The 82,265-nt window shown below is 73.0% G+C and carries 69 protein-coding genes (1 of these 69 running past the window's edge); 35 read left to right on the top strand and 34 right to left on the bottom strand.

All coding sequences use genetic code 11. From position 1 onward, the window contains the following. Positions 1–125: 125 nt before the first annotated feature. The 6 genes from ACFVZH_RS16385 to ACFVZH_RS16360 are packed head-to-tail and all read right to left on the bottom strand — an operon-like array spanning position 126 to position 8,745. Positions 126–3,911 (bottom strand): SDR family NAD(P)-dependent oxidoreductase, encoded by a 3,786-nt coding sequence (locus tag ACFVZH_RS16385; protein WP_384897735.1) that lies wholly within the window; start codon positions 3,909–3,911, stop codon positions 126–128. A gap of 29 nt (positions 3,912–3,940) precedes the next feature. Continuing rightward, positions 3,941–4,693, bottom strand: coding sequence for an ABC transporter permease (locus ACFVZH_RS16380; protein ID WP_384897733.1), 753 nt, complete (start codon positions 4,691–4,693; stop codon positions 3,941–3,943). Beyond that, positions 4,686–5,519: an ABC transporter ATP-binding protein gene (locus tag ACFVZH_RS16375; RefSeq protein WP_384897731.1), complete on the bottom strand. Its 834-nt coding sequence runs from the start codon at positions 5,517–5,519 to the stop codon at positions 4,686–4,688. The genes ACFVZH_RS16380 and ACFVZH_RS16375 overlap by 8 nt, the downstream gene beginning before the upstream one ends. A 31-nt stretch (positions 5,520–5,550) precedes the next feature. Next, positions 5,551–6,774 (bottom strand): pyridoxal-dependent decarboxylase, exosortase A system-associated, encoded by a 1,224-nt coding sequence (locus ACFVZH_RS16370; RefSeq protein WP_384897729.1) that lies wholly within the window; start codon positions 6,772–6,774, stop codon positions 5,551–5,553. Then, on the bottom strand, positions 6,771–8,480 hold the full coding sequence (locus tag ACFVZH_RS16365; protein ID WP_384897727.1) for an acyl-CoA ligase (AMP-forming), exosortase A system-associated: 1,710 nt from the start codon (positions 8,478–8,480) through the stop codon (positions 6,771–6,773). The genes ACFVZH_RS16370 and ACFVZH_RS16365 overlap by 4 nt, the downstream gene beginning before the upstream one ends. Beyond that, positions 8,473–8,745, bottom strand: coding sequence for a phosphopantetheine-binding protein (locus ACFVZH_RS16360; protein WP_384897725.1), 273 nt, complete (start codon positions 8,743–8,745; stop codon positions 8,473–8,475). Before ACFVZH_RS16360 ends, ACFVZH_RS16365 begins: the two co-directional genes overlap by 8 nt. Positions 8,746–9,054: 309 nt before the next feature. Between ACFVZH_RS16360 and ACFVZH_RS16355 the strand changes: the two genes are divergently transcribed. The 4 genes from ACFVZH_RS16355 to ACFVZH_RS16340 are packed head-to-tail and all read left to right on the top strand — an operon-like array spanning position 9,055 to position 15,897. After that, the gene (locus tag ACFVZH_RS16355) at positions 9,055–10,074 is read left to right on the top strand and encodes a hypothetical protein (RefSeq protein ID WP_384897723.1); all 1,020 of its coding nucleotides are present in this window, start codon (positions 9,055–9,057) and stop codon (positions 10,072–10,074) included. A gap of 6 nt (positions 10,075–10,080) precedes the next feature. Beyond that, positions 10,081–13,371: a PDZ domain-containing protein gene (locus ACFVZH_RS16350; RefSeq protein WP_384897721.1), complete on the top strand. Its 3,291-nt coding sequence runs from the start codon at positions 10,081–10,083 to the stop codon at positions 13,369–13,371. Positions 13,372–13,414: 43 nt separating this feature from the next. After that, positions 13,415–15,199, top strand: a complete 1,785-nt coding sequence (locus ACFVZH_RS16345; protein WP_384897758.1) for a sensor histidine kinase — start codon at positions 13,415–13,417, stop codon at positions 15,197–15,199. A gap of 38 nt (positions 15,200–15,237) precedes the next feature. After that, positions 15,238–15,897, top strand: a complete 660-nt coding sequence (locus ACFVZH_RS16340) for a response regulator (RefSeq protein ID WP_384897719.1) — start codon at positions 15,238–15,240, stop codon at positions 15,895–15,897. A gap of 49 nt (positions 15,898–15,946) precedes the next feature. On the opposite strand, the gene ACFVZH_RS16335 is transcribed toward ACFVZH_RS16340, so the two are convergent. Further along, positions 15,947–16,417 carry a MarR family winged helix-turn-helix transcriptional regulator gene (locus tag ACFVZH_RS16335; protein ID WP_384897717.1) on the bottom strand — a complete coding sequence of 157 codons (471 nt, stop codon included), beginning with the start codon at positions 16,415–16,417 and terminating at the stop codon, positions 15,947–15,949. 106 nt (positions 16,418–16,523) lie between these two features. On the opposite strand from ACFVZH_RS16335, the gene ACFVZH_RS16330 reads away from it, so the two are divergent. From ACFVZH_RS16330 to ACFVZH_RS16315, 4 genes are all read left to right on the top strand, one after another. Further along, complete coding sequence (locus tag ACFVZH_RS16330) at positions 16,524–17,585, top strand: hypothetical protein (protein ID WP_384897715.1); 1,062 nt, start codon at positions 16,524–16,526, stop codon at positions 17,583–17,585. A 180-nt stretch (positions 17,586–17,765) separates the two neighbouring features. Next, a complete protein-coding gene (locus tag ACFVZH_RS16325) occupies positions 17,766–19,238 on the top strand; it encodes a DUF2252 domain-containing protein (protein ID WP_384897713.1) in 1,473 nt (490 codons plus the stop codon). Positions 19,239–19,311: 73 nt separating this feature from the next. Then, positions 19,312–20,130: a hypothetical protein gene (locus ACFVZH_RS16320; protein ID WP_384897711.1), complete on the top strand. Its 819-nt coding sequence runs from the start codon at positions 19,312–19,314 to the stop codon at positions 20,128–20,130. 55 nt (positions 20,131–20,185) lie between these two features. After that, positions 20,186–20,530, top strand: coding sequence for a rhodanese-like domain-containing protein (locus ACFVZH_RS16315; protein WP_384897708.1), 345 nt, complete (start codon positions 20,186–20,188; stop codon positions 20,528–20,530). A gap of 43 nt (positions 20,531–20,573) precedes the next feature. Here ACFVZH_RS16315 and ACFVZH_RS16310 read toward each other — a convergent pair whose 3' ends face one another. The 6 genes from ACFVZH_RS16310 to paaA form a co-directional block, all read right to left on the bottom strand. Further along, positions 20,574–21,707, bottom strand: coding sequence for an acyl-CoA dehydrogenase family protein (locus ACFVZH_RS16310; protein ID WP_384897706.1), 1,134 nt, complete (start codon positions 21,705–21,707; stop codon positions 20,574–20,576). Between the two features lie 184 nt (positions 21,708–21,891). Further along, positions 21,892–22,980, bottom strand: coding sequence for a 2Fe-2S iron-sulfur cluster-binding protein (locus ACFVZH_RS16305; RefSeq protein ID WP_384897704.1), 1,089 nt, complete (start codon positions 22,978–22,980; stop codon positions 21,892–21,894). Continuing rightward, positions 22,981–23,478, bottom strand: a complete 498-nt coding sequence (paaD, locus tag ACFVZH_RS16300; protein ID WP_384897702.1) for a 1,2-phenylacetyl-CoA epoxidase subunit PaaD — start codon at positions 23,476–23,478, stop codon at positions 22,981–22,983. Then, a complete protein-coding gene (gene paaC, locus ACFVZH_RS16295) occupies positions 23,472–24,209 on the bottom strand; it encodes a 1,2-phenylacetyl-CoA epoxidase subunit PaaC (protein WP_384897700.1) in 738 nt (245 codons plus the stop codon). Before paaC ends, paaD begins: the two co-directional genes overlap by 7 nt. Next, positions 24,206–24,493 (bottom strand): 1,2-phenylacetyl-CoA epoxidase subunit PaaB, encoded by a 288-nt coding sequence (gene paaB, locus ACFVZH_RS16290; RefSeq protein WP_384897698.1) that lies wholly within the window; start codon positions 24,491–24,493, stop codon positions 24,206–24,208. Before paaB ends, paaC begins: the two co-directional genes overlap by 4 nt. Further along, positions 24,490–25,506, bottom strand: coding sequence for a 1,2-phenylacetyl-CoA epoxidase subunit PaaA (paaA, locus tag ACFVZH_RS16285; protein WP_384897696.1), 1,017 nt, complete (start codon positions 25,504–25,506; stop codon positions 24,490–24,492). Before paaA ends, paaB begins: the two co-directional genes overlap by 4 nt. A gap of 112 nt (positions 25,507–25,618) precedes the next feature. On the opposite strand from paaA, the gene ACFVZH_RS16280 reads away from it, so the two are divergent. The 3 genes from ACFVZH_RS16280 to ACFVZH_RS16270 are packed head-to-tail and all read left to right on the top strand — an operon-like array spanning position 25,619 to position 28,379. Beyond that, the gene (locus tag ACFVZH_RS16280) at positions 25,619–26,386 is read left to right on the top strand and encodes a DUF5819 family protein (RefSeq protein WP_384897694.1); all 768 of its coding nucleotides are present in this window, start codon (positions 25,619–25,621) and stop codon (positions 26,384–26,386) included. Further along, positions 26,383–27,672 (top strand): HTTM domain-containing protein, encoded by a 1,290-nt coding sequence (locus ACFVZH_RS16275; protein ID WP_384897692.1) that lies wholly within the window; start codon positions 26,383–26,385, stop codon positions 27,670–27,672. Before ACFVZH_RS16280 ends, ACFVZH_RS16275 begins: the two co-directional genes overlap by 4 nt. Continuing rightward, positions 27,669–28,379, top strand: a complete 711-nt coding sequence (locus tag ACFVZH_RS16270) for a TrmH family RNA methyltransferase (RefSeq protein ID WP_384897690.1) — start codon at positions 27,669–27,671, stop codon at positions 28,377–28,379. Before ACFVZH_RS16275 ends, ACFVZH_RS16270 begins: the two co-directional genes overlap by 4 nt. Before the next feature lie 42 nt (positions 28,380–28,421). Here ACFVZH_RS16270 and paaN read toward each other — a convergent pair whose 3' ends face one another. Then, on the bottom strand, positions 28,422–30,119 hold the full coding sequence (gene paaN / locus ACFVZH_RS16265) for a phenylacetic acid degradation protein PaaN (RefSeq protein WP_384897688.1): 1,698 nt from the start codon (positions 30,117–30,119) through the stop codon (positions 28,422–28,424). A gap of 124 nt (positions 30,120–30,243) precedes the next feature. Between paaN and ACFVZH_RS16260 the strand changes: the two genes are divergently transcribed. Together ACFVZH_RS16260 and ACFVZH_RS16255 are read left to right on the top strand one after the other, a co-directional pair. Further along, positions 30,244–31,860 carry a 3-hydroxyacyl-CoA dehydrogenase gene (locus ACFVZH_RS16260; RefSeq protein WP_384897686.1) on the top strand — a complete coding sequence of 539 codons (1,617 nt, stop codon included), beginning with the start codon at positions 30,244–30,246 and terminating at the stop codon, positions 31,858–31,860. Further along, complete coding sequence (locus ACFVZH_RS16255; protein ID WP_384897684.1) at positions 31,857–32,450, top strand: TetR/AcrR family transcriptional regulator; 594 nt, start codon at positions 31,857–31,859, stop codon at positions 32,448–32,450. The genes ACFVZH_RS16260 and ACFVZH_RS16255 overlap by 4 nt, the downstream gene beginning before the upstream one ends. A 128-nt stretch (positions 32,451–32,578) precedes the next feature. Here ACFVZH_RS16255 and ACFVZH_RS16250 read toward each other — a convergent pair whose 3' ends face one another. After that, positions 32,579–33,205, bottom strand: a complete 627-nt coding sequence (locus ACFVZH_RS16250) for an Lrp/AsnC family transcriptional regulator (RefSeq protein WP_384897682.1) — start codon at positions 33,203–33,205, stop codon at positions 32,579–32,581. Between the two features lie 177 nt (positions 33,206–33,382). Between ACFVZH_RS16250 and pdhA (ACFVZH_RS16245) the strand changes: the two genes are divergently transcribed. The 7 genes from pdhA (ACFVZH_RS16245) to ACFVZH_RS16215 all read left to right on the top strand — a co-directional run bounded on the left by pdhA (ACFVZH_RS16245) (position 33,383) and on the right by ACFVZH_RS16215 (position 41,670). Further along, positions 33,383–34,549: a pyruvate dehydrogenase (acetyl-transferring) E1 component subunit alpha gene (pdhA, locus tag ACFVZH_RS16245; RefSeq protein WP_384897756.1), complete on the top strand. Its 1,167-nt coding sequence runs from the start codon at positions 33,383–33,385 to the stop codon at positions 34,547–34,549. Continuing rightward, complete coding sequence (locus ACFVZH_RS16240; protein ID WP_384897680.1) at positions 34,549–35,616, top strand: alpha-ketoacid dehydrogenase subunit beta; 1,068 nt, start codon at positions 34,549–34,551, stop codon at positions 35,614–35,616. The genes pdhA (ACFVZH_RS16245) and ACFVZH_RS16240 overlap by 1 nt, the downstream gene beginning before the upstream one ends. After that, positions 35,616–37,010: a dihydrolipoamide acetyltransferase family protein gene (locus tag ACFVZH_RS16235; protein WP_384897678.1), complete on the top strand. Its 1,395-nt coding sequence runs from the start codon at positions 35,616–35,618 to the stop codon at positions 37,008–37,010. The genes ACFVZH_RS16240 and ACFVZH_RS16235 overlap by 1 nt, the downstream gene beginning before the upstream one ends. Before the next feature lie 73 nt (positions 37,011–37,083). Beyond that, a complete protein-coding gene (locus ACFVZH_RS16230; RefSeq protein WP_384897676.1) occupies positions 37,084–37,938 on the top strand; it encodes an NTP transferase domain-containing protein in 855 nt (284 codons plus the stop codon). Beyond that, the gene (locus tag ACFVZH_RS16225) at positions 37,935–39,542 is read left to right on the top strand and encodes a molybdopterin-binding protein (RefSeq protein WP_384897674.1); all 1,608 of its coding nucleotides are present in this window, start codon (positions 37,935–37,937) and stop codon (positions 39,540–39,542) included. Before ACFVZH_RS16230 ends, ACFVZH_RS16225 begins: the two co-directional genes overlap by 4 nt. Next, positions 39,539–40,624: a potassium channel family protein gene (locus tag ACFVZH_RS16220; protein ID WP_384897672.1), complete on the top strand. Its 1,086-nt coding sequence runs from the start codon at positions 39,539–39,541 to the stop codon at positions 40,622–40,624. Before ACFVZH_RS16225 ends, ACFVZH_RS16220 begins: the two co-directional genes overlap by 4 nt. Positions 40,625–40,665: 41 nt before the next feature. Then, positions 40,666–41,670, top strand: a complete 1,005-nt coding sequence (locus tag ACFVZH_RS16215; protein ID WP_384897670.1) for an NAD(P)H-quinone oxidoreductase — start codon at positions 40,666–40,668, stop codon at positions 41,668–41,670. A gap of 179 nt (positions 41,671–41,849) precedes the next feature. Here the strand turns inward: ACFVZH_RS16215 and ACFVZH_RS16210 are convergent, their stop codons facing one another. The 6 genes from ACFVZH_RS16210 to ACFVZH_RS16185 all read right to left on the bottom strand — a co-directional run bounded on the left by ACFVZH_RS16210 (position 41,850) and on the right by ACFVZH_RS16185 (position 49,581). Continuing rightward, the gene (locus tag ACFVZH_RS16210; protein ID WP_384897668.1) at positions 41,850–42,398 is read right to left on the bottom strand and encodes a bacterial proteasome activator family protein; all 549 of its coding nucleotides are present in this window, start codon (positions 42,396–42,398) and stop codon (positions 41,850–41,852) included. Positions 42,399–42,496: 98 nt separating this feature from the next. Further along, positions 42,497–45,361: an FtsX-like permease family protein gene (locus ACFVZH_RS16205; RefSeq protein ID WP_384897666.1), complete on the bottom strand. Its 2,865-nt coding sequence runs from the start codon at positions 45,359–45,361 to the stop codon at positions 42,497–42,499. Continuing rightward, on the bottom strand, positions 45,358–46,092 hold the full coding sequence (locus tag ACFVZH_RS16200; RefSeq protein ID WP_384897664.1) for an ABC transporter ATP-binding protein: 735 nt from the start codon (positions 46,090–46,092) through the stop codon (positions 45,358–45,360). Before ACFVZH_RS16200 ends, ACFVZH_RS16205 begins: the two co-directional genes overlap by 4 nt. A gap of 100 nt (positions 46,093–46,192) precedes the next feature. Further along, positions 46,193–46,873, bottom strand: coding sequence for a PadR family transcriptional regulator (locus ACFVZH_RS16195; RefSeq protein ID WP_384897662.1), 681 nt, complete (start codon positions 46,871–46,873; stop codon positions 46,193–46,195). A gap of 96 nt (positions 46,874–46,969) precedes the next feature. Continuing rightward, positions 46,970–47,746: a hypothetical protein gene (locus ACFVZH_RS16190; RefSeq protein ID WP_384897660.1), complete on the bottom strand. Its 777-nt coding sequence runs from the start codon at positions 47,744–47,746 to the stop codon at positions 46,970–46,972. Between the two features lie 134 nt (positions 47,747–47,880). Next, the gene (locus tag ACFVZH_RS16185) at positions 47,881–49,581 is read right to left on the bottom strand and encodes a protein kinase (RefSeq protein ID WP_384897658.1); all 1,701 of its coding nucleotides are present in this window, start codon (positions 49,579–49,581) and stop codon (positions 47,881–47,883) included. Positions 49,582–49,856: 275 nt separating this feature from the next. Between ACFVZH_RS16185 and ACFVZH_RS16180 the strand changes: the two genes are divergently transcribed. After that, complete coding sequence (locus ACFVZH_RS16180) at positions 49,857–51,464, top strand: protein kinase (RefSeq protein ID WP_384897656.1); 1,608 nt, start codon at positions 49,857–49,859, stop codon at positions 51,462–51,464. Between the two features lie 24 nt (positions 51,465–51,488). Here the strand turns inward: ACFVZH_RS16180 and ACFVZH_RS16175 are convergent, their stop codons facing one another. From ACFVZH_RS16175 to ACFVZH_RS16165, 3 genes are all read right to left on the bottom strand, one after another. Beyond that, positions 51,489–52,580: a phosphotransferase gene (locus tag ACFVZH_RS16175; RefSeq protein ID WP_384897654.1), complete on the bottom strand. Its 1,092-nt coding sequence runs from the start codon at positions 52,578–52,580 to the stop codon at positions 51,489–51,491. 15 nt (positions 52,581–52,595) lie between these two features. Continuing rightward, on the bottom strand, positions 52,596–53,048 hold the full coding sequence (locus tag ACFVZH_RS16170; RefSeq protein ID WP_384897652.1) for a pyridoxamine 5'-phosphate oxidase family protein: 453 nt from the start codon (positions 53,046–53,048) through the stop codon (positions 52,596–52,598). A gap of 188 nt (positions 53,049–53,236) precedes the next feature. Then, positions 53,237–53,896, bottom strand: coding sequence for a response regulator (locus ACFVZH_RS16165; RefSeq protein ID WP_384897650.1), 660 nt, complete (start codon positions 53,894–53,896; stop codon positions 53,237–53,239). A gap of 343 nt (positions 53,897–54,239) precedes the next feature. On the opposite strand from ACFVZH_RS16165, the gene pdhA (ACFVZH_RS16160) reads away from it, so the two are divergent. From pdhA (ACFVZH_RS16160) to ACFVZH_RS16140, 5 genes are all read left to right on the top strand, one after another. Next, positions 54,240–55,430, top strand: a complete 1,191-nt coding sequence (gene pdhA, locus ACFVZH_RS16160) for a pyruvate dehydrogenase (acetyl-transferring) E1 component subunit alpha (protein WP_384897648.1) — start codon at positions 54,240–54,242, stop codon at positions 55,428–55,430. A gap of 2 nt (positions 55,431–55,432) precedes the next feature. Further along, a complete protein-coding gene (locus ACFVZH_RS16155; RefSeq protein ID WP_384897646.1) occupies positions 55,433–56,413 on the top strand; it encodes an alpha-ketoacid dehydrogenase subunit beta in 981 nt (326 codons plus the stop codon). Positions 56,414–56,423: 10 nt separating this feature from the next. Further along, positions 56,424–57,866: a dihydrolipoamide acetyltransferase family protein gene (locus ACFVZH_RS16150; RefSeq protein WP_384897644.1), complete on the top strand. Its 1,443-nt coding sequence runs from the start codon at positions 56,424–56,426 to the stop codon at positions 57,864–57,866. A 95-nt stretch (positions 57,867–57,961) separates the two neighbouring features. After that, positions 57,962–58,627, top strand: a complete 666-nt coding sequence (locus ACFVZH_RS16145) for a GntR family transcriptional regulator (protein ID WP_384897642.1) — start codon at positions 57,962–57,964, stop codon at positions 58,625–58,627. Beyond that, complete coding sequence (locus ACFVZH_RS16140; RefSeq protein ID WP_384897641.1) at positions 58,624–59,934, top strand: nitrate/nitrite transporter; 1,311 nt, start codon at positions 58,624–58,626, stop codon at positions 59,932–59,934. The genes ACFVZH_RS16145 and ACFVZH_RS16140 overlap by 4 nt, the downstream gene beginning before the upstream one ends. 36 nt (positions 59,935–59,970) lie before the next feature. Here the strand turns inward: ACFVZH_RS16140 and ACFVZH_RS16135 are convergent, their stop codons facing one another. Next, positions 59,971–60,798 (bottom strand): maleylpyruvate isomerase family mycothiol-dependent enzyme, encoded by an 828-nt coding sequence (locus tag ACFVZH_RS16135; RefSeq protein WP_384897639.1) that lies wholly within the window; start codon positions 60,796–60,798, stop codon positions 59,971–59,973. 155 nt (positions 60,799–60,953) lie between these two features. On the opposite strand from ACFVZH_RS16135, the gene ACFVZH_RS16130 reads away from it, so the two are divergent. After that, entirely contained in the window at positions 60,954–61,751 is a 798-nt protein-coding gene (locus ACFVZH_RS16130; RefSeq protein ID WP_384897637.1) for a carbon-nitrogen family hydrolase, read from the top strand. Between the two features lie 39 nt (positions 61,752–61,790). On the opposite strand, the gene ACFVZH_RS16125 is transcribed toward ACFVZH_RS16130, so the two are convergent. Beyond that, positions 61,791–62,042, bottom strand: coding sequence for a hypothetical protein (locus ACFVZH_RS16125; RefSeq protein ID WP_384897635.1), 252 nt, complete (start codon positions 62,040–62,042; stop codon positions 61,791–61,793). 24 nt (positions 62,043–62,066) lie between these two features. On the opposite strand from ACFVZH_RS16125, the gene ACFVZH_RS16120 reads away from it, so the two are divergent. Then, the gene (locus tag ACFVZH_RS16120; protein WP_384897633.1) at positions 62,067–63,308 is read left to right on the top strand and encodes a trans-sulfuration enzyme family protein; all 1,242 of its coding nucleotides are present in this window, start codon (positions 62,067–62,069) and stop codon (positions 63,306–63,308) included. 66 nt (positions 63,309–63,374) lie between these two features. Here the strand turns inward: ACFVZH_RS16120 and ACFVZH_RS16115 are convergent, their stop codons facing one another. Next, a complete protein-coding gene (locus ACFVZH_RS16115; protein ID WP_384897631.1) occupies positions 63,375–63,860 on the bottom strand; it encodes an LURP-one-related/scramblase family protein in 486 nt (161 codons plus the stop codon). A 140-nt stretch (positions 63,861–64,000) separates the two neighbouring features. Here ACFVZH_RS16115 and ACFVZH_RS16110 point away from each other — a divergent pair, with 140 nt between their 5' ends. Further along, positions 64,001–65,794, top strand: coding sequence for an NHL domain-containing thioredoxin family protein (locus tag ACFVZH_RS16110; protein ID WP_384897629.1), 1,794 nt, complete (start codon positions 64,001–64,003; stop codon positions 65,792–65,794). Here the strand turns inward: ACFVZH_RS16110 and ACFVZH_RS16105 are convergent. From ACFVZH_RS16105 to ACFVZH_RS16095, 3 genes are all read right to left on the bottom strand, one after another. Next, complete coding sequence (locus tag ACFVZH_RS16105; RefSeq protein ID WP_384897627.1) at positions 65,791–66,135, bottom strand: hypothetical protein; 345 nt, start codon at positions 66,133–66,135, stop codon at positions 65,791–65,793. The genes ACFVZH_RS16110 and ACFVZH_RS16105 overlap by 4 nt on opposite strands. Before the next feature lie 59 nt (positions 66,136–66,194). After that, positions 66,195–67,502 (bottom strand): M18 family aminopeptidase, encoded by a 1,308-nt coding sequence (locus ACFVZH_RS16100; protein ID WP_384897625.1) that lies wholly within the window; start codon positions 67,500–67,502, stop codon positions 66,195–66,197. A gap of 171 nt (positions 67,503–67,673) precedes the next feature. Continuing rightward, a complete protein-coding gene (locus ACFVZH_RS16095; RefSeq protein ID WP_384897623.1) occupies positions 67,674–69,503 on the bottom strand; it encodes an acyl-CoA dehydrogenase in 1,830 nt (609 codons plus the stop codon). 378 nt (positions 69,504–69,881) lie between these two features. On the opposite strand from ACFVZH_RS16095, the gene ACFVZH_RS16090 reads away from it, so the two are divergent. The 3 genes from ACFVZH_RS16090 (at position 69,882) to ACFVZH_RS16080 (ending at position 72,692) form a co-directional block, all read left to right on the top strand. Continuing rightward, complete coding sequence (locus tag ACFVZH_RS16090) at positions 69,882–70,373, top strand: SseB family protein (protein ID WP_384897621.1); 492 nt, start codon at positions 69,882–69,884, stop codon at positions 70,371–70,373. Between the two features lie 127 nt (positions 70,374–70,500). Continuing rightward, positions 70,501–71,463, top strand: coding sequence for a pirin family protein (locus tag ACFVZH_RS16085; protein ID WP_384897619.1), 963 nt, complete (start codon positions 70,501–70,503; stop codon positions 71,461–71,463). A 155-nt stretch (positions 71,464–71,618) separates the two neighbouring features. After that, on the top strand, positions 71,619–72,692 hold the full coding sequence (locus ACFVZH_RS16080; protein ID WP_384897617.1) for an AI-2E family transporter: 1,074 nt from the start codon (positions 71,619–71,621) through the stop codon (positions 72,690–72,692). Here ACFVZH_RS16080 and ACFVZH_RS16075 read toward each other — a convergent pair whose 3' ends face one another. Then, complete coding sequence (locus ACFVZH_RS16075; RefSeq protein ID WP_384897615.1) at positions 72,693–73,508, bottom strand: MBL fold metallo-hydrolase; 816 nt, start codon at positions 73,506–73,508, stop codon at positions 72,693–72,695. Positions 73,509–73,672: 164 nt separating this feature from the next. Beyond that, positions 73,673–75,793, bottom strand: a complete 2,121-nt coding sequence (locus ACFVZH_RS16070; protein WP_384897613.1) for a SpoIIE family protein phosphatase — start codon at positions 75,791–75,793, stop codon at positions 73,673–73,675. Between the two features lie 171 nt (positions 75,794–75,964). On the opposite strand from ACFVZH_RS16070, the gene aspS reads away from it, so the two are divergent. Next, the gene (gene aspS, locus ACFVZH_RS16065) at positions 75,965–77,782 is read left to right on the top strand and encodes an aspartate--tRNA ligase (protein WP_384897611.1); all 1,818 of its coding nucleotides are present in this window, start codon (positions 75,965–75,967) and stop codon (positions 77,780–77,782) included. 192 nt (positions 77,783–77,974) lie between these two features. On the opposite strand, the gene ACFVZH_RS16060 is transcribed toward aspS, so the two are convergent. Further along, positions 77,975–78,919: a helix-turn-helix domain-containing protein gene (locus ACFVZH_RS16060; protein WP_384897609.1), complete on the bottom strand. Its 945-nt coding sequence runs from the start codon at positions 78,917–78,919 to the stop codon at positions 77,975–77,977. A gap of 367 nt (positions 78,920–79,286) precedes the next feature. Between ACFVZH_RS16060 and ACFVZH_RS16055 the strand changes: the two genes are divergently transcribed. Together ACFVZH_RS16055 and ACFVZH_RS16050 are read left to right on the top strand one after the other, a co-directional pair. Next, positions 79,287–80,279 carry an intradiol ring-cleavage dioxygenase gene (locus ACFVZH_RS16055; RefSeq protein WP_384897607.1) on the top strand — a complete coding sequence of 331 codons (993 nt, stop codon included), beginning with the start codon at positions 79,287–79,289 and terminating at the stop codon, positions 80,277–80,279. A gap of 181 nt (positions 80,280–80,460) precedes the next feature. Beyond that, the gene (locus ACFVZH_RS16050; RefSeq protein WP_384897754.1) at positions 80,461–80,802 is read left to right on the top strand and encodes a DoxX family protein; all 342 of its coding nucleotides are present in this window, start codon (positions 80,461–80,463) and stop codon (positions 80,800–80,802) included. A 79-nt stretch (positions 80,803–80,881) separates the two neighbouring features. Here ACFVZH_RS16050 and metG read toward each other — a convergent pair whose 3' ends face one another. Continuing rightward, positions 80,882–82,265: the 3' portion of a methionine--tRNA ligase gene (gene metG, locus ACFVZH_RS16045; protein WP_384897605.1), read on the bottom strand. The gene runs 224 nt beyond the window's last position; the window shows 1,384 of its 1,608 coding nt (coding positions 225–1,608); its start codon lies off the right edge, out of view; it ends in the stop codon at positions 80,882–80,884.

Below are 82,265 nucleotides of genomic sequence, written 5' to 3'. Positions count from 1 at the left end.
ATCTTGCTGGGGGGGGGGGGGCGGGTGGGGGGGGTGCGCTTCGCGACCGGCCCTCGCCGGGGGGGGGTCGCGCCCCCCTCCCGCCGCCACCCCCCCCCACCGGCGTTCGTGTCGGACGCGGACCGTCAGCCGGCCCTCACCACCTCGGCCAGTTCACGGACCGTGGGGTGCTCGACGATGGCGGTGACCGCCATCGGGGTGCGGACCTCGGCCCGGACGCGGTTGGCGACCTGGATCGCGAGCAGCGAGTGGCCGCCCAGCTCGAAGAAGTTGTCGTCCACGCCGACCCGGTCGATGCCCAGGACGGCCGCCCAGACCTCGGCGAGCGTCGCCTCCAGGTCGTCGGCGGGCTCCGCGTACGGCGTGTTCAGCAGCGGGCGCGGGTGGCGCTCGCGGGTGTCGACGGCCTCCGCCTCCGGAGTACCGCCGGTGACCCACCGGTCGAGCCGCGCCTCCAGGGAGCCCGTCGACACGGCGATGTGCGCGATCCGGTCGACGGCCCCGAGGGCCCGCTCGAAGACGTCGACGCCCTCCTCCGGGGTCATCACCAGCTCGCCGTCGAAGCGCTCCGGGTCGATGCCCCAGGTGTCCCAGTCGACGGTCGTCCAGTTGCCGGTGCCGTCGCGCCGCGCGACCCTCGCATAGGCGTCGAGGGCGGCGTTGGCGGCGGCGTACGGGCCGAGGGCGATGCCGCCCAGGACCGCGGCGATCGACGACAGCGTGATCCGCCGGTCCGGGCACTGCCCCCGGAGCACCTCCTGCAGGACGTGGAAGCCGCCGACCTTGGCACCGAAGTGCGCGGCGCGGGTCTCCCGGTCCGACAGGTGGGCCTCGCGGAAGAAACGAGGGTCCTGGACGCCCGCGCCGTGGACCGCCACGTCGATCCCGCCGAACCGCGCCACGGCCTCCGCGACCGCCGAGCGCATCTGCCCGAGGTCGCCGACGTCGGCCGACACGGCCAGCACCTCGGCGCCGCGCCGCTCCAGGTCGAGGACGTTGCGCACGTGCCGGGCGACCCGCTCCCCGCCGTCCGGCGCGCCGAGCTCGTAACGCGGCCACTCCTCGCGGGGCGGCAGCGTGGCACGGGTGGTCAGCACCAGCCGGCAGCGGTACGTCCCGGCGAGACGACGGGCCAGGGTGAGGCCCACGTCGCCGAGGCCGCCGGTGATCAGGACGGTCTCGCCCTCCCGGAACAGCGGCTCGCGCGGCCGGTCCAGGCGCAGCGGCTCGTACCCCCGCAGCCAGGTCTCCCCGGCGCGCACGGCCACCGGTCCCTCGTGCGGGGCCACGGCGGCGGTGAGGACGGTGCCCGCCAGCCTGACCAGGGCGGACTCCAGGCCCGCGGACACCGCGTCCACGTCGACGGAGCGGCAGCCGAGGGCCGGGTTCTCCTGCGCCAGCGAGGGCGCCAGCGCGGCGAGCGAGGCGTGCTCGGGGCGGCCCAGCTCGGCCACGGTCACCCCCGCGGCCCCGGAGGTCAGCAGGACCAGCTCGGTCTCGGCGCCCGCCGCGTCCTCCGCGAGCGCGCCGGCCAGGGCGAGCGCGCTGTGGAAGCCGAGCTCCTGCGCCGCCTCGAACGCCGCCACGGCGTCGGCGGCGGACCCGGCCGAGGAGGCGGCCGGAGCGCCGTCCGGCGCCGCCAGGCTCCAGGCGTGCACGATCGTCCGCGGCGCGACCATCAGCGAACGCAGCACCTCGGGCACGTCGTCCGCCGGGACCGGGCCGACCGTCAGGTCGCCGGCCTCGTCCATGTCGAAGCCGTCGCCGAGGCGCACGGCGGTGGTCTCGGCGCCGGCCGCGTGCAGCCGCTCGACCAGGGCCTCGCCGCGCGCGTCCCCGGACAGCACCAGCCAGGGTCCCGCGGCCCGCAGCCGGGCGTCCAGGTCCTCGGCGGGGAACAGCCGCTGACGCCAGGTCGGGAGGTACGTCCACTCCTGGACGTCCTCCGCCTTCCCGGCCGCCCGCTCGTTCCGGGCCGGCTCGGCGGGCCCGGCCTCCACCCAGTAGCGGCGACGCTGGAAGGGATACGTGGGCAGCTCGACGAGCCGGGCCGTGCGGGCGCCGCCGGGGGCGCGGTGCAGCGCCGCCCAGTCGACGCGGACGCCGGCCGTCCAGAGCCGGGCCGTCACGGCCGTCGGCCAGTGCGCGGCGGACCCCTCGCCGAGGCGGACCTCGACGGCGTCGGGGGCCGCGTCGCGGACCACGCGGACACCGAGCCGGGTGAGCGCCTCGCCGGTCAGGGCGAGCAGCCCGTCCCGGTCGGTGCCGGGCGCCGCGCCGAGCGCGGCGGCGAGCTCCGCCCACCACGCGTCCGGCACGCCGGGGCCGGCGACCAGCCGCACCGCCGCGTCCTGCCGCTCCGTCTCGCCGTCGACCGGGCGGGACGGGTCGGCCAGCGCGGCCAGCGCGTCCGCGCGGTCCTCGCAGACCACGGCGCGGCGCAGCGCGAACTGCCCGCGCGACCGCTGCAGCGTGTACGCCACGTCCGCCAGGTCGAGTTCGGGGTGCGCGGCCAGGTGGTCGCGCAGCCGCTCGGTGAGGGCGTCCAGCGCGGACCGGTCGGCCGCGGAGAACGCCAGTACCTGCGGGCCGGGCCGCCGGGCCGGTTCGGCCGGGCGGGGCGCCTCCTCCAGGACCACGTGGGCGTTGGTGCCGCCGAGGCCGAAGGAGCTGACACCGGCGCGGCGCGGGTGCGTCCCGGCCGGCCAGGGCCGGGCCTCCCCGTGGACGGCGAAGCGGTCGCCGGCCGCGGCCAGCGCCGTGTTGGGCCGCTCGAAGCCGGGCGTGCCGGGCAGCACGCGCTCGCGTACGGCCAGGGTGGCGCGGATCAGCCCGGTGACGCCCGAGGCGCGGTCCAGGTGGCCGACGCTGGGCTTGAGCGAGCCGAGCACGCACGGGGTCTCCCGGCCGCCGGGGAACACCTTGCTCATCGCCGTCAGTTCGATCGCGTCGCCGAGGTTGGTGCCGGTGGCGTGGCACTCCACGTAGCCGACGCTCTCGGGCTTCACGTCGGCGACGGCCAGCGCCGCCTCGATCACCCCGGCCTGGCCCTCGACGCCCGGCGCCGTGTAGCCGACCCGTTCGCGGCCGTCGTTGTTCACCGCCGAGCCGAGGATCACGGCGTGGACGACGTCGCCGTCGGCGAGGGCGTCGGTCATGCGCTTGAGGGCGACCACGCCGACGCCGCTGCCCATGACGCTGCCGTTGGCGCCGGCGTCGAAGCTGCGGACCGCGCCGTCGGGCGACAGGATGCCGCCCTGCTCGTAGCGGTAGCCGGCCGGCTGCGGCAGCGGCAGGGCGACCCCGCCGGCGAGGGCGGTGTCGCACTCGAAGGTGAGCAGGCTCTGGCACGCCATGTGCACCGCGACCAGCGAGGTCGAGCAGAAGGTCTGCACGGTGACGCTGGGGCCGCGCAGCCCCAGCTTGTAGGCCACCAGGGAGGTCAGCGAGTCCCGCTCGCTGCCCGCCGCCAGCAGCAGATGGCCGCCGGGCTCGTCGCCGAGGCCGGCGAGGTTGTCGCGCATGTAGTCGGGGTAGCCGCAGCCGGCGAACACGCCGACCGGGACGTCGTGGGAGGTCGGGCAGTGCCCGGCGCTCTCCAGGGCCTCCCAGGCGCATTCGAGGAAGAGCCGGTGCTGCGGCTCCATCGTCTCCGCCTCGCGCGGGCTGAACCCGAACACGGCGGCGTCGAAGCGGTCGATGCCGTCCACCGGGCCGCCGACCCGGACGTATCCGGGCCCGGGGCGCTCGGGGTCGACGCCCGCGGCGCGGAGTTCCTCGTCGGTGATCTCGCGCAGTCCCGGTGTTCCGTCGAGCAGGTGCTGCCACAGCTCGGTCACACCGGACGCGCCGGGGAACCGCCCCGACATGCCGATGATCGCGACCGCGGATGAGTAGTCGGTCTCCGTCACTTTGGACCTCTTTGGTCAGGGGGTTCGGTTCAGAGCAGGCGGCTGCGGCCCCAGCCGCGGGACAGCCGGTACACCGCGAAGGCGCCGAACGCGGCGCCCACGGCGAGACACACGCCCGCGGAGCGCAGCGTGCCGTCGAGATCGCCGACGACGGCGGACTGGATCATCGTCAGACCCCAGTAGCCCGGGGAGACATGGGCCAGCGACGCGGCCCAGGACGGCATCAGGCTGACCGGCACGACCGCCCCGCCCAGGGAGCTGACGACGATCGACCCGAGGTCGGTCGCCAGATGCAGGTCGCCGCGGCTGCGGACGACGGTGGCGAGCGCCGAGCCGATGGCGAGCAGCGTGAAACCCCACACCATGATCGCCAGCGCGATCAGCGGCAGGGCGCCGGTCACCTCGAGACCGATGATGAAGGAGCCGTACACCAGCAGCACCAGCTGCTGTACCACCAGCACCACGAACACCGGCACCGTCTTGCCGATCAGCAGCTCCGCCTGGGTCGCCCGCGTCACCCGCAGCCGGTCCCAGGTGCGCCACTCGCGCTCCAGCAGGATCGAGTTGCCCACGATGGACAGGGCGAAGACCGAGAACATCACCAGCGGACCGGTGACGGCCTGGAGGGTGCTGCCGTCGAGGGCCTTCACGTACAGCGGCTTGAAGACCAGCATCAGCACCATCGGCACCACCAGATAGCTGATCATCTGGCCGGGGTCCCGCAGCCGCAGGATGACGTTGTGCTTGACCAGGACGCGGCTGCGGAGCAGTACGTCAGACATGGGCCACCGCCAGGGATCGGTACAGGTCGTCGAGGGAGGGCTTGCGTACGTCCACACCCGCCACCGGCCGCTCGTTGCCGCTGAGCAGGCCGACGAGCGCGGTGCTCGGATCGGTCGTCGAGATGCTGACCTCCTCCTCGTCCTGGAAGGTGACCCGCACCTCCCCGGGCAGTCCGTCGAGAAGCTCGGCACTGGTGCCCCGGGCGATGACCCGGCCCTCCCGGGCGACCGCCAGCGTGGCGTCCAGCTCGGTCAGTTCGGGCAGGTAGTGCGTGGTGTAGACGACCGCCGCACCCTCCGCGGCCCGCTGCTTGACCACGTCGAGCAGCGCCTGCCGGGTCTCGGGGTCGGCACCCGCGGTCGGTTCGTCCATCAGCAGCAGCCCCGGCCGGTGGATCAGCGCCACCGCGGCCTGCGCGCGCCGCTGCTGGCCGCCGGAGAGCAGCCCCACCGGGCGGTCGCAGAACTCCGTCAGACGCAGCGCGTCGACGAGTTCGTCGGTCGCCCGGCGCAGCGCCGCCCGGCGCAGGCCCGCGAGCCCGCCGTACAGCTTCAGGTGCTCGTGGACCGTCACCGGCCGGTAGAGCGCGATGTGCTGCGGCGAGACGCCGATGGTGGACCGGGCCTGCGACGGGTCCTTGCCGCCGACGGTGATCCGGCCGCCGTCCGGCCGGATCAGCCCCGAGACGATCTCGACGAACGTCGACTTGCCGGCGCCGTTGTGGCCGACGAGCCCGACGATCTCGCCGGCCTCCACCGTCAGGCTGAAACCCGCCAGGGCGTGCACGTCGCCGTAGCGCTTGGTGAGTTCGGTTGCTTCTAGCACAGGGTGCTCCCCGGGTCGGGCGGGATGACGGTCACACCAGCACCTCGACCGGTGCGGGATGGCTGAGGAACGCGGTCGGGCTCGCGGTCAGCCCGTACGCGCCGGCCTGGTAGACCACGATCAGGTCCCCCACGTCCGCGTGCGGCAGCTCCACCTCGTCCCCGAGCAGGTCCAGGGGGGTGCACAGGCAGCCGACCACGGTCGCCTTCCCGGCCGCCGGAGCGTCCGGACGGGCCGTCGAGACCGGGTAGTTGCGGCGGATGAACTGGCCGAAGTTGCCGGAGGCCGCGAGCTGGTGGTGCATCCCGCCGTCGACCACGAGATACGTGGTCCCCCGGGACTCCTTGCGGTCCACGACCCGGGTCACGTACACCCCGGCCTCGCCCACGAGGTAGCGGCCCAGCTCGATGTGGACGCGGGCGTCGGGCAGCCGCGGCCGCACCTGCCCGGCCAGCAGCGTCTCCAGGTTGTCGCCGATCCGCCCGAGGTCCACCGGACGGTCCCGCTCGAAGTACGGGATGCCGAACCCGCCGCCCAGGTTGAGATAGCGCACCGGACCCGGCGCGGCGTCGGCCAGCTCCAGGATCAGGTCGACGGTCAGGCGCTGCGCCTCGCAGATGCTCTCCGCGTTCAGGTTCTGCGAGCCCGCGAAGACGTGGAAGCCCTCGAACTCCAGGTCGCCGAGGCGGGCGAGCAGCGCCGGGACGCGCTCGGCGTCCACGCCGAACTGCTGCGGCCCGCCCCCCATGCGCATCCCCGAACCCCGCACGGCGAACGGCGGGTTGACGCGCAGCGCCACCCGCGGCCGGATGCCGAGGACCTCGCCGGTGCGCCGGATGCGCTCCAGCTCGTTCTCGGACTCCACCTCGACGGTCACCCCGGCGGCCACCGCCGCCGACAGCTCGGCGTCCGACTTGCCCGGGCCCGCGAAGCTCACCCGGTGCGCCGGCAGCGTGGTGTCGAGGGCGTGCCGCATCTCCTGCGCCGACGCCACGTCGAACCCGTCGACGAGCTCGCTCATGTGCGCCAGCAGCGCCGGCATCGGGTTCGCCTTCACCGCGTACTTCAGCGACACGTCGTCGGGCAGCGCCTTCCTGACCGCCGTGACCCGCTCGGTGACGAGCCGGCGGTCGTACGCGAAGAACGGCGTGCTGCCGACGCGCGCCGCGAGCCGGTCGACGGGGATGCCGCCGACCTCCAGGGCGCCGTCCTCGTGGCGCGCGAACAGCGCGCCGGCGGTCTCACGGGCGCTCACGCGGTCACCGTCCTGCGGGTCTCGACCCGGTCGAACTTGCCGTTGGGCGACACGGGCAGCTGGTCGAGGAACACCACCCGCTTGGGCAGCATGTAGCGCGGCACCTGGTCCTCCATGGCCTTGCGCAGATCACTTTCGGTGGTGTCACCGGCCACGACGAGGACGGCGATCTGACCCAGCCGCTCGTCGGGGAGTCCGAAGGCCACCGCGCCGCTGACGAGCCCGGTCGCGTACGCGGCCTCCTCGATCTCGGTCGGACTGACCCGGTAGCCGGAGGTCTTGATCATTTCGTCGTCGCGGCCGACGAAGTACAGGAAGCCGTCCTCGTCGCGGTAGGCGCGGTCACCCGACCACACCGCGATCTCGGCCCGCACCGTGCCGTCGGCCCCGGGAGCCGGGCGGAAGCGCTCGGCGCTGCGCACCGGATCGTTCCAGTACCCCTGCGCCACCAGCGCCCCCCGCTGCACGATCTCGCCGTGCTCGTGGGGCTCGCACGCGGTGCCGTCCGGACGGACCACGCCGACGTCCGCGTTGGGGATGGCCTTGCCGATCGAGTCCGGCCGCCGGTCCGCCTCGGCCGGATCCAGATACGTCGCCCGGAACGCCTCCGTCAGCCCGTACATCAGATACGGGCGGGCGGCGGGGAACAGCTCGCGCAGCCGGGCCAGCGTCGAACGCGGCATCCGGCCACCCGTGTTGGCGAAGTACCGCAGGTGCGCGGTCGCCTCGGCGGGCCACCGGCAGCCGGTCAGCTGGATCCACAGCGGCGGCACCCCGGTGAGACCGGTGACCCGGTGCCGGGCGCACAGCCGCACCAGCTCCACCGGGAGCAGGTAGTTGGCGAGGACCACGTGCGCCCCGGCGTGCAGCGCGGTGGTGATCTGGCTGAAGCCCGCGTCGAAGCTCAGCGGCAGCGCCGCGAGGATCACGTCGTCGGGCCCGTGGCCCAGGTAGCCGGCCACGCTCTCCGCACCCGCGATCAGGTTGCGGTGGCTCAGGACCACGCCCTTGGGGGAGCCGGTGCTGCCCGAGGTGTACAGGATCGCCGCGAGGTCGGTGTCGATCACCTGGACCGGCGGCACTCCACCGTCGTCCCCGGGCAGCGCGTGCCAGGAGGTGACCCGCCACGGGTCCTCGGGCGCCCCGGCCGTGTCGTGCGCCGCGGGTGCGCCGGCGGTCTCGCCGACGAGGACGACCTCGGTGACCGACGGGGACCCGGCGACCGCCGCCCGCACCGTCGCGTACCGCTCGTCCGTGGTGATCACGGCGCTCGCGGCGCAGTCGTCGACGATGTGCCGGATCTGCGGGGCCTTGTAGACCGGGTTCACCGGGACGAACACGCCGCCGGCCGCCGCGACGGCGAACAGCGCGACGACGGTCTCGACGCGCTTCTCCATGTAGACGACGACCCGGTCGCCGCGGCGCACCCCGAGCCGGCGCAGCCCCGCCGCGGTCCCGGCCACGCGCCGGCGCAGCTCGGCGTAGTCGACGGTGGTGTCCTTGTACGTCAGGGCGGGACTGTCCGGCGCGCCCCGGCCGCACAGCCCGGCGACCCCGGTGACGAGCGGGTCCACCGGCGTCCGGACGCCGTCGGCGGGCGCGTCCACCGGAGCCTGGGCGTGGTCGGCGGGCGGCCCGGCCGGCGCCTGGGCGTGGTCGGAGGGCGCGTCCGTCAGCAGCGCCGTACCGCCCGCGGTGTCACGCATCGCCGTGCTGCCCGGCGGGCAGCGCCTCGGACACCGTCTGCCACAGCGAGCCGATGGTGGCGAAGGTGTCCTGGTTGAGGGCCTCGTCCGCGAACTCCAGGTCGTAGCCCTCCTCCAGGGCGGCCAGCAGCTGGACCACGCCCATCGAGTCCAGGCCCAGCGCGGCCAGTTCGTCCGACGCGCCGAGCTCGCCGGCGTCGGCGTAGGGCAGGAACGGCCGGACCATGTCCTGGAACGCGCGCGGTATCAGTACTGATGCAGGCATTGATGTCACCTCGGGGAGAGATCTGCTCCGTCAGCGGTGCGCGGGTCGGCGCTACCCGGCGCCTCCCCGCCTACCACCGCATCGAGGAAAACTAGGCTCCGGCCCTTTCGGGGCTCTATCGACGATCTATCGCCTCACCTGACCGGAAAGCCCCGCTTCCACCCCGTTTCCCGACCCTTGTCGGCCCTGTCGTCACGCCGGGGCGATGGGCGGCGCGACAGGGCGGCGATGGCACGCCCCGGCAGCATGGCCGCAAGCCCACGCAGCACGTCATCCGGATGGGCGGGACTTGCGGGAAGAGGGGAGGCCATGGTGACGACGGCGAGCGTGCACACGCGGTTCGGACCGCCATCGGCGCTGGACGAGCGGGTCATCGGCGTCTACTGCCACACCGTGCAGCAGGGCGGCCTGGAGTCGGTCCGGCAGGCGGCCGAGGAACTCGGCATGGACGTCCGCGACGTCGGGGCCGCCGCTGCCTGTCTGGTCGAGCTGGGCCTGCTCAGGACCGACCCGTTCGGCGACGGACGGCTGCTGCCGGTCGACCCCCGGCGCGCCTCGGCGCTGCTGATCTCCCCGATCGAACGGGAGATCTTCGCCCGCCGCGACCTCATCGACCAGCTCCGCGACCGGCTCGACCACATCGCCGGGCCGGAGCCCCAGCCCGCCCAGCTGCCCGTCGGCTCCATCGACCGGCTCTTCGGACCGGCCGAGATCCGCGGGCTGCTCAAGCTCATGGCCGACGTCTGCCAGCGCGAGGTGCTCGTCCTGCGCTCCCGGCAGGCCCGGGACAACCCGCTCGACGACTTCCTGGAGGCCGGCGGCGGCCTGACCCGCAGGGGCATCGGCATCCGCACCCTGTGCACGCACAGCAGCCGCGCCGACTTCGCGACGCGCGCCAGGACACTGCGCCTGGTCGACGCCGGCGTCGAGGTCCGCACGGTCACCCGGCTCGCCCAGACCGCCGTCGTCTTCGACCGCGAGATGGCCCTCGTGTTCGGCGAGACCGAGGAGGGCGACCCCGTCGCCTGGCGGGTCCGCGAGGACAACGTCGTCCGCTTCCTGGGCGACCTGGTGGACCAGCTGTGGGACGGCGCCGCCCCCTTCCTGGCGGGCGAGACCGGCTACGCAGAGGTGGCGGACGACCTCCAGCAGGACATCGCGAAGCTCATGGCCCAGGGCCTCACCGACGACGTCGTCGCCCGCAAGCTCGGCATGTCCGTCCGCACCTGCCGGCGCCACATCGCCGCCCTGCTGCGCACGCTCGACTCCACCAGCCGCTTCCAGGCCGGCGTCCAGGCCGCCAACCGGCTGATCGCCGAGGGGGTGTAGGCGTCCGTGTCCCAGGGATACCTCCGCTTCCCGAGCATCGCCGGCGACACGATCGTCTTCTGCTGCGAGGACGACCTGTGGACGGTCGGCACGGCGGGCGGAACCGCCCGGCGCCTCACCGCGGGCGTGGCCGAGGCCGCCCGGCCGCTGATCTCCCCGGACGGCGCCCAGGTGGCCTTCGTCGGCGCCGACGAAGGCCCGACCGAGGTGTACGTCATGCCGCTGGACGGCGGCCCCGCGCGCCGGCTGACCCACCAGGCCGCCCAGTGCCACCTCGTGGGCTGGGACCGGCGCACCGGCGAGATCCTGTACGCCGGCACCGGCGACCAGCCGGCCGGCTTCGGCCACCGCCTCTTCGCCGTCCACCCCGACGGCGGCCCGCCGCGGCTCCTGCCGTACGGGTCGGCCACCGCGCTCACCCGGGGCCCCGACGGCAGGGCCGTCCTCTGCCGCAACGGCACCGACCCCGCCCGCTGGAAGCGCTACCGCGGCGGTGCGGCGGGCGAGTTGTGGATCGAGACCGGGGGGAGCGGGGCTCCCGGCTCGGGCGTTCTCGGCTCGGGCGTTCCCGGATCGGGGGTTGCCGGATCAGGGGTTGCCGGTTCCGGCGCGCTCGGTCCCGGCGGTCCCGGCGTTTCCGGTGCGGAGGCCGTCGGCCCCGGCGGGTTCCGCCCGCTGGTCTCGCTGCCCGGGAACCTCGCCCACCCCTGCCACGTCGGCGAGCGGGTCTACTTCGTCTCCGACCAGGAGTCGACCGGGAACGTCCACTCCTGCCGGACGGACGGCACGGACCTCCGCCGCCACACCCACCACCGGGACTTCTACGTCCGCCACCTGGCGACCGACGGCGTACGCCTCGTGTACCAGGCGGGCGCACGCCTCCACCTGCTGGAGCCGGGGTCCGAGGCGCGTCCCGTCGACATCGAGCTGACCAGCTCGCGGACCCAGCGCGGCCGCCGGCTGCTGCGCGCCGCCGAACGCCTGGACACCGTGCGGCTCAGCCCCGACGGCGCCACGCTCGCCGTCGCCTCGCGCGGCAAGGCGTTCACCCTCGCGCCCTGGTCGGGGCCGGTCCGGCAGCACGGCCGCCCCGACGGCGTGCGCTACCAGCACCTCGACTGGCTCCGTGACGGCCGCCGCCTGGCCGCCGTCGCGGGCGACAGCGGCCCCCGGGAACGGCTGGTGGTGCTCGACACCGCCGACGGGACCGAGACCGACCTCGCCGTCGGCGACGTGGGCCAGGTGACCGAACTGGCCGCCTCGCCCCGCGCGGACCTGGTCGCCTTCGCCACCAACCGCCAGAAGCTGTACGTCGTGGACGTCGCGACGGCGTCCGTACGGCTCCTCGACGAGACGGCCCACGACCGGATCGAGGACCTGGCGTGGTCGCCGGACGGGCGCTGGCTCGCGTACACCTACCCGGACACGCCCCGCACCTCGGCCATCAAGGTCGCCGACGTTCCCGCCGGGACGACCCGGCGGATCACCCGGCCGGTGCTGCGCGACATGAAGCCGGCCTTCGACCCCGACGGCCGCCACCTGTACTTCATCGGCCAGCGCGCCCTCACCCCCGAGTACGACCAGGTCGAGGCCGAGGTCGGCTTCCCGTTCGGGACGCTGCCCTACGCGGTCACCCTGCGGGAGGGCACCCCGGCGCCGTTCGTCCCCCGGCCGGAGGACGACGACGCCCCGGAGGGCCCCGACGGCGAACCCGCCCCGGTCGTCATCGACATGGAGGGCATCGAGCGGCGCGTGGTGCCGTTCCCGGTGCCCGAGTCCCGCTACATCGCCGTCCTCGGCCTGCCCGGCAAGGCCCTGCTCTGGTCCGTGCCGCTGACGGCCGCCGACCCGCTGCGCCCGGAGGACGCGACCGGCGGTCAGGTCTGTCTCGTCGACATGGAGCGGATGACCCGGACCGAGTGCCTGGTGCAGGTCGACGACCTGCACGTCCGCGCCGACGACGACGTCCTGCTGTACCGGTGCGGCAGCCGGCTGCGGGTGCTGCGGGCCGGTGCGCCGCTGGAGATCGAGGACGACGACGACTCCGTGGAGGCCCGGCCGGGCCGCGCCTCCGGCTGGATCGACCTCGACCGGATCCGGGTGCCGCTGCGGCCCGCCGAGGAGTGGCACCAGATGTTCCGCGAGGCGTGGCGGCTGCAGAAGGAGAACTTCTGGCACGCCGGCATGGCCGGGGTCGACTGGGACGCGGTGTACGAGCGGTACGCGCCGCTGGTCGACCTGGTGGCGACCCGCTCCGAACTCTCCGACCTCATATGGGAGTCGCAGGGCGAACTGGGCGCCTCCCACGCGTACGAGCGCGGCGGCGACTACCGTGAGCCGCCCCACCACGCGCAGGGCTTCCTCGGGATCGACTGGGACACCGCCGACCCCAAGGCGTGGCGCGTCGGCGCCGTCCTGGAGGGCGACCCCTGGAACCCGGCCGCGACCTCGCCCTGCAACCGTCCGGGCACCGACATCCGCCCCGGGGACACCGTCGTGGCCGTCAACGGCCGCCCGGTGGGCCCCCAGGGGCCGGGCGAACTCCTCGTGGGGCTCGCCGGCCACGAGGTGGAGCTGTCGGTACGGCGCGGTGACGCCGAGCCCCGCCGGATCTGCGTGCGGGCCGCCGAGAGCGAGACGCCCGCGCGGTACCGCGACTGGGTGGAGGACAACCGCCGGCACGTCCACGAGGCGTCCGGAGGCCGGCTCGGATACATCCACGTCCCCGACATGTTCCTCAACGGATACACCGAGTTCGTACGGGGCTTCGCCACCGCGATGGACCGCCCCGGCCTCGTCCTCGACGTGCGCTACAACATCGGCGGACACATCTCCCCGCTGCTCCTGGAGCGCCTCGCGCGCCACCGGCTGGGCGCCGAGCACGGCCGGTGGAGCGGCGTCCGGCCCTACCCGTCGGAGTCGCCGGCCGGGCCGATGGCGCTGCTCGTCAACGAGCACACCGGTTCCGACGGGGAGATCTTCAGCCATACGTTCCGGGAGCTCGGCCTCGGCCCGCTGATCGGCCACCGCACCTGGGGCGGGGTCATCGCCACCTGGCCGCGGCAGCCCCTGGTGGACGGCACGGTCACCACCCAGCCCGAGTTCCGGTACGTCTTCGACGGCGTCGGCGGCAGGCTGGAGAACCGCGGTGTGGAGCCCGATGTCGTCGTGGTGGTCCCGCCCGGCCCGGCGGACGCCGCCGCCGATCCGCAGCTCGCCGCCGCCGTCGGCCATCTCCTGGCCCGGCTCGACGGACAGCAGCGACCTTCGTCGCCGGGGGCCGAGACGAAAGGGTGACGCCGTGGGCCCGGACGCTGCCTAGGGTGCGACCGTGGACGCTATGTCGAAGTCGGGGGCCTGGAGCGCGCGCGGCCTCCGGGACGCAATCGCCGCCGCGTGGGCCTGGTTCGCGCTGCCCGGGCAGTGGTCGGGACGCCGGACCACCGGTGAGGTGGCGCTCGCCGTGGTCATGGCGCTGCTCGCCGCCGGGACCGAGGAGATCCTGGGCGGCGAGGGGTGGCGGCTGCCCGCCGTCGCCGCGGGAGCCGCCGTGCTGTCGCTGGTCAGACGACGGCTCCCGGCGGCCACGCTGGTCCTGGCCGCCGGACTCACCCCCTTCGCCCCCGGCATGGGGCCGCTGCTGCTGGTCGTCGGCTGGTCCTCCGGCCGGTACATCGCGGGCGCGGGCCACGCGCTGGCCGCGTACATCGCCGCCTTCGTCCTGAACGTCGGGGGCACGCTCCTGGAGTCCTGGGACCGGCAGCGGCTCCTCGCCCTCGCCTTCGTCGCCACCCTCTACTACCTGGGCACCACGCTGGCCCCCGGACTCGCCCACCGCTACTGGACCCAGCGGCGGACCCTGCTGCACGCCCTCCAGGAGCGCAACGCCCAGCTGCTGCGCGAGCGGACCATGGTGGCCTGGCAGGCGCGGCTGCGGGAGCGGCAGCGGATCGCCCAGGACATGCACGACAGCCTCGGCCACCAGCTGGCGCTGATCGCCGTGCACACCGGAGCCCTGGAGGTCGACCGGGACCTGGGCGAGCGGCAGCGCGAGGTGGTCGGCGTCCTGCGGAACGCGTCCGTGACCGCCATGCACGAACTGCGGGAGGTCGTCGGGATACTCCGCGACGGCGTCGAGGCGCCCGACGGCACACCGGCGGCGCCCGCGCGGGCCGGCGACGAGACGAGCCGCGCCGCGCGCGGCATCGCGGGCATCGAGGGGCTCGTGGAGGCCGCGCGGGCGGCCGGCACCGCGGTCGGACTGCGGCGGCTGGGGGAGGAGCGGGCGCTGGCACCGGCCGCCGACCACGCCGCGTACCGCATCGTCCAGGAGGCCCTGACCAACGCCTACAAGCACGCGCCGGGCACGTCGATAGGCGTCGAGCTGCGGTACGAGCCGGACACCTTCGTCGTGGAGATCCTCAACGAGCGGCCGGCGGACGGACCGGCGCGGGACGCGGTGAGCGGCGGGCAGGGCCTGGCCGGACTCGCCGAGCGGGCCCGGCTCGTGGGCGGCATGTGCCATGCGGGTCCGGCCGACGACGGCGGGTTCCGGGTGGCCGGGATGCTGCCGTACGGCGCGGCGCCGGTCGCGGAGGCCGCGCCTTTGGTCGACGCCGCCGACGACTTCCGGCAGCAGACCACGCAACCGCTGGTGGGCGAGGGTCGTCCGGTCGCGGTCGGACCGGCCGACTGGACGTTCACGGAGCGGGAGTTGGCCATGGCGGTGCGCGGGGGCAAGGGCAGGGGCAGCAGCACGGGGGGTGCGATCGCGATCGGCTGCGGGATAGCGTTCGCCGCGCTCGTCCTGCTCGTGGTGGCGGCGGGCTTCGGCGTCTACTTCCTGATGGGTTCCCTCCAGGAGGGGATGATCGACCCCGCGCAGTACGACGCGGTGGAGGTCGGGACGTCCGAGGAGAAGGTCCGCGGGCAGCTGCCCTCCGGCGACACGATCACCACCATGGGCCTGACCAAGGAAGGGCCCGCCATGCCGGCCGGCGCCGACTGCCTGGTGCTGATGTCCTCGGAGATCAGCGAGACCGCCGCGGCGGAGCCGGTTTTCCGGTTCTGCTTCAAGGACGGCAAGCTGATCGAGAAGAAGTCGTACGAGGTCAAGGCGCGGTAGCGCCCGTCCGCCCGTACCGGAGCCGTGGGGGAGTAGCTGTGGCAGGGCAGCCCATCAGGGTCGTGATCGCCGACGACGAGCCGCTGATCAGGGTCGGGATCCGGATGATCCTCACCTCGGACCCGGAGATCGTCGTCGTCGCGGAGGCGGCCAACGGCCGGGAAGCGGTCGAGGCGGCGCGGGCACACGCCGCCGACGTGGTGCTGCTCGACATCCAGATGCCGGTGCTCGACGGCCTTTCGGCGCTGCCGGAGCTGCGCCGGGCGGCGCCGGCGGCCCGGGTGATCGTCCTGACGACCTTCGGGGAGCGGGAGAACGTCCTGCGGGCGCTGGAGCACGGGGGCGCCGGGTTCCTGCTCAAGGACACCGCGCCGGCCGAGCTGATCCGGGCCGTGCGGGCGGCCGCGGCGGGCGACGCGTATCTGTCGCCGGCGGCCACCCGGCACGTGGTGGAGCGGCTCGCCTCGGGCCGCGAGGCGGCCCGGGCCGAGGAGGCGCGGGGGCGGGTGGCGGCGCTGAGCGAGAAGGAACGCGGCGTGCTGGCGCTGCTCGGCGAGGGGCTGTCCAACGCGGACGCGGGGAAGCGGCTGCACATGAGCGAGGCCACGGTGAAGACGTACGTCAGCCGGATCCTGGCCAAGCTGCACTGCGAGAACCGGGTGCAGGCGGCGCTGCTGGCACGGGACGCGGGGCTCTAGGCGGGCGTCTTGCCGTGACGCGGGAGCCCTCGCCCGGGTGACGGGTCCGTCAGCGCGGGGGGCCGAAGGGGAGGCCGCCGGTGCCCGCGGCGTTGTAGCGGAGCAGGTACGCGGCGAAGTGCGCGAGGTCCTCGGCCGACCAGTCCTTGAGGCGTTCCTGGTAGGCGGCGAGGCGGCTGGTCTGGGCCGTGGCGAGGACCTTGGAGCCCGCCTCGGTGGGGTGCAGGACGTGGACGCGGTGGTCGTCGGGGGCCGGGCGCCGCTCGACCAGGCCGAGCTTCTCCAGCCCGGCGACCTGGCGGCTGACCGTCGACTTGTCCAGCAGGTAGTGGGCCGCGAGATCGGTGGCCCGGCAGCCGCGCTGTTCGTCGATGTGGGCCAGCAGCGTGTACGAGACGAGCGGGAGCTCGGGGTGGACCCGGGCCGCCGCGGCGCGGGCCCGGCGGGCGAAGGCCGTCAGTTCGCGCTGGATGACGTCCACGGACGCCTCGCGTGGTGGCTGTGCGCCGCCGTCGGTCATGGTGCGCTCCCTCGTGCCGTGGGTCGGGGCGCCGGTCGCCCGCCGTCCCCCTTCGGTTGTATAGTACAACGGTTCTTTAGTTGTAAAAGCCAACCATGGAGGTCTGATGGCCGCGGGACCGAACACCACCGGCGCGTTGCGGCATGTCCTCGGACATCTGCTCACCCCCCTGCTGATGTGCGTCGGCATGGGACTCGCCTACCTCGGCGCCTTCCACGCCCCCGCCCCCCACGACCTGCGCGTCGACGTCGTCGGCTCCGGTCCCGCCACCCAGGTCCTCGCGCAGACCCTCCATGACAAGGGCGCCGGCGCCCTCGACGTCCGCACCGTCCCCGACCGGGAGACCGCCGTCACCGCCCTGCGCGAGCAGCACAGCTTCGGCGCCTACCTCCCCGGCGAGCGGCCCGAGCTGCTCGTCGCCTCCGCCTCCTCCGACACCAGCGCCATGGCCGTGGAGAAGGTGTTCACCAAGGTCGCGGCCGCACAGGACGCCCCGCTCAAGGTGACCGACGTCGCCCCCGTCTCCTCCGGTGACCCCACCGGACAGGGGGTCTTCTTCCTGCTCGTCGCCCTCAGCATCGGCGCGTACGCCTCGGTCGCCGTCGTCGGCGGCGCCGGCGCCGTCCTGCCCCTGCGGATCCGCGTCCTCCTCGCCGCCGCGACCTCCCTCGTCGTCAGCCTCGTCGGCACCCTCTTCGCCGGGCCCCTCTTCCACCTCGTCGACCAGGGACTCGCCGGGGTGTGGGCGCTCTCCTGGCTCTACACGGCGGGCATCCTGCTCGTCGGCGTCGGACTGCACACCTTCCTGCGCCGCTGGACCACGCTCGGCGTCATGGTGCTCTTCGTGATGCTCAACTTCACGAGCTCCGGCGGCATCTACCGGCCCGAACTCCAGCCCGGCTTCTTCGGCGCCCTGCACGCCTTCTGGAACGGCGCGGGCTTCGTCGAGGGCGTCCGCGGCCACGTCTACTTCGACGGGCACGCGCTCGGCGGACACGTCCTCACGCTCTCCCTCTGGCTCCTCGCCGGAATCGCCCTCGTCATCGCCGCCGGCCTCGCCGAAGCCCGCCGCAAGCCCGCGGACACCCCGCACGCGACCCCGGCCGGGACCTCGGCCGGGATCGCGGAGGAGGCCGAGGAAGAGGTCGAGGAGGCGGTCGCGGTCTGAGCTTCCCGGGGTTTCCCGGAGCCCTTCCCGCGGGGCCTTCCCGCAGGACCCTTCCCCCGGGGCCTCGCCTCCGGGGCGTTGTCCACAGGGCGTTGTCCACAGGGGGAGACGGCCGCTCGGACACGGCGGTACGGTCGGGGCCGGATGATGTTGGAACATCGCATCGGGGGAGGTCGTCCCATGGACGAGAACCGGACCGTCGTGCCGGGACAGCGCGACACGGACGGAGAGGCCGCCGGCATCCGCGTGCCCCACGTGCCGGGGTTCGCGCGCCGCGCGGCCGTCGGCGGGGGCACGGACACCGGAGCCTCCCCCAAGGCGCGGGGCAAGAGCCTGCGCGACCGGGTCCCCCGCTCCGCACACGCCCGGCCCGCCCTCGCCGCCGACCGCCCCGACGCCGTCCGCGCCGTCGAGGAGTCCAACCGGGGCCGTGTCCCCGAGCTCGCGCCGATACGCGTCGGCAGGATGGCGGCCGGCCCCTTCGCCTTCCTCCGCGGCTCGGCCGGACTGATGGCCCACGACCTCGCCGCCACCCCCGTCACCGGCATAGCCGCCCAGCTGTGCGGCGACGCCCACGCCGCCAACTTCGGCCTGTACGGCGACGCCCGCGGCCGGCTCGTCATGGACCTCAACGACTTCGACGAGACCATCGTCGGCCCCTGGGAATGGGACCTCAAGCGGCTCGCCACCTCCCTCGTCCTCGCCGGCCGCGAGGTCGGCGCCGACGAGGACACCTGCCGGGCCGCCGCCTTCGACACCGCGGGCGCCTACCGCCGCACCATGCGGCTGCTCGCCCGGCTCCCCGCCCACGACGCCTGGAACGCGATCGCCGACGAGGAGCTCGTCTCCCACACCGACGCCCGGGACCTCCTCGGCACCCTGGAGCGGGTCTCCGCCAAAGCCCGCAACAACACCAGCGCCCGCTTCGCCGCCCGGTCGACCGAGGCCGTGACGGACGCCGAGGGCGGCGGCCGCAGATTCGTCGACGCTCCCCCGGTGCTCCGCAGGGTCCCCGACGCCGAGGCCGCCGAGGTGGCCCTCTCCCTCGGCGCCTACCTGGAGACCGTCTCCGAGGACCGGCTGCCGCTCCTCGCGCGGTACGCCGTCCACGACGTCGCCTTCCGCGTCGTCGGCACCGGCAGCGTCGGCACCCGCTCCTACGTCGTCCTGCTCCTCGACCACCGGGGCGAGCCGCTCGTCCTCCAGGTCAAGGAGGCCCGGCCGTCGGCGCTGCTCCCCCACCTGCCCGCCGCGGGCTTCACCGTGCCGGACCCCGGCCACGAGGGGCGGCGCGTGGTCCTCGGACAGAAGCGGATGCAGGTCGTCAGCGACATCCTGCTCGGCTGGACCACCGTCGAGGGGCGCCCCTTCCAGGTCCGCCAGTTCCGCAACCGCAAGGGCAGCGTCGACCCCGCCGCCCTCACCCCCGACCAGCTCGACGACTACGGCCGCATGACCGGCGCCCTTCTCGCCCGCGCCCACGCCCACAGCGCCGACCCGCGCCTGATAGCCGGGTACTGCGGCAAGAACGAGGAGCTGGACACCGCTCTCGCCGCCTTCGCCGTCGGCTACGCCGACCGCACCGAGGCCGACCACGCCGACCTCCTCACCGCCATCCGCACCGGCCGCACCCCGGCGGAACCGGGCGTCTGACACCGGCCGCGCGGAGGAGCCCCCGCAGGACCGTAGGCTGGGTGCGTCGAGGCGGAACGAGGACTGGGCGGGCGTGGACGTGAGCGTGGACCAGGGTGTGAACGAGGGGCCCGGGGACGAGCGGCCCGAGGCGCGTCTGGAGCGTGCCGTGCGGGTGGCCGAGCAGGCGCTGATCGAGTTCGAGATCGCGGTGGAGACCTTCCGGGTCGAGGTGGAGAACTTCTCCCGGCTGCACCACCAGCGGCTCGGACCGATGTACGCGCGGCTCGACGAGCTCGACGCGCGCATCGCCGAGGCCCTGGCGGCGCGCACCGGCGATCCGGAGGACGTACGGCGGGCGCAGGAGGCGCGGGCCGCGGTTCTGCCGATGCCGGGCGTGGAGGAGTTGTTCCACGACTGGGTCGACTCCGACGGCCTCTCCGCCGAGGCCGCCGCGATGCTCACCGGCCGGCCGGTGCAGTCGCCGAAGCGGGTCCGGCCCGGCGAGGAGGCCCGTCGGCTCTACCGCGAGCTGGCGCGCAAGGCCCACCCCGACCTGGCCCGCGAGGAGGACGAGCGCAAGCGGCGCGAGGAGTTCATCACGCGGGTGAACGCCGCCTACGCCCGGGGCGACGAGGCGCTGCTGCGCGAGCTCTCCGCCGAATGGGAGGCCGGCCCGGCGCCGGCCGAGGAGCGGCTCAGCGAGAGCGAGGAGCTGTACGCGCGCCTGGAGTGGCTCGCGGAGCGCAAGGACATGCTGTCGGCGCTGGCGCGGGAGCTGGAGGAGAGCGCGATCGGCGCGATGCTGCGGATGGCGCCGGACGACCCGGACCGGCTCCTGGAGGAGATCGCGGAGCAGCTGCTCGCGCAGGTCTCCGAGCGTGAGGCCGAGCTGACGGGGCTGGTGGAGTAGGTTTTCCGTGCGCCCGAGTCCGTTCGGGCGGTACTGACGAGAGAAGGCCGTTCCCATGAATTTCTCCCCGCTGCCCTCGGTGGACGCGGCTTCCGTGCCGGCCGATGCCCTGGTGCTGGACGTCAGGGAGGACGACGAGTGGGAGGCCGGTCACGTCGAGGGTGCGCTGCACGTGCCGATGAGCGGCTTCGTGGCGCGCTTCGGCGAGGTGACCGAGGCCGTGGCCGAGCGTGGGCGCGCGTATGTGATGTGCCGGGTCGGCGGCCGGTCGGCGCAGGTCACGCAGTACCTGACGCAGCAGGGCTTCGACGCGGTGAACGTCGACGGCGGGATGCTCGCGTGGGACGGCGCCGGCCGCCCGATGGTGACGACGAACGGCAGCCCGGCCTTCGTCCTCTGACCCGCGCGGGACGGCCCCGCGCGGGTGGATGCGCGCGGGGACGCTAGCCGAGGGGGTGGGTGGCCAGCAGGTCGCCCAGTGCCTCCTCGTGGGCGGCGGCGGGGCCGAGCGAGAGTTCGAGGTGCTTGGCCCACGCGTGGTAGCGGTGCAGGGGGTAGTCGGTGTCGGCGCCGAAGCCTCCGTGCAGGTGCTGGGCGGTCTGCACCACGCGCCGTACCCCTTCGGACGCCCAGATCTTCGCGACGGCGATGTCCCCGGCGGCGGGGAGCGCCCCGTCGGCTCCGGTGGCGACGCGCCAGGCGGCCTGCCAGAGCGTCGCCTCCACGGCGCGCAGGTCGATGTAGCGGTCGGCGGCCTGGACGGCGACGGCCTGGAAGGTGGCCACGGGGTGGCCGAACTGTTCGCGCTTGCCGGTGTACTGGCTCGTCATGGTGAGCACGGCCTCGCCGAGGCCGAGGGCGAGCGCGCAGGTGCCGGTGGTGAGGAGGTCGCGCAGCCCTGCCCAGACGCCGTCGGTGTCGATGACGTCGGTGCGGTCGAGGCGGACGGCGTCGAGCCGTAGTTCGGCGAGGAGTTCGCCGTTCGTGGAGTACTGCTCCGTCAGGCCGAGGCCCTGGTGGGTACGGGGCAGCAGGGCGAGGACGGTGCGGCCGTCGGGGGTGCGGGCGGGGACGGCGACGATGTCGGCGCCGTGGGCCCAGGGAACGGCGGTCTGGAGGCCGTCCAGCAGCCAGCCGGTGCCGTCGGGTCGGGCGGTGACGGCGAGGTCGGCCGGGTCGTGGCCGGTGCGTCCGTGGGAGGCGGCGGTGAGGACGAGTTCGCCGCGGCCGACGCGGGGGAGGAGGGCGGCGGCCGTCTCCGGGTCGGCGTACCGCTCGATGGTCATGGCGACGGCGCTGGTCTCCAGGAGCGGGACCCGGGCGAGGACGCGGGCGGATTCGCGCAGGACGAGGCAGAGCGCGACGGCGTCGAGGCCCGCGCCGCCGTGCTCGGGGGCCAGCACGAGGCCGAGCAGGTCGGCGGCGGCGAGGCGGGACCAGAGCGGCCGGTCGAAGTCGTCCGACACGGCGCCCGGGGTGAGTGCGGGGCTGGGCACCGCGTCGGGTGCGACGTCGGAGAAGACCGCCTTGGCCGCCTCGGCGGCCGCCTGCTGCTCTTCGGTGAAGGTGAAGTCCACTGTCCTGCCCTCCCGTTGCCGTTCCCGCTGCTGTGCGCGCGCTCCTGACGGGTCGTCAAGATAGAACAGGTTCTAGGGGAAGGGAATGGGCAGCGCCCGGACTTCGTGAGCGGCCGCACCCACCGGCCGAAGTCACCGGCCGAAGTCACCGGCCGAAGTCACCGGCCGGCGGGTGCGGCCGGCGTCAGCGGTCGAAGTCCAGCTCCACGTCCGGGGTGGCGGGATGGGACTGGCACGCCAGGACGTATCCGGCCTCGGTCTCCTCCGGCTCCAGCGCGAAGTTGCGGTCCATCCGCACCTCTCCGCCGACGAGGAAGGCGCGGCAGGTGCCGCACACCCCGCCCTTGCAGGCGTACGGGGCGTCGGCGCGGGCGCGGAGCACGGTGTCGAGCAGCGTCTCGCCCCGGTCGACCGGCCAGGTCCCGGACCGGCCGTGCAGGGTCGCGGTCAGGGTGGCGTGCGCGGGGGCGTCGGCCGCGGGGGCCGGCGCGGGGGCCGAGCCGTCGTCGACGTGGAAGATCTCCTGGTGGATCCGGCCGCGGTCGACGCCCAGGCCGCGCAGGGCCTGCTCGGCGCCTTGGACGAGCCCGAAGGGACCACAGAGGAACCAGCCGTCGATCTCGCCGACCGGCAGCAGCGCGGGCAGCAGTCCGGTCAGCCGCTCGCGGTCGAGGCGGCCGGACGGCAGGCCCGCCTGCTGCTCCTCCCGGGAGAGGACGGTGACCAGCTGGAAGCGGTCGGGGTAGCGGTCCTTGAGGTCGGCGACCTCGTCGAGGAACATCGTCGAGGCGGCGGTGCGATCACTCCGGACCAGGCAGAACCGGGCCTCCGGCTCGCGGGCGAGCAGGGTGGCGGCCATCGACAGGACCGGCGTGATGCCACTGCCGCCGACGACGGCCGCGAAGTGGCCGGGGCGCGGGGCGAGCGAGAAGCGGCCCATGGGTTCCATGACCTCGACGACGTCGCCGACGGCGAGTTCCTTGAGCGCGTACGTCGAGAACGAGCCGCCGTCGACGAGCCGGATGCCGACGCGCAGGACGGGGGCCTCGCCGGCCGGGGAGGCGGGGGCGCAGATCGAGTACGTACGCCGGATCTCCTCGCCCTGTTCGCCGGTGCGCCGCAGGGCGAGGTGCTGGCCGGGGAGGTGGCGGTACGTCTCGTGCAGCTCGGGCGGGACCGCGAAGGTGACGGCCACGGAGTCGTCCGTGAGCCGCTCGACCTCGCTCACCCGGAGCGGCTGGAATCCGGCCCGCCCGGAGCCTGAGGTCGCCATCTACAACTCCTTGAAGTGGTCGAACGGTTCACGGCAGGCGGTGCAGCGGCGCAGCGCCTTGCACGCCGTGGAGGAGAAGCGGCTGAGCAGCTCGGTCTCGGTGGAGCCGCAGTGGGGGCAGCGGATCGCGAGGGTCAGCGGCACGGGACCGCCCGCGGGGCCCTGGGGGCGGGGCGGGGCGATGCCGAACTCGGCGAGCTTGCGCCGGCCTTCCTCGCTGATGTCGTCGGTGGACCACGCGGGGGCGAGGACGGTGACGACGGAGACCTCCGGCACGCCGTGCTCGTGGAGCGCGCGCTCGATGTCGGAGGACATGGCCTCGATCGCGGGGCAGCCCGTGTAGGTCGGGGTGAGGGCGACCTCGACCCGGCCGGGGCCGGTGACCTGGACGCCGCGCATGACGCCGAGCTCGCCCAGGGTGAGGACGGGCAGCTCGGGATCGAGGACGGCGCCGGCGATCCGGTTCAGCTCCTCCTCCAGGGCCGTCATGGTCACCATGTCGCCCCCGGGTGGCTGCGGTGCAGGTGCTGCATCTCGGCGAGCATCCGTCCGAACGACTCGGTGTGCAAACCCTGCCGGCCGGCTCCGGCGGCCCAGGCGCCGGTGCGCGGGCCGGAGGGCACGGTGAGCGTGGCCCGGCCGAGGACGTCGGTGACCGAGACCAGCCAGGCGCTCTCCAGGGCGGCGTGGTCCAGGACGAGGCCGTCGACGGGCCGGAAGAGTTCGCCGGTGTGGCGCCACAGGGCGTCGCAGGCGCGCTGCATCCGCTCGTGGCTCTCGGCGGTGCCGTCGCCCAGGCGCAGGGTCCAGTGCTCGGCGTGGTCCTGGTGGTAGGCGACTTCCTTGACCGCCTTGGCGGCGAGACCCGTGAAGGGACCGTCGCCGGCGGCCAGCTGTCCGTAGAGGAGGCGCTGGTAGGTGGAGAAGTAGAGCTGCCGGGCGATGGTGTGGGCGAAGTCGCCGTTGGGCTGCTCGACCAGCTGGACGTTGCGGAAGGACCGCTCCTCGCGGAGGTAGGCCAGTTCGTCCTCGTCGCCGGCGAGGGAGAGCAGGACGCGGGCCTGGCCGAGGAGGTCGAGGGCGATGTTGGCCAGGGCGACCTCCTCCTCCAGGACGGGGGCGGAGCCGGCCCACTCCCCCAGGCGGTGGGAGAGGATCAGGGCGTCGTCGCCGAGGGCGAGGGCGGCGCCGGTGAACGCGGCGGCCTCCGGCGCGGTCGGGGCGCTCACAGGTGCTTCACCCCGTCCGGGATCTCGTAGAAGGTCGGGTGCCGGTAGGGCTTGTCCGCGGCCGGCTCGAAGAAGGGGTCCTTCTCGTCCGGCGAGGAGGCGGTGATGACCGTGGAGGGGACGACCCAGATCGACACACCCTCGCTGCGGCGGGTGTACAGGTCGCGGGCGTTGCGCAGGGCCATCTCCGCGTCGGGCGCGTGGAGACTGCCCGCGTGGGTGTGGGACAGTCCGCGGCGGGAGCGCACGAACACCTCCCACAGCGGCCAACCGTCGCTCGTCATGCCTGTGCCTCTCCGTGCGTGCCGGTGTGCTTCTCCGCGTAGGCCGAGGCTGCTTCCCTGACCCAGGCGCCGTCCTCGTGGGCCTGGCGCCGCCTGCTCAGCCGCTGGTCGTTGCAGGGGCCGTTCCCCTTGAGGACGTCCCAGAACTCGGTCCAGTCGATCGGTCCGAAGTCGTGGTGACCGCGCTCCTCGTTCCACCGGAGGTCCGGGTCGGGGAGGGTCAGTCCGAGTGCCTCGGCCTGGGGTACGGCGATGTCGACGAAGCGCTGGCGCAGCTCGTCGTTGGAGTGGCGCTTGATCTTCCAGGCCATCGCCTGCGCGGTGTGGGTCGACTCGTCGTCCGGGGGGCCGAACATCATCAGCGAGGGCCACCACCAGCGGTCCACCGCGTCCTGGGCCATGGCGTGCTGGGCCTCGGTGCCGCGGGAGAGGGCGAGCAGCGCCTCGTACCCCTGGCGCTGGTGGAAGGACTCCTCCTTGCAGACGCGGACCATCGCGCGGGCGTAGGGCCCGTAGGAGCAGCGGCAGAGCGGCACCTGGTTGGTGATCGCGGCGCCGTCCACCAGCCAGCCGATGGCGCCGACGTCGGCCCAGGTCAGCGTGGGGTAGTTGAAGATCGAGGAGTACTTCTGGCGGCCCGAGTGGAGCTTGTCGAGCAGCTCGTCGCGGCTGGTCCCGAGGGTCTCCGCCGCGCTGTACAGGTACAGGCCGTGGCCGGCCTCGTCCTGGACCTTGGCCATGAGGATCGCCTTGCGCCGCAGCGAGGGCGCGCGGGTGATCCAGTTGGCCTCCGGCTGCATGCCGATGATCTCGGAGTGGGCGTGCTGCGCGATCTGCCGGACGAGCGAGGCGCGGTACGCCTCGGGCATCCAGTCGCGCGGCTCGATCCGCTCGTCGGCGGCGACGGCGGCGTCGAACACGGCCTCGTAGGCGGCCTGCTCCGGCGCCGTGGCCGTGTCCGAGCCGCCGGGCGCGCCCGTGGTCTCTGCTGTCCCTGCCGTCACTGCGGTCATCGGACTCCCTACCGACCGATCGTTCGGTTGAATGACTTCAATGGTGAGTCGGCGGCCCGTATGGTGTCAACCCTGTGGATGACCGAGGTGGGTTGTTGGGGGTCGGGGCGGGATGGACGCGCACGTGGAAGAGGACGCGGTCGAGGTGAGCGACGACCGGCTCCTGCCTGGGGATACGCCGTCCCCGGCCGACGTCGCCGGGACGCGTTCCGGCACCGGGATCATGGCCCTGTCGCTGCCCTACCAGGTCGTGGCCGCCGTGGCGCTCGCCGTCGTCGGCGTCTTCGCCTGCGTCCATCTGGCGATGGTGTTCCTGCACGTGGCGCCGTCCAACACGCTGACGAAGCGGCACGGCCAGGCCGTCGACGAGTGGATCTATCCCGAGTTCGAACAGAACTGGAAGCTCTTCGCGCCCAACCCGCTCCAGCAGAACCTCTCCGTGGAGATGCGCGCCGAGATCGCCGGAACCGGCGGAGAGCTCCGCACCACCGACTGGATCGACCTGACCGCGCAGGACGTCGCCGCGATCCGCTACAACCCGATGCCCAGCCACTCGCAGCAGAACGAGCTCCGCCGGGCGGTGGACTTCTACCGGAGCTCGCACTCCGACGACAACCGCCCCAACGGGCTGCGCGGCCGCCTCTCGGAGCAGTACATGCGCCGGATCGCGATGCTCCGGCTGGACGCGGACCCGTCCATGCACGGCTCCGACGTACGGCGCGTCCAGCTGCGGACCGTCACCCGGCCCGTGGCCGCCCCCGGGTGGAGCACCGAGAAGAACGACGCCACCCCCTCCCACCGCGACCTCCCGTGGTGGAAGGTCACCGACGCCGACCGGCCCGCCGGAGCCGACCGAAGCCGCACGGAGGCGGGCCGATGAACGAGCCGAGGAACGAGCCGGCGAACGGACCGGCCGGCGAGCCGACCCACAAGCCGGCCGCCACGCGCGCGCGGGGCGGCGAACCCTTCGACCGGCGGCTCGCCCGCGCCGTCCAGACCGTCACCGGCCGTTCCCTCGGCCCGTACCAGTCCGCGATCGTGCGGATCGGCTTCTCGCTGACCTGGCTGGTCTTCCTGCTGCGCGAGCTGCCGCACCGGCACGAGCTGTACGGGCCCGACGGCCCGTGGTCCTGGGAGATGGCCCGCCGGCTGATGTCCGGCAACCACGCCTTCACGGTGCTCATGTGGTCGGACGGCCGACTCTGGTTCGAGCTGGTCTACGGGCTCGCGGCGCTCTCCGCCCTGCTGCTCCTGGTGGGCTGGCGCACCCGGGCCGTGTCGGTCGTGTTCATGGTCGGGGTGCTCTCGCTGCAGAACCGATCCGTCTTCGTGGGCGACGGCGGCGACAACGTCCTCCACCTCATGGCGATCTACCTGGTGCTGACCCGCTGCGGCCAGGTGTGGTCCCTCGACGCCCGCCGGGCGGCCCGCGAGGCCCGCGCGGCCCAGGCCGGGGAGCCCCCGCGCCGCGATCTCGTCGGCCCGCTCCTGTGGACCGTTCTCGGCGGCTTCCTCCTCGCCGCCACCTGGTTCAGCGAGGTCACCGGCGAGTGGTGGCTGCTGGTGCTCCTGTGGGTGCTGTGGCTCGGAAACGCGCTGTGGTGGGTGGTGTGCCGGTACGCGCCCGGGGAGCCGCGCACCCTGCTCGACGCCCTCGCCCACCTGACGCACAACGCCGTCCTCGTCGTGATCATGGCGGAGGTCTGCCTGATCTACGCCACCGCCGGCTGGTACAAGATCCAGGGCTCGCGCTGGCAGGACGGCACCGCGCTGTTCTACCCGCTCAACCTCGACTACTTCACGCCCTGGCCGGCCCTCTCCGAGCTCCTCGGCGCCAGCGGGATCATGGTGATGGTGCTGTCCTACGGCACCGTGATCGTCCAGATCGCCTTCCCGTTCACGCTCTTCAACCGCAAGGTCAAGAACGTCCTGCTGGTCGCGATGATGCTGGAGCACGCCGGCATCGCGGTGCTCCTCGGACTGCCGGTCTTCTCGCTCGCGATGATCTCCGCCGACGCCGTGTTCCTGCCGACGGCCTTCCTGGTGGCACTCGGCGCCCGGGCGGCGCGGGGCCGGGACCGGCTGCTGAAGCGGACGCCGGTGCAGACGCTGCCCGACCAGCGCCGTGCGGACGAGGAACCCGGTCCCCGTACCCTCGTCGGGTGAGCACCACCGAACAGAAGCCCGGAACCGCGCCGGCCGGCCTGGCCGCGGCCGAGCCCGACGAGGCCGCCGAGCCGGTCCAGTACGACGAGGGGTTCGGCCCCGAGATCGGCGTCGGGCCGCACCCGCGGCCGTGGCCCGAGGACGAGCGCTACGACCCCGAGCTGCTCGCCGACGGCGACCGGCGCAACGTCGTGGACCGCTACCGGTACTGGACGCGGGAGGCGGTCGTCGCCGACCTCGACACCCGGCGCCACGACTTCCACGTGGCGGTGGAGAACTGGGGCCACGACTTCAACATCGGCTCGGTGGTGCGGACCGCCAACGCGTTCCTGGCGAAGGAGGTCCACATCGTGGGCCGCCGCCGCTGGAACCGGCGCGGTGCCATGGTCACCGACCGCTACCAGCACGTCCGGCACCACCCCGACACCACGTCGCTGACCTCGTGGGCGGCGGCCGAGGGCCTGCCCGTCATCGGCATCGACAACCTGCCGGGCGCCGTGCCGCTGGAGCGGACCGTGCTCCCGCGCCGCTGCGTGCTGCTCTTCGGGCAGGAGGGGCCGGGGCTCACCGAGGAGGCCCGCGCCCATGTGGAGATGGTCTGCTCGATCGCCCAGTTCGGCTCGACCCGGTCGATCAACGCGGGCGCCGCGGCCGCCGTCGCCATGCACGCGTGGGTGCAGCGGTACGCGGAGATCGAGACGCCCTGAGGGAGGTGCGGAGGCCCGGTGGGCCTCCGCACCGCCGCCGGGTCAGACCTGGCGGCGGACCTCCACCACCCGGAAGCGGTTGGAGACGAAGGCGCCGTCGCACAGCGCCGCGTTCGCCGCCGGGTTGCCGCCGGAGCCGTGGAAGTCGGAGAACGCGGCCGTCTGGTTCACGAACACCCCGCCCGTGAGGTTCAGCGACAGCTGGGCCGACTCCTCCAGGCAGACCTCCTCCACCGCGCGCTCGGTGTCCGCCGAGGTCGTGTAGGCGCCGACGGTCATCGCACCCTTCTCGCGGACCGTGCGCCGCAGCAGCTCCAGGGCGTCGGCGGTGGAGTCCACCGAGACGGCGAAGGAGACCGGGCCGAAGCACTCCGAGAAGTACGCGGCCTGGGCGTCGGGCTTGGAGCCGTCCAGCTTCACGATGACCGGGGTGCGGACCACGGCGTCGGGGTACTCGGGGTTGACCACCTCGCGGGAGGCGAGCGCCACCTCGCCGAGACCGGCGGCGGCCTCCAGACGCGTCTTCACGTCCGGGTTGACCAGGGCGCCGAGCAGGCCGTTCGCCCGGGCGTCGTCGCCGAGCAGGCCGCCGACCGCCGCCGCGAGGTCGGCGACGACCTCGTCGTACGACTTGGGGCCCTGGTCGGTGGCGATGCCGTCGCGGGGGATCAGCAGGTTCTGCGGGGTGGTGCACATCTGGCCGCTGTACAGCGACAGCGAGAAGGCCAGGTTGGACAGCATCCCCTTGTAGTCGTCCGTGGAGTCGACGACGACCGTGTTGACGCCGGCCTTCTCGGTGTAGACCTGGGCCTGGCGGGCGTTGTCCTCCAGCCAGTCGCCGAACTCGGTGGAGCCGGTGTAGTCGATGATCCGGATCTCCGGGCGCACGGCCAGCGTCTTGGCGATGCCCTCGCCCGGACGCTCGACGGCGAGCGCCACCAGGTTCGGGTCGAAGCCGGCCTCGGCGAGCACCTCACGGGCGACGCGGACCGTCAGCGCGAGCGGCAGCACCGCGCGCGGGTGGGGCTTGACCAGGACCGGGTTGCCGGTGGCGAGCGAGGCGAACAGGCCCGGGTAGCCGTTCCACGTGGGGAAGGTGTTGCAGCCGATCATCAGGGCGATGCCGCGGCCGACCGGGGTGAACTCCTTGCTCAGCTCCAGGGGGTCGCGCTTGCCCTGCGGCTTGGACCAGCCGGCCCGGCCCGCGGGGGTGCGGGTCTGCTCCGCGTACGCGTACGCCACGGCCTCCAGGCCGCGGTCCTGGGCGTGCGGGCCGCCGGCCTGGAACGCCATCATGAACGCCTGGCCGCTGGTGTGCATGACGGCGTGGGCGAACTCGTGGGTGCGGGCGGAGATCCGGGCGAGGATCTCCAGGCAGACCAGGGCGCGGGTCTCGGCCCCGGCGTCCCGCCATGCGGCCGTGCCCGCGCGCATCGCGGGGAGCAGGACGTCGATGTCGGCGTGCGGGTACTCGATGCCGAGGGACGGGCCGTACGGCGAGGTCTCGCCACCGGTCCAGCCGTCCGTGCCGGGCTGGTCGAGCTCGAAGCGGGTGTTCAGCAGGGCCTGGTGCGCGGCGAGGCCGGCCGCGGCGTCGAGCGAGCCGTCCGCGCCGTACGCCTTCGGGTGCTCGGGGTGCGGCGACCAGTAGGCGCGGGTGCGGATGGTGTCGAGCGCCTGGTCGAGCGTGGACCGGTGCTTCTCGGCCAGACGGTCGGTGGTCAGCTGAGCGATGGCCATGGATGGACCAACTCCTCGTCGAGCTGGGCAGGGAGACGCGTACGGAGTTAGAGTAACCGAACGATCGGTCGGGACAAGGGGGTCCGTCGATCCTGTGGAAAACCCATCGGGGAGGATCACTCCTATGAGCGCCAACGTGACCGTCAGGGGGAGCGACGACGTGACCGCCAGTGAGCCTGCCGCCGCCGGGGAAGCCGTGGAAGCAGGGGAAGCCGTGGCCGAGCGGGCGCCGGAGCCCGTCGGGCGTGACCGCACCGTCGCCGTCGTCGGCACCGGCACCATGGGCCAGGGGATCGCCCAGGTCGCCCTGGTCGCCGGCCACCCCGTCCGCCTCTACGACAGCGCCCCCGGCCGGGCCGAGGAGGCCGTGGCCGCCCTCGCGGCCCGCCTGGACCGGCTCGTCGAGAAGGGGCGCATGGACGCCGTCGTGCGGGAGGCGGCCGTCGGACGGCTGCACGCCGCCCGGGAGCTCGCGGAGCTCGCGGACGCGGCCCTCGTCGTCGAGGCGATCGTCGAGCTGCTGCCCGTCAAGCAGCAGCTCTTCGCCGACCTGGAGAAGGTCGTCGGCGACGACACCGTCCTCGCCACCAACACCTCCTCGCTCTCCGTCACCGCCATCGCGGGAGGGCTCCGGCTGCCCGGCCGGTTCGTCGGACTGCACTTCTTCAACCCGGCGCCGCTGCTCCCGCTCGTCGAGGTCGTCAGCGGCTTCGCCACCGACCCGGACGTCACCACGCGCGCGTACGAGACGATGAAGGACTGGGGCAAGACGCCCGTGCGCTGCGCGGACACCCCCGGCTTCATCGTGAACCGGGTCGCCCGCCCCTTCTATGCGGAGGCGCTCCGGGTGTTCGAGGAGGGCGGGGCCGACCCGGCCACCATCGACGCCGCCCTGCGCGAGTGCGGCGGCTTCCGCATGGGCCCCTTCGAGCTGACCGACCTCATCGGCCAGGACGTCAACGAGGCCGTCACCCGCTCCGTCTGGGAGTCCTTCTACCAGGACCCGAAGTTCACGCCCTCGCTCGCGCAGCGCCGGCTCGTCGAGTCCGGGCGGCTCGGCCGCAAGACGGGCCACGGCTGGTTCTCGTACGCGGAGGGCGCCGAGCGGCCCGAACCGCACACGGCGCCGCCCGCGAAGGCGCCCGAGTGGATCACCGTCTGCGGTGACCTCGGGCCGGCGGATCCGCTGGTGGGGCTCTTCGAGGCGGCCGGAATCACCGTCCTGTCCAGGAAGGGCGGCGCGCACATCGAGCTGCCGGGCGGCGGCGAGCTCAGCCTCGCGGACGGCGAGACCTCCTTCGAGTACGACGAGGAGGCCGTCATCTACTTCGACCTCGCGTACGACTACGCGGCCGCGAGCCGGATCGTGCTGTCGGCCCGCGAGGACATCGACCCGGGCGTCCTCGCCGAGGCGGTGGGGCTCTTCCAGGCGCTCGGCAAGAAGGTCTCCGTGATCGGGGACGTGCCGGGCATGATCGTGGCCCGTACGGTCGCGATGCTGGCCGACGTCGCGGCCGACGCGGTCGACCGGGGCGTCGCGACCGCCGAGGACGTGGACACGGCGATGCGGCTCGGGGTCAACTACCCGGCCGGACCGCTGGAGTGGACCGGGAGGATCGGCCACCGGCGCACCTGCGGGCTGCTCCGGGAGCTGCACAGGCGGTACGCGACCGGCCGGTACGCACCGGGGCTCGGCCTCGTGCGCCGGGCGGCCGCCGAGGGCGGGGAGGACTCCCGATGACCACGGCGAAGCGCGACACCTACACCCCCGAGACGCTGCTCTCGGTCGCGGTGCGGGTCTTCAACGAGCGCGGCTACGACGGCACGTCCATGGAGCACCTGTCCAAGGCGGCGGGGATCTCCAAGTCGTCGATCTACCACCACGTGTCCGGCAAGGAGGAGCTGCTGCGCCGGGCCGTCAGCCGGGCGCTCGACGGCCTCTTCGCGGTGCTCGACGAGCCGGGGGCGGGTCGCGGCCGGGCCGTCGAGCGGGTCGAGTACGTCACGCGCCGGACCGTCGAGGTGCTGATCGCGGAGTTGCCGTACGTGACGCTGCTGCTGCGGGTGCGGGGCAACACCGCGACCGAGCGGTGGGCGATGGAGCGGCGCCGGGAGTTCGACCACCGGGTGGCCGACCTGCTGAAGGCGGCTGCCGCCGAGGGCGACCTGCGGGCCGACGTGGACATACGGCTCGCCACCCGGCTCCTCTTCGGCATGATCAACTCGCTGGTCGAGTGGTACCGGCCGCATCCGGACGCGGTGGCGGAGCGCGAGCAGCTCGCCGAGACCGTGGCGCACCTGGCCTTCGACGGGCTGCGGACGGCCCGCTGAGGTTCCAGAGGGTCCTGAGGGGGTCCTGGGGAGTCCCTCGGGGTCCTGAGGCGGCCCCTGGGGGGCCTGAGGCGGCTCGCGGAGCGGCCGTGGCGGGGGCTTTCCCCCCCCACGGCCGCTCCAGGCGTTCAGGCGCGGGGGTCGGTGTTGAGGTCCGTCTCCTCGAAGACCAGCAGGGTGCGGGTGGAGAGCACCTCGGGGATCGACTGGAGCCGGGTGAGCACCAGCTCGCGCAGCGTCCGGTTGTCCGGGGTGTGGACGAGCAGCAGGACGTCGAAGTCGCCGCTGACCAGCGCGATGTGCGTGGCGCCGGGCAGCGCCCTGAGCTGCTCGCGGACCGTGCGCCAGGAGTTCTGGACGATCTTGAGCGTGATGTAGGCGGAGGCGCCGTGGCCCGCCCGCTCGTGGTTGACCCGGGCGCTGAACCCGCGGATCACCCCGTCGTCGATGAGCCGGTTGATCCGCGCGTAGGCGTTGGCCCGGGAGACGTGCACCCGCTCGGCGACGGAGCGTACCGAGGCGCGGCCGTCCGTCTGGAGCAACCGCAGGATGTCGCGGTCGATCGCGTCCAGCGGGCGGGCCGGCAGCGCGCCCGTGGGCACGCCGACGGGCGCGCTGAGGGCCTCGCCGGGCACCTCGCCCTCGGCCGCGCCGAGCGGCCCTCCGCGTGTCCCTTCGAGCGTCTCGCCCGTCGCCTCGCCCGTGGCGCCGGCCGGAGCCGCGCTCCGGTCGACGGCCATTTGTTCATCCGCCATGTGCCCCCGCCTCTCTCCGGTGGACGACCTGCTCCTATCCCAGGCTGTGGAGAACCGTTTGTCCACAGGCTGGAGGTGCCTGTAGCCAAAATGCCTCCACGACCGAACAATCGGTAGGTGAGGCGCGCCACACCCGCGCCACCCGCCTTCGGGTCTTATGCCCGCTCCCACGAGGAGGTGGACTCGTTGCAACAGCGCAGTTCGACAGTCCAAGAGCCGCCCGGTGCCGTCCACGACTACCGGCCGACCCCGCCGCCTGCCTGGCGCCCCCGCACCGACCCCGCCCCGCTGCTGCCCGACGCCGAGCCGCTGCGCGTGCTCGGCACGGACGCCGTGGCCGACGCCGACCCCGCACTGCTGCTGCGGCTGTACGCGGAGCTGATCCGCGGCCGCCGGTACAACACGCAGGCCACCGCGCTCACCAAGCAGGGCCGGCTCGCCGTGTACCCCTCCACCACCGGCCAGGAGGCGTGCGAGATCGCCGCCGCCCTCGCCCTGGAGGAGCGGGACTGGCTGTTCCCCTCGTACCGCGACACGCTCGCGGCGGTCGCCCGCGGCCTCGACCCCGTGCAGGCGCTCACCCTGCTGCGCGGCGACTGGCACACCGGGTACGACCCGCGTGAGTACCGCATCGCGCCGCTCTGCACGCCGCTGGCCACCCAGCTCCCGCACGCGGTGGGCCTCGCCCACGCCGCCCGGCTCAAGGGCGACGACGTGGTCGCGCTCGCCATGGTCGGCGACGGCGGCACCAGCGAGGGCGACTTCCACGAGGCCCTGAACTTCGCGGCCGTCTGGCAGGCCCCCGTGGTCTTCTTCGTCCAGAACAACGGCTTCGCGATCTCCGTGCCGCTCGCCAAGCAGACCGCCGCCCCCTCCCTCGCCCACAAGGCCGTCGGATACGGGATGCCGGGCCGGCTCGTCGACGGCAACGACGCGGTCGCCGTCCACCAGGTGCTGACCGAGGCCGTGGCCCGCGCGCGGCGCGGCGGCGGCCCCACCCTCGTCGAGGCCGTCACCTACCGGATCGACGCCCACACCAACGCCGACGACGCCACCCGGTACCGGGAGGCCGGCGAGGTCGAGACCTGGCGGGCGCACGACCCGATCCTGCTCCTCGAACGGGAACTGACCGAGCGCGGCCTGCTCGACGAGGACGGCAGGCGCGCGGCGGCGGAGGCCGCCGAGACGATGGCCGCGGAGCTGCGCGAACGGATGAACGCCGACCCGGTGCTCGACCCGATGGACCTCTTCTCCCACGTGTACGCGGAGCAGACGACGCAGCTGCGCGAACAGGCGGCGCAGCTGCGCGCCGAGCTCGACGCCGAGGGTGAGGGTGAGGCGTGATGACGACCGCGACGACCGGACCGACCGGGCCCGCGAAGGCCCGGGCGGCCGGTGCCGCCGGCAGGACCGCCGGCAAGGCGAAGCCCGCCACGATGGCGCAGGCGCTCCAGCGCGCCATGCGCGACGCGATGGCCGAGGACCCGACCGTCCATGTCATGGGTGAGGACGTCGGCACCCTCGGCGGCGTCTTCCGGGTCACCGACGGGCTCGCCAAGGAGTTCGGCGAGGACCGCTGCACGGACACGCCGCTGGCCGAGGCCGGCATCCTCGGCGCGGCCGTCGGCATGGCGATGTACGGCCTGCGGCCGGTCGTCGAGATGCAGTTCGACGCCTTCGCCTACCCGGCGTTCGAGCAGCTGATCTCCCATGTGGCGAAGATGCGGAACCGCACCCGCGGCGCGATGCCGATGCCGATCGTCATCCGTGTCCCGTACGGCGGCGGGATCGGCGGCGTCGAGCACCACAGCGACTCCTCCGAGGCGTACTACACCGCCACCCCGGGTCTGCACGTCGTCACCCCCGCCACCGTCGAGGACGCCTACGGGCTGCTCCGCGCGGCCATCGCCTCCGACGACCCGGTGGTCTTCCTGGAGCCCAAGCGGCTCTACTGGTCCAAGTCCGACTGGTCCCCCGAGGCGCCCGCGCCCGTGGAGCCGATCGGCCGGGCCGTCGTCCGGCGCCAGGGCACCGGCGCCACCCTGATCACCTACGGCCCCTCGCTGCCGGTCTGCCTGGAGGCCGCGGAGGCCGCCCAGGCCGAGGGCTGGGACCTGGAGGTCCTCGACCTGCGCTCGCTCGTGCCGTTCGACGACGAGACCGTCTGCGCCTCGGTGCGGCGGACCGGCCGCGCGGTCGTGGTGCACGAGTCGACCGGCTTCGGCGGCCCTGGCGCGGAGATCGCCGCGCGGGTGACCGAGCGCTGCTTCCACCACCTGGAGGCACCGGTGCTGCGGGTCGCGGGCTTCGACATCCCGTATCCGCCGCCGATGCTGGAACGGCACCATCTGCCGGGCGTGGACCGGGTCCTGGACGCGGTGGCGCGGCTGCAGTGGGAGGCGGGGAGCTGATGGCCCAGGTGCTGGAGTTCAAGCTGCCGGACCTCGGTGAGGGACTCACCGAGGCCGAGATCGTGCGCTGGCTGGTCGCCGTCGGCGACGTCGTCGCCATCGATCAGCCGGTCGTCGAGGTCGAGACCGCCAAGGCCATGGTCGAGGTGCCCTGCCCGTACGGCGGTGTCGTCACCGCGCGGTACGGCGAGGAGGGCACCGAACTGCCCGTCGGAGCACCGCTCCTGACGGTCGCGGTGGGCGGCACGGGCGCGCCGGAGGAGCTCACCGAGGCGGCGCCGGAAGCGGCGCCCACCGCGGGGGACGCCGTCTCCTCGGAGTACTCGGGCAACGTCCTCGTCGGATACGGCACGGCCGAGCCCGCCGCCCGCCGCCGCCGGGTACGGCACACGGCCCCGGCCGCCGCCCAGGCGTCCGCCGCGCCCGCCGTCGCGCCGGTGGCCGCTCCGGCGCCCGTGGCCGTCGCGGCTCCCGCGCCCGCCGTGCACGCGGGCCCGGTGCCCGTCATCTCGCCGCTCGTACGGAAACTGGCCCGGGACCGGGGGATCGACCTGCGCGAGGTGCGCGGATCGGGCCCGGCGGGCCTGATCCTGCGAGCCGACGTGGAGCTCGCCCTCGCGGCCCTGGAGCGGCCGCTCGCCGCCCGCACGGCCCCGGTCGCGGCCCCCGTGGCGGCCCCCGTCCCCGGGACGGCGTCCGCTCCGGTGGCCGAGCGGATCCCGCTGCGCGGGATCCGGGGCGCGGTGGCGGACAAGCTGTCGCGGAGCCGTACGGAGATCCCGGACGCGACCTGCTGGGTCGACGCCGACGCCACCGAACTGATGGCGGCGCGGGCCGCGATGAACGCGGCGGGCGGCCCGAAGATCTCGCTGCTCGCGCTCCTCGCCCGGATCTGCGTCCACGCGCTGTCCCGGTTCCCCGAGCTCAACTCCACGGTGGACACCGCCGCCAGGGAGATCGTCCGGCTGCCGTCCGTGCACCTCGGCTTCGCCGCCCAGACCCCGCGCGGCCTGGTCGTCCCCGTGGTCAGGGACGCCGGACAGCGGACGGCCGAGTCGCTGACGGCCGAGTTCGCCCGGCTGACCGAGGCCGCCCGGGAGTCCGCGCTCACCCCGGCGGACCTGACCGGCGGCACGTTCACCCTGAACAACTACGGGGTGTTCGGGGTCGACGGCTCCACGCCGATCATCAACCACCCCGAGGCCGCCATGCTCGGGGTCGGCCGGATCATCCCCAAGCCCTGGGTGCACCAGGGCGAACTGGCCGTCCGGCAGGTGGTGCAGCTGTCGTTCACCTTCGACCACCGCGTCTGCGACGGCGGCACGGCGGGCGGCTTCCTGCGGTACGTGGCGGACTGCGTCGAACAGCCCGCGGTGCTGCTCCGCACGGTCTGACACCCCGTCCGGCCCGTCTCCCTCCGTGGGACGGGCCGGACGTCCGCGGCACCCGGCGGCCCATACTGCTCGGGTGACCACCGCATACGACGCCGTCGTGCTCGCCGGGGGCGCCGCCCGGCGCCTCGGCGGCTCCGACAAGCCCGGAGTACGGGTCGGAGGCCGGACCCTCCTCGACCGGGTGCTCGCCGCCTGCCCCGACGCGGGTCGGACCGTGGTCGTCGGAGACCCGCGCCCGGCACTCCGCCCCGTCCGCTGGACGAGGGAGGACCCGCCCGGCGGCGGCCCGCTCGCCGCCCTCGGCGCCGGGCTGCGGGAGACGGAGTCCGACGTCCTCCTCGTCCTCTCCGCCGACCTCCCCTTCCTCGACGGCGCCACCGTCCGGTCCCTCCTGGACGCGCTCACCGCGGCCCCCGGGGCCGACGCCGCCCTCCTCACCGACGCGGAGGGCCGGGACCAGCCGCTCGTCGCCGTCTACCGGGCCGAGCCGCTGCGCCGCGCACTGGCCCGGCTCACGGAGGAGCACCGCGGTCTGGCCCATCTGCCGCTGCGCGGGCTCACCCGGGTCCTCCGGCTCACCCGGGTCACCGCGGGCCCCCTCGCCTCCTTCGACTGCGACACCTGGGAGGACATCGCCACGGCCCGGTCCCGCATCAGGGAGCATGGGACCGTGCTGGACGAATGGATCACCGCAGTCAAGAACGAACTGGGCATCGAGCTGGACGTCGACACCGGCGTGCTCCTCGACCTGGCTCGCGACGCCGCCCACGGCGTGGCGCGCCCCGCCGCACCCCTGACCACCTTCCTGGTCGGGTACGCGGCGGCGCTCGCGGGCCCCGGGGCCGGGCCGGAGGCCGTCGCCGAGGCCGCCCGCAAGGCCGCGGCGCTGGCCCAGCGCTGGGCCGCCGAGCAGGACGAGGCCGGATGAGTCCGAAGGAGCCCGTCCCCGTCGCGGAGAAGCCCGACGCCGAACCCGCCTCGGCCGTCGCCGCCTCCCCCGAACCCGCCTCCTCCCCCTCCGCCGGCACCGCCCCCGGCACCTCCTCCGCCGGCACCGAACCCTCCGCCTCCTCCGCCGGCACCGAACCCTCCGCCTCCTCCGCCGATCCCGACTCCGGCGCCGACCCCGGCACGTCCTCCGCCGGCACCGACTCCGGCGCCGCGCCCGACTCCGGCACTGCCCCCGACGCTTCCGGCGCGAAGGCCGGGCGGCCGCACCGGGCCACCGCCTGGCCGGAGGCGCGGGAGGCCGCCGTCCGCGCAGGGAGCGCCGCGCGGGAGGACCGGAAGCCGCTGGGCGTCCCGCTGGGGCAGGCGCTCGGACGTGTCCTCGCCGCACCTCTCGCGGCCCTCACCGATCTGCCGTCCTTCGACACCTCCGCCATGGACGGCTGGGCCGTCGTGGGCCCCGGCCCCTGGACCGTCCGCGAGGAAGGCGCCGTTCTCGCCGGGCACGTGCCCGGCGCGGCACCGGCCGAAGGCGAGGCCGTACGGATCGCCACCGGCGCCCGTGTCCCGACCGGAGCCACGGCCGTCCTCCGCAGCGAACACTCCCGGACGGAACCCGCCGAGCACGGCGAGGAGGCCGGAGGGGCCACCGCCCGCACCGGTCGCGTCCTGCACGCGCTGCGCGAGGTCGTGCCGGGGCAGGACATCAGGCCCCGGGGCCAGGAGTGCCGTTCCGGCGACGAACTGCTCCCGGCCGGCATCCCGGTGACCCCCGCCGTGCTCGGCCTCGCCGCGGCCGCCGGCTACGACGAGCTTCCCGTCCGGCCCCGCCCCCGGGTGGAGATCCTGGTCCTCGGCGACGAACTGCTCACGGCGGGGCTCCCCCACGAGGGACTGATCCGTGACGCGCTCGGACCGATGCTCGGTCCCTGGCTGGAGGCGCTCGGCGCCGAGGTGCTCGCCACCCGCCGGATCGGCGACGACGCCGAGGAGCTGTATGCGGCCGTCACCGGCTCCGCCGCCGATCTGGTCGTCACCACCGGCGGTACCGCCGCCGGGCCCGTGGACCACCTCCACGGGGTCCTCGACCGGGCCGGCGCGACCCTCCTGGTCGACGGCGTGAAGGTCAGGCCCGGCCACCCCATGCTCCTCGCCCGCCTCTCCGGCGGCCCCGAGGGCACCCACCACCTCGTCGGGCTCCCCGGCAACCCGCTGGCCGCGATCTCCGGGCTCCTCACCCTCGCCGAGCCGCTGCTCGCCGCCTTCTCCGGAACCGGGACCCCGTCCCCGTACCGGGCCCCGGGCACGCCCGGCTCCGGCACGCCCGGCTTCGGGGTGCCCGTGGAGGGCGAAGTGCACGGGCACCCCCACGACACGCGGCTCGTCCCGGTCGTGCGCCGCGACGGACGAGCCGTTCCCCTCCGCTACAACGGACCGGCGATGCTCCGGGGCATCGCGGCCGCCGACGGCCTGGCCGTCGTCCCGCCCGGCGGCGCACGGCCCGGCCAGGAGCTGACCGTCCTCGACCTTCCGTGGCCGACGGCGGCGGGGGCCGTCCCGGCCCAAGGAGCGTGTTTCACGTGAAACTTCCCAGCCGTGACGTGATGGCCCGCCAGGCCGACGAGAGGATCGCCGGCCCGCGGGTCAGGCTGCCCCGCCGGGTCGTGGAAAAGCCGCTCCGTCAGGTCGGCAAGCGCCTGCTCATGGCGTTCGGCGTGCTGCTGCTGACGGTCCTCATCGTCTACGTCGACCGCGCGGGCTACCACGACAACGCCAACGAGACGCTCGACTTCCTCGATTGCGTCTACTACGCGACCGTCACGCTCTCCACCACCGGATACGGCGACATCGTCCCGTACAGCGACTCGGCGCGGCTCGCCAACATCCTGCTCGTCACGCCCCTGCGCGTGCTCTTCCTGATCATCCTGGTCGGCACCACTCTCGAGGTCCTCACCGAGCGGACCCGCGAGGAGTTCCGGCTGAACCGCTGGAGGTCCACCTTGCGCGACCACACCGTCATCGTCGGCTTCGGGACGAAGGGGCGGTCCGCGATCCAGACCCTCTGCGCCACCGGGCTCCGCAAGGAGCAGATCGTCATCGTCGACCCCTCCTCCAAGGTGATCGAGACGGCGAACACCGACGGCTTCGTCGGGGTCATCGGCGACGCGACCCGCAGCGACGTGCTGCTCCGTGCCGAGGTGCAGCGGGCCCGTCAGATCGTCATCGCCACCCAGCGCGACGACACGGCCGTCCTGGTCACCCTGACGGCCCGGCAGCTCAACCGGGGCGCGAAGATCGTCGCCGCGGTCCGTGAGGAGGAGAACGCGCCGCTGCTCCGCCAGTCCGGCGCCGACGCGGTCATCACCAGCGCCAGCGCCGCCGGGCGCCTGCTCGGCCTCTCGGTGCTGAGCCCCAGCGCCGGCACGGTGATGGAGGACCTGATCCAGCAGGGTTCCGGCCTCGACCTCGTCGAACGCCCGGTGACCAAGAGGGAGGTCGGCAAGAGCGTGCGGGAGACCGAGGACCTGGTGGTGAGCGTGCTCCGCGGCCACCGGCTGCTCGGATACGACGACCCCGCGGCCAGCCCACTCCAGCTCACCGACCGGGTGATCACCATCGTCCGCGCCGCGCCGGTGACCCCGCTCTCCACACCGCCGCAGGACTGATCACCCGGGATCACCGGGGCGGCGGGAGTAGCCTCGCCGCCATGTATGCGATCACGATTCCGGAACCCGGTGGTCCTGAGGCCCTGGTCTGGGCCGAGGTGCCCGATCCCGTACCCGGCGAGGGCGAGGTCCTCGTCGAGGTGGTGGCGAGCGCGGTCAACCGCGCCGATCTGCTCCAGCGCCAGGGCTTCTACGACCCGCCGCCGGGCAGCTCCCCGTACCCCGGGCTCGAGTGCGCGGGCCGGATCTCCGCCCTCGGCCCCGGGGTGGCGGGCTGGTCCGTCGGCGACGAGGTGTGCGCGCTGCTCTCCGGCGGCGGCTACGCGGAGAAGGTCGTGGTCCCGGCCGGCCAGCTCCTGCCGGTGCCCGAGGGCGTCGACCTGGCCACGGCCGCCGCGCTCCCCGAGGTCGCCTGCACCGTCTGGTCGAACATCTTCATGATCGCGCACCTGCGGCCGGGCGAGACGGTCCTCGTGCACGGTGGCGCGAGCGGGATCGGCACGATGGCGATCCAGCTGGCGAAGGCGATCGGCGCGCGGGTCGCGGTCACGGCCGGCGGTCCCGCGAAGCTGGCGCGCTGCGCCGAACTGGGCGCGGACATCCTCATCGACTACCGCGAGCAGGACTTCGTCGAGGAGCTGGCCAAGGCGACGGACGGGGCGGGCGCGGACGTCATCCTGGACATCGTCGGCGCCAAGTACCTGGAGCGGAACGTGAAGGCACTGGCCGTGAACGGCCGGCTGGTGATCATCGGCCTCCAGGGCGGGGTGAAGGGCGAGCTGAACCTCGGGGCGCTGCTCGCGAAGCGCGCGGCCGTCATGGCGACCACCCTGCGCTCCCGGCCCGCGGAGGAGAAGGCGGCGATCGTCGCCGCCGTCCGGGAGCACGTCTGGCCCCTGATCGGCGCGGGCACGGTCCGGCCGGTCGTCGACCGCACGGTGCCGATGCCGGAGGCCGCCGACGGGCACCGGGCACTGGAGTCCGGCGGCCACGTCGGCAAGGTCCTGCTGCTCGCCCCCAGGGCCGACGCCGCCCCCCAGGGCTGACGCGCCCCCCTCTCACGGCCACGACGAAGGGGTCCGGCACACGGTGTGTGCCGGACCCCTTCGTCTGTACGAGCTGTACGAGCCGTACAAGGCTGTACGAGCCGTACAAGGCGTACGCGCCGCGCCATCCGTACAGGCCGTACACGCCGTACACGCGGTACGTGCGGCGCGGGCGTGACCTACAGGTACGGCCCCGAGCGCACCGCGTGGCCGTGGCCGCGGTCGTCGTCGTCCTCGTCGTGCGACGCACCCGGCGGGAGCGCCCTGCGCATCTGCTCCAGCTGCGCGCGGGCCGCCATCTGCTGGGCGAACAGCGCGGTCTGGATGCCGTGGAAGAGGCCCTCCAGCCAGCCCACCAGCTGCGCCTGCGCGATGCGCAGCTCGGCCTCGGAGGGGATTGCCTCGTCCGTGAAGGGCAGGGAGAGCCGCTCCAGCTCCTCGACCAGCTCGGGCGCGAGTCCGTCCTCCAGCTCCTTCACGGAGCTGGCGTGGATGTCCTTGAGCCTGACGCGGCTGGCCTCGTCGAGAGGTGCCGCGCGTACTTCCTCCAGGAGCTGCTTGATCATGCTGCCGATCCGCATGACCTTCGCAGGCTGCTCGACCATTTCCGTCACCGGGACCTCGCGGGGTTCGTCGTCGCCCTGAACGCCGCCGAGAGTCATCCCGTCCTGTCCCACGATGAGGACCTGGGGGCTCTCCTGCGACCTGTCATTCCTCGGCATCTCCATGCCGCCCATTCTCTCGTACACGTGCCTCACCAGACGGTGTGCCCCTGTACGAGGGTGATCCACCCTCGTACAGGGGCACAGGACGAGAACGAAGACCGTCAGGTCGCCTCGCGCCGGGCCAGCGCGCCGCGCGAGCGGGTCACCAGGGCGGCGAGCAGCGCCGCGCCCAGCGGGACGGCGACGAGCAGGCCGGCGAGCGTCTCCCACGGGACGACGATCGGCAGGTCGGGCAGGGGGGACTCGGCGCTCCAGCCCTGGGCGATGTTCTGCTCGTGGAAGCGGATCTGCTCGCGCTCCTCGGTCAGCCGGAGTCCGACCGCGGGCAGCAGTCCGGCGGCCGAACCGAGGACCACGCCCATCGCGGCGACGACTCCGCACTGGAACCCGCTGAGCGTGCGGCGGACCCGGGGCGGGGCGCCGACGGCGGCGAGCGTCTTCAGGTCGGCCTCGGCGTCGGCCTGGGCGAGCCCGGTGGCGATGCCGGCGGCGCCGATGGTGACCAGGCCCGCGAAGACGGCCAGCGCGAGCAGGATGATGCCGTACTCGTTGACGAAGCCCTCCTCCAGGTGCAGTTGGACCTCGCTGCCGAGCTTGGTGATCTCGCCGTCGAGCTTCTGGCGCTGCTCGCTGTCCGGGAGCCGGTCGGTGCTGACGTACAAGCCCAGCGGCACGGTGGAGAGGCCGGCCGCCTTGGCGGTGGCGGGGGTCATCAGGGCCTGGACCCCGTAGGACTTCTTGCCGCCGGGCACCAGGTAGGCGTGGAGCGAGGCGACCTTGCCGGGTGCGGGGAGGTTCTTCTCGGATGCCTTGTCGGCGGCGGCGAGGTCGGTGATCTGCTTGATCGCGACGTTGCCGTTCTTGTCGACCATGGACCGGTTGAAGGTGACGATCTCGCCGTCGGCGAGGGCCTTCACGGTCGCGGGGTCGTCGACGCCGAGGATCCGCAGCAGCTTGGCGTCGCCGACGACCAGGCCGCCGTCGGTGATGTACATCCCGCTGCTCGCGGAGTCCTTGCACCGCCAGTCGTCGGTGAGGAACTTCCGCTTCTGCTCCGGCGTGTACTGCTCGGAGGGGTCACCGCCGCCCGGGAGCGTCCCGTACAGCGGGCACTCGTTCGCCGCCGGGATGACGACCTCGTAGCGGCCGCAGCCGGGCTCGCGGCCCCAGGGCGCGCAGCCGGGCTTGCCGACCGAGACACGTTCGACGTCGGCGCGGACGTCGACGGGGTAGGAGCGCTGGACGGCGTCGCGGACGGCGGGGACGTCCCGGCCCCCCTCGTCGGTGACGAAGGCGGAGGCGACGCCGTACGGCAGCTTGGGCTCGTATGCGGCCCGGTTCTCGGCCTCGTTGCTGGCCATGTACGTGGAGACGGCGACGGTACCCGCGACGGCGGCGAGGACCGCGGCGACGGCGGGGGCCGTACGGCCCCGGTTGCGGACGGCGTCCCGCAGCGCGAGCCGCGGCGAGAGCGGCAGCCAGCGGCCGGTCCGTCCGAAGAGGCCGACCAGGGCCGGGGTCATGGCGACGACACCCAGCTCGGCGATGGCGGAGCCGCCCGCCACGATGATGAACTGCTGGCTGACGATCGAGCCGAAGAGGGCGATCGCGCCGCCGATCAGCAGCGCCGCGAGGCCGATCAGGGGCAGCACGCGGCTGCTGCGGCGGATCCCGCGGCGGCCGGTGAGCGAGGCGAGCACGGTCTGCCGGGAGGCGGTGACGGCCGGGACGATCGCGGCGAGCAGACCGGTCAGGACCGCGACCAGCGCGATGCCGAGCAGTTCGAGCGGCCGGATGTCGAAGGCGCCGAACCGCTGGCCCATGACACCCTCCAGGACCGGCTGCAGCAGCAGCGTCAGGACCACGGCGAGGGCGATGCCGGTGACGGCGGCCGCGATGCCGATGACCAGGCCGCCGCTCAGGACGATGGCCCGGATGTGGCTGCGGGCACCGCCGTTGGCCCCGACCAGACCGAGCTGGCGGCGCGAGCGGCGGGCGCCGACGGCGAAGGCAGGTCCTGCGAGGAGGCAGATCTCCAGCATCGCCAGGCCCACGACGGTGCCGAGGGCCGCGAGTTCGGCGGCCGCGGCCGCCGAACTCTCCTCGTAGGTGCCCCAGCCCTCCTTCTGGTAGATCGGGACCTCGGACTTGGCCGGCGGGTCGAGCAGCACGATGCGCGAGGCGACGGTCACGCCCTTGGTGTTGATCTGCTGGACGGTGTTCCACGTGAAACCACCGTCCTTGCGCACCAGGTACGAGAGGGAGATGCCGGACGCGTTCAGACCGGCCTTCTCGACGGCCTTCGCGTACGGCACGAGGAAGGCTCCCGGCAGCGCGTTGACCTGGTCGACGTCGAGCGAGTCGGGAAGTTCGTAGGCACCGACGATCCGGTACGTGCGATCGAAGTTGCGGGCGGAAAGGGTCGAGCCGACCGACAGGCCGCTCGTCTCCAGGAAGTGCGAGGTCGCCATGACCTCGTCGCTCTTCTCCGGGTAACGCCCCTCCAGGAGCGGCATGATGCCGCGGGCGATCGGATCCGATGCCTTGAGTTCACGCACCCCGGTCATGAGCAGACCGTGGGCCGTCGTCAGCTTGGCCGATCCGGTGCCGTCCGTGAGGACGGTGGAGCCCGCCGGGAACGTCCTGGTGACATCGGTGGGGCCGCTCGGCCACGGCTCGTTCTTGTAGTCCTTGGCCGGCGTGTTCATATCGCCGGTCGGATCCTGCAGGATCGGGACTCCGCCGGCATCGGCGTCGGCGAAGCGCGCGTCGGCCGCGCCCATCGACCGCTCCACCTGCTCGGCGGAGGAGAGTTCGGAGCTGCGGATGGTCAGATCGAGAGCGCTGACGCCCAGGATGGGCAGGGCGATCATCGCGAGGACGAGGGCGCTGCGGCCCTTGGAGCGCCAGGCGTCGCGCCGGGCGATGCGGATGGCGGCCCGCCAGGAGTGGAACCAGGTCTTCACGCTTCGGCCACCTGGCCCGACAGGAGGGAGTCGGCGTCGCTGCGCACGGTCTGGTCGACGATGGCGCCGTCCCGGAGGAAGACGACGCGGTCGGCCCAGGCGGCGAACCGCGGCTCGTGGGTGACGAGGACGCCGGCGGCGCCCGCGTCACAGCGGGAGCGGAGCAGGGCGAGCACGGATTCGCCGGTCTCGGAGTCGAGGGCGCCGGTCGGCTCGTCGGCGAGGACGAGCCGGCGGTCGCCTACCAGGGCCCGGGCGATCGCGACCCGCTGCTGCTGGCCGCCCGACATCTCGTCGGGGAAGCGCTCGGCGAGGTGGCCGAGCCCCATCTCCTCCAGGGCGGCCAGGGCCTCGACGCGTGCCTTGCGGGCGGAGGTCCCGTCCAGCTCGCGGGGCAGGGCGACGTTCTCGGCGGCGGTGAGGGCCGGGATGAGGTTGTAGTCCTGGAAGACGTAGCCGATGCTGCGGCGGCGCAGGGCCGCGAGCTGCTTGACGCCGGCGGTGGTGATGTCGGTGTCCTCGACGATCACCCGGCCGGAGCTGGGGGTGTCGAGGCCGCCCGCGATCGTGAGCAGGGTGGACTTTCCGGAGCCGGACGGGCCCATGACGGCGACGAGTTCGCCCGGGTACACGGCGAGGTCGATCCCCCGCAGGGCGTGCACCTCGGTGGCGCCCGCGCCGTGGACGCGGGTCAGGTTCTGGAGTTGCAGCACGGGCTGCTGTGTGGACATCGAGGGGTCCCCCCTTGGGACGTGCGCGGCGGTCGGCCGGGCACGGGGTGTGCGGTGGACGGTGGTGTGTCGGCGGTACGGGCGGGGCGCGGGAGTGCGGTCAACGCGCCCTGGGCGTACCGGTGCTCGAAGGGCTCGGGGCCGCCGGTTCCGCCGGGGCATCCGGGGTGCCGGGACCGGCGGGGACGGCGGGGGCGGCGGTATCGACCGTGGCAGCGGTGTCGGCCGTCGCGGCCGTGGCCGACAGGCGGATCAGCCGGGACTCGCAGTGGTCGAGCCAGCGGGCCTCGGCCTCGGTCTGGAAGATCAGCTGCTCCAGGACGAGCAGCCAGGCCACGTCGTCCCGTTCCCGGGCGCCGCCGCGCTCGACGGCGGCGAGTGCCTGGGCCTTGAGCCGGGTGTAGTCCTGCATGGCCTGCACGGTGTGCCGGCGCTGGGACTGGATGACGTCGCGGATGTCGACGGACGGCGCGCCCACGGCCATGGCGAGCTTGATGGCCAGCTCGTCACGGGCGGGGCTGGTGCGGTCCACCGGCTTCTCGAACCAGGTCCTCAGCTCGGTGCGGCCGTCGTCGGTGATCGCGTAGAGCGCGTGTCCGGCCGTGTCCTCGCCGCTCTGGGCGACCATGCCGTCGCGCTCCAGACGGCTGAGGGTCGTGTAGACCTGGCCGACGTTGAGCGGCCAGGTGGAGCCGGTGCGGGACTCGAACTCCGTCCGGAGCTGGGAGCCGTAGCGAGGGCCGCGTTCGAGGAGGGCGAGGAGCCCGTGGCGGATCGACATACTCAGTATGTATACCGGGTATGCCCTCGCGGACAACCGTCCTGAGACGGAAGCGGGAGGTCCGACTCAAGGGGGACCCGGGCGGCCCGAGGGGGTTCAGCGGCGGCGCATCCGGAGGCCGAGGAAGCCGATCCCGAGCCCCATCAGAGCCAGCCCCGCGCCCAGGGTGAGGACGGGAATCCGCTGGTCGCCGAGGGTGGGCGAGGCTTCGGCCGCCATCTTGGCCCCGGCGGCGGGCAGGCTGGCCGGAGCCGCCTCGGGCACCGCCGCCTCCTCCTCACGTACCGCCTCGGGCTCCTCCTCGACGGCCTCGTGGCCATCCGAGTCTGTAGCGGTTTCGGTACGAGGGGGCCCGGGCGACGGCTCCGTGTCGCTCGGCGTGACGGTCTCGGAGCGTCCGGGCCGGGGCCGTCCCTCGCCGGCCGGCCGGCCCGCCAGGGAGGCGGAGTCGCTGGGGGTGGGGGCGTCGCTCGGTTCGTCGCTCGGCCCGGCGTTCGGCCCCGCACCAGGACCGGCGCTCGGCGCGGCCGCGGAGCCCGTGGGCGCGCCGGTCCCGGGTTTCGTGCCGGTCGGCGCGGGGGCCGGGGACGCGGGCGTGCCGGACCCCGGGCGCCCCGGCGTGGCGGTTCCCGTGCCGGTGGGCGGAGGGGTCGTGGAGGGCGCGGTGGAGGAGGGGGACGCGGAGGGCGCCACCGGGGTGGTGCCGGTGGTGCCGGTGGCACCGGGCGTCGGGGCCGTGGTGCCCACCGACGTGTGCGGCGGGTCCGCCGCGTAGGCGAGGGGTGCGGCGTACAGGGCGCACGCACCGACGAACACGCAGGTGAGCGCGGGGCCGAAGACCCGCGCCCGTGCCCTGCGGAGTGCTGGAGTCACCGGGTGACCCCCTCCCGTGCCGAGCCGCCGACGTAGTCAACTCAGCGTCACATGTCGGGACACATCCGGCATCCGGGCGGGGGCGGCGGGCGTACGCGTACGCGGCGGGCGGCGTACGGCGGGGGCCGCGTCGGCTACTGCGGCGGGTTGCCCGTCGAGATCTTGAGGGTGAACTCGGCGTCCTTGTCGGCGATGTCCTCACCGGCCGGCGGGTACTGCTCCAGGACCGTGCCCTCGCCGTACGTGGACTCGTCCACGGGGGTCTCGGTCATGATCTTCCAGCCGGCTTCCTGGACGCATGTCTTCACCGACTGGATGTTCTTGTAGGTGAAGTTGGGGACCTCGAACTTCTCGGGGTCGTCGCTCGACTCCGAGGGCTGCGTGCACTTCTTCGGGTCGATGGTCTTGGTCAGGTCGGGGCCCTTGTGGCCGGGGGCCGCCGTCTGGCTCTGCTGCGTCTCGGTGCCGCCGGTGCCGCCCGCCTCCGGGTCCGCGTCCTTGTCGAGGCTGAGCGCGACGACCAGGCCGCCGATGGCGAGGAGCGCGACGGCGATCGCGCCCACCAGCACCGGGGCGTTCCGCCGCGAGCCGCCGCCGGACGGGGCGGGAGCCGGCGCCGGGGCGTACGGCGCGGGGGACGGGGCGGTGGCGTAGGGCGCCGGCGTCGGCGTGGAGGCGTAGGGCGCCGGCGTCGGCGTGGAGGCGTAGGGCGCCGGCGTCGGGGCGGCGGCGTACGGCGCCGGAGTCGGTGCCTGCTGCGGGTATCCGTACGAGGGGCCGGGCGCCGGCGTCGTGGGGCCGTACGGGCCGGGCTGCGGGGCCGGCGGCAGGTACGGCTGCTGCACCCCGTGCGGGGTGGGCGGCGGGGTCTGGCCGACGGGCGGGAAGACCGCCGAGCCGACGCCGGCGCCGCTGCTGACCGGACCGCCCTGGACGATCATCGGGGCACCGGTCTGACCGGCCGAGAGCACCCGGAGGCACTCGTCGCGCATGACCGCGGCGCTCGGGAACCGCTCGTTCGGGTTCTTCCGCAGCGCGCGGGCGACGAGCGCGTCCATCGCCGGGGTCACCGCCCGGTTGACGGTGGACGGCGCGACCGGCTCCTCCTGCACGTGCGCGTAGGCGATGGCGAGAGGGGAGTCGGCGTCGAAGGGCAGGCGGCCCGTCAGCAGCTGGAAGAGCATGATGCCGACCGAATAGAGGTCGGAGCGGGCGTCCACCGCGCGGCCGAGGGCCTGCTCGGGGGAGAGGTACTGGGGGGTGCCGACGACCATGCCGGTCTGTGTCATCGAGGTGACCCCGGACTGCATGGCCCGCGCGATGCCGAAGTCCATGACCTTGACCACGCCGCGCTTGGTCTGCATCACGTTGCCGGGCTTGATGTCGCGGTGGACCAGGCCCATCTCGTGGCTGACCTCCAGGGCGGCCAGCACGTCGGCCGTCACCTTGAGCGCCTTGTCGGCGGGCATCGCACCGTACTGCTGCACATCCGAGGCGAGGACCGAGCCGAGCGGCTGCCCCTCCACGTACTCCATGACGATGTACGGCATGACGGCGCCGTCGAGGGTGTCCTCGCCGGTGTCGAAGACCGAGACGATGTTGGTGTGCGACAGCTTGGCGACGGCCTGGGCCTCGCGGCGGAACCGCTCGCGGAACGACTGTTCCCGGCCGAGTTCGGTGTGCAGCGTCTTGATGGCGACCTGCCGGTCCAGCGCGCTGTCATAGGCCAGGTACACGGACGCCATGCCGCCCTCGCCGAGAAGATCGCGCAGCTGGTACCGGCCGCCCGCGACCGAACCGCCCGCATAGCGGCCCTGTGCGCCGTCCTGGCTCATCTGTGCTTCCCCCTACGCGCGCGTGGCGGCGTTGATCCGAAATTTCTCGGCCAAGTCTGCCCGAGGGCAGTGTCACGTCAAGCCGGGTGCCCGTTCCGTGACCCTCCGCACAGGAAGCTCCCCGGGAGCGTTTCCGCGGCGGTCGGCGAATGTCCTCGAATTTGCACAGGTGTACGGGAGCGGGGTTGGATGGCCGGTCCATCTCGGACCGTGATGTCGTACGGAGCCTGTAGCGTGACGACTGGACACGGCACGACAGACGACGGCGAGGACTGATGGCACCCGAATCCGGAGCAGGCGGCGGTGTGCCGGACGCGGCAGCGGAGTCCTGGGGCGTCGGCGGGGTCGTCGGTGACGGACGTTACCGTCTGACGCACCGTCTGGGCCGCGGTGGCATGGCGGAGGTCTTCGCCGCCGAGGACGTACGGCTCGGCCGCACGGTCGCGGTGAAGCTGCTCCGCGCCGATCTCGCCGAGGACCCTGTCTCCAAGGCCCGCTTCACCCGCGAGGCGCAGTCGGTCGCCGGCCTCAACCACCACGCGATCGTGGCCGTGTACGACTCCGGCGAGGACATCGTGTCCGGCCGGCCCGTGCCGTACATCGTGATGGAGCTGGTCGAGGGCCGCACCATCCGTGACCTGCTGCTCAGCGCCGAGGCGCCCGGGCCCGAGCAGGCCCTCATCATCGTCTCCGGGGTCCTGGAGGCGCTGGCCTACTCGCACCAGCACGGCATCGTGCACCGCGACATCAAGCCGGCGAACGTCATCATCACGCACACCGGTGCCGTGAAGGTCATGGACTTCGGCATCGCCCGCGCCCTGCACGGCGCGCAGTCGACGATGACCCAGACCGGCATGGTCATGGGCACCCCCCAGTACCTCTCCCCCGAGCAGGCGCTCGGCAAGGCCGTCGACCACCGCTCCGACCTGTACGCCACGGGCTGTCTGCTCTACGAACTCCTCGCGCTGCGTCCCCCCTTCACCGGCGAGACCCCGCTCTCCGTGGTCTACCAGCACGTGCAGGACGCGCCGGTCCCGCCCTCCGAGGTCACCCAGGGGGTGCCGCCGGAGCTCGACGGCCTGGTCATGCGCTCGCTGGCCAAGGACCCGGACGACCGGTTCCAGAGCGCCGAGGAGATGCGCGGCCTGATCCAGTACGGCCTGCAGATGCTTCATCAGCAGGGCGGCCACACCGGCACCTGGAACACCGGCCCGGTCGACATGCACGACGGCGGACGCACCCCGGCCGGCGGCATGGCCGCGACGGCCGCCATGGGTCACCCGATGCACGGCGAGACCTCGCAGGGCCCGATCCTCCCGCCGATGAACCCGGACGACGGCGGGTACGGCGGCTACGACGGCGGGACGGGCGGCACCGGCGGCTACGGCCAGGACGGGGCGTACGGACCGCAGGGCGGCGGCAACGGCGGCCGCGGCAAGCTGTGGCTGTTCGTCGCGCTCGCGCTCATCGCGGTCGTCGCCGGTGTCGTGTACGCGGTCGACAAGGCGGGGGACAAGGGCGGCGACGTGAAGACGCCGACGACCGTCTCCAACTCGCCGTCGACGGCCTCCGACGAGCCCACGCCGTCGGAGGAGCCGACCGACGAGCAGACGCAGGACTCCGGTTCGTCGACCGACGGCTCCACGCAGCAGCCGTGGACCCAGCCGCCGACGACCGAGCCCACGTGGGAGCCGACGCAGACCGAGGAGCCGACGGACACGCCCACGACGGAGCCGCCGAAGACGGTCACGCCCACGGGCACGCCGACGAAGACGACCGAGCCGCCCACGAACCCGACCACCGAGCCGGGCACCGACCCCACCGACGACTCGGGCGGCGGCAACGGCAACCCGGGCACCCCCACCACGGGCGCGACCGGCTGACCCGACCCGGCCGAGGCGTCCCCCTCAGCCGGCGAACGCGTCGCGCACCGCCTCGTACTCACGGGTCCACCAGACCGCCAGGGCCGACACCGCGGGAAACTGCGGGTCGGCCCTCCGGTCGTGCAGCTGGTAGCGCCAGCGCAGCGTCCAGAAGTCGTTGAGCCGCTCCCACCACACCCGGTGCGCGGCCGCGGCCAGCTCACCGCCGCAGGCCCCCGTCGCCCGCCGGTACGCCCGCGCGTACGCCCGCACCTTCTCCAGGGCCAGCTCACCCCCGGGCCGTACGAAGAAGATCGCGGCGGCCCTGACCGCCTCCTCGGCCCTGGGGCGGACCCCGAGCCGGTCCCAGTCGACGATCGCGGCGGGCTCGGCACCCCGGTAGAGCAGGTTCAGCGGGTGGAAGTCGCCGTGTACCCAGCCGGCCGCGGCGGCCGGCGGGGGCCGGTGGTGGGCGTGCTGGGCGAGCAGCCGGCGCCGCTCCCTGAGCCGGTGCTCGGCGAGCGCGTCGAAGCTGTCGCGGGGGCGGTGCGCGCGGGCGAGACGGATCAGCTCGTCGATGGCCCGGAAGGTGTCCAGGAGGTCGGCGCTGGCGCGTCCGCCGTCGTCGTCGGCGCCGGGCCCGCCGTCCGTCCCGGAGGGCTCCATCACCCGGTCGAGGGCGGTGTGGACCTGTCCGAGGAGGGTGCCGAGGCGGCGCGAGCAGCCCGCGCTGAGCTGGGCGCCGTCGCGGTGGCGACCGTCGATCCAGGGGTGCAGGGCGTAGCAGTGGCCGTCGAGGACGGCCACCGTACGGCCCGTGGCGTCGGCGAGGGGCGGGGCGACGGGCAGGCCGAGGGCGTGCAGGCGCTGGGTGGCGCGGTGCTGCCGGACGATGGTGGCGCGGTCGGCGGTGGGGGCGTCCAGGTGCTGCTTCAGGAAGTACGTGCCGCGGGTGGTGGTGAGCCGGAAGCCGCGGTTGAGCAGGCCCTCGGTGACCGGTTCGCAGGAGAGGGGCTCTCCGGCGTGCCGGTGGCGGCGCAGCAGGGCGCCGACGGGTGGGGCCCCGGACGGACGGGGATGCCGCCCGAGGGGCGGGGCGCCGATGGGCCGGGAGGAGGGTTCAGATGAGCGCGGCACTCACCAGATGTTAGATCACGCTACGTGGTGGAGGTGTCGCCGTACGGAAGGAGTGCCGGGGAGGGCCGTCGGCGTCTCGCTCGCGTAGTCGAGCGCGTGGACCGTCACGAACTGCGGTTCGATCCGCATGAAGACCGGGTCGAAGGGCTTGCCGTCCACGAGCTCCGGCTCGGCCCCGAAGGCCGCGAGCTCCTCGGCGGTCGGCTCCACGATCTCGGCGGTGCCGGTGAACTGCACGGACCAGAGGTTCTCTTCCCCGGAGTTGAGGTTGTCCGCGCCGTACGCGACGACACTGCCGTTGCAGGCGCGGTGGTAGTCGAGTCCCCGGTGCAGCCGGAGCAGGACACGGCCGTCGGCCACGATGTGCCGGGCGGGGGCGACGAACGGCATCGCCCGCATGCTCGTCGCCACTCGGCCGTAGGACACGCGGCGGAGAAGCTCGATGGCGCGGATCTCGTCGGTGGACATGGTTCCACTCTCCGCCACCGGCACCCTGTCGGAAAAGGGGCCCCTGCCCCGGTTTCACGGGGACGTAGGTCCCGAAAACGACCGGGGGCCCCGGGCTGGTCCGTACGGGTGAGGCACGGACCGGGCCGGGGCCCGGTGGTCGGCGGCCCGAGGCGGCGGCCCCCCGGCGCCCGGTGGTCGGCCTGGGGTCAGTGGCGCTCGGCCTGGAGCCGGGCCACGTACGCCGCGGCCTGCGACCGCCGCTCCATGCCCAGCTTCGACAGCAGGCTGGAGACGTAGTTCTTGATGGTCTTCTCCGCGAGGTGGAGCCGCTCGCCGATGACCCGGTTGGTCAGTCCCTCGCCGATCAGGTCCAGGATCCTGCGCTCCTGGTCCGTCAGGTTGGCGAGCTTGTCGTCACCCTTGGGGTTGTTGCCGTCGCGCAGCCGCTCCAGGACGCGGGCGGTCGCCACCGGGTCGAGCAGCGACCTGCCGGCCGCCACGTCCCGTACGGCGTTCAGCAGCTCGTTGCCCCGGATGGCCTTGAGCACGTAACCCGAGGCCCCGGCCATGATCGCGTCGAAGAGGGCCTCGTCGTCGGCGTACGAGGTGAGCATCAGGCACTTGATCGACTCGTCGTGCGACCGGATCTCGCGGCACACCTCGACCCCGCTGCCGTCGGGCAGCCGCACGTCCAGCACCGCGACGTCGGGGCGGGTCGCGAGGATCCTGACCAGCGCGTCCGCCGCCGTCCCGGCCTCGCCGACCACCTCGATGTCGTCCTCCACGGAGAGCAGCTCGTGGACGCCGCGCCGGACGACTTCATGGTCGTCCAACAGAAATACCCGGATTTTTCCATCTTCGCGCACGCGGCCAGTCTCACATATTGGCTCTTCCCGCGCCCGGGGTGCGCGGGATAACGTGCCCGTTGTTCCGGCGGCCCCTCAAGCCGTTGCCGACGCGCTGACCAGCCGCTGTTCCCCCTTTTCTCGATTTACTTGGAAATCCAAGCAAAATCGCAGGTCAAGTGGGGTTTCGCGGGAATGCTTCGCTGTGGGTAACGTGCCTATGACAGGGGCGCTCGCCGGGGCACCTGTCACGCCCGACCCCGGCCGCGTCGCACCCACCCCGTGCGAAGGGTACGGATAAGGCGGAGAGCCGCACTGGCCTTACCGGCGAACCCGGGGGCCGGACCGACGGAGGAGCACGCACGTGACCGTGGAGAGCACTGCCGCGCGCAAGACGACGCGACGCAGCAGCGGCACCAAGCGCACCGCAAGCGCGACGAGCACCACCAAGAAGACGAGCACGCGCGCCGAGGCGGACGCTGTGGAGCCCGAGCTCGTCCAGCTGCTGACGCCCGAGGGAGAGCGCGTCCAGCACCCCGATTACGACATCGACCTGAGCGCCGAGGAGCTGCGCGGTCTCTACCGCGACATGGTCCTCACCCGTCGCTTCGACGCCGAGGCCACCTCCCTCCAGCGCCAGGGCGAGCTGGGCCTGTGGGCCTCGCTGCTCGGCCAGGAGGCCGCCCAGATCGGCTCCGGCCGGGCCCTGCGGGACGACGACTACGTCTTCCCCACCTACCGCGAGCACGGCGTCGCCTGGGTGCGCGGGGTCGACCCGACGAACCTGCTGGGAATGTTCCGTGGCGTGAACCACGGCGGCTGGGATCCGAGCAGCAACAATTTCCACCTGTACACGATCGTGCTCGGCTCGCAGACGCTGCACGCCACGGGTTATGCCATGGGCATCGCCAAGGACGGCGCGGATTCCGCGGTGCTCGCGTACTTCGGCGACGGCGCGTCCAGCCAGGGCGACGTGAACGAGTCGTTCGTGTTCTCCGCGGTCTACAACGCCCCGGTCGTGTTCTTCTGCCAGAACAACCAGTGGGCCATCTCCGAGCCCATCGAGAAGCAGACCCGCGTCCCGCTCTACCAGCGAGCCCGCGGCTTCGGCTTCCCCGGCGTCCGCGTCGACGGCAACGACGTCCTCGCCTGCCTGGCCGTGACCCGGTCGGCACTCGAGCGTGCCCGCCGCGGCGAGGGCCCGACCCTCATCGAGGCATTCACGTACCGGATGGCCGCCCACACGACCTCCGACGACCCGACCCGCTACCGCCGCGACGCGGAGCGCGAGGAGTGGGAGGCCAAGGACCCGATCCAGCGCCTCAAGACGTACATGGAGAACGAGGGCCACGCCGACGCGGCCTTCTTCGAGGAGCTGGAGGCGGAGAGCGAGGCCCTCGGCAAGCAGGTCCGCGAGGTCGTGCGCGCCATGCCCGTCCCGGAGCACACGGCGATCTTCGACAACGTCTACGCGGACGGGCACGCGCTCGTCGACGAGGAGCGCGCGCAGTTCGTCGCCTACGAGGCGTCCTTCGCGGACGGAGAGGCCGAGTAATCATGGCTGTTCAGAAGCTTCCCCTCGCGAAGGCGCTCAACGAGTCGCTGCGCAAGTCCCTGGAGACCGACCCCAAGGTCGTCATCATGGGCCTGGACGTCGGCAAGCTCGGCGGTGTCTTCCGGATCACCGACGGTCTGCAGAAGGACTTCGGCGAGGACCGTGTCATCGACACCCCGCTCGCCGAGTCCGGCATCGTCGGCACCGCGATCGGTCTCGCGCTGCGCGGCTACCGGCCGGTCGTGGAGATCCAGTTCGACGGTTTCGTCTTCCCGGCGTACGACCAGATCGTCACCCAGCTGGCGAAGATCCGGGCCCGCTCGCTCGGCACCGTGAAGATGCCGGTCGTCATCCGCATCCCGTACGGCGGCGGCATCGGCGCGGTCGAGCACCACTCGGAGTCCCCCGAGTCGCTCTTCGCGCACGTCGCGGGCCTCAAGGTCGTCACTCCGGCGAACTCCTCCGACGCCTACTGGATGCTCCAGCAGGCGATCCAGAGCGACGACCCGGTCATCTTCTTCGAACCCAAGCGCCGCTACTGGGACAAGGGCGAGGTCGACACCGAGGCGATCCCCGGCGAGCTGCACAAGGCCCGGGTCGCCCGCGAGGGCACCGACCTCACGCTCGTGGCCTACGGCCCGATGGTGAAGACCTGCCTGGAGGTGGCCGACGCGGCCGCCGAGGAGGGCAAGTCGATCGAGGTCGTGGACCTGCGCTCGATCTCCCCGCTCGACTTCGACACCATCCAGGCATCGGTCGAGAAGACCCGCCGCCTGGTCGTCGTCCACGAGGCGCCGGTGTTCTTCGGCTCCGGTGCGGAGATCGCCGCCCGGATCACCGAGCGCTGCTTCTACCACCTGGAGGCCCCCGTCCTGCGGGTCGGCGGCTACCACGCGCCGTATCCGCCGGCGCGCCTGGAGGAGGAGTACCTGCCGGGTCTCGATCGCGTGCTCGACGCCGTCGACCGCTCGCTGGCGTACTGAGGAGAGCACCGTGACGATCCGCGAATTCAAGATGCCCGACGTGGGCGAGGGCCTCACCGAGGCCGAGATCCTCAAGTGGTACGTGCAGCCGGGTGACACCGTCACCGACGGCCAGGTCGTGTGCGAGGTCGAGACGGCCAAGGCCGCCGTCGAACTGCCGAGCCCGTTCGACGGCACGGTCCACGAGCTGCTCTTCCCCGAGGGGACCACGGTCGACGTCGGCCAGGTCATCATCTCGGTGAACGTCGGCGGCGGGGACGCCCCCGCGGCCGAGGCCCCGGTGGCCCAGGCCGCTCCGGTGGCGACCCCGGCCGCTCCGGCGGACGAGGACGACGAGCCGAAGGGCCGCCAGCCGGTCCTCGTCGGCTACGGCGTGACCGCCGGCTCCACCAAGCGCCGGGCGCGCAAGGCGGTACCGGACGCGGTGGGCGCGCCCGCCCCCGCGGCTGTCCCCGCGACCGCGCCCGCCCCCGCGCCCGTCGCCGTCTCCGTACCGGAGCAGCTCAACGGGCACACGGCGGGCGGCGCCCGGCCGCTGGCCAAGCCGCCGGTCCGGAAGCTCGCCAAGGACCTCGGTGTCGACCTGGCGACGGTCACCCCGACCGGCCCGGACGGCATCATCACCCGTGAGGACGTCCACGCGGCGGCCGCACCGGCCCCCGCGCCGGCCGTCGAGGCCCCGGCCCCGGCGCCCGTGGTGGCCCCGGCTCCGGTCGTGGCGCCCGCGGTGGCGACGGCGGTGGCGTCCGACGTCCGGGAGACCCGTGTGCCCATCAAGGGCGTACGGAAGGCCACGGCGGCGGCGATGGTCGGCTCGGCCTTCACCGCGCCGCACGTCACCGAGTTCGTGACCTTCGACATCACGCGCACGATGAAGCTGGTCGAGGAGCTCAAGTCCGGCAAGGACATGGCGGGCCTGCGGGTCAACCCGCTCCTCCTCATCGCCAAGGCCGTGCTCGTCGCGGCCAAGCGCAACCCGGAGATCAACGCGGCCTGGGACGAGGCGGCGCAGGAGATCGTCCTCAAGCACTACGTGAACCTGGGCATCGCCGCGGCCACCCCGCGCGGTCTGATCGTGCCGAACATCAAGGACGCGCACGCCCAGACCCTGCCCGAGCTCTCGAAGTCCCTGAGCGAGCTCGTCGCCACCGCCCGCGAGGGCAAGACGACCCCGGCGGCGATGCAGGGCGGCACCTTCACCATCACCAACGTCGGCGTCTTCGGCGTCGACACCGGTACGCCCATCCTCAACCCCGGCGAGTCCGCGATCCTCGCGGTCGGCGCGATCAAGCTCCAGCCGTGGGTCCACAAGGGCAAGGTGAAGCCCCGCCAGGTCACCACGCTCGCCCTCTCCTTCGACCACCGACTGGTCGACGGCGAGCTCGGCTCCAAGTTCCTCGCGGACATCGCCGCGATCCTGGAACAGCCGAAGCGCCTGATCACCTGGGCGTAGTAAGCGGGTTCGACCGCTTCACGTGAAACATCCGGCCCTGTCCATCATGTGGACGGGGCCGTTTGTTGCACCTCTGTTGTATCTATGCTGTGCGCATGCCATCCGCCCCAGCTCCGGCGCCCACCAAGCAGCCCCCCGCGGCCGACCGCGTCTACATGCACGTCAAGCAGGCCGTACTCGACCGGCGCTACGAAGGAGGCACCCTTCTCACCGAGGGGGAGCTGGCCGAGGCGGTCGGGGTGTCGAGGACACCCGTCCGCGAGGCGCTGCTGAAGCTGGAGATGGAAGGGCTGCTGAAGCTCTACCCGAAGAAGGGGGCGCTCGTCCTCGCGGTCTCCGCCCAGGAGATCGCCGACGTCGTCGAGACCCGGCTGCTGGTCGAGGAGTTCGCCGTCCGCCGGGCCGTGCCCGCGCCCGCCTCGCTGATCGCACGCCTCGAAGAGCTCCTGGAGGAGCAGAAGCGGCGCGCGGAGGCCGGGGACCTCGCCGAGGTCGCCGTCACCGACCGGTGCTTCCACGCCGAGATCGTCCGGCACGCCGGCAACCAGATCCTCGCCCGCCTCTACGACCAGCTCCGCGACCGCCAGTTGCGCATGGGCGTCGCCGTGATGCAGTCCCAGCCCGACCGCGTCGCCAAGAACATCACCGAGCACGCCGAGATCCTCGACCGGATCCGCGCCGGCGACGTCGAGGGCGCGGCCCACTGCGTCCGCCAGCACCTCAGCTGGGTCAAGGTCCTGGTCCGGGGTGAGGACCGGTGAACCGGTCGTACGGCTCGGCCGTCACCCTCCCCGGCGATCCCCCCGGCGGCCGCCGGGCCGCGCTCGTCTGGGGCGTCGGCGTCGCCGTCTACTTCGTCGCCGTCATCTTCCGTACGTCCCTGGGCGTCGCCGGACTCGACGCCGCCGAACGCTTCGACGTCAACGCCTCCGCGCTCTCCACCTTCTCCATACTCCAGCTGCTGGTCTACGCGGGCATGCAGATACCCGTCGGCCTCATGGTCGACCGGCTCGGCACGAAGAAGGTCCTCGCCCTCGGCGTCGTCCTCTTCACCGTCGGCCAGCTCGGCTTCGCGCTCTCCCCCTCGTACGGCACCGCGCTCGCCTCCCGCGCCCTCCTCGGCTGCGGCGACGCCATGACCTTCATCAGCGTCCTGCGGCTCGGCAGCCGCTGGTTCCCGGCCCGCCGGGGCCCCCTCATCGGCCAGGTCGCCGCCCTCTTCGGGATGGCCGGCAACCTCGTCTCCACCGTCTTCATCGCCCGCGCCCTGCACGGCCTCGGCTGGACCACCGCCTTCGTCGGCAGCTCGCTGGCGGGCGTCGTCGTCCTCGTCCTGCTGCTGATCCTCCTCAAGGACCACCCCGAGGGGCACGAGCCCGAGCCCGCCACCCACGCGGGAGCCGCCTTCGTGCGCCGTCAGATCGCCGAGTCGTGGCGGGAACCCGGCACCCGGCTCGGCATGTGGGTGCACTTCACCACCCAGTTCCCCGCGATGGTGTTCCTGCTGCTCTGGGGACTGCCGTACCTCGTCGAGGCCCAGGGGCTGTCCCGCTCCACGGCCGGTGGACTGCTCACCCTGGTGGTGCTCTCCAACATGGTCGTCGGCCTCGCGTACGGGCAGATCATCGCCCGCCACCACACGGCCCGCGCCCCGCTCGCCCTCGGCACGGTCACGGCCACCGCCCTGCTGTGGGGAACCACCCTCGCGTACCCCGGCGACCACGCCCCGATGTGGCTGCTCGTCACACTCTGCCTGGTCCTCGGCGCCTGCGGACCCGCGTCGATGATCGGCTTCGACTTCGCCCGCCCGGCCAATCCGCCGCAGCGTCAGGGCACCGCGTCCGGCATCGTCAACATGGGTGGCTTCGTCGCCTCGATGACGACCCTGCTGGCCGTCGGCGTGCTCCTCGACGCGACCGGCGGCAACTACCGGATCGCGTTCTCGTCCGTCTTCGTCCTGGAGGCCGTCGGCGTGGTGCAGATCCTGCGCCTCAAGGCCCGTACCCACCGCAGGGAACGGGAACGGCTCGTCGCCAGCCGCGTGGAGGCCGTCCACGTGCCGGTGTAGCGCGCACCGGCGGAGCGCGCGTCGGGGGAGGCCCGACTACCGGGGCGTCACCGCGAAGTTGTCGAGGATCGCCCGGGCCAGGTCCGCGTCGCCCTCCGTCTTGACCCGGTCGGCGACGTCGGACGGGCGGACCCGGCCGCAGGCGAGCCGCACGAACGTCTCCCAGTCCGTCGCCAGCGTCACCGCGGGCCCGAGGGACGGCGCCCCGTCGACCGAACCCCGGCCCTGCGCGTCCACCCGGATCGTCCGCAGGAACTCCACCGGACCGCTCACGTCGAGGACCACCGCCGACGACGGCGGCGCCCCGGCGTCCTTGGCGACCATCTGGGGCAGCGCCTCCAGAAGGACGTCCCGCGTGATGTGCGCGCCCGCCGAGTCCTGGTTGCCCGGCGCGCCGATCGCCGCCCGCAGGTCCTGCTCGTGCACCCACACGTCGAAGGCGCGCGTCCGGTAGGCCAGTTCCAGCGACTGCTCGGCGCCGAGGGGCGCGCGGATCAGGTGCTCGGGGGAGCGGTTCTCGTTGCGGAGCTGCCGCGCCCGGCGGATGAGGATGTACTCCAGCTCCGAGGTCATCTCCGGCGCGGTGTGGTGCCGCCGCACATCGACCTGTACCTCCATGTATCGGGCGAAGTCACTGCGTACGTGGTACAGATCGCGCGGCAGGGAGTGGATCGGGCGCGGGTCGCCCAGCATCTCCGTCTCCATGCCGATCACATGGGACACGATGTCCCGCACCGACCAGCCGGGGCACGGTGTGGGCCGGTTCCATTCGCCCTCCACGAGCGGCTGCACCAGCTCGGCTATCGCCTCGATGGAGTGGGTCCAGGCGTCGGCGTAGGTCTGGAGGCTGGGATGGACGGTCACGGGACCCCTCGGCGGTTCTTCGGTGCGCGGGCTCAAAGCACGACTGGGTGGGAGGCTCGGACGCTAAGTTACGCTGCCCGAAGGCACCCCGGCAGTGCTTTCGTGTGACGATCGTAGGCCGGTGTTGACGGCTCGAATGCCAGGACGGTGGTAGTGTGCGCGCCTCGCTGATCCAGATCGCGGTAGACCCGGACGAACCGGTCGACGCCCGACGCGCCCGCGTGGCACGTCTCGTACGGGAGGAATCCGGCCGCGCCGACCTCGTCGTCCTGCCGGAACTGTGGCCCATGGGGGCCTTCGCGTACGAGCTGTTCGCCGCCGAGTCCGAGCCGCTGAACGGCCCCACCCACCAGGCGATGGCGGCCGCCGCCCGCGACGCCGGGGTCTGGCTGCACGCCGGCTCCTTCGTCGAGGCCGAGGGCGGCGCGCTGTACAACACCTCGCTCGTCCTCTCCCCCGACGGCGAACTCGCCGCCTCCTACCGGAAGATCCACCGCTTCGGCTTCGACAAGGGCGAAGCCGTGATGATGGCCGCCGGCGAGGACCTCGTCACCGTCGACCTGCCGCACCTCACCCTCGGCGTCGGCACCTGCTACGACCTGCGCTTCCCCGAACTCTTCCGCGGCCTCGTCGACGCCGGCGCCCAGGCGTTCGTCGTCCCGGCCGGCTGGCCCGCGCGCCGCCGCGCCCACTGGTCGCTCCTGGCCCGCGCCCGCGCCGTCGAGAACCAGGCGTACGTCCTCGCCTGCGGCACCGCCGGCACCCACGCGGGCGTGGAACAGGCCGGCCACTCGATCGTCGTCGACCCCTGGGGCGAGACCCTCGCCGAGGCCGGACCCGACGAGGAGATCCTGCGGGTCGTCCTCGACCCCGCCAAGGTGACGACCACCCGCGAACAGTTCCCGGCCCTCAAGGACCGCGTCCTGGGCATCGCCGCACCGCGCCGCGCCTGAGCGGAGGGGGCCGGCCGCCGGCCCCCTCCGCCGCGACGCTCAGGACTGCGACTCCGCCCGGAACCCGGTCAGCCGGGAGAGGCCCGCGCGCACCGCGCCCCCGCGGGTGAGGGCCGCCCGGTCCACCCCCGCGAACACCAGCGCCAGGGCGAGGTCCGCCCCGCCCGCCCGGCCCGACACCGTGACGTCGAGCCGCCGCCGCCCGCCGCGACCGGCGCCGCGTACGGACACGGTGACGCCCGGGTCCTCGTCCGCCGAACCAATCTGCGGGGATTGGACCTGGGAACGCAAACGCCCGGTCCACAGACTGTGCCCATGAGCCACGCAGACCGGGATCACGCCGCCACCCCGTCCTCCGCCGCCCCCATGTCACCGCGCCCCGAGACGCTCGCCGTCCACCCGCCGCACGTCGAGGTCACGGGCAGCAGGCCGCTCGGCGTCCCCCTCCACCAGGGGCACGTGTTCGCCTTCGACTCGGCGGACGACCTGGCCACCGCCTTCACCTCCACCACCGCCTTCCTCTACAACCGTCACGGCAATCCCACCGTGCGCACGTTGGAGAACGCCGTCGCCCGCCTCGAAGGAGGCACCGCCGGCGTCTCGTTCGCCTCCGGGATGGGCGCGATCAACGCCGTCCTCCACACCCTGCTCGCCAGCGGCGGCCACGTCATCGCCCAGACCTGCCTGTACGGCGGCACGTACGCGGTCCTCACCGACCTCGCCGCCCGCTGGGGCGTCGACGTCACCTACGTCACCGGCACCGACCCGGAGGAGGTCCGGGCGGCCCTGCGGCCCGAGACGCGCCTCCTCTACCTGGAGACCATCGCCAACCCCACCACCCGCGTCTCCGACGTCCCCGCGCTCGCCGCCGTCGCCGCCGAGGCCGGGGTACCGGTCGCCGTCGACAACACCTTCGCCTCCCCGCTGCTCTTCCGGCCCCTCGAACACGGCGCCGACATCGTCGTCCACTCCGCCACCAAGTACCTGGCCGGGCACGCCGACGTCCTCGGCGGCGTCGCCGTCTTCAAGGACCCGGAGCTGTACGGCCGCGTCCGCCACCACGCCGTCGAACAGGGCGCCTCCACCGATCCGTTCGCCGCCTGGCTCACCCTGCGCGGCATGCAGACGCTGTCCCTGCGCATGGAACGGCAGTGCGCGAGCGCCGCCGAGCTCGCCGCCCGGTTCGCCGCGCACCCGGCGGTCGCCGCCGCCCGCCACCCCGCCCTCGCGAGCCACCCGGACCGGGAGATCGCCGCGCGCCTGCTGCCCGACGGGGCAGGCGGCGTGATCTCCGTCGACCTGGCCGGCGGCCGGGACGCGGGCCGCACCTTCGTCGAGGCGGTCCGGCTCGCCTCCCTCAGCGTCTCCCTGGGCGACGTGAAGACCCTGGTCATGCACCCGGCCTCCACCTCCCACCACCAGCTCGACGCGGCGGCCCTCGCGGCGGCCGGCATCGGCCCCGGCACGGTCCGCGTCTCGATCGGCATCGAACACGTCGAGGACCTGTGGGCCGACCTGGACCAGGCGCTGTCGAAGGCCGCCGCCACGTCCGGCTGAGCCCGACCGAGCCCGGCCGAACCCGGTCAGGGCCCGCCGAGTCCGGTGGAGTGGGAGCGCCGCCGGCTAGTCCTCCCGCTCCGCCATCCGGATCACGCACACCGCGACCGCGACGAGCAGCGCGGCGTCCGCGTCCTCGCGGACCACGTTCACCGCGTACGTCTCACGGACGTGGAACCACTGCCGGGAGATGTGGGCCAGGAGTTCGCCGTCGTACTCGACGGTGAACTCCCGGTCCAGGACACGGCCGCTGACGTCCAGTTCGGTGCCCTCGACCAGCGTCACCCGGTAGTGGTTGCGCAGCAGCGAGAGCCGTTTGCGGCGGATGGTCGCGAGGGGCCGGTCGTCCCGCTCGATCGTCATCGCGTCCCGCAGGCTGAACATCTTCTGCCGCAGGGTGACGAGGACCTGCCCGTCGGGGTCCTTCAGCTCCAGGGTGTCGCGCAGCCGCATGGCCTTGCCGTCGACGAGGAAGGCGTGACGGCCCCGCTCGTCCTCGATCCAGTAGTCGTCGCCGATCGCGAAGATCTTGTCCCGTACGAGATATTTCACGCCGCTATGCCTGCCCCGTGAAGGCCGCTTCTCACCCGGCCGCTCACCCGAAGTAGCGGGCGAGCTCGCCACCCCGCCGCCGGACACGCGCCCCCGCCCCTCCCGGCCCCCACAGTCCACCCGTACGGCACTCTTGAACCATGAACGACTCCGCGCCCACCCCCGCGCCCCGCCGTGCCCGTGTCCGCGCCCCCGAGCTCATCGGCAAGGGCGGCTGGCTGAACACGGGTGGAGACGACCTGACCCTCGCCGACCTGCGAGGAAAGATCGTTCTGCTCGATTTCTGGACATTCTGCTGTGTGAACTGCCTGCACGTGCTCGACGAGCTGCGGGACCTGGAGGAGAAGCATCGGGACACGCTGGTGATCGTGGGGGTGCACTCGCCGAAGTTCGTCCACGAGGCGGAGCACCAGGCGGTGGTGGACGCGGTCGAGCGGTACGAGGTGCACCACCCGGTCCTGGACGACCCGGAGCTGGCGACGTGGAAGCAGTACGCGGTGCGGGCGTGGCCGACGCTGGTGGTGATCGACCCGGAGGGGTACGTCGTCGCCCAGCACGCGGGTGAGGGCCACGCGAACGCGATCCGCACCCTGGTGGAGGAGCTGGAGGCGGAGCACGAGGCGAAGGGGACGCTGCGGCGCGGCGACGGGCCGTACGTGGCGCCGGAGCCGGTGGCGACCGACCTGCGCTTCCCCGGCAAGGCCGTCGTCCTCGGCAACGGGAACCTCCTCGTCTCGGACACGACCCGGCACCAGCTGGTCGAGCTGGCGGCGGACGGGGAGACGGTCGTACGGCGGATCGGCGAGGGGGTGTTCCGGGAGCCGCAGGGCCTCGCGACGCTCCCCGACGGGAAGGTCGTCGTCGCCGACACCGTGAACCACGCGCTGCGGGTCCTCGACCCGGAGACCGGCGGGATCGAGCTCGTCGCCGGTACCGGGAAGCAGTGGTGGCAGGGATCCCCCACGTCGGGCCCGGCGCTGGAGGTCGACCTGTCGTCGCCGTGGGACGTGGCCTGGTGGCAGGGGAAGGTGTGGATCGCCATGGCGGGCGTCCACCAGCTGTGGACCTACGACCCGGAGACCCGGACGGTGGAGGTCGCGGCCGGCACCACCAACGAGGGGCTCGTCGACGGGCCCGCGGCCGAGGCGTGGTTCGCGCAGCCCTCGGGGCTCGCCGCCGCCGAGGACCGGCTGTGGATCGCCGACTCCGAGACGAGCGCCGTGCGCTGGATCGACACGGAGGGTGTCGTGCACACCGCGGTCGGCACCGGCCTCTTCGACTTCGGCCACCGTGACGGCGCGGCCGGCCAGGCGCTGCTCCAGCACCCGCTGGGCGTGACCGCGCTGCCCGACGGCTCGGTCGCCGTCAGCGACACGTACAACCACGCCCTGCGCCGCTACGACCCCGCCACCGGCGAGGTCACCACGCTCGCCACCGACCTGCGGGAGCCGAGCGACGCGGTGCTCGTCGACGGCGACATCGTGGTCGTCGAGTCGGCCCGGCACCGGCTGACCCGGCTGCGGCTGCCCGAGGAGGCCGTCCAGGTGGCCGCGGTCGCCCACCGCACCCGCCGCGAGGCCACCGAGGTCGCCCCGGGCCGTCTCCGGCTGGACGTCGTCTTCCAGGCCCCCACGGGCCAGAAGCTCGACGACCGCTACGGCCCCTCGACCCGGCTGCTGGTCTCCTCGACGCCGCCGGAACTGCTCCTCGCGGGCGAGGGCACGGGCACGGACCTCTTCCGTGAGCTCGATCTGAACCCGGAGCTCACGGAGGGCGTGCTGCACGTCTCCGCGATGGCGGCGTCCTGCGACGACGACCCGGCCAACGAATACCCGGCCTGCCACGTCCACCAGCAGGACTGGGGCGTCCCGGTGAAGGTCACGGCGGAGGGCGTCACCCGGCTGCCGCTGATCCTCGCGGGCATGGACGCCTAGCGGACCATCCCCTGGTTCCTGGACGGGCGTCCCGCGGCGCCGTCCAGGCACCCGGCGACCCATGCCGCCGGGTCGTGGACGGCCCGCGCCCCGCCCATCCCCTGCCGCTCCATGAGCGCGCACTCACCGGCGAGCAGCGCCTTCGTCCGTGTGCCGTCCACGTCGTACCCGCGGATGCGGGCGGCCTGCACATAGCCGCCCTCGTACGCGATGTCGGTGCCCCACGGGGGCCGTTCGGCGTAGCGGTCGACCAGCCCCCAGGCCACCGCCGCGCCGAACAGCACGGCGGCGGTGGCGAACAGGACGAACTTCCGCGGGGGCGGCCCCTGGTGGCGATGCATGGGAGCGAGGCTGCCAGGGGAGGGCTTTCGCCGATGTTTCGCGGGCGGGGTGGTGGTGCTCAGCCCTCCAGGAAGGCGACCAGGGCGTTCGCGAGGAGGTACGGGTCGTCGGCGCCGCAGAGCTCGCGGGCGCTGTGCATCGACAGGCAGGCGACGCCGATGTCGAAGGTGCTGATGCCGTGGCGGGCTGCGGTGATCGGGCCGATCGTGGTGCCGCACGGCATGTCGTTGTTGGAGACGAAGGACTGCCACGGCACGCCGGCCTTCTCGCAGGCGGCGGCGAACACGGCGCGGCCGGCGCCGTCGGTGGCGTAGCGCTGGTTGACGTTGACCTTGAGGATCGGGCCGCCGTTGGGGCGCGGGTGGTGCGTCGGGTCGTGGCGCTCCGCGTAGTTGGGGTGGACGGCGTGGCCGACGTCGGAGGAGAGGCAGATCGAGCCGGCGAGGGCGCGGGCGCGGTCCTCGTAGGCGCCGCCGCGGGCGTAGACGGAGCGCTCCAGGACGTTGCCGAGGAGGGGGCCCTGGGCGCCGGTGTCGGCCTCGGAGCCGTTCTCCTCGTGGTCGAAGGCGGCGAGGACGGGGATGTACGGGAGGTCCTCGCGGCCCGCCACGGCGGTGAGGGCGGCGACGGCCGCGTGCACCGAGATCAGGTTGTCCATGCGGGGCCCGGCGACGAGTTCGCGGTCGCGGCCCAGGTAGGAGGGGGCCTCGATGGCGCTGACCATGAGGTCCCAGCCGGTCACGTCCTCGGCGTCGACGCCGGCCTCCTCGGCGACGAAGGCGATCAGGTCGCCCTCGTGGACCGTGCCGAGGCCCCAGATCGGCTGCATGTGGCGCTGGCGCTCCAGCTTCATGCCGTCGTTGACGCCGCGGTCCAGGTGGACGGCGAGCTGCGGCACCCGCAGCAGGGGCCGGTCGATGTTCACCAGCTTCTGGGAGCCGTCGCGGAGGGTGAGCCGGCCGGCGAGGCCGAGGTCGCGGTCGAGCCAGCTGTTGAGCAGCGGGCCGCCGTAGATCTCGACGGCGACCTGGCGCCATCCCTGGGAGCCCATGTCGGGCTGCGGCTTGACGCGCAGGTTCGGCGAGTCGGTGTGCGCGCCGACGATGCGGTACGGGGTGTGCGGGGCGGCGCTCTCCGGCACGAACCAGGCGATGATCGCGCCGCCGCGGATGACGTACTTCCCGCCCGTCGTCCCGTCCCAGGCCGCGGTCTCCTCGACGCGCCGGAAGCCGGCCTTCTCCAGCCGCTCGGCGGCGGTCGCGACCGCGTGGTACGGCGTCGGCGACGCTGTCAGGAAGGACATGAGGTCGTCGGTGTGGCCGCGGTCGAAGGGGCCGGCGGTGGGACGGGAAGCTGCGCTGCTCATGGGTTCACCTTACGCACGGCCCGGAATACGAATACGGGACCCCGGAAAAGGAACGGTTCGGCCCGGTCCGTCGGCGGTGCCGTTCGCTTCCCCGGGCGGGAAGCCGGGAAAGTGGTACGGCCCGCCCCCCTCCCCGGGGACGGGCCGTACCGGAAGGACGTGGGGCGTCGTCTAGAACGCGGCCTCGTCCAGGTCCATCACCGAGTTGTCGACGGCCTCGGCGAGAGCGCGCTCGGCGGAGACGCCGGGCAGGATGTTGGAGGCGAAGAACTTCGCGGCCGCGATCTTGCCCTGGTAGAAGGGGACGTCCTTGCCGGTGGCGCCGGCGGCCAGCTTCTCGGCGGCGACGGCCGCGCCCTTGAGGAGCAGGTAGCCGACGACGACGTCGCCGGAGGCGAGCAGCAGGCGGGTGGTGTTGAGGCCCACCTTGTAGATGTTCTTCACGTCCTCGCCGGTGGCGGTGAGGTCGGTGATCATCGTTCCGACGATGCCCTCCAGGTCGACGGCGGCCTTGGCGAGCGCGTCGCGGGCGCCGGCCAGGTCGTCGCCGCCGGTGCCGACCGCGAGGAACTTCTTGATCTCCTCGGACAGCGCGTTCAGGGAGGCGCCCTGGTCGCGGACGATCTTCCGGAAGAAGAAGTCCTGGCCCTGGATGGCGGTGGTGCCCTCGTAGAGGGTGTCGATCTTGGCGTCGCGGATGTACTGCTCGATCGGGTACTCCTGCAGGAAGCCGGAGCCGCCGAAGGTCTGGAGCGACTGCGCGAGCTGCTCGTAGCCCTTCTCGGAGCCGTAGCCCTTGACGATCGGGAGCAGGAGGTCGTTCAGGCCGTGCAGGGCCTTGGTGTCCTCGCCGGCCGCTTCCTTGATCGCGATCTCGTCCTGCACGGAGGCCGTGTAGAGGACGAGGGAGCGCATGCCCTCGGCGTACGCCTTCTGCGTCATCAGCGAGCGGCGGACGTCGGGGTGGTGCGTGATGGTGACCTTGGGCGCGGCCTTGTCCATGAAGTTGGCCAGGTCGGTGCCCTGGACGCGCTCCTTGGCGTACTCCAGGGCGTTGAGGTAGCCCGTGGAGAGGGTGGAGATCGCCTTCGTGCCGACCATCATGCGGGCGAACTCGATGATGAGGAACATCTGGCGGATGCCCTCGTGCTTGTCGCCGATGAGCCAGCCCTTGGCGGGGTGCTGGTCGCCGAAGGTCATCTCGCACGTGTTGGAAGCCTTGAGGCCCATCTTGTGCTCGACGTTGGTGGCGTAGACGCCGTTGCGCTCGCCCAGCTCGCCGGTCTCCCAGTCGAACTCGAACTTCGGGACGAGGAAGAGGGAGAGGCCCTTGGTGCCGGGGCCGGCGCCCTCGGGGCGGGCGAGGACGTAGTGGAGGATGTTCTCCTCCATGTCGTGCTCGCCGGACGTGATGAAGCGCTTGACGCCCTCGATGTGCCAGGAGCCGTCCTCCTGCTGCACGGCCTTGGTGCGGCCGGCGCCGACGTCGGAGCCGGCGTCGGGCTCGGTGAGGACCATGGTGGAGCCCCAGCGCTTCTCGACCGCGATCTGGGCGATCTTCTTCTGGGCCTCGTTGCCCTCGTTGTAGAGGACGCCGGCGAAGGCCGGGCCGGAGGAGTACATCCAGATGGCCGGGTTCGAGCCGAGGAGCAGTTCGGCGTAGGCCCAGACGAGGGAGCGCGGGGAGACGGTGCCGCCGATGCCCTCGGGGATGCCGAGGCGCCAGTACTCGGAGTCCATGAACGCCTTGTAGGACTTCTTGAAGGCGGCCGGGACCGGGGCGGTGTTGGTCTCGGGGTCGAAGACCGGCGGGTTGCGGTCGGCGTCGGTGAAGGACTCCGCGAGCTCGTTCTCGGCGAGGCGGCGGATCTCGTCGAGGATGCTCTTGGCGGTCTCGACGTCCATCTCCTCGAACGGACCGGTGCCGTACACCTTGTCGCGGCCGAGCACCTCGAAGAGGTTGAACTCGATGTCGCGGAGATTCGACTTGTAGTGCCCCATGGCGACGGCTCCGTAAGGCTCGGGGAGGCAGGTTCCTCGTACACGTACCAGCGAGTAGCAACACGCTCTCTCCGATGATGCTACCCACCGGTAATAAGAAGCAACCCCTATCCGGCCATCTGTGACGTCCGCGACGTCGATCCGTCCGTCGATCCGGCCGTCGATCCGCCTGTCGAACGGCGTGGGCGGTCCGCCGCCGAGGGGGTGAAGATCCGCCGCGGACGAGGTGGGAGGCGTGATCGATCCGCTACGGTCGGCGATCGGACGTCCGGGATCGCCGACGGGCGGCCACCGCCGTCCGCCCGTGATCCCGGACGGACCGCCACCCCCGCCCCCATTCCCTGGAGACCCCTCCCGTGCGCTCGATAGGCTGGCCCCATGTACGGCTACGAGCAGAATCCGGGTGCCCAGCAGCAGTACGCGCCGCCGCCGCAGGGGCAGTACGCGCCGCAGGGCGGCATGCCGGGCGCCGGGTACGCCCAGCAGCAGGCGCCGCTCTACCCGGAGCCGTCGCCGCCGTCGCTCGCCGACGCCGTGCGGGCGTTCACGACGGGCACGCTCGCGCCGGAGGACTTCCAGCAGATCTTCGCCACGTCCAAGGTCTACTGCCCGCGCGGCGACAACCCCGGCTTCCTGGCCCTGCACAACACCCAGCAGCCGGTGATCCCGATGTTCACCTCGCTGAAGGAGCTGCGGCGGTACGCGGGCAAGGAGTCGAAGTACTTCGTGATCACCGGGGCCGAGGTGATCGACCTGCTGCCCACCGGCTACGGCTTCGTCCTCGACATGGAGGGCGACCACCGCATGGTCTTCGACGCGAAGGCCGTGGAGCAGATGGTCGACTTCGCGATGCGCCGGATGTACGGCTGACGGAGGCCGGCGGCAGGTCGGGGAGCGCCCGGGGGGAATTCCTTCCGGGCGTTCCGCGTTCCGGGTGGCAGAAAGTTCATCGTTCAACTAAAGTGGTCGTACAAGGTCGCACCTAGGAGGTCCGGTCATGCCCGCTGTGACTGTCGAGAACCCGCTCACCCTGCCGCGCGTCGTCGCCCCCGCCGACGCCGTCTCCCGCCCCGTGCTCGCCGTCACCACGGCCCCGCAGGGGTTCGAGGGCGAGGGCTTCCCGGTCCGCCGGGCCTTCGCGGGGATCAACTACCAGTACCTCGACCCGTTCATCATGATGGACCAGATGGGCGAGGTGGAGTACGCCCCCGGCGAGCCCAAGGGCACGCCCTGGCACCCCCACCGGGGCTTCGAGACCGTCACCTACATCATCGACGGGATCTTCGACCACCAGGACTCCAACGGCGGCGGCGGAACCATCACCAACGGCGACACCCAGTGGATGACCGCAGGTCAGGGGCTCCTTCACATCGAGGCCCCGCCGGAGGCCCTCGTCGTCAGCGGCGGCCTCTTCCACGGCCTCCAGCTGTGGGTGAACCTGCCCGCCGCCGACAAGATGATGGCCCCCCGCTACCAGGACATCCGCGGCGGCCAGGTCCAGCTGCTCACCTCCCCCGACGGCGGCGCGCTGCTCCGCGTCATCGCGGGCGAGCTCGACGGCCACGAGGGCCCCGGCGTCACCCACACCCCGATCACCATGATCCACGCCACCCTGCGCCCCGGCGCCGAGATCAGCCTGCCGTGGCGCGAGGACTTCAACGGCCTCGCGTACGTGCTCGCCGGCCGCGGCACCGTCGGCGCCGAGCGGCGGCCCGTCCACATGGGCCAGACCGCCGTCTTCGGCAACGGCGGCGCGCTCACCGTCCGCGCCGACGAGAAGCAGGACGGCCACACCCCGGACCTGGAGGTCGTCCTCCTCGGCGGGCAGCCGATCCGCGAACCCATGGCCCACTACGGCCCGTTCGTCATGAACACCCAGGCCGAACTGCGCCAGGCGTTCGAGGACTTCCAGGCGGGCCGCCTCGGCACCATCCCGGCGGTCCACGGGATGGGCGAGTAGGACCGACGGACCGTACGGGGCGGGGCCGCGCGCCCCGCCCCGTACGCGTATTCCCCGCGCGCGTGCCGCCCGCCCGGGGCCGGGTGCTGACGGGGTGTCACCCGAACGGCCGTCAGCGCGCGACGACACGCCGACGGGCGTGGTCCGGTGGTCGGGTGCAGACGTCGCCCGCGCTCCTTCCCGAACCCGTCCGACGGGCCGCCGCCTGGTGCGTCGTCCTGCTGCTCGCCGCCGGGGTCGCCGCCGTCGGGATCTGGCTGTGCGTCGTCTTCGAGACGGTCGTCACGCCCGTCCTGCTCGCCATCCTCGGCACCGCCCTCCTCGGCCCCCTCTACCGGCACCTGGTCCGGCTCAAGGTCCGGAAGTCGTTCGCCGCCGCGCTCACCGTCGTCGCCGTCCTCGCGGTCGTCGGCGGAGCCACGTACATCGTCGTCGCCGCGCTCATCGAGACCGGCGACCAGATCATCGCCTCGCTCCGGCAGGCCGCCACCGACATCGCCGAACACCTCGGCCCGGCCGGGACCTCCCTCGACGACCTCGCCAAGAACGCCGAGGGCCTCCTGAAGGAGTTCGGCGGAACAGCCGCGTCCGGCGTGCTCACCGGCCTCAGCGTGGTCGGCGGGATGATCGCCACCGCCGCCCTCGCCCTGGTCCTGATCTTCTTCTTCCTGCGGGACTCCGACCGGGCCGTCGGCACCCTGCGCTCCCTCGTCCCCCGCGTCACCGGCGACCTCGTCGAGGCCATGGCCCGCCGCGCCTTCGAGGCCGTCGAGGGCTTCATGCGCGGGACGACGTTCGTCGCCCTCGTCGACGCCGTCCTCATCGGCGTCGGGCTCGTCGTCCTCGACGTGCCCGGCGCGGTGGGACTCGCCGCGCTCGTCTTCGTGACCGCCTACATCCCGTACCTCGGCGCCTTCCTCTCCGGCGCGATCGCCGTCCTCGTCGCCCTCGCCGACCGGGGCTTCGCCATCGCGCTGTGGGTGCTCGGCGTCGTCCTGGCCGTCCAGATGATCGAGGGCTACCTGCTCCAGCCGCTGGTGCAGAGCCGGACCGTGCAGATGCATCCGGCCGCGGTGATGCTCGCGATCACGGCCGGGGCGTCCGTCGCGGGCATCCTGGGCATGCTGCTGGCCGTCCCGCTGACGGCCGCGGCCACGGGCATCCTCGGCGAACTGCGCCGCCGGTACGGGGCCCCGCCGGAGCCCGCGGCGGAGCCGGAAGCCGGCTGATCAGGCCGGGGTCAGACCGCCCGGCTCGAAGGAGGCCAGGAGCTGCTCCAGGGCCGCCTGGTCGGGGCCCACGAACGGGTCGGAGTCCGGCGCGGACGCGATCGTCTCCAGCATCCGGTGTGTCATCCGCACGGCCGGCGGCAGATGCGTGCACAGCACGATCTCCGGGTTCATCGCCCGCAGCGGCTCGATCGTCGCCCGGTACTTGGCGGGGTCCACCAGATGCACCCACGGGCTGTCGATCGTCGCCCACAGCAGCTGGGCCTGCCGCAGCTCCTCCGGCTTGAGGTCGCTCGCGTGCCCGCTCTCGGCGATCTCGACGCTCGGCATCGGGCCGCCGAAGCAGTCGGAGCTGAAGCACATCCGGGTCCGGTCGTCGTAGAAGCCGACGGTGGCCGGGTTGTCGTAGAGCGGCGGCCGGAAGGCGTGCAGCGTACGGTCGCCGACGTCCAGGGACTGGCCCGGGTTGAGGAAGTACACCCGGTCCATGGGCAGCGGCCGCTCGGTCGTCATGATGCCGAAGCCGATGAACGTCGTCACCACGCGCGCCCGCGGCGCCGCGTCGAGCAGATCGAAGATCCCGCCCGTGTGGTCGCGGTCGGGGTGGGTGAGCCAGATCCAGCGCACGTCGGCCGGGTCCATCACCTGGCCGAGCGCCGCGACGAAGTCCCGGTCCTCCACCGAGAGCCCGGTGTCGACGACGACCGGCTCGGCGGCGGTGAGCACGTACGCGTTCGCGGGCAGGTGCCCGATGCCCGGCGCTTCGAGGCTGTCGGCGAGCACGGTGGTGTCACTGCCGACCTTGTGGATGTCCATGGCGCACTCCGTGGTCCCCCCGGCGGCCGTACCAGTCCAGTCTGCGCCGCGGGCACCCCCGCCGCCCGCCGGGAACCGGGGTGCGGGTGTCCTGCCGATCAGGCCGGGGCGGGGGTGTCCTGGCGATCCGGACTGGCCAGGGGAGCGCTGCCGATCCGGCCGGGCTAGCCGCAGCAGCCGTTGTCCGACGGCGGTTCGTTCAGCTCGAACCAGATCGCCTTGCCCTCGCCCCGCGGATCGACGCCCCACGCGTGCGCCAGCATCTCCATGAGCACCAGCCCGCGGCCGCTCGACGCCATCTCGCCCGGGTGGCGCTTGTGCGGCAGCTCGTCGCTGGTGTCCGAGACCTCGACCCGCAGCCGACGGGACTTCTCGGCGCAGGCGATCTCGGCGACCACCAGGGCGTCGCCGTCGGTGTGGACGAGGACGTTGGTGACCATCTCGGAGACCATCAGGACCGCCGAGTCGAGCTGGTCCTCGTCCGCCCAGTCGTGCAGCAGCTGCCGCAGCTGCTGACGCGCCTCGGCGATCCGCTCCGGCTCGGCCTGCGCGATCGTCATCAGGGTGCGGCGCGGGGCCTCCACCACCGGGCCCGCGGGCCGGCGGGAGAGCAGCAGGACGGCGATGTCGTCCTCGCGGCGGTCGGCGAGCGGGCCCGTCGTGTGGTGCGAGCCGGGGCCGTGGACGGCTTCCACGAGGGTGTCGGCGAGGTGTTCCAGGTCCTCGCCGTCGTGGGACTCCAGCAGCGCCCTGACCCGCTCCCAGCCGGTGTCCAGGTCGTGGCCGCCGGTCTCCAGGAGACCGTCGGTGCAGATCATGAGGGTCTCGCCGGGATCCAGGGTGAGCCGGGTGGTGGGGTAGTCGGTGTCGGGGTCGATGCCGAGGGGCAGCCCGCCGGCCGTGGGCCTCAGCAGAACCGTTCCGTCGTTCATCCGTACCGCCGGGTCCGGATGCCCCGCCCGCGCGATGTCCACCGTCCCCGACTCCAGGTCGACCTCCAGATAGAGACAGGTCGCGAACCGCGGGCCGCCGTTCTCCTGCCCGTCGTCCCCGTCCGTGATCCCGTACAGGAAGCGCGAGGCGCGCGAGAGGACCGCGTCCGGCCGGTGCCCCTCCGAGGCGTAGGCGCGCAGCGCGATCCGCAGCTGCCCCATCAGGCCCGCCGCCCGCACGTCGTGCCCCTGCACGTCGCCGATGACGAGGGCGATGCGCCCCGCGCCGCGCCCGCCCGCGCGGGAGGTGCCGCCGGGCAGCCGGATCATGTCGTACCAGTCGCCGCCGACCTGCAGCCCGCCGCCGGTCGGCACGTACCGGGCGGCCACCCGGATGCCGGGGATGCCCGGCCCGAGGACCGGCATCATCGTCCGCTGCAGACCGAGCGACAGCTCGCGCTCCGACTCGGCCACGCCCGCGCGTGCGAGGGCCTGCGCCAGCATCCGCGCCACCGTCGTCAGCACCGACCGCTCGTCGGGCGTGAACGCGACCGGATGCTTGAACGCCGCCATCCACGCGCCCATCGTGCGCCCGGCGACCACCAGCGGCACGAACGCCCAGGAACGGCGTCCGAAGCGCTGCGCCAGCGGCCACGTCATCGGGAAGCGGCGCAGGTACTCGTCCGGCGTCGGCAGATAGATCGCCCGCCCGGTCCGGGCCACCTCCGCCGCCGGATAGTCCGTGCCGAGCGACATCGACGTGAACGGCCCCTCGTCGCCCTCGCTGTGCCCGTGGTGGCCGATGACCGTCAGCCGGTCGCCCGCCACCCCGAAGACCGCGAGCCCGTCCGGCGAGAAACCGGGCATCGACAGCGAGGCGGCCACCCGCAGCACCTCCGCCGTCGACCGCGCCTCGGCGAGCGCCCGCCCCGCGTCGAGCAGGAACGCCTCGCGGGAGCGGCGCCAGTCGCCGGTGATGGGCGTACGGGCGGCCGTGCCCGGCAGCTGCTCGGCGACCTCCTGGAGGGTGCCGACGAGCTGGTAGTCGTCGCCCTCGATGAGCGGCTTCGACCTGCTCCGTACGGTGCGGATCACCCGTCCGCGCTCGTCCATGATCCGCAGCCGGGCCTCGGCGAGGGTGCCCTCGGCGACGGCGAGGTTGACCACCCCGTCGATCTCGTTCCAGTCGACCGGATGAAAACGGGACCGTACGGCCGCCTCGCCGAGTCGCACCGGCTCGGCGGGCAGCCCGAGCAGCCGGGCGGCCTCGGCGTCGAGCGAGACGATCCCGGACGCGTTGTCCCAGCGCCACAGGCCGGTCGCGATCGCGGCCAGGACGTCCTCGGTGCGCATTGCCCCACTTTATGAATATCGGACAGCAGGTCGCCACCGAGAGTATTCGAAAAGTGATCTTGGCCTGGCCGGTACTCTGGGTGGGTCTGCCCTCGTGTCCTGTGACATCTGTGACGGAGGCCACAGGGCGGCGGCCCTCCACCCGAGATCCCGAAGACTGGATGAACGACGATGCATCGGTACAGGTCCCACACCTGCGGCGAGCTCCGCGCCTCTGACGTCGGCACCGACGTCCGGCTGAGCGGCTGGCTGCACAATCGGCGCGACCTGGGCGGCATCCTCTTCATCGATCTGCGCGACCACTACGGCATCACGCAGCTCGTCGCCCGCCCCGGCACCGCCGCCGCCGAGGTCCTCGACAAGCTGACCAAGGAGACCGTCGTCCGCGTGGACGGCAAGGTCGTCTCCCGCGGCGCGGAGAACGTCAACCCCGAGCTGCCGACCGGCGAGATCGAGATCGAGGCCGCCTCCGTCGAGGTCCTGGGCGCCGCCAAGCAGATCCCCTTCACCATCAACGCCGACGACGGCGTCAACGAGGAGCGGCGCCTGGAGTACCGCTTCCTCGACCTGCGCCGCGAGCGCATGCACCGCAACATCATGCTGCGGTCCGCCGTCATCGCCTCCATCCGCTCCAAGATGGTGGCCCTCGGCTTCAACGAGATGGCGACCCCGATCCTCGCCGCGACCTCCCCCGAGGGCGCCCGCGACTTCGTCGTCCCGTCCCGCCTCAACCCGGGCAAGTTCTACGCGCTCCCGCAGGCGCCCCAGCAGTTCAAGCAGCTGCTGATGATCTCCGGCTTCGACCGGTACTTCCAGATCGCGCCCTGCTTCCGCGACGAGGACGCCCGCGCCGACCGCTCGCCGGGCGAGTTCTACCAGCTCGACGTCGAGATGTCGTTCGTCGAGCAGGAGGACGTCTTCCAGCCGATCGAGAAGCTCATGACCGAGCTCTTCGAGGAGTTCGGCGGCGGCCGCCACGTCACCTCGCCGTTCCCGCGGATCCCGTTCCGCGAGTCGATGCTCAAGTACGGCAACGACAAGCCCGACCTGCGCACCGCCCTCGAACTCGTCGACATCTCGGACGTCTTCGAGAACTCCGAGTTCAAGGCGTTCGCCGGCAAGCACGTCCGCGCGCTCGCCGTCCCGAACACCGGCGACCAGCCGCGCAAGTTCTTCGACCAGCTCGGCGACTTCGCGGTCTCCCTCGGCGCCAAGGGCCTGGCCTGGGTCCGCGTCGGCGAGGGCAACGCCCTCACCGGCCCCATCGCCAAGTTCCTCACCGAGGAGAACGTCAAGGTCCTCGCCGAGCGTCTGGGCCTGGAGCCCGGCCACGCGATCTTCTTCGGCGCGGGCGAGTTCGACGAGGTCTCCAAGATCATGGGCCCGGTCCGGGTCGAGGCCGCCAAGCGCGCCGGCCAGTTCGAGGAGAACGTCTTCCGCTTCGCGTGGATCGTCGACTTCCCGATGTACGAGCGGGACGAGGAGACCGGCAAGATCGACTTCTCGCACAACCCGTTCTCCATGCCGCAGGGCGGCCTCGAGGCCCTGGAGACCCAGGACCCGCTGGACGTCCTCGGCTGGCAGTACGACATCGTCTGCAACGGCATCGAGCTCTCCTCCGGCGCCATCCGGAACCACGAGCCCGAGATCATGTTCAAGGCGTTCGAGATCGCGGGCTACTCGAAGGAGACCGTCGAGCACGAGTTCGCCGGCATGCTCCGCGCCTTCGAGTACGGCGCCCCGCCGCACGGCGGCATCGCCCCCGGCGTCGACCGCATCGTCATGCTCCTCGCCGACGAGCCCAACATCCGCGAGACCATCGCCTTCCCGCTCAACGGCAACGCCCAGGACCTCCTCATGGGCGCCCCCACCGAGCTCGACGAGTCCCGCCTGCGCGAGCTGAACATCCAGCTCCGCAAGCCCGTCGAGAAGAAGGCCGCGGAGGACCGCCCGGTCACGGAGTCGGTCCACCCGGACGCGGCGCGGTAAACAGCCCGGCACCTGACGGAAGGGCCCGGAATCCACACGGATTCCGGGCCCTTCCGACGTGTGTGTGCCGCGAGGGCTACACGTCGTCCTCCGCGAAGATCTCCTCGGCGGAGGAGGCGGTGCCATACGCCCCGCTCGCCCCGGTTTCGCGGGGTCCTTCTTCCCTTGCGCCTCGACGGCCGGTGCATCGCTTCATGGGGTGTGCCGACGAGGGGATTCCTCCGTATGGCAGTCGTTGCAGGCGCCCGGTTCGGGGCCTCGGTAGGCGCGGTCGCAGGTGTCGCAGTTGTGGAGGGGATGGGGGACGGCCGGGCGGGTCGGTGGGCGGAACGGGGGCAGGGGTGGGAGTTCGGCCGTCAGGCGGTGGGCGATGAGGGCGGCGGGGCGGTGGAGGGGCTCCGGGGGGAGGGCGCGGTGGACGGACTCGGGGGTGAGGTCGCGCTCCAGCCAGGCGACGACGCCCGGCGCGAGGTGCTCGGCGTCCGAGGCGGAGATCAGAAGACGCGGGTCGGACCTGCGGAGGCCGGAGAGGATCCCGACGGCCGTCTGGAGAAGGTCGGGCGTGGGGTAGGCGGGCCGTGGTACGGGCGGGAGGGCGGCGCGGCGGCGAGGCTCCGGCTTCTCACGCCGCCGTGGCGGGGGCTCCTGGCTCTCACGCCGCCGTGGCGGGGGCTCCGGCTCGGGCCTCGGTCGGGGGGCGTCTCCGCCGCCGGTGCGGCCGGAGGGGCGGCTCGTTCGTCCTGGGCCTCCGCCCGTACGACCGGGCCGGTTGCAGGAGACCGTGCGGGTGACGACCCGCCCGGCCGCCGTGCGTTCCTTGCTGCGGCGCAGGTAGCCGTGGGCCTCCAGCTCGCGCAGGGCGGCGGCGATGCGGGTCGTGCCCTCCGGGAAGCGGCGGGCCAGTGACCTGATGTCGACGAGGGACCCGGCCGGCAGCGACTGGATGTGGGTCGCCAGGCCGATCGCCGTCAGCGAGAGCGCCGCGTGCTGTGCGAGGTGGTTGCCGATCACCGTGAAGTGAGTGGAGTGGCGGGTGTTGTCGTGCACCACTCCGCCGGAAGTCCCCCGGGAAGGGTGGTTGTTGGTGTTGTCGCGGGACGGGATGGGCGCCTGGGCGCTAGGGTTCTGGCTATCCATCGGGAAGGGTCTTCTTCCTTGGTGGTCAGGCCCTCGCACTGGGATGGCCGTCCCGGCGAGGGCCGACGCATGTCTGCGTTCGGCTCTGTTGCGCAGAGCGTAGATCAAACAACCCACCCCGAAGCCAGCCGAGTTGGCGTTTTTCACTCTCGTGAGTGAGGGCTCGCTTCCGGGCGGGAAAGGGTGGGGCTTGGTCGGGTTTCTTTCCCTCTGGGGTTACTTGGGGAGACCGACCGCCGCACCGGTGACCAGGGGTGCGGACCCCGGTGGACCGGCGACGTCGAACTCCGTGCGGCCCGGTCGTGCGCACAGCAAGTCACAGGGTTTGCCCATGTCCCTGACAGGCGGGCTGCCTAGCGTGCGGGGCATGAGCGAGAAGAGCGAACTTCAGGGACCCGCGCACAAGAAGGACATGACGCGGCGGCGGTTGATGGTCCTCGGGGGCGGGGCGGTGGTGGCCGCCGGACTCGGGACCGCCGTGGTGGCGACGGCCTCCGCCGGAACGGCCGGGGGCCGGGGCGGAAGCGAGGGCAAGGGCAAGGGGGCGACCGGGGAGGTCTGTTACCGGCTGACCTCGGAGACGACCGAAGGCCCGTACTACATCGACGCGGACAAGATCCGGAGGGACATCACGGAGGACCGGGAGGGCATCCCGATGACCGTCCGCCTGAAGGTGGTCGACTCCGACACCTGCAAGCCGCTGAAGGGTGCCGCCGTCGACATCTGGCACTGCGACGCCCTGGGCATCTACTCGGGGTACGAGAGCCTCAGCACGGGCGGCGGCGGAGCCCCCGGCGGCGGCACCCCGCCGACCGGCACGCCTCCCACCGACGCGCCCACCGGCACTCCGCCGACCGGAACGCCTCCGACCGGCGGCCCCGGTGGCGGCGGTGGCGGCGGGCACGAGGAGCCCACCGACGACAAGCGGTACCTGCGCGGCACCCAACTCACCGACAAGCACGGGTACGTGGAGTTCCGGACGGTGTTCCCCGGGTGGTACCGGGGGCGGTGCGTGCACGTCCACACCAAGGTGCACGTGGGCGGGAAGATGACGGAGTCCGGGTACGAGGGCGGGCGCACCTGCCACACCGGGCAGCTGTTCTTCGCGGAGAGCGCGGTCCTGGACTCGGCGAAGGTCGCGCCGTACTCCACCAGCACCACGGAGCGCACGACTCTCGACGACGACACCATCTACCCCGGAAACGGCGCCGAGGGCGGCCTCCTCACCCTCACGTACCGGAAGGGCAGGATCGCCAAGGGGGTCCTCGCCACGCTGACCATGGGCGTGGACCCCGACGAGACCCACACGGGTGCCGACGCGGGAGCGCAGCCGGGCGCCTCGGCCGCACCCTCGGCCTGACCTGGGTGTTTCCCCGGGCCGGCCCGGGGAGCAGCTGGGGAACCCGTAGGGATGACGGCCGAGTCCCGCTGGTTTCCGCGCGGGCGGTCACACTTCCGGGCCCCGCTCCGTCAGTGGGGTGTCCGGCTCGATCGAGGCGGACACGGAGAAGGCCGAAGGAGCCGCAGAGATGCTCGCCGAGATGTCCACCACCGCCGTAGTCGTCACCGCCGTCGCCGCGTTCATGGCCGGGTTCTCGGGGGCGTCGATCTTCTTCAAGGCGAAGTTCGTCGTCGAGCCGCTGGCGGAGTACGGGGTGCCGCGGAGCTGGTGGAACCTGCTCGGCGCCGCCAAGGCCGCCGGAGCGGTCGGGCTCGTCGCCGGGTTCTGGGTCCCGGTGATCGGCACCCTCGCCGCGATCGGCCTGATCCTGTACTTCGCCGGCGCCGTGATCACCGTGCTCCGGGCCCGCGCCTACGGCCACGCACCCTTCCCGCTGGTCTACATGGCCCCCGCCGTCGCCGCCCTGGCCCTGACCTGGTGACGGCCGGCGCGAACGGCGGAGGCCGCCGCCCCCCTGCGGAAGGGGGACGGCGGCCTCCGCCGTGTACGGACGACCGGGGTCAGTCCTTCTTCGGCTCCTCGAGGCGCGGGAAGAGCACCGCGCCCTTCGTCACCGTGGCGCCGGCGGCGAGCTTGCCCCACGCGCCCGCGTCCTGGACCGGCTGCGCGGCCAGGGCGCCCAGGGACGCCTCGGCGCCGAGGGAGTCCCAGAGGGCCTGCGAGGTCTCGGGCATGATCGGGTTGAGCAGGACGGCGACGGCGCGGAGCGACTCGGCGGCCGTGTAGAGGATGGTCGCCAGGCGGGCCTGGCCCTCCTCCGACTCGTCCTTCGCGACCTTCCAGGGCTCCTGCTCCGTGATGTAGCCGTTGACCTGCTTCACGAAGTCGAAGATCGCCAGGATGCCGGCCTGGAAGTCCAGCTCCTCGCCGATCTTGGCGTCGGCGGTCGCGACGGCCTTGGCCAGGCCCTCGTGGATCGCCTTCTCCGCGTCGCCGTCGGCGGTCGACGCCGGCAGCGCGCCGCCGAAGTACTTGCCGACCATGGCCGCCACGCGCGAGGCGAGGTTGCCGTAGTCGTTGGCCAGCTCGGAGGTGTAGCGGGCGGTGAAGTCCTCCCACGAGAACGAGCCGTCCTGGCCGAACGCGATCGCCCGCAGGAAGTACCAGCGGTACGCGTCCACGCCGAAGTGCGAGGTCAGGTCCTGCGGCTTGATGCCGGTCAGGTTCGACTTCGACATCTTCTCGCCGCCGACCATCAGCCAGCCGTTCGCGGCCACGCGGCCCGGGACCGGCAGGCCCTGCGCCATCAGCATCGCCGGCCAGATGATCGCGTGGAAGCGGAGGATGTCCTTGCCGATGAGGTGGACGTTCGCCGGGAAGGTCTCGTCGAACTTCGCCTGGTCGGCGCCGTAGCCGACGGCCGTCGCGTAATTCAGGAGGGCGTCGATCCACACGTAGATGACGTGCTTGTCGTCCCACGGCACCGGGACGCCCCAGTCGAACGTCGAGCGCGAGATGGAGAGGTCGTCGAGGCCCTGCTTGACGAAGTTCAGCACCTCGTTGCGGGCCGACTCCGGCTGGATGAAGCCCGGGTTCGCCTCGTAGAACTCCAGGAGCTTCGGGCCGTACTCGCTCAGCTTGAAGAAGTAGTTCTCCTCCTTGAGGATCTCCACCGGCTTCTTGTGGACGGCGCACAGCTTCGTGCCGTCCTCGGCCTCGATGAGATCGGCGGGGAGCTTGTACTCCTCACAGCCCACGCAGTACGGGCCTTCGTAGCCGCCCTTGTAGATCTCGTCCTTGTCGTACAGGTCCTGCACGAACTCCTGCACGCGGTCCGTGTGACGCTTCTGCGTGGTGCGGATGAAGTCGTCGTTCGCGATGTTCAGGTGCTCCCAGAGGGGCTTCCACGCCTCCTCGACGAGCTTGTCGCACCATGCCTGGGGC

The sequence above is a fragment of the Streptomyces sp. NPDC059534 genome (genome assembly GCF_042743475.1).
Classification (GTDB): Bacteria; Actinomycetota; Actinomycetes; order Streptomycetales; family Streptomycetaceae; genus Streptomyces.
Note: the sequence above shows the minus strand (reverse complement) of the source record. Positions and strands in the feature narration are given on the sequence as shown.

What these genes read in the sequence shown, in the direction of transcription:
- ACFVZH_RS16380 (WP_384897733.1), bottom strand. Translation starts at nt 4,693, where the DNA reads ATGTCTGACGTACTGCTCCGCAGCCGCGTCCTGGTCAAGCACAACGTC.
- ACFVZH_RS16365 (WP_384897727.1), bottom strand. Translation starts at nt 8,480, where the DNA reads ATGCGTGACACCGCGGGCGGTACGGCGCTGCTGACGGACGCGCCCTCC.
- ACFVZH_RS16360 (WP_384897725.1), bottom strand. Translation starts at nt 8,745, where the DNA reads ATGCCTGCATCAGTACTGATACCGCGCGCGTTCCAGGACATGGTCCGG.
- ACFVZH_RS16355 (WP_384897723.1), top strand. Translation starts at nt 9,055, where the DNA reads ATGGTGACGACGGCGAGCGTGCACACGCGGTTCGGACCGCCATCGGCG.
- ACFVZH_RS16345 (WP_384897758.1), top strand. Translation starts at nt 13,415, where the DNA reads ATGTCGAAGTCGGGGGCCTGGAGCGCGCGCGGCCTCCGGGACGCAATC.
- ACFVZH_RS16335 (WP_384897717.1), bottom strand. Translation starts at nt 16,417, where the DNA reads ATGACCGACGGCGGCGCACAGCCACCACGCGAGGCGTCCGTGGACGTC.
- ACFVZH_RS16330 (WP_384897715.1), top strand. Translation starts at nt 16,524, where the DNA reads ATGGCCGCGGGACCGAACACCACCGGCGCGTTGCGGCATGTCCTCGGA.
- ACFVZH_RS16325 (WP_384897713.1), top strand. Translation starts at nt 17,766, where the DNA reads ATGGACGAGAACCGGACCGTCGTGCCGGGACAGCGCGACACGGACGGA.
- ACFVZH_RS16315 (WP_384897708.1), top strand. Translation starts at nt 20,186, where the DNA reads ATGAATTTCTCCCCGCTGCCCTCGGTGGACGCGGCTTCCGTGCCGGCC.
- ACFVZH_RS16305 (WP_384897704.1), bottom strand. Translation starts at nt 22,980, where the DNA reads ATGGCGACCTCAGGCTCCGGGCGGGCCGGATTCCAGCCGCTCCGGGTG.
- paaD (WP_384897702.1), bottom strand. Translation starts at nt 23,478, where the DNA reads ATGGTGACCATGACGGCCCTGGAGGAGGAGCTGAACCGGATCGCCGGC.
- paaB (WP_384897698.1), bottom strand. Translation starts at nt 24,493, where the DNA reads ATGACGAGCGACGGTTGGCCGCTGTGGGAGGTGTTCGTGCGCTCCCGC.
- paaA (WP_384897696.1), bottom strand. Translation starts at nt 25,506, where the DNA reads ATGACCGCAGTGACGGCAGGGACAGCAGAGACCACGGGCGCGCCCGGC.
- ACFVZH_RS16280 (WP_384897694.1), top strand. Translation starts at nt 25,619, where the DNA reads ATGGACGCGCACGTGGAAGAGGACGCGGTCGAGGTGAGCGACGACCGG.
- ACFVZH_RS16275 (WP_384897692.1), top strand. Translation starts at nt 26,383, where the DNA reads ATGAACGAGCCGAGGAACGAGCCGGCGAACGGACCGGCCGGCGAGCCG.
- paaN (WP_384897688.1), bottom strand. Translation starts at nt 30,119, where the DNA reads ATGGCCATCGCTCAGCTGACCACCGACCGTCTGGCCGAGAAGCACCGG.
- ACFVZH_RS16260 (WP_384897686.1), top strand. Translation starts at nt 30,244, where the DNA reads ATGAGCGCCAACGTGACCGTCAGGGGGAGCGACGACGTGACCGCCAGT.
- ACFVZH_RS16255 (WP_384897684.1), top strand. Translation starts at nt 31,857, where the DNA reads ATGACCACGGCGAAGCGCGACACCTACACCCCCGAGACGCTGCTCTCG.
- ACFVZH_RS16250 (WP_384897682.1), bottom strand. Translation starts at nt 33,205, where the DNA reads ATGGCGGATGAACAAATGGCCGTCGACCGGAGCGCGGCTCCGGCCGGC.
- ACFVZH_RS16240 (WP_384897680.1), top strand. Translation starts at nt 34,549, where the DNA reads ATGACGACCGCGACGACCGGACCGACCGGGCCCGCGAAGGCCCGGGCG.
- ACFVZH_RS16235 (WP_384897678.1), top strand. Translation starts at nt 35,616, where the DNA reads ATGGCCCAGGTGCTGGAGTTCAAGCTGCCGGACCTCGGTGAGGGACTC.
- ACFVZH_RS16225 (WP_384897674.1), top strand. Translation starts at nt 37,935, where the DNA reads ATGAGTCCGAAGGAGCCCGTCCCCGTCGCGGAGAAGCCCGACGCCGAA.
- ACFVZH_RS16215 (WP_384897670.1), top strand. Translation starts at nt 40,666, where the DNA reads ATGTATGCGATCACGATTCCGGAACCCGGTGGTCCTGAGGCCCTGGTC.
- ACFVZH_RS16210 (WP_384897668.1), bottom strand. Translation starts at nt 42,398, where the DNA reads ATGGAGATGCCGAGGAATGACAGGTCGCAGGAGAGCCCCCAGGTCCTC.
- ACFVZH_RS16200 (WP_384897664.1), bottom strand. Translation starts at nt 46,092, where the DNA reads ATGTCCACACAGCAGCCCGTGCTGCAACTCCAGAACCTGACCCGCGTC.
- ACFVZH_RS16195 (WP_384897662.1), bottom strand. Translation starts at nt 46,873, where the DNA reads ATGTCGATCCGCCACGGGCTCCTCGCCCTCCTCGAACGCGGCCCTCGC.
- ACFVZH_RS16185 (WP_384897658.1), bottom strand. Translation starts at nt 49,581, where the DNA reads ATGAGCCAGGACGGCGCACAGGGCCGCTATGCGGGCGGTTCGGTCGCG.
- ACFVZH_RS16180 (WP_384897656.1), top strand. Translation starts at nt 49,857, where the DNA reads ATGGCACCCGAATCCGGAGCAGGCGGCGGTGTGCCGGACGCGGCAGCG.
- ACFVZH_RS16170 (WP_384897652.1), bottom strand. Translation starts at nt 53,048, where the DNA reads ATGTCCACCGACGAGATCCGCGCCATCGAGCTTCTCCGCCGCGTGTCC.
- ACFVZH_RS16155 (WP_384897646.1), top strand. Translation starts at nt 55,433, where the DNA reads ATGGCTGTTCAGAAGCTTCCCCTCGCGAAGGCGCTCAACGAGTCGCTG.
- ACFVZH_RS16145 (WP_384897642.1), top strand. Translation starts at nt 57,962, where the DNA reads ATGCCATCCGCCCCAGCTCCGGCGCCCACCAAGCAGCCCCCCGCGGCC.
- ACFVZH_RS16120 (WP_384897633.1), top strand. Translation starts at nt 62,067, where the DNA reads ATGAGCCACGCAGACCGGGATCACGCCGCCACCCCGTCCTCCGCCGCC.
- ACFVZH_RS16110 (WP_384897629.1), top strand. Translation starts at nt 64,001, where the DNA reads ATGAACGACTCCGCGCCCACCCCCGCGCCCCGCCGTGCCCGTGTCCGC.
- ACFVZH_RS16105 (WP_384897627.1), bottom strand. Translation starts at nt 66,135, where the DNA reads ATGCATCGCCACCAGGGGCCGCCCCCGCGGAAGTTCGTCCTGTTCGCC.
- ACFVZH_RS16100 (WP_384897625.1), bottom strand. Translation starts at nt 67,502, where the DNA reads ATGAGCAGCGCAGCTTCCCGTCCCACCGCCGGCCCCTTCGACCGCGGC.
- ACFVZH_RS16095 (WP_384897623.1), bottom strand. Translation starts at nt 69,503, where the DNA reads ATGGGGCACTACAAGTCGAATCTCCGCGACATCGAGTTCAACCTCTTC.
- ACFVZH_RS16090 (WP_384897621.1), top strand. Translation starts at nt 69,882, where the DNA reads ATGTACGGCTACGAGCAGAATCCGGGTGCCCAGCAGCAGTACGCGCCG.
- ACFVZH_RS16085 (WP_384897619.1), top strand. Translation starts at nt 70,501, where the DNA reads ATGCCCGCTGTGACTGTCGAGAACCCGCTCACCCTGCCGCGCGTCGTC.
- ACFVZH_RS16075 (WP_384897615.1), bottom strand. Translation starts at nt 73,508, where the DNA reads ATGGACATCCACAAGGTCGGCAGTGACACCACCGTGCTCGCCGACAGC.
- ACFVZH_RS16070 (WP_384897613.1), bottom strand. Translation starts at nt 75,793, where the DNA reads ATGCGCACCGAGGACGTCCTGGCCGCGATCGCGACCGGCCTGTGGCGC.
- aspS (WP_384897611.1), top strand. Translation starts at nt 75,965, where the DNA reads ATGCATCGGTACAGGTCCCACACCTGCGGCGAGCTCCGCGCCTCTGAC.
- ACFVZH_RS16060 (WP_384897609.1), bottom strand. Translation starts at nt 78,919, where the DNA reads ATGGATAGCCAGAACCCTAGCGCCCAGGCGCCCATCCCGTCCCGCGAC.
- ACFVZH_RS16055 (WP_384897607.1), top strand. Translation starts at nt 79,287, where the DNA reads ATGAGCGAGAAGAGCGAACTTCAGGGACCCGCGCACAAGAAGGACATG.
- ACFVZH_RS16050 (WP_384897754.1), top strand. Translation starts at nt 80,461, where the DNA reads ATGTCCACCACCGCCGTAGTCGTCACCGCCGTCGCCGCGTTCATGGCC.